Origin of the sequence: Microbacterium jejuense, assembly GCF_039544225.1 — a bacterium.
Lineage (GTDB): Bacteria > Actinomycetota > Actinomycetes > Actinomycetales > Microbacteriaceae > Microbacterium > Microbacterium jejuense.
This window is the reverse complement of the sequence record NZ_BAABLG010000001.1, coordinates 340,479-454,589: the sequence shown is the minus strand read 5'-3', so window position 1 is coordinate 454,589 and position 114,111 is coordinate 340,479. Positions and strand designations below refer to the sequence as shown.

At 72.3% G+C, this 114,111-nt stretch carries 97 protein-coding genes and 1 riboswitch (2 of these 98 running past the window's edge); of the genes, 40 read left to right on the top strand and 57 right to left on the bottom strand.

Translation table 11 applies throughout. The features are described from left to right. Together ABEA46_RS02010 and ABEA46_RS02005 are read left to right on the top strand one after the other, a co-directional pair. Positions 1 to 620, top strand: partial view of a LysE family translocator gene (locus ABEA46_RS02010; protein ID WP_345542653.1) — the 3' portion only. The gene continues 19 nt to the left of window position 1, outside the view; 620 of the gene's 639 nt are visible here — the last part of the coding sequence; its start codon lies beyond the left edge, outside the window; the stop codon is at positions 618 to 620. Between the two features lie 13 nt (positions 621 to 633). Then, entirely contained in the window at positions 634 to 1,494 is an 861-nt protein-coding gene (locus ABEA46_RS02005; protein WP_345542652.1) for an HAD family hydrolase, read from the top strand. A 9-nt stretch (positions 1,495 to 1,503) separates the two neighbouring features. Here the strand turns inward: ABEA46_RS02005 and ABEA46_RS02000 are convergent, their stop codons facing one another. From ABEA46_RS02000 to ABEA46_RS01980, 5 genes are all read right to left on the bottom strand, one after another. Beyond that, positions 1,504 to 1,899 (bottom strand): VOC family protein, encoded by a 396-nt coding sequence (locus ABEA46_RS02000; RefSeq protein WP_345542651.1) that lies wholly within the window; start codon positions 1,897 to 1,899, stop codon positions 1,504 to 1,506. 23 nt (positions 1,900 to 1,922) lie between these two features. Further along, positions 1,923 to 2,762, bottom strand: a complete 840-nt coding sequence (locus ABEA46_RS01995; RefSeq protein ID WP_345542650.1) for an SDR family oxidoreductase — start codon at positions 2,760 to 2,762, stop codon at positions 1,923 to 1,925. 108 nt (positions 2,763 to 2,870) lie between these two features. Continuing rightward, positions 2,871 to 3,647 (bottom strand): enoyl-CoA hydratase/isomerase family protein, encoded by a 777-nt coding sequence (locus ABEA46_RS01990; RefSeq protein ID WP_345542649.1) that lies wholly within the window; start codon positions 3,645 to 3,647, stop codon positions 2,871 to 2,873. A gap of 14 nt (positions 3,648 to 3,661) precedes the next feature. Beyond that, on the bottom strand, positions 3,662 to 4,423 hold the full coding sequence (locus ABEA46_RS01985; protein WP_345542648.1) for an SDR family NAD(P)-dependent oxidoreductase: 762 nt from the start codon (positions 4,421 to 4,423) through the stop codon (positions 3,662 to 3,664). A gap of 123 nt (positions 4,424 to 4,546) precedes the next feature. Beyond that, positions 4,547 to 5,062 (bottom strand): hypothetical protein, encoded by a 516-nt coding sequence (locus ABEA46_RS01980; RefSeq protein ID WP_345542647.1) that lies wholly within the window; start codon positions 5,060 to 5,062, stop codon positions 4,547 to 4,549. Positions 5,063 to 5,119: 57 nt separating this feature from the next. Here ABEA46_RS01980 and ABEA46_RS01975 point away from each other — a divergent pair, with 57 nt between their 5' ends. From ABEA46_RS01975 to ABEA46_RS01965, 3 genes are all read left to right on the top strand, one after another. Beyond that, on the top strand, positions 5,120 to 5,467 hold the full coding sequence (locus tag ABEA46_RS01975) for a DUF488 domain-containing protein (protein ID WP_345542646.1): 348 nt from the start codon (positions 5,120 to 5,122) through the stop codon (positions 5,465 to 5,467). 148 nt (positions 5,468 to 5,615) lie between these two features. After that, positions 5,616 to 6,341 carry a phosphotransferase gene (locus ABEA46_RS01970; RefSeq protein ID WP_345542645.1) on the top strand — a complete coding sequence of 242 codons (726 nt, stop codon included), beginning with the start codon at positions 5,616 to 5,618 and terminating at the stop codon, positions 6,339 to 6,341. Continuing rightward, positions 6,338 to 6,844 carry an SRPBCC domain-containing protein gene (locus tag ABEA46_RS01965; RefSeq protein WP_345542644.1) on the top strand — a complete coding sequence of 169 codons (507 nt, stop codon included), beginning with the start codon at positions 6,338 to 6,340 and terminating at the stop codon, positions 6,842 to 6,844. The genes ABEA46_RS01970 and ABEA46_RS01965 overlap by 4 nt, the downstream gene beginning before the upstream one ends. Positions 6,845 to 6,854: 10 nt before the next feature. Here ABEA46_RS01965 and ABEA46_RS01960 read toward each other — a convergent pair whose 3' ends face one another. The 3 genes from ABEA46_RS01960 to ABEA46_RS01950 form a co-directional block, all read right to left on the bottom strand. After that, entirely contained in the window at positions 6,855 to 7,658 is an 804-nt protein-coding gene (locus ABEA46_RS01960) for an energy-coupling factor transporter transmembrane component T family protein (protein ID WP_345542643.1), read from the bottom strand. Then, the gene (locus ABEA46_RS01955; RefSeq protein WP_345542642.1) at positions 7,655 to 9,178 is read right to left on the bottom strand and encodes an ABC transporter ATP-binding protein; all 1,524 of its coding nucleotides are present in this window, start codon (positions 9,176 to 9,178) and stop codon (positions 7,655 to 7,657) included. Before ABEA46_RS01955 ends, ABEA46_RS01960 begins: the two co-directional genes overlap by 4 nt. Before the next feature lies 1 nt (position 9,179). Then, positions 9,180 to 9,824 (bottom strand): ECF transporter S component, encoded by a 645-nt coding sequence (locus tag ABEA46_RS01950; RefSeq protein ID WP_345542641.1) that lies wholly within the window; start codon positions 9,822 to 9,824, stop codon positions 9,180 to 9,182. Continuing rightward, positions 9,817 to 9,926: riboswitch (TPP riboswitch) on the bottom strand. It overlaps the preceding gene by 8 nt. A gap of 39 nt (positions 9,927 to 9,965) precedes the next feature. On the opposite strand from ABEA46_RS01950, the gene ABEA46_RS01945 reads away from it, so the two are divergent. Continuing rightward, positions 9,966 to 11,702, top strand: a complete 1,737-nt coding sequence (locus ABEA46_RS01945) for a D-alanyl-D-alanine carboxypeptidase family protein (protein WP_345542640.1) — start codon at positions 9,966 to 9,968, stop codon at positions 11,700 to 11,702. 95 nt (positions 11,703 to 11,797) lie between these two features. Here ABEA46_RS01945 and ABEA46_RS01940 read toward each other — a convergent pair whose 3' ends face one another. Together ABEA46_RS01940 and ABEA46_RS01935 are read right to left on the bottom strand one after the other, a co-directional pair. After that, positions 11,798 to 12,754: an aldo/keto reductase gene (locus ABEA46_RS01940; protein WP_345542639.1), complete on the bottom strand. Its 957-nt coding sequence runs from the start codon at positions 12,752 to 12,754 to the stop codon at positions 11,798 to 11,800. Next, positions 12,747 to 14,105: an enolase C-terminal domain-like protein gene (locus ABEA46_RS01935; RefSeq protein ID WP_345542638.1), complete on the bottom strand. Its 1,359-nt coding sequence runs from the start codon at positions 14,103 to 14,105 to the stop codon at positions 12,747 to 12,749. Before ABEA46_RS01935 ends, ABEA46_RS01940 begins: the two co-directional genes overlap by 8 nt. 149 nt (positions 14,106 to 14,254) lie before the next feature. Between ABEA46_RS01935 and ABEA46_RS01930 the strand changes: the two genes are divergently transcribed. Together ABEA46_RS01930 and ABEA46_RS01925 are read left to right on the top strand one after the other, a co-directional pair. Then, complete coding sequence (locus ABEA46_RS01930; protein ID WP_345542637.1) at positions 14,255 to 15,115, top strand: fumarylacetoacetate hydrolase family protein; 861 nt, start codon at positions 14,255 to 14,257, stop codon at positions 15,113 to 15,115. Next, positions 15,112 to 15,870, top strand: a complete 759-nt coding sequence (locus tag ABEA46_RS01925) for an SDR family NAD(P)-dependent oxidoreductase (RefSeq protein ID WP_345542636.1) — start codon at positions 15,112 to 15,114, stop codon at positions 15,868 to 15,870. Before ABEA46_RS01930 ends, ABEA46_RS01925 begins: the two co-directional genes overlap by 4 nt. 137 nt (positions 15,871 to 16,007) lie before the next feature. Here ABEA46_RS01925 and ABEA46_RS01920 read toward each other — a convergent pair whose 3' ends face one another. Next, entirely contained in the window at positions 16,008 to 16,850 is an 843-nt protein-coding gene (locus ABEA46_RS01920; RefSeq protein ID WP_345542635.1) for an amidohydrolase family protein, read from the bottom strand. Between the two features lie 52 nt (positions 16,851 to 16,902). Between ABEA46_RS01920 and ABEA46_RS01915 the strand changes: the two genes are divergently transcribed. Continuing rightward, complete coding sequence (locus ABEA46_RS01915) at positions 16,903 to 17,583, top strand: FadR/GntR family transcriptional regulator (protein ID WP_345542634.1); 681 nt, start codon at positions 16,903 to 16,905, stop codon at positions 17,581 to 17,583. 162 nt (positions 17,584 to 17,745) lie between these two features. On the opposite strand, the gene ABEA46_RS01910 is transcribed toward ABEA46_RS01915, so the two are convergent. The 4 genes from ABEA46_RS01910 to ABEA46_RS01895 form a co-directional block, all read right to left on the bottom strand. Beyond that, positions 17,746 to 18,672: a DnaJ domain-containing protein gene (locus ABEA46_RS01910; RefSeq protein ID WP_345542633.1), complete on the bottom strand. Its 927-nt coding sequence runs from the start codon at positions 18,670 to 18,672 to the stop codon at positions 17,746 to 17,748. 69 nt (positions 18,673 to 18,741) lie between these two features. After that, positions 18,742 to 19,359, bottom strand: a complete 618-nt coding sequence (locus ABEA46_RS01905; protein WP_345542632.1) for a hypothetical protein — start codon at positions 19,357 to 19,359, stop codon at positions 18,742 to 18,744. After that, positions 19,356 to 20,177, bottom strand: coding sequence for an LssY C-terminal domain-containing protein (locus ABEA46_RS01900; protein ID WP_345542631.1), 822 nt, complete (start codon positions 20,175 to 20,177; stop codon positions 19,356 to 19,358). The genes ABEA46_RS01905 and ABEA46_RS01900 overlap by 4 nt, the downstream gene beginning before the upstream one ends. A 13-nt stretch (positions 20,178 to 20,190) precedes the next feature. Next, a complete protein-coding gene (locus tag ABEA46_RS01895) occupies positions 20,191 to 21,255 on the bottom strand; it encodes an enoyl-CoA hydratase/isomerase family protein (protein WP_345542630.1) in 1,065 nt (354 codons plus the stop codon). A gap of 128 nt (positions 21,256 to 21,383) precedes the next feature. Between ABEA46_RS01895 and ABEA46_RS01890 the strand changes: the two genes are divergently transcribed. Further along, on the top strand, positions 21,384 to 23,288 hold the full coding sequence (locus tag ABEA46_RS01890; RefSeq protein ID WP_345542629.1) for an ABC transporter ATP-binding protein: 1,905 nt from the start codon (positions 21,384 to 21,386) through the stop codon (positions 23,286 to 23,288). Beyond that, positions 23,285 to 24,112 (top strand): ABC transporter permease, encoded by an 828-nt coding sequence (locus tag ABEA46_RS01885; RefSeq protein WP_345542628.1) that lies wholly within the window; start codon positions 23,285 to 23,287, stop codon positions 24,110 to 24,112. The genes ABEA46_RS01890 and ABEA46_RS01885 overlap by 4 nt, the downstream gene beginning before the upstream one ends. 33 nt (positions 24,113 to 24,145) lie before the next feature. Here the strand turns inward: ABEA46_RS01885 and ABEA46_RS01880 are convergent, their stop codons facing one another. Next, the gene (locus ABEA46_RS01880) at positions 24,146 to 24,610 is read right to left on the bottom strand and encodes a hypothetical protein (RefSeq protein ID WP_345542627.1); all 465 of its coding nucleotides are present in this window, start codon (positions 24,608 to 24,610) and stop codon (positions 24,146 to 24,148) included. A gap of 103 nt (positions 24,611 to 24,713) precedes the next feature. Between ABEA46_RS01880 and cofG the strand changes: the two genes are divergently transcribed. The 6 genes from cofG (at position 24,714) to ABEA46_RS01850 (ending at position 31,434) form a co-directional block, all read left to right on the top strand. Continuing rightward, positions 24,714 to 27,080: a 7,8-didemethyl-8-hydroxy-5-deazariboflavin synthase CofG gene (gene cofG / locus ABEA46_RS01875; protein ID WP_345542626.1), complete on the top strand. Its 2,367-nt coding sequence runs from the start codon at positions 24,714 to 24,716 to the stop codon at positions 27,078 to 27,080. Beyond that, positions 27,077 to 28,573 (top strand): flavin-containing monooxygenase, encoded by a 1,497-nt coding sequence (locus tag ABEA46_RS01870; RefSeq protein ID WP_345542625.1) that lies wholly within the window; start codon positions 27,077 to 27,079, stop codon positions 28,571 to 28,573. Before cofG ends, ABEA46_RS01870 begins: the two co-directional genes overlap by 4 nt. Continuing rightward, entirely contained in the window at positions 28,570 to 29,583 is a 1,014-nt protein-coding gene (gene fgd / locus ABEA46_RS01865; RefSeq protein ID WP_345542624.1) for a glucose-6-phosphate dehydrogenase (coenzyme-F420), read from the top strand. The genes ABEA46_RS01870 and fgd overlap by 4 nt, the downstream gene beginning before the upstream one ends. Before the next feature lie 86 nt (positions 29,584 to 29,669). Beyond that, a complete protein-coding gene (gene cofC / locus ABEA46_RS01860) occupies positions 29,670 to 30,302 on the top strand; it encodes a 2-phospho-L-lactate guanylyltransferase (RefSeq protein ID WP_345542623.1) in 633 nt (210 codons plus the stop codon). 95 nt (positions 30,303 to 30,397) lie between these two features. Continuing rightward, complete coding sequence (locus ABEA46_RS01855) at positions 30,398 to 30,829, top strand: cupin domain-containing protein (protein WP_345542622.1); 432 nt, start codon at positions 30,398 to 30,400, stop codon at positions 30,827 to 30,829. Next, positions 30,820 to 31,434: a class I SAM-dependent methyltransferase gene (locus ABEA46_RS01850; RefSeq protein ID WP_345542621.1), complete on the top strand. Its 615-nt coding sequence runs from the start codon at positions 30,820 to 30,822 to the stop codon at positions 31,432 to 31,434. Before ABEA46_RS01855 ends, ABEA46_RS01850 begins: the two co-directional genes overlap by 10 nt. Positions 31,435 to 31,458: 24 nt before the next feature. Here the strand turns inward: ABEA46_RS01850 and ABEA46_RS01845 are convergent, their stop codons facing one another. The 11 genes from ABEA46_RS01845 to ABEA46_RS01795 form a co-directional block, all read right to left on the bottom strand. Next, complete coding sequence (locus ABEA46_RS01845) at positions 31,459 to 32,208, bottom strand: sulfite exporter TauE/SafE family protein (protein ID WP_345542620.1); 750 nt, start codon at positions 32,206 to 32,208, stop codon at positions 31,459 to 31,461. Then, positions 32,208 to 33,191, bottom strand: a complete 984-nt coding sequence (gene cofD / locus ABEA46_RS01840; protein WP_345542619.1) for a 2-phospho-L-lactate transferase — start codon at positions 33,189 to 33,191, stop codon at positions 32,208 to 32,210. The genes ABEA46_RS01845 and cofD overlap by 1 nt, the downstream gene beginning before the upstream one ends. 6 nt (positions 33,192 to 33,197) lie before the next feature. Beyond that, entirely contained in the window at positions 33,198 to 34,043 is an 846-nt protein-coding gene (locus tag ABEA46_RS01835) for a uroporphyrinogen-III synthase (protein ID WP_345542618.1), read from the bottom strand. A gap of 219 nt (positions 34,044 to 34,262) precedes the next feature. After that, positions 34,263 to 34,541: a hypothetical protein gene (locus ABEA46_RS01830; RefSeq protein WP_345542617.1), complete on the bottom strand. Its 279-nt coding sequence runs from the start codon at positions 34,539 to 34,541 to the stop codon at positions 34,263 to 34,265. Continuing rightward, positions 34,531 to 34,941 (bottom strand): phage holin family protein, encoded by a 411-nt coding sequence (locus ABEA46_RS01825; RefSeq protein WP_345542615.1) that lies wholly within the window; start codon positions 34,939 to 34,941, stop codon positions 34,531 to 34,533. The genes ABEA46_RS01830 and ABEA46_RS01825 overlap by 11 nt, the downstream gene beginning before the upstream one ends. Before the next feature lies 1 nt (position 34,942). Next, complete coding sequence (locus tag ABEA46_RS01820) at positions 34,943 to 35,326, bottom strand: hypothetical protein (RefSeq protein ID WP_345542614.1); 384 nt, start codon at positions 35,324 to 35,326, stop codon at positions 34,943 to 34,945. Between the two features lie 89 nt (positions 35,327 to 35,415). Further along, the gene (locus tag ABEA46_RS01815; RefSeq protein WP_345542613.1) at positions 35,416 to 36,912 is read right to left on the bottom strand and encodes a protoporphyrinogen/coproporphyrinogen oxidase; all 1,497 of its coding nucleotides are present in this window, start codon (positions 36,910 to 36,912) and stop codon (positions 35,416 to 35,418) included. A 230-nt stretch (positions 36,913 to 37,142) separates the two neighbouring features. Further along, positions 37,143 to 37,943, bottom strand: a complete 801-nt coding sequence (locus ABEA46_RS01810) for an ABC transporter ATP-binding protein (protein WP_345542612.1) — start codon at positions 37,941 to 37,943, stop codon at positions 37,143 to 37,145. Beyond that, the gene (locus tag ABEA46_RS01805) at positions 37,940 to 38,911 is read right to left on the bottom strand and encodes an ABC transporter ATP-binding protein (protein WP_345542611.1); all 972 of its coding nucleotides are present in this window, start codon (positions 38,909 to 38,911) and stop codon (positions 37,940 to 37,942) included. Before ABEA46_RS01805 ends, ABEA46_RS01810 begins: the two co-directional genes overlap by 4 nt. A 2-nt stretch (positions 38,912 to 38,913) precedes the next feature. Then, on the bottom strand, positions 38,914 to 41,661 hold the full coding sequence (locus ABEA46_RS01800; RefSeq protein WP_345542610.1) for an FtsX-like permease family protein: 2,748 nt from the start codon (positions 41,659 to 41,661) through the stop codon (positions 38,914 to 38,916). Beyond that, the gene (locus ABEA46_RS01795; protein WP_345542608.1) at positions 41,658 to 44,030 is read right to left on the bottom strand and encodes an FtsX-like permease family protein; all 2,373 of its coding nucleotides are present in this window, start codon (positions 44,028 to 44,030) and stop codon (positions 41,658 to 41,660) included. Before ABEA46_RS01795 ends, ABEA46_RS01800 begins: the two co-directional genes overlap by 4 nt. 181 nt (positions 44,031 to 44,211) lie before the next feature. On the opposite strand from ABEA46_RS01795, the gene ABEA46_RS01790 reads away from it, so the two are divergent. The 3 genes from ABEA46_RS01790 (at position 44,212) to ABEA46_RS01780 (ending at position 48,398) form a co-directional block, all read left to right on the top strand. Beyond that, complete coding sequence (locus ABEA46_RS01790) at positions 44,212 to 44,778, top strand: HhH-GPD-type base excision DNA repair protein (protein ID WP_345542607.1); 567 nt, start codon at positions 44,212 to 44,214, stop codon at positions 44,776 to 44,778. Positions 44,779 to 44,782: 4 nt separating this feature from the next. After that, entirely contained in the window at positions 44,783 to 45,205 is a 423-nt protein-coding gene (locus ABEA46_RS01785) for a DUF1801 domain-containing protein (protein WP_345542606.1), read from the top strand. A 208-nt stretch (positions 45,206 to 45,413) separates the two neighbouring features. Then, positions 45,414 to 48,398 (top strand): ATP-binding protein, encoded by a 2,985-nt coding sequence (locus ABEA46_RS01780; protein ID WP_345542605.1) that lies wholly within the window; start codon positions 45,414 to 45,416, stop codon positions 48,396 to 48,398. A gap of 43 nt (positions 48,399 to 48,441) precedes the next feature. Here the strand turns inward: ABEA46_RS01780 and ABEA46_RS01775 are convergent, their stop codons facing one another. From ABEA46_RS01775 to ABEA46_RS01760, 4 genes are all read right to left on the bottom strand, one after another. Further along, positions 48,442 to 49,923: an HNH endonuclease signature motif containing protein gene (locus tag ABEA46_RS01775; RefSeq protein WP_345542604.1), complete on the bottom strand. Its 1,482-nt coding sequence runs from the start codon at positions 49,921 to 49,923 to the stop codon at positions 48,442 to 48,444. A gap of 137 nt (positions 49,924 to 50,060) precedes the next feature. After that, on the bottom strand, positions 50,061 to 50,519 hold the full coding sequence (locus tag ABEA46_RS01770; protein ID WP_345542603.1) for a GNAT family N-acetyltransferase: 459 nt from the start codon (positions 50,517 to 50,519) through the stop codon (positions 50,061 to 50,063). A gap of 221 nt (positions 50,520 to 50,740) precedes the next feature. Beyond that, positions 50,741 to 51,562, bottom strand: coding sequence for an ABC transporter permease (locus ABEA46_RS01765; RefSeq protein WP_345542602.1), 822 nt, complete (start codon positions 51,560 to 51,562; stop codon positions 50,741 to 50,743). Then, positions 51,559 to 52,575 carry an ATP-binding cassette domain-containing protein gene (locus ABEA46_RS01760; protein ID WP_345542601.1) on the bottom strand — a complete coding sequence of 339 codons (1,017 nt, stop codon included), beginning with the start codon at positions 52,573 to 52,575 and terminating at the stop codon, positions 51,559 to 51,561. The genes ABEA46_RS01765 and ABEA46_RS01760 overlap by 4 nt, the downstream gene beginning before the upstream one ends. A gap of 242 nt (positions 52,576 to 52,817) precedes the next feature. On the opposite strand from ABEA46_RS01760, the gene ABEA46_RS01755 reads away from it, so the two are divergent. From ABEA46_RS01755 to ABEA46_RS01745, 3 genes are all read left to right on the top strand, one after another. After that, positions 52,818 to 54,515: a choice-of-anchor K domain-containing protein gene (locus ABEA46_RS01755; RefSeq protein WP_345542600.1), complete on the top strand. Its 1,698-nt coding sequence runs from the start codon at positions 52,818 to 52,820 to the stop codon at positions 54,513 to 54,515. Positions 54,516 to 54,720: 205 nt separating this feature from the next. Beyond that, positions 54,721 to 55,188 carry an NfeD family protein gene (locus ABEA46_RS01750; RefSeq protein ID WP_345542599.1) on the top strand — a complete coding sequence of 156 codons (468 nt, stop codon included), beginning with the start codon at positions 54,721 to 54,723 and terminating at the stop codon, positions 55,186 to 55,188. A 41-nt stretch (positions 55,189 to 55,229) separates the two neighbouring features. After that, entirely contained in the window at positions 55,230 to 56,753 is a 1,524-nt protein-coding gene (locus ABEA46_RS01745) for a flotillin family protein (RefSeq protein ID WP_345542598.1), read from the top strand. Positions 56,754 to 56,825: 72 nt separating this feature from the next. On the opposite strand, the gene ABEA46_RS01740 is transcribed toward ABEA46_RS01745, so the two are convergent. Both ABEA46_RS01740 and ABEA46_RS01735 read right to left on the bottom strand, forming a co-directional pair. Next, positions 56,826 to 57,608: an SDR family NAD(P)-dependent oxidoreductase gene (locus ABEA46_RS01740; protein ID WP_345542597.1), complete on the bottom strand. Its 783-nt coding sequence runs from the start codon at positions 57,606 to 57,608 to the stop codon at positions 56,826 to 56,828. A gap of 96 nt (positions 57,609 to 57,704) precedes the next feature. Continuing rightward, positions 57,705 to 59,090, bottom strand: coding sequence for a glycine--tRNA ligase (locus ABEA46_RS01735; protein WP_345542596.1), 1,386 nt, complete (start codon positions 59,088 to 59,090; stop codon positions 57,705 to 57,707). A 199-nt stretch (positions 59,091 to 59,289) separates the two neighbouring features. On the opposite strand from ABEA46_RS01735, the gene ABEA46_RS01730 reads away from it, so the two are divergent. Next, positions 59,290 to 59,934, top strand: coding sequence for a hypothetical protein (locus ABEA46_RS01730; RefSeq protein ID WP_345542595.1), 645 nt, complete (start codon positions 59,290 to 59,292; stop codon positions 59,932 to 59,934). A 30-nt stretch (positions 59,935 to 59,964) separates the two neighbouring features. On the opposite strand, the gene ABEA46_RS01725 is transcribed toward ABEA46_RS01730, so the two are convergent. After that, positions 59,965 to 60,288: a DUF4870 domain-containing protein gene (locus tag ABEA46_RS01725; RefSeq protein WP_345542747.1), complete on the bottom strand. Its 324-nt coding sequence runs from the start codon at positions 60,286 to 60,288 to the stop codon at positions 59,965 to 59,967. Between the two features lie 89 nt (positions 60,289 to 60,377). Next, positions 60,378 to 61,724, bottom strand: coding sequence for an alpha-hydroxy-acid oxidizing protein (locus tag ABEA46_RS01720; protein ID WP_345542594.1), 1,347 nt, complete (start codon positions 61,722 to 61,724; stop codon positions 60,378 to 60,380). A gap of 446 nt (positions 61,725 to 62,170) precedes the next feature. Between ABEA46_RS01720 and ABEA46_RS01715 the strand changes: the two genes are divergently transcribed. Beyond that, the gene (locus ABEA46_RS01715) at positions 62,171 to 68,479 is read left to right on the top strand and encodes a rhamnogalacturonan lyase family protein (RefSeq protein WP_345542746.1); all 6,309 of its coding nucleotides are present in this window, start codon (positions 62,171 to 62,173) and stop codon (positions 68,477 to 68,479) included. A gap of 60 nt (positions 68,480 to 68,539) precedes the next feature. Here ABEA46_RS01715 and ABEA46_RS01710 read toward each other — a convergent pair whose 3' ends face one another. From ABEA46_RS01710 to ABEA46_RS01695, 4 genes are all read right to left on the bottom strand, one after another. Further along, a complete protein-coding gene (locus ABEA46_RS01710; protein WP_345542593.1) occupies positions 68,540 to 69,403 on the bottom strand; it encodes a hypothetical protein in 864 nt (287 codons plus the stop codon). Position 69,404: 1 nt separating this feature from the next. Continuing rightward, complete coding sequence (menC, locus tag ABEA46_RS01705) at positions 69,405 to 70,538, bottom strand: o-succinylbenzoate synthase (RefSeq protein WP_345542592.1); 1,134 nt, start codon at positions 70,536 to 70,538, stop codon at positions 69,405 to 69,407. Between the two features lie 72 nt (positions 70,539 to 70,610). Continuing rightward, positions 70,611 to 70,775, bottom strand: coding sequence for a hypothetical protein (locus tag ABEA46_RS01700; protein ID WP_345542591.1), 165 nt, complete (start codon positions 70,773 to 70,775; stop codon positions 70,611 to 70,613). 240 nt (positions 70,776 to 71,015) lie between these two features. Beyond that, positions 71,016 to 71,945: a cyclase family protein gene (locus tag ABEA46_RS01695; RefSeq protein WP_345542590.1), complete on the bottom strand. Its 930-nt coding sequence runs from the start codon at positions 71,943 to 71,945 to the stop codon at positions 71,016 to 71,018. 195 nt (positions 71,946 to 72,140) lie between these two features. Between ABEA46_RS01695 and ABEA46_RS01690 the strand changes: the two genes are divergently transcribed. The 3 genes from ABEA46_RS01690 to ABEA46_RS01680 all read left to right on the top strand — a co-directional run bounded on the left by ABEA46_RS01690 (position 72,141) and on the right by ABEA46_RS01680 (position 81,529). Beyond that, positions 72,141 to 75,086 (top strand): helix-turn-helix transcriptional regulator, encoded by a 2,946-nt coding sequence (locus ABEA46_RS01690; RefSeq protein ID WP_345542589.1) that lies wholly within the window; start codon positions 72,141 to 72,143, stop codon positions 75,084 to 75,086. Positions 75,087 to 75,153: 67 nt separating this feature from the next. Continuing rightward, positions 75,154 to 75,330: a hypothetical protein gene (locus tag ABEA46_RS01685; protein ID WP_345542588.1), complete on the top strand. Its 177-nt coding sequence runs from the start codon at positions 75,154 to 75,156 to the stop codon at positions 75,328 to 75,330. Between the two features lie 16 nt (positions 75,331 to 75,346). Next, the gene (locus tag ABEA46_RS01680; RefSeq protein ID WP_345542587.1) at positions 75,347 to 81,529 is read left to right on the top strand and encodes a S8 family serine peptidase; all 6,183 of its coding nucleotides are present in this window, start codon (positions 75,347 to 75,349) and stop codon (positions 81,527 to 81,529) included. A gap of 103 nt (positions 81,530 to 81,632) precedes the next feature. On the opposite strand, the gene ABEA46_RS01675 is transcribed toward ABEA46_RS01680, so the two are convergent. Then, complete coding sequence (locus tag ABEA46_RS01675; RefSeq protein WP_345542585.1) at positions 81,633 to 82,346, bottom strand: GNAT family N-acetyltransferase; 714 nt, start codon at positions 82,344 to 82,346, stop codon at positions 81,633 to 81,635. Positions 82,347 to 82,468: 122 nt separating this feature from the next. On the opposite strand from ABEA46_RS01675, the gene ABEA46_RS01670 reads away from it, so the two are divergent. Next, positions 82,469 to 83,869 carry an MFS transporter gene (locus ABEA46_RS01670; RefSeq protein WP_345542745.1) on the top strand — a complete coding sequence of 467 codons (1,401 nt, stop codon included), beginning with the start codon at positions 82,469 to 82,471 and terminating at the stop codon, positions 83,867 to 83,869. Positions 83,870 to 83,877: 8 nt separating this feature from the next. Here the strand turns inward: ABEA46_RS01670 and ABEA46_RS01665 are convergent, their stop codons facing one another. Continuing rightward, positions 83,878 to 85,137 (bottom strand): FAD-dependent oxidoreductase, encoded by a 1,260-nt coding sequence (locus ABEA46_RS01665; protein WP_345542584.1) that lies wholly within the window; start codon positions 85,135 to 85,137, stop codon positions 83,878 to 83,880. Positions 85,138 to 85,253: 116 nt separating this feature from the next. On the opposite strand from ABEA46_RS01665, the gene ABEA46_RS01660 reads away from it, so the two are divergent. Further along, positions 85,254 to 86,858, top strand: coding sequence for a peptide MFS transporter (locus ABEA46_RS01660; protein ID WP_345542583.1), 1,605 nt, complete (start codon positions 85,254 to 85,256; stop codon positions 86,856 to 86,858). 46 nt (positions 86,859 to 86,904) lie between these two features. Here the strand turns inward: ABEA46_RS01660 and ABEA46_RS01655 are convergent, their stop codons facing one another. Then, on the bottom strand, positions 86,905 to 88,113 hold the full coding sequence (locus tag ABEA46_RS01655) for an MFS transporter (protein WP_345542582.1): 1,209 nt from the start codon (positions 88,111 to 88,113) through the stop codon (positions 86,905 to 86,907). Positions 88,114 to 88,191: 78 nt separating this feature from the next. On the opposite strand from ABEA46_RS01655, the gene ABEA46_RS01650 reads away from it, so the two are divergent. Then, a complete protein-coding gene (locus ABEA46_RS01650; protein WP_345542581.1) occupies positions 88,192 to 88,575 on the top strand; it encodes a MerR family transcriptional regulator in 384 nt (127 codons plus the stop codon). A 13-nt stretch (positions 88,576 to 88,588) separates the two neighbouring features. Here ABEA46_RS01650 and ABEA46_RS01645 read toward each other — a convergent pair whose 3' ends face one another. Then, the gene (locus tag ABEA46_RS01645; protein ID WP_345542580.1) at positions 88,589 to 91,009 is read right to left on the bottom strand and encodes a LuxR C-terminal-related transcriptional regulator; all 2,421 of its coding nucleotides are present in this window, start codon (positions 91,007 to 91,009) and stop codon (positions 88,589 to 88,591) included. 158 nt (positions 91,010 to 91,167) lie between these two features. Between ABEA46_RS01645 and purU the strand changes: the two genes are divergently transcribed. Further along, a complete protein-coding gene (purU, locus tag ABEA46_RS01640; protein WP_345542579.1) occupies positions 91,168 to 92,040 on the top strand; it encodes a formyltetrahydrofolate deformylase in 873 nt (290 codons plus the stop codon). 79 nt (positions 92,041 to 92,119) lie between these two features. Here the strand turns inward: purU and ABEA46_RS01635 are convergent, their stop codons facing one another. The 3 genes from ABEA46_RS01635 to ABEA46_RS01625 form a co-directional block, all read right to left on the bottom strand. Beyond that, entirely contained in the window at positions 92,120 to 93,127 is a 1,008-nt protein-coding gene (locus ABEA46_RS01635; protein ID WP_345542578.1) for an NAD(P)-dependent alcohol dehydrogenase, read from the bottom strand. A gap of 48 nt (positions 93,128 to 93,175) precedes the next feature. Beyond that, complete coding sequence (locus ABEA46_RS01630) at positions 93,176 to 94,087, bottom strand: serine hydrolase (RefSeq protein WP_345542577.1); 912 nt, start codon at positions 94,085 to 94,087, stop codon at positions 93,176 to 93,178. 86 nt (positions 94,088 to 94,173) lie between these two features. Then, entirely contained in the window at positions 94,174 to 96,156 is a 1,983-nt protein-coding gene (locus ABEA46_RS01625; RefSeq protein ID WP_345542575.1) for a M13 family metallopeptidase, read from the bottom strand. A 141-nt stretch (positions 96,157 to 96,297) separates the two neighbouring features. Here ABEA46_RS01625 and ABEA46_RS01620 point away from each other — a divergent pair, with 141 nt between their 5' ends. Next, entirely contained in the window at positions 96,298 to 97,623 is a 1,326-nt protein-coding gene (locus ABEA46_RS01620) for an MATE family efflux transporter (protein WP_345542574.1), read from the top strand. 6 nt (positions 97,624 to 97,629) lie between these two features. Here the strand turns inward: ABEA46_RS01620 and ABEA46_RS01615 are convergent, their stop codons facing one another. Beyond that, positions 97,630 to 98,283, bottom strand: coding sequence for a TrmH family RNA methyltransferase (locus ABEA46_RS01615; RefSeq protein WP_345542573.1), 654 nt, complete (start codon positions 98,281 to 98,283; stop codon positions 97,630 to 97,632). Positions 98,284 to 98,440: 157 nt separating this feature from the next. Here ABEA46_RS01615 and ABEA46_RS01610 point away from each other — a divergent pair, with 157 nt between their 5' ends. Then, positions 98,441 to 99,844 (top strand): Nramp family divalent metal transporter, encoded by a 1,404-nt coding sequence (locus tag ABEA46_RS01610; RefSeq protein ID WP_345542572.1) that lies wholly within the window; start codon positions 98,441 to 98,443, stop codon positions 99,842 to 99,844. 32 nt (positions 99,845 to 99,876) lie between these two features. Then, positions 99,877 to 100,530 (top strand): metal-dependent transcriptional regulator, encoded by a 654-nt coding sequence (locus tag ABEA46_RS01605; RefSeq protein WP_345542571.1) that lies wholly within the window; start codon positions 99,877 to 99,879, stop codon positions 100,528 to 100,530. A gap of 36 nt (positions 100,531 to 100,566) precedes the next feature. Here ABEA46_RS01605 and ABEA46_RS01600 read toward each other — a convergent pair whose 3' ends face one another. Both ABEA46_RS01600 and ABEA46_RS01595 read right to left on the bottom strand, forming a co-directional pair. Next, positions 100,567 to 100,704: a hypothetical protein gene (locus tag ABEA46_RS01600; protein WP_345542570.1), complete on the bottom strand. Its 138-nt coding sequence runs from the start codon at positions 100,702 to 100,704 to the stop codon at positions 100,567 to 100,569. Between the two features lie 215 nt (positions 100,705 to 100,919). Next, entirely contained in the window at positions 100,920 to 101,873 is a 954-nt protein-coding gene (locus ABEA46_RS01595; protein ID WP_345542569.1) for an SDR family NAD(P)-dependent oxidoreductase, read from the bottom strand. Positions 101,874 to 101,935: 62 nt separating this feature from the next. On the opposite strand from ABEA46_RS01595, the gene ABEA46_RS01590 reads away from it, so the two are divergent. Then, complete coding sequence (locus ABEA46_RS01590; protein ID WP_345542568.1) at positions 101,936 to 102,745, top strand: HAD-IIA family hydrolase; 810 nt, start codon at positions 101,936 to 101,938, stop codon at positions 102,743 to 102,745. Positions 102,746 to 102,771: 26 nt separating this feature from the next. Here ABEA46_RS01590 and ABEA46_RS01585 read toward each other — a convergent pair whose 3' ends face one another. Next, positions 102,772 to 103,785: an aldo/keto reductase gene (locus ABEA46_RS01585; protein WP_345542567.1), complete on the bottom strand. Its 1,014-nt coding sequence runs from the start codon at positions 103,783 to 103,785 to the stop codon at positions 102,772 to 102,774. 66 nt (positions 103,786 to 103,851) lie between these two features. Here ABEA46_RS01585 and pdxR point away from each other — a divergent pair, with 66 nt between their 5' ends. Continuing rightward, positions 103,852 to 105,267 carry a MocR-like pyridoxine biosynthesis transcription factor PdxR gene (pdxR, locus tag ABEA46_RS01580; RefSeq protein WP_345542566.1) on the top strand — a complete coding sequence of 472 codons (1,416 nt, stop codon included), beginning with the start codon at positions 103,852 to 103,854 and terminating at the stop codon, positions 105,265 to 105,267. A 237-nt stretch (positions 105,268 to 105,504) separates the two neighbouring features. On the opposite strand, the gene ABEA46_RS01575 is transcribed toward pdxR, so the two are convergent. The 4 genes from ABEA46_RS01575 to ABEA46_RS01560 all read right to left on the bottom strand — a co-directional run bounded on the left by ABEA46_RS01575 (position 105,505) and on the right by ABEA46_RS01560 (position 108,502). After that, a complete protein-coding gene (locus tag ABEA46_RS01575; protein WP_345542565.1) occupies positions 105,505 to 106,392 on the bottom strand; it encodes an RNA polymerase sigma-70 factor in 888 nt (295 codons plus the stop codon). Between the two features lie 10 nt (positions 106,393 to 106,402). Continuing rightward, on the bottom strand, positions 106,403 to 106,993 hold the full coding sequence (locus ABEA46_RS01570) for a carboxymuconolactone decarboxylase family protein (RefSeq protein ID WP_345542563.1): 591 nt from the start codon (positions 106,991 to 106,993) through the stop codon (positions 106,403 to 106,405). An 81-nt stretch (positions 106,994 to 107,074) separates the two neighbouring features. Further along, on the bottom strand, positions 107,075 to 107,653 hold the full coding sequence (pyrE, locus tag ABEA46_RS01565) for an orotate phosphoribosyltransferase (protein ID WP_345542561.1): 579 nt from the start codon (positions 107,651 to 107,653) through the stop codon (positions 107,075 to 107,077). A 51-nt stretch (positions 107,654 to 107,704) separates the two neighbouring features. Continuing rightward, positions 107,705 to 108,502 (bottom strand): trypsin-like serine protease, encoded by a 798-nt coding sequence (locus ABEA46_RS01560; RefSeq protein WP_345542559.1) that lies wholly within the window; start codon positions 108,500 to 108,502, stop codon positions 107,705 to 107,707. Between the two features lie 92 nt (positions 108,503 to 108,594). Between ABEA46_RS01560 and ABEA46_RS01555 the strand changes: the two genes are divergently transcribed. Beyond that, entirely contained in the window at positions 108,595 to 109,434 is an 840-nt protein-coding gene (locus ABEA46_RS01555) for an exodeoxyribonuclease III (RefSeq protein WP_345542558.1), read from the top strand. A 220-nt stretch (positions 109,435 to 109,654) separates the two neighbouring features. Then, on the top strand, positions 109,655 to 111,703 hold the full coding sequence (locus ABEA46_RS01550; RefSeq protein WP_345542557.1) for an RNA polymerase sigma factor: 2,049 nt from the start codon (positions 109,655 to 109,657) through the stop codon (positions 111,701 to 111,703). A gap of 203 nt (positions 111,704 to 111,906) precedes the next feature. On the opposite strand, the gene ABEA46_RS01545 is transcribed toward ABEA46_RS01550, so the two are convergent. The 3 genes from ABEA46_RS01545 to ABEA46_RS01535 are packed head-to-tail and all read right to left on the bottom strand — an operon-like array spanning position 111,907 to position 113,711. Next, on the bottom strand, positions 111,907 to 112,530 hold the full coding sequence (locus tag ABEA46_RS01545) for a dihydrofolate reductase family protein (RefSeq protein ID WP_345542556.1): 624 nt from the start codon (positions 112,528 to 112,530) through the stop codon (positions 111,907 to 111,909). Between the two features lie 29 nt (positions 112,531 to 112,559). Next, positions 112,560 to 113,273: a winged helix-turn-helix transcriptional regulator gene (locus tag ABEA46_RS01540; protein WP_345542555.1), complete on the bottom strand. Its 714-nt coding sequence runs from the start codon at positions 113,271 to 113,273 to the stop codon at positions 112,560 to 112,562. Continuing rightward, positions 113,274 to 113,711: a VOC family protein gene (locus ABEA46_RS01535; protein WP_345542553.1), complete on the bottom strand. Its 438-nt coding sequence runs from the start codon at positions 113,709 to 113,711 to the stop codon at positions 113,274 to 113,276. A gap of 136 nt (positions 113,712 to 113,847) precedes the next feature. Between ABEA46_RS01535 and ABEA46_RS01530 the strand changes: the two genes are divergently transcribed. Beyond that, positions 113,848 to 114,111: the 5' end (the start) of a sensor histidine kinase gene (locus ABEA46_RS01530; RefSeq protein WP_345542552.1), read on the top strand. The gene runs 1,014 nt beyond the window's last position; the window shows 264 of its 1,278 coding nt (coding positions 1-264); the start codon lies at positions 113,848 to 113,850; the stop codon falls past the right edge of the window.

Here is a 114,111-nt window from a genome sequence, read left to right as displayed (position 1 = left end):
TGCTGGCGTTCACGCTGGCCGCTCTGGTGCTCATCGTGATCCCCGGCCCCAGTGTGCTGTTCACGATCGGTCGCGCCCTCGCGCTCGGCCGCATCGGCGGCCTGCTGAGCGTCCTGGGGAACGCGCTCGGTCTGCTGCCGGTCATCGGCCTGGTCGCACTGGGCGTCGGAGGCATCGTGGCGCAGTCCATCGTGCTGTTCACGATCCTCAAGATCGCCGGCGCCCTGTACCTGATGTACCTCGGCGTGCAGGCGATCCGGCACCGCAATCGCACCGCGGCCGCGGCGACCGCCGGCGCGCTGCCCCGCTCCGCCTGGCGACAGCTCGGCGAGGGGTTCGTCGTCGGCGTCACCAACCCCAAGACCATCGCGTTCTTCGTCGCGGTGCTCCCCCAGTTCGTCGACCTGGACTCCGGCTCGGTGCCGCTGCAGATGATCGAGCTCGGTCTGGTGTTCTTCGCGATCGCCCTGGTGTCCGACGGCGCGTGGGCGCTCGTCGCAGCCGCCGCGCGGTCGTGGTTCGGCCGCTCGCCCAAGCGCATCGCGACGCTGTCGGCGACAGGCGGCGGCCTCATGATCGGGCTCGGCGGCATCCTGCTCCTCACCGGCAACAAGCACTGAAGGGCCACGGCTCATGACTCCCACGCCCCGTCGCCGCATCGTCTTCATCGACGTCGACGGCACGATCCTCGAGCACGGCGCGCACATGGCGCCCGGCACGCCCGGCGCGATCCGGGCCGCCCGCGCCGCAGGACACCTGGTGTACCTTGCCACGGGGCGCTCGGCATCCGACATCCACCCGAGCGTCCGCGCGATCGGGTTCGACGGCGCGGTGACCAACTCGGGCGCTCTGGTGATGTCGGGCGACGAGGTCGTGGTCGACCGGCCGCTCTCGCGCGAGAGCGCAGACCGGATGATCGCGGCACTCAAGACACGCGGCATCCGCTACTTCCTGCAGACGCGCGACGGGGTCTACGCGTCGGACGACATGGCCGAGCTGATGCGCCAGTACGCGGCCGCGCTCGATGCCCGTGAGGCGGCCGGCGAAGAGGTGCGTCCCGAGGACTCGCTCGTCGGCCTCGCGCAGCGCACGTTCCCGAGCGTCGACGACGCCGACCTCACCCGCATCGACAAGGCCGTGTTCGTGAGCGACCACGCCGAGGGCATGGACGAGCTGCGCACAGACCTCGGCGACGAGTTCCTCATCGTGCCCGGCAGCATGCCGCTTCCCGGCGGCTCCAACGGCGAGATCAACGAGGCCGACACCACCAAGGGCTCGGCGATCGAGCTGCTCCTGGCGCGGCTCGGCATCGACGCCGCGGATGCGATCGCGATCGGCGACAGCTGGAACGACATCGAGATGTTCCAGGTGTGCGGCGTCGCGGTCGCGATGGGCAACGCGCACCCCGAGCTCAAGGATCTCGCCGACTTCGTCACGACCGACGTGCTCGACGACGGCATCGCCCACGCGTTCGCAAGCCTCGGCCTGGTCTGAGGACCGGTATCAGGCGTCCGCGGCCGGCGCGGCCGGGGGCGCCTCGGCCCCCAGGTTGACGAGGTTGCCGCCGGGATCCCGCACCTGCGCGACACGCTCGCCCCACGGCATGTCGGCCGGCGGCTGCTCGGAGTGACCGCCGGCGGCGAGCCACGCGGCGTACGTCGCATCCACGTCGTCGACGTAGAACCACAGCGCGGCCCGGTCGCCCACCGACGGCGGCAGCGCATCGAGGTCGCGGCCGATGCCGAGCGAGGTCTCGCCGAGCTGCAGCGACACGTAGTCGTCGATGCCGCCCTCGCCGAACCGGTACACGACTGTCGCGTCGAGCGCGGCCTCATAGAACCGCACGAGGGTGGGCAGATCCTGGGTCAGGAGGATCGGGAACAGGCTCCGTACCGCCATGTGCCCACCCTACGTCGGCGGGATCAGTCGAGGAAGATGTCGGGGAACAGCTCCGAATCCGGCGTGCCGGGCACGGCCGCGTAGCCCGAGAAGTCGGTCACGCCGGCCGCTTCGAGCACATCCTCGACGATGAGCGTCTGGCCGGTGTACTCGCGCGCGGGCTGCGTGAAGATCTCGTACGCCGCGTCGGCGTACACCTCCGGCGTGCGGCTGACCTTCATCATGCGGTCGCCGCCGAGCGCGAACTGCACGGCCGCGGTCGCGATCGTGGTGCGCGGCCACAGCGTGTTGGCGGCGATGCCGTCCTTCGCGAACTCGGCCGCGAGGCCCAGCGTCGCCATCGTCATGCCGTACTTCGCCAGCGTGTACCCGGTGTGGCCGCCGAGCCACTTCGGCGACAGGTTGAGCGGCGGCGACAGCGACAGGATGTGCGGGTTCGGGGCGTCCTTGAGGATCGGCACCGCGGCGCGCGAGAGCATGAAGGTGCCGCGCACGTTGACGTCCTGCATGAGGTCGTACTTCTTCGCGTCCAGGTCGAGCGAGCGCGACAGGTCGATGACCGACGCGTTGTTGACGACGATGTCGATGCCGCCGAACTCGCCCTCGGTCTTCAGCACGGCCTCGGTGATGTCGTCGTCGTTGCGCACGTCGCCGACGATCGGGAGGGCGCGGCCGCCGGCATCCCGGATCTGCTGCGCCGCCGTGTGCACCGTGCCCTCGAGCTTCGGATGCGGCATGTCGGTCTTGGCCAGCAGGGCGATGTTGGCGCCGTCGCGAGCCGCGCGCAGCGCGATCGCGAGGCCGATGCCGCGGCTGCCGCCCGACATCAGGATGGTCTTGCCGGCGAGAGGCTTGTCGCTCATCTCGGGTCCTTTCGGGTGTCGGGATCGTGGTTTCTCGTCGAGATCACATGTCGTTCGCGTCGATGACGTGGTGGCTCGGCGAGAACGCGGTCTCTCGACGTGAGGGGTTCAGGAACGGGACTTGGTGGATGCCGCGGCGAAGGCCTGCACGCGGGCGCGGGCCTCGTCGGTGTCGAAGCGGGTGCCGATGGAGCGGGCCTCGTCGTCGAGGTTCTCGGCGAACGAGCGGTGGGCGCCGCTGCGGACGAGCCGCTTGGCCTGGCCGAAGGCGGCCGTCGCGTTGTCGAGCCAGAAGCGCGCGACGGCCTCCGCCCGCGCGGCGACGTCCTCGGCCGGCACGACCTCGGTCACGAGGCCCCAGTCCAGCGCCGTCGCCGCGTCGATCGTGACGTCCTGCAGCAGCAGCTGCAGCGCGCGGCGCTGCCCGACGGCCGCCGGCAGCAGGGTCGAGACGCCGAGGTCGGGGGTCAGCCCGATGTTGGCGTAGCGGCTCACGAACCTGGCACTCTCGGAGGCGACGATGTAGTCGGCCGTCAGCATGAGGCCGAGACCGCCGCCGGCGACCGCGCCCTGCACGGCGGCGACGACGGGCTTGTCCGACTCGACGAAGGTGCGGATGCCGTCGTGGATGGTGTGCGCGGCGCCCGTGACGTCGGCGCCCGAGGCCTGCGATGTCGCCATCTCGATGACGTCGCCGCCGGCGCAGAAGGCGGGGCCGGCGGCATCCAGGATCACCGCACCGACGCTGTCGTCCGTGGTCAGCTCGTGCGCGACGTCGCGCCAGCGGCGTCCCATCTCGAAGCCCATCGCGTTGAGGCTCGCGGGCCGGTTGAACGTGACGCGCGCGAGGGCGCCGTCGCGGGTGACGAGGATCGAGTCGCTCATGTGGTCTGCATTCCTTACTTCGGCGCCATGCGGATGGCGCCGTCGAGGCGGATGGTCTCGCCGTTGAGGTAACCGTTGTCGACGATCGACATCACCAGGCGCGCGTACTCGTCGGGCTTGCCGAGACGCTGCGGGTAGGGCACCTGCTGGCCGAGGCTCTCCTGCGCGGCCTCGGGGAGGCCGGCGAGCATCGGGGTCTCCATGATGCCGGGGGCGATCGTCACGACGCGGATGCCGTAGCGGGCGAGCTCGCGGGCGATCGGCAGCGTCATGGCGTGCACGCCGCCCTTGCTCGCCGAGTACGCCGGCTGGCCGATCTGCCCGTCGAAGGCCGCGACGCTCGCGGTGTTGACGATGACGCCGCGGTCCCCCGACACGGTGGGCTCGGTCTTGGCGATCGCAGCCGAGGCCTGCGCGATGACGTTGTAGGTGCCGATGAGGTTGACGCGGATGATGCGCTCGAAACCCTCCAGCGGCGAGGGGGCGCCCTCGCGGTCGAGCACCTTGGCGGGCGGGGCGATGCCCGCGCAGTTCACGACCACGCGAAGGGGGCGGGATGCCGCGGCCACCGCGACGGCGGCGGCCACCTGCTCCGGGTCGGTGACGTCGGCGGGGGCGAACACTCCGCCGAGCTCTGCGGCGACGTCGGCGCCGGCAGACGTCGCGAGGTCGACGATCGTCACCGTCGCGCCGGCGGCGGCCAGGCGCCGCGCGGTGGCGAGTCCGAGCCCGCTCGCACCGCCGGTGACGAGGGCCGAAGCGTCCGTCAGATCCATGGATTCTCCTTCGAAGTCCGAGGTGTTCGCGCGAAACCCCGTATCAGCATACGCGGGACTCAGTCCCACCGCAGCGGCCGGGTGGACGCGCTCGTCCCAGGCTAGTCGCGCGGGCGCGCGGGGTCACTGGATGATCGGGCCGCGGCGCACGAGAGCCGACACCCGATCGAGCAGCTCGGCGGGCCGGGCGAGCAGCACACGCGATTCGGGGTGCGCGACGAGGTACTCGCCGAGGCGCAGCGCCGCGCGGGCGTCGCCGCGGCGATAGCCCGACAGGTAGTGCTGCGTGGCCCGCCATTCGACGCTTTCGCCGTCGTCCGTGGTCACGCCCACGGCGAAGGTCGGGGTCTCGTTCGCGTCGAGCACGCCGCCACCGCCGCCGAGGAGCCCCTCGAGGACGGGCCCGATCGAGTCGCCGATCGCCGGATGCGGCCACCACGTCGTCGGCGCGTCGACGGTGAGCGCCCGCACGCGCGTCCACGGCACGAAACCGGCCGGCGAGTCGGCCAGGTGAGGGGCCAGGCCCGCGGTCGTGAGCCGCACGTGGCGCGCCGCCGCGTCGCCGATCGCCAGCGCCGGGGCCTCGCCCTCGAGCGCCGTGAGCAGGCCGAGACGACGGGTGGCACGCGTGGTCGGCATGAGTCCATCCCATCACGGGCCATGGCGGCATCCGGCGCAGAGCGATTGGATGAGGGCATGGAGCTCCGCATCAAGCGCGTGTACAATGACCCGGCGCCCGAGGACGGATTCCGGGTGCTCGTGGACCGGCTGTGGCCGCGCGGCCTGTCGAAGGAGCGCGCCCACCTGGACCTGTGGGCGAAGGATGTGGCGCCGTCGACCGCGCTGCGCACCGCCTTCCACCACGAGGGCATGTCGTGGTCCGACTTCGAGGCCGCCTACCGTGCCGAGCTCGCGGGGCCGACGCGGCCGGCCCTCGACGCGCTGCGCGCCGAGCTCGCCGCGCACGCCGTCGTGACGCTGCTGCACTCCGTGCACGACGCACACAACCACGCCGTGCTGCTCGAGGCGGCGCTGCGCGGCTGACGCGCCCTCGCCTGGCCGCCCCTGCACTCGACCCCGTCGAGAACGCACTTTCTCGCCGAGACAGCATGTTGTCGGCGTCGACGACATGTGCTCTCGGCGGGTACGTGGTTACTCGACGAGGGGGCGAGACAACGGTGAGGATGGGCCTATGTCGATCCCCGTCGAAGACGTCGTCGTCCCCGCGAAGGTGCTCGAGCTCGCCCGCGGCGCCGCGCTCGTGCCGGTCTGGCGCAACGAGGACGGCGGACTGACCTTCCGCACCGACGACTCCCGCCATATCAAGCACACGCCGCGCACGCGGGAGACCTCGTTCGCCGCCGAGGCCGGCCGCCTGGAGTGGGCCGCGGCATTCACCCCCGTGCCACGTGTGCTCGAACTGGGCGGCGACGACACGCACGAGTGGATGGTGACCGCGTCGCTCGCGGGCCGCTCGGCCGTCGATCCCGCCCTCCGGGAGGATGCCGCCACCGCGGTCCGTGCCGTGGGCGAGGGCCTGCGGGCGCTTCACGACGCCCTGCCGGTCGCCGAGTGCCCGTTCGAGTGGACAGTGCCCCGGCGCATCGCGAACGCCGCGGGACGCGGCATCCACGTCCCCGATGCGCTCCGCGACGCGCCGCCGGTCGACCGGCTCGTCGTCTGCCACGGCGATGCGTGCATGCCCAACACGCTCATCGGCGGCGACGGCCGCTGGAGCGCGCACGTCGACCTCGGCGCGCTCGGCGTCGGCGACCGGTGGGCCGACATCGCCGTGGCGTCGATGTCGACAGTCTGGAACTATGGCGAGGGGTGGGAGGACGCGCTCATCGCCGCTTACGGCGTCGAGCCCGACCGCGGGCGCCTCGCCTACTACCGGGAGCTCTGGAACGCGACATGACCGACATCACCGGCACCGTCACCAAGATCGACGGGCATGCGAACCTCGTGATCCTGCGGCGCTTCTCCGCGACCGCCGAAGAGGTGTGGCGCGAGCTGACCGAGTCCGACCGGCTGGAGCGCTGGATCGGACGCTGGGAGGGCGACCCCCGCACCGGGCACGTCGCGTTCTTCATGACCTCGGAGGCGGAGGATGCCCCGCCCGCTGAGTACACGATCCACGAGTGCGACCGGCCGCGGCGCTTCGCCGGCGACACCGCGCCCGACGCGGGCGGCTGGCACCTGTGGTTCGAGCTGGCCGAGGACTCCCCCGGCGACACCGTGCTGACCTTCGGGCAGCGGCTCGACGTGGGCGACGACGTCGGCTCGATCGGCCCGGGCTGGGAGTACTACCTCGACCGGCTCGTCGCCGCGCACGCCGGCGTCGAGGTCGCCACGGTGACCTGGGACGACTACTTCCCGGCGCTGCAGCCGGCCTACGAGCGCCTGGTCGCCGCGGACTGACGTCTACCGCTCACGACCACACGAAGCGGAACGTCCCCAGCGCCACGGCGGCGCCGATCGCGAGCGACATGATGATCATGCCGCCCAGCAGCGCGACAGGGTCGCGCCGGCCGAGCCGCGACGGCCGCGACCACGTGCGCGGGATGCCCGAGCCGAACCCGCGCGCCTCCATCGCTGTCGCGAGCTTCGTGCCGCGGCGCACCGCGAACACGAGCAGCACGAAGGCCATCGAGAAGAAGCGCCGCACGGCGCCGGTGTCGCCGACGCCGCGCGCACGCCGTGCCAGGCCCATGCTGCGCCAGTCGTCGAGGAACAGCCCGAGCGTGCGCGTGCCGGCCAGCACGCCGAGCACGAACCGCGACGGCAGCTTCGCGACCTGCGCCAGGGCGTCGGCGAGCTCGGTCGGGTCGGTGCGGCCGAACAGCAGGATCGTCGGGAGGCCGAGTGCGATCACACGCAGGCACACCGCGATCGCGAGCGCGATCGAGTCGTCGCTGATCGTGGCGTACCAGGACGACCAGTAGACGCGGCCGCCGGGCTCGGCGTACAGCAGCATGCTGACACCGGCGACCGGCGCGAACACCACGATCGGCAGCATCCGCTTCAGCACGGTCTTCACTCGCAGTCCGGTCAGCGGCAGGCACGCGAGCTGCAGCACGATGGCGGCCAGGGCGCTGGTGATGTCGATCGAGGCGAACAGCGGCACCGAGAGCAGCAGCGCGAGCACCACCTTGGTGACCGGGTTGACCCCGTCGAGCCACGCGGTCGTGGCGGCCCCGGTCTCGGGCGCCGCAACGGCGCCGACCGCGCTCATGCCGACGCTCCGGCGGGCGCGCCCAGGTCGATGCGGTGCGCGCCGAGGTGGCGCAGCACGTCGTCGTCGTGCGTGACGGCCACGACAGTGGTGCCCGCGGCGATCTCGGACTGCAGCAGCGCGACGAGCTCCACCCACCCGCGCCGGTCCTGACCGAACGTGGGCTCGTCGAGCACGATCACCGGCGGCGCGTCGGCGAGCACCGTCGCCACCGACAGCCGTCGCTTCTGGCCGCCCGACAGCGTGAACGGGTTGGCGAGGGCCAGCGGCGCCAGGTGCAGGCGCTCGAGCAGCTCGTCGACGATCGTGTCGACCGCGGCCGCCGCGACCCCGCGCGAGCGCGGGCCGATCGCGAGCTCGTCGCGCACCGTCGCGGCGAGGAACTGGTGCTCGGGCTCCTGGAACACCGTGCCGATCCGTGTGAGCAGCTCGCGCGAGGTCCAGCGCGACGGCCGGCGCCCCGACCGCCCGGCCAGCTCCGGCGCGGCGACCACGTGACCGGCCGCCTCGGGCAGCAGCCCCGCGAGCGTCAGCGCAAGCGTCGACTTGCCCGCGCCGTTCGGCCCGACGATGCCGGTCGCCGCGCTCCGGGGTACCCGCACGTCGAGCCCTGCCCGCACGATCGAGCGTCCGTCGCGCGAGATCGAGAGCGCGGATGCCGCCAGCGCGGCATCCCCCCGGTCCGACGCCGCGGCGAGCACGGGCAGATCGATCGGATGCCCGGGCACCCACACCCCGGCGTCGGCGAGCGCGCCGCCGACGCGTGCGAACACCTCGGCGGGCGGGCCGTCGGCGAGCAGCCCCCCGTCGGCGCCCACGACGATGACGCGGTCCATGAGGTCGGCCCACACCTCGGTGCGGTGCTCGATCACCACGAGGGTGGCGCCGCTGTCGGCGACGGCATGCTCGACGGCTGCCCGCACCTCTCGCACACCCTCGGGGTCGAGGTTGGCGGTGGGCTCATCGAGCAGCAGCACGCCGGGCCGCATCGCGAGCACGCCCGCGAGCGCGAGACGCTGCTTCTGCCCGCCCGAGAGCGCCTTGGTCGCACGGCCGAGCGGCACGTCCAGCCCGACGGCGTCGAGCGCCTCGGCGACCCGCGCCGGGATGTCGGCCACCGGCACGCCGAGGTTCTCGCAGCCGAAAGCGACGTCGTCGCCCACCTTCGAGAGCACCACGCCGGCGTCGGGATCCTGCAGCACGAGGCCGACGCGCCCGCGCTGCAGCTCGGGGCGGACGCCGTCGATCAGCAGCGTGCCGGTCTGGTCGCCCTCGTCGGCGCCGCCGAGCAGGCCCGCGATACCGGCGAGCAGCGTCGATTTGCCCGCCCCTGAAGCGCCGAGCAGCAGCACGCGCTGGCCGGGCTCGATCGTGAACGACAGGTCGCGCACCGCGGACGCTCGGCGTCCCGCGTACCGCCAGCCCCAGCCCTCTGCCGTGATGCCGGCGGGCCGGGTCTGGGCGGCGGAGCCGACCTGCGCGGCCGCGCGGGCGGTCGCGGCGGACGAGACCGCCGGCATGTCAGACCTCGCGTCGCGCTTCGCGTCCGGCGGCGAAGCGGCTCAGCGCGCCCGTCGCTGCGAGCGCGCGCACCGCGAGCCACCCCACGACGCCGGCGAGCAGGGCGCCCGACACGATCAGCGAGACGAGGTAGATGACGTTGAACTCGACGGTCTTGAGGATGTTGGGCGAGCTGCCGTAGAACAGCTCGAACACCCACGCGCCGACACCCGCGCCGACACCGGCGAGCATGGCCACGGGCAGCGTGAAGCGCCGGTACAGGAACAGGGCGAAGACGAGCTCGGCGCCCAGCCCCTGCACGAGCCCGGACAGCACTGTCGAGACGCCCCACACATTGCCGATGAGCATCGACACCAGCGCGGCGATCACCTCGACCAGCAGGGCGGCGCCGGGCTTGCGGATCACGAGACCGCCGATCACGCCACCGATGAGCCAGATGCCGACGGCGAGTCCGCCGAGACCGGGCGTGAGGCCGTCCATGGCGACGAACCAGGTGCCGCCGATGGTGTTCCAGGCCCAGAAGACCAGTCCGACCGCGACGCCGAGAACGGCAGCGACGACGATGTCGACGACGCGCCAGCGAAGGCTGCGCGAAGCCGCGGATGCCGCGGCGACAGATGCTGACGTGGATGCGGACGCGTGCATGTGTTCTCCTCCCTGCGCCGGCATGATCCGGATCAGGTTCGACGGTCGAAGCGTGGATCGCTTCCTCTCAGCCCGGCTCACCGGACTCCCGTGGTTGTGGCCACGAGTATACCGCCGGGGCAGGCAAGGTATCGTTGGGAGGTGACTCCGGACGACGCTGCCCCCGCGCCTTCGCGCCGTGAGCGTCGTGCCCGCACGGCCGAGGTCCTGACGGTTCCGGAGGGAGCCCTCACCGCTCCGGGCGAGACGGTGCCCGCGCCGCGCTCCAGCAGCACCGTTCCGGTCGACACCGCCGCCGTTCCGACCTCGATCGCCGCAGCCCCGCTCGGGGCGGCGACGGCCTCGTCCGCCCTGCCGGTGTTCGAGCCCGCACCGGCGGCGGCCGCTGCGGCGCCCGGTGCGGCATCCGCAGATCTCCCCGCGCCGGCCCCCACGGGCGACGACGTCCCGCTGGACGACCTCGACCTGAGCGCGTTCGACACCGGCGCCCTGCTCGTCGCCGAGCCTGAGGCGCCGCCGGCGGGGACGCCGCGGCTCCCTTCGGACGGCACCGCGCTGTCGTGGGTCGACCCGGCCACCGTCGGCCGCGTGGCCGCCCCGGGCGACTTGACCGCCGCGGCGAGCCCGTACATCGCGGTCGAGGCCGACCTGCTCGCCGACGCGCCGCACCGCTCGCCGCTGCGCGCGGGCGTGATCGTGCCGACGCTCGCGATCGCCGGCGTGCTCGCCGCGTACGCGGGCACCACGCTGCTGTGGCCGCTGAACGCCGTCGCACCGACCGTGACCCCGATCCAGGCGCAGCCCGTCGCCGCTCCCGCCGCCGTGCCGGCGTGGCCGGCCGAGGGCAGCGCCGCCGAGGCCGTCGAAGGCATCGGGACCCTGTCGTCGACGCCCGACGCCGACGCGATCGCGAGCATCACGAAGGTCGTCACGGCGCTCGTCGTGCTCGACGAGCTGCCCCTCGCCGTGGGCGAGCAGGGACCCTCGTACCGGTTCACGTCCGCCGACGGCAACGCCTACTGGCAGTATCTGCGCAGCGGCGAGTCCGCGCTCGACGTGCCGGTGGGCGGCTCGCTCACCGAGTATCAGATGCTGCAGGGCATGCTGATCGGCTCGGCGGGCAACTACGCCGACCGTCTGGCGCAGGATCTGTTCCCCTCCGACGCCGTGTACGCGACGGCGGCGAACGAGTGGCTGACCGCGCACGGCGTCCCGGGCATCACGCTGTACGAGCCCACCGGCATCGACAAGCGCAACCGGGCGAGCGCCGAGTCGCTCATCCCGCTCGCGCAGAAGGCGCTCGAGAACCCGGTGATCGCCGAGATCGTCGCGCAGAAGTCCGTGGTGCTCCCGGGCGCCGGCACTGTCGAGAACACCAACGAGCTGCTGGCCGATCCCGGCGTGGTCGGCATCAAGACCGGCACGCTCGACGCGTGGAACCTGCTGTCGGCCAAGGACGTCACGATCGGCGACACCACGGTGCGCCTGTACGCGTCGGTGCTGGGACAGCCCGACGACGACGCCCGTCTGGCCGCGTCGCGCGCGATCTATGCGCAGCTCGAGCAGGAGCTGCAGCTCAAGCCCTCCGTCGCCGCGGGAACCGTCGCCGGCATCGTCGAGACCCGCTGGGGCGACAAGGTCGACGTGGTCTCGTCCGGCGATGCGTCGGTCGTGCTGTGGAACGGCGGCGTCGGCGAAGTGGCGACCACCTTCGACCTCGGCGACGCGCGGAAGGCGGGCGACGCCGTCGGCTCGCTGCAGGTCACGGGCCCCCTCGACGACACGACCGTCGATCTCACTCTCGCGGCCGACGTCTCCGACCCGTCACCCTGGTGGCGTCTGACGCACCCGCTCGACCTGTTCGGCCTGAACGACTGATCCGGTCGGATGCCGGGCGCCCCGCTCGTCCGGCCGCCGGCATCCCTCCCCGCCATCCTTGCTCGTTGAGAGAGGGCGCATCAGCACCCCGGGGATCAGCGGGTGAGGGCCTCGGACGCGAGGTCGTCCCACAGCGCGGCCGGGATCTCGACGGCCATGAGCTCGGCGTTGCGGCGCAGCTGCTCCGGGCGGCTGCCGCCCACCACGACCGAGCGCACCGCCGGCTCGCGCAGGGTGAACTGCACGGCCGCAGCGGGCAGCGGGACGCCGTGGGCACGGCACACCGCGAGGATGCGCTGCAGGCGGTCCCACAGCTCATCGGGGATCCGGCCGTACTCGTACCGGTCGTCGCGCGACGGCTCGTCCTTCGCGAGAAGGCCGGAATTGAAGACGGATGCCGTCACGACGCCGGTCCCGTGCACACGACAGGCCGGCAGCACCTCATCGGCAGCCGACTGCTCCAGCAGCGTGTAGCGCCCCGCGATCATGATGAGGTCGAGGTCTGCGCCCTCGACGGCCGCCACGAGCGCCGACGACACCATCGAGCCGATGCCGACGGCATCCACTGCTCCCCCGTCGCGCAGCTGCTGCAGCGCGGGGAACGCCTCGCGCAGCGCGAGGTCGAGGTCGTGCCGCTCGGGGTCGTGCAGGTACAGGACGTCGACGCGGTCGAGGCCGAGGCGCTCCAGCGACTCGTCGAGGCTCGCCCGGATGCCGGCGGCCGAGAAGTCCCATTCCCGGCGCAGCGCGGTCGGCACGTGGAAGTCGGCGGCGAGGTCCAGACCGCCGTCGTCATCGGGGTTCGGCCGCAGCAGGCGCCCGGCCTTCGTCGACACGACGAACTCGTCGCGGGGCTTGGTCTGCAGGAACGCGCCCAGGCGCCGCTCCGACAGCCCGAGCCCGTAGTGCGGCGCGGTGTCGAAGTAGCGGATGCCGGCGTCCCAGGCCGCGTCGAGGATCGCCCAGGCGTCGTCGTCGGTGAGCGGCCGGAACAGATTGCCGAGGTTGGCGGCGCCGTACCCGAGACGCGTGAGCGAAGGGAGCTCAGTCATGACGAGGCTGGGCCCACGCGCCGGCGTCTCCGAGCGCCGCGCCGGCGGCGCGGGGAGCAGGCGTGGGGACGACCGCTCCGAACGTGTACGCCGCGCGGCTGGATTGCTTCATCTCCATGCCGCCGCCCGGTGCGAGCGGGGGGACGTAGACGCCGCCGCGCACCTCGGTGGGCACGACGAAGTGCTCGTGCAGGTGATCGACGTACTCGATCATGCGGCCCTCGCGGCTCGCGCTGACGGCGACGAAGTCGAACATCGACAGGTGCTGCACGGCCTCGCACAGGCCGACGCCACCGGCGTGGGGGCATACCGGCACGCCGAACTTCGCCGCGAGCAGCAGGTTGGCGATGTTCTCGTTCACGCCGCCGACGCGCGCGGCGTCGATCTGCATGACATCCAGCGCCTGCGCCTGCAGCAGCTGCTTGAAGATGACGCGGTTCTGTGCGTGCTCGCCCGTGGCCACCCGCACCGGGGCGACGCCGCGCGAGATCTCGGCGTGGCCGAGCACGTCGTCGGGGCTCGTGGGCTCCTCGATCCAGGCGAGGTCGAACTCGGCGAGCGCGTTCACCCACGCGATCGCCTCCGACACCTCCCAGCGCTGGTTGGCGTCGATCGCGATCGGGAACCCCTCGCCGCACGTCTCACGCGCGATGCGCAGGCGCCGGATGTCGTCGTCGAGGTCGGCGCCGACCTTGAGCTTGATCTGCCCGAACCCGTCGGCGATCGCCTCGCGGCACAGCCGGGCGAGCTTCTCGTCGGAGTAGCCGAGCCATCCCGGGCTCGTCGTGTAGGCCGGGTAGCCGGTGGCCAGCAGCTCCGCCTCGCGCTCGGCGCGGCCCGGCTCGGCCGCGCGCAGGATGGCGAGGGCGTCCTGGGGGGTCAGCGCATTGGTGAGATAGCGGAAATCGACCAGCGCGACGATCTCCTCGGGGGTCATGCGCGAGAGCAGCTGCCACAGCGGCAGCCCGGCGCGCTTGGCCTTGAGGTCCCACAGCGCGTTGACGACCGCGCCGATCGCCATGTGCATGACCCCCTTCTCGGGGCCGAGCCAGCGCAGCTGCGAGTCGCCGACGAGCTCGCTGTTGGCCGCGCCCATGTCGGCGAGGAACGGCTCCACCTCGCGCCCCACGAGGTGCGCGGCGAGCGCGTCGAGCGCCGCCACCTGCACGTCGTTGCCCCGCCCGATCGTGAAGACGAAGGCGTGGCCGTCGATGCCGTCGTCGGCGTCGGTCACGATCCGCAGGTAGGCGGCGGAGTAGTCGGGGTCAGGGTTCATCGCGTCGGAGCCGTCGAGGCTCAACGACGTCGGGAATCGGATGTCTGTCGTCTCGAACGCGACGATGCGGCTCACGATGGCGGGTCTCCTGCGGGGGTTTCGGGTTCGAGATACGAACTACCCGCAGTTAAACATCGGATGTCTATACTGTCAATCACGCCCCGCTGCCCAGAGACGCGGTCGCGACAAGCGCTCGCGCCCGCCCCGGAACCACCAGGAGACCAATGAAGTTCGCGCGCCTCGGCGACCCCGGTCACGAGATCCCCGTCGTCCTCGACGGCGATCGCTGCCTCGACCTGCGCCCCCTCACCTCCGATATCGACGGCGACTTCCTCGCCGGCGATCCCGTCGGCCGCACCGCCGCGGCGATCGCCGCGGGCGAGCTGTCCGAGCTCGACGGCGCGGACGGGCTGCGCGTCGGCGCCCCCCTCGCGCGCCCGAGCGCCGTCGTGTGCATCGGCATGAACTACGCCGCGCACGCCGCGGAGTCGGGCTCCGCACCGCCACCGGTGCCGGTGGTGTTCCTCAAGACGCCCAACACCGTCGTTGGCCCGTACGACACCGTGACGATCCCGCGCGGCAGCGAGAAGACCGACTGGGAGGTCGAGCTCGGTGTCGTGATCGGCCGCCGCGCGTCGTACCTCGACTCCCCCGCCGACGCCGCGGCGCACATCGCCGGGTTCGTGACCGCGAACGACCTCTCTGAGCGCACGTTCCAGCTCGAGGTGTCGGGCGGGCAGTGGTCCAAGGGCAAGTGCGCCCCCGGATTCAACCCGACCGGCCCGTGGCTGGTCACGCCCGACGAGGTCGATCCGCAGGCGCTGCGGCTGCGCAGCCACGTCAACGGCGAACCGCGCCAGGACTCGTCGACCGCCGACATGATCTTTCCGGTCGACCACATCGTGTGGCACCTGTCGCAGTTCCTGACGCTCGAGCCGGGCGACCTGGTGCTCACCGGGACCCCGCAGGGCGTCGCGCTGTCGGGCCGGTTCCCGTACCTCGCGCCGGGCGACGTGGTCGACATCGAGATCGAGGGGCTCGGCGCGCAGCGCCAGGAGTTCGTCGCATGGGAGGCATCGCGATGACCGCACAGCTGGACGGACTCGTCGCCGTCGTCACCGGCGGCGCCTCGGGCATCGGCGCCGCCGTCGCGCACGCGCTCGCCGACGAAGGTGCGCAGGTCGCCGTGCTCGACCGCGATCCCGCGGGTGCCGATCCTCGGTTCGCCGCGTTCGCGGCGGACGTCTCGTCGCGGGCGGAAGTGGATGCCGCCGTCGCCGCCGTGGCGGAACGCTTCGGCCGCATCGACATCCTCGTCAACAACGCCGGCATCGGCGCCCAGGGCGACATCGCCGCGAACGACGACGACGAGTGGGCGCGCGTGCTGTCGATCAACGTCACGGGCATCGCACGTGTGACAGCCGCCGCACTGCCGTGGCTGCGGCAGTCGCCGGCGGCGGCGGTGTGCAACACGTCGTCGATCGCCGCGACCGCGGGCCTTCCGCAGCGCGCGCTGTACAGCGCGTCGAAGGGCGCGGTGCTCTCGCTCACGCGCGCGATGGCCGCCGACCACCTCCGCGAGGGCATCCGCGTCAACGCCGTCAACCCGGGCACCGCCGACACCCCGTGGGTGGGGCGGCTGCTCGACTCGGCCCCCGATCCTGCCGCCGAGCGCGCCGCGCTCGAGGCCCGGCAGCCGCACGGCCGCCTGGTGTCGCCGGACGAGGTCGCCGGTGCGGTGCTGTACCTCGTCAGCCCCCGGTCGGGTTCGACGACCGGCACCTCCATCGAGGTGGACGGCGGCATGGCCGCGCTGCGGCTGCGCCCCGTCGGCAGCTGATCCCGGCCCCGAGCTCTCGAGAACGTCTCGCCGCGTTTCGTCTCCGCTCGTTCCTCGCTCCGCGGGGCGGCCGAGGGGTGCACGCCCCCGGTCGTTGAGCGAGCGAAGCGAGACGGGGATCGAGAGCGGGCACCGCCTCAGCGCAGTCCGTACACCCGCTCGGCGTTGGCGGCGAGAACAGCCTCGGCGTCGCCCAACCGGTCCACGGCCCACGTCGCGACGGTCTCGACCCAGCGGCCGTAAGGTCCCGACACCGGCCAGTCGCCGCCGAACAGCAGCCGGTCCGGGCCGAACGCGCCCAGCGCGACGTCGAGGAACGGCCGAAGCTGCGCGTCCGACCACCCGTCCGGGGACTCGCCGGGCAGTCCCGACAGCTTGCACACGACGTTCGGCCGTTCGGCCAGGGCCGCGAGCGCCGCCGACCAGGGCGTTCCGGCGGCGGGGGCTGCGGCATCCACCGTCCCCACGGCGGGCTTGCCGAGGTGGTCGAGCACGATCGCCAGGTCGGGAACCGCGTCGGCGAGCGCGATCACGTCGGCCAGCTGATGCGCCCGGACGCACGCGTCGAAGACGAGACCGGCGGATGCCACGGCCTGCGCCGATGCGCGGAATCCGGGCCGCGCGGCGAAGCCGTCGGGCTCGGACTGCAGCAGACGCCGCACGCCGACGACGAGCGGACGCTCCGCGAAGGCCGCGAGGTGCTCGTCGGTGGCGGCGGGGTCTTCGAGGGGTGCGCGCGCGACGATGCCGCGCACGGCGACGTGAGGCACGAGCGAGGTCACCCAGTCCACCTCGGCCATCGACTGGTCAGGCGCGCAGTCGGCCTGCACGAACACGAATCCGTAGTCCGCGGACGGTGCTTCGGCGAGTGCCCCGTCGAGCTCGACGGGCCCGAAAGATCGGAGCAGCGGGCCGCGAAGCCACTCATAGTCGAGATTCTCGGGGTCCCACAGGTGAAGATGGCCGTCCACAACGCGCATGCGCACCATCCTGACATCGGATGTCTGCGGCCAGGAAGTCTACGATGGGGTCGTGGCCGTCACCGACGAAGCGATCTCGAAGATCAAAGACATGATCGTCCGCGGCGAGCTGTCGCCCGGGTCGCGGCTCCCTCCCGAGAAAGAGCTCGCCGAGACCCTCGGACTCTCGCGCAGCTCGATGCGCGAGGCCGTCAAGGCCCTGGAGGTCATCCGCGTGCTCGACGTGCGCCGCGGCGACGGCACGTACGTGACGAGCCTGGAGCCCACCCTGCTGCTGGAGGCCATCTCGTTCGTCGTCGACCTGCACGACGACGACTCGCTGCTGGAGATCTTCGCCGTGCGCCGAGTGCTGGAGTCGCACGCGACCGGGCTGGCCGCCCAGCGGGCCGAGGCCGCCGACGTGGCGGACCTGAACGCCGAGATCGCCGGCGTCTCGCTCGGCACCGACATCGACGCGCTCGTCGAGCACGACGTCCGCTTCCACGCCGCGATCGCGCGGCTCGGGGGCAACGGCTACCTCGCCGGCCTGCTCGAGAGCCTCACGAGTCAGACCGTGCGGGCGCGCGCCTGGCGCGGTCTCACCCAGGCGGGCGCGGTCGAGCGCACGCTCGCCGAGCACCAGGCGATCCTCGACGCGATCGCCGATCACGACGTCGAGCTCGCCACCGCCGCCGCCCAGGTGCACATCTCGGGCATCGAGCGCTGGCTGCGCCAGGCCCGCGACCGCTCCTGACGCAGCGCAGCGCAGCTCCGGATATCGGACTTCCTGCCTGTTTCCGGAGCATTCGCGCCCGGTCCTCCGGAAACGTCGTGGTTCTCCGATATTCGGAGCGCGAGTGGGGAGTCCTCCGGGAGGAGAAGGGATGCCGCACCCGCGGCCGCCGCACCCCGAAGGCTAGGCGAACCGGACCGTCTGCTGCAGGCGCGTGCGGACGTCGAAGACCTCGTTGCCGCCGATGTCGCGCGCGCCGGTGATGCCGCGGCGCAGGACCGTCGCCAGAGCACTGCGCGAGACCACGGCGACGCGCATGCCGCGCACCTTGCCGATCTCGTCGATGGGCGACAGCACGTCCTCGTCGGGCAGCACGACGATCGCACCGCTGAAGCGCACTCCGGCGGCGCGGGCGACCGTGCGCATGTGGCCGAGCAGCTCGGCGATCGGGGCGCCGGGCACGCCGTCGCCGAGGAATTCGCCGCGGCGCATGCGCACCGGGCCGCCGAAGTCCTCCGACAGCACGCCGTAGAGGCCGCTCGGGCCGAGCACGATGTGGTCGATCTTGGCGTCGGAGCCGCCGGCGGCGACGTCGTGCCACACGGTGTAGCCCATGCCGAGGTCGGCGACGATACGGGCCGTCGCCTCCTCGGCGAGCGCGTCGGCGAGAAGACGGCGCAGCGCGACCGGGGCCGAGCGCACCAGCGCGGGGTCGTACGGGTCGTCGAGCGCGACGCCGCGGCCCACCCACTCCCGGATCAGCGAGAGGTACCGCTCGCGCCGCCATCCGCCGGGCTGCCCGAACGATCGGGCGCGCGGACGCGTGTCGGTGCGGGCGGCCGGCGGGCGCCAGCCCGACCCCGCGGCCGAATAGTCCGGCGCGGCAGCCTCGCCGAAGCCATGACCGCGGTCGTACGCGGCGCGGGCCTCGGGGGTGCCGACGAGCTCCCACGCGCGCTGCACTTGGACGAACACCGCGGCGTCGCCGCCGGTGTCGGGGTGCGTCTGACGCAGCCGCAGCCGGTACGCCTTGCGCAACGCGTCGTCGTCGACGCCGGGGTCGACGACGAGCACCTCGTAGGCGGACGCCGAGAGCGGGCTGTCGAACACGGATCCTCCCCCGGGACCTCAGCGCGTCGCGCGGACGGGCCGCGCGGGAATTCGGAAGTTCAGGCTACGTCACCCGGCCGCATCCGGGCGCGTCTCGTTGCGCCGGGCATAGGCGGCGGCGCTGCGGCTCGACAGCGCGAGCAGCACCAGGATGTCGAGCGCGAGCGGCACGAACGTCTCGTCGACGCGGATCTCCTGGCCCTGCACCCACCAGGCGACGAACGTGGTCGAGATCGACATCACCGAGAGGACCATCACGGCCACGCGCGCCAGGTTGCTGCCGCGCAGCACGAAGACGGCGAACAGCACGTCGAGGGCGACCGAGGCCAGCACGATGCCGACCACGATCCACAGTGCCGTCTGCCGCATGTCGGCGTCGGCGGCGTCGACGCCTTCCAGCGCGAGCTGCATGTCGGGGTCCGCGAGGATGTCGCGCCACAGGGCGGCGATCGCGCCGCCGACGAGCAGGCCCGCGACCGCGCGCAGCAGCACCAGCACCCCGCCGGCGATCGTCGACGCGGGCCTCGGCATGTCGGGGTCGTGGTGCACCGGGCGCAGCAGCCGCGCCGCGGGCTCGTATGCCGGGCGCTTGAGCGGCTCGCCCGCGGCACCGGGTCCGTTGGACGCGCCGCCGGGCACACCGGCCGACGGCGCACCTTCGGCCGCCGGCATCCCCTCGTCGCTCATGCCGCACCGCCTTCCACAGCGCGCACATCCACGATCGGCAGGTCGCCGTCGGTGCGGATGCTGTCGCCCCCGCCGTTGCGGGCGTGATAGCCCGTCGCGAAGTCGCCGATGACGTCGACCGCGACGCGCGGGTCCGCGCCCTGCACGGTGGCCACGATGTGGTCGCGCTCGACGTCGGTGTCGGCGTCGATCTTGTGGGTGACCTGCAGCGTGAACAGCGACAGGCCGACGCGGGTGTCGAAGGTTCCGGCCGCGAGCCAGTCGACGCGGCGGCCGCCCGGCAGCAGCCAGCCGTCGGGGCAGCGCCAGAACCGCACGTGGTGCCGCTGCGCGGGGTTGCCGGCCACCTCCTGCTGGTACGCGAAGTCCTGCTGCCGGCCGAACAGGAACAGCGGGCTCACCGGCGCCTCGTCGTAGCTGCGGCGCGTGATCGTCGACGTGATGATCCGCCACGACGAGCCCAGCGTCACCGGGTCGGCGCGCGTCCAGCCCCCGGCGGCGAGCGCGGCCTCGATCTGCTCGCCGGTCCCGAGGAACGCGAGGTTGACGGGGTCGCCCAGGAGCCCGTCCGAGGTGCGCGTGCGGCCGATGAAGTAGTCGGGCACATAGATCGAGGTCAGGATGCGGTGCAGCCGCGGCAGCACGAGGTAGGCCAGCAGCACCCAGAACGCGATGAAGAACGGGATGCCCCACCACCCCACGTGGAACGTCTCGGTGAGGCTCAGGTACGCCAGCCACAGCGCCGCGACGCCCGCGAACACGAAGAAGAACCAGTCGACGGCGACCCCGATCGAGTATGTGCGGCGCCGGCTGGTCACGATCGCGCCTCCGTCAGCCCCAGAGAGGGATCGCAGGGCGGTACGAGAGCGCGGATGCCGCCACATCCGGCGGCAGGTCCGCGAGGGTCGGGGGTGTCCAGCGGGGGCTGCGGTCCTTGTCGACGACCTGCGCCCGGATGCCCTCGGCGAGGTCGGGCTGACTGGTGGCGAACCACATCACGAGCCCGTACTCCTGCTCCAGCGCGGCGCGCAGGTCGGGCAGCTCGCGCGCGCTGCGCACCGCCGCGAGGGTGACGGCCAGGCCCGTGGGCGACAGCTCGCCGAGCAGGTCGGCGGTCGCGGCGGCCTCGGGCTCGGGGCGGGCGCGCAGCCGCTCGACGATCCCGGCGACGGTGTCGGCGGCGAACGCGTCGTCGATCCACGCGCGCGCGGCCTCGAGCCTGGAGGGCGCCGGTGTCTCGTCGAACAGGAACACGAGCTCGGCCAGCGACGGGTCGGCGCGCGTCTCGAGCGCATCGCGGAAGCCGTCGAGGTTCTCGTACGGCACGAAGTGGTCGGCGAACCCGGCGTAGATCGCGTCGGAGCCGTCCATGACCGCGCCGGTCAGCCCGAGGTACTCGCCGAGGCGGCCCGGGGCGTGGGCCAGCAGCCACGTGCCGCCGACGTCGGGGGTGAAGCCGATGCGGGTCTCGGGCATGGCGAGCTGCGAGCGCTCGGTCACGACGCGGATCGAGGCGTGGCCGGCGACCCCGATGCCGCCGCCCATCGTGATGCCGTCGGCGAAGGCGACGAACGGCTTGGGATATTCGGCGATCCGCGCGTTGAGGGCGTACTCGGCGCGGAAGAACACCGCTGCGTCCTCGGCACGCCCGCTCGTGACCTGCTCGGCGAGGCCTCGGACGTCTCCGCCCGCGCACAGGCCCCGCTCGCCGGCGCCGTCGAGCAGCACCACGTCGACGTCGGTGTCGCGCTCCCACGCGTCCAGCGCCTCCCGCATCCGCTGCACCATGCCGAGATCGAGCGCGTTGATGGCCCGGGGGCGGTTGAGCGTCAGGCGGCCGAGCCCCGCGCGGGCACGGACGACGACGGTGGGCTCGGCGGCAGCGGGGTCGGTCACGAGCGCAACGTTACCGGCGCCGATCGGGCGCGGGGCAAGTTCTCCCACGGTGACGCTGGATTTCCGCCAGGATGGGACGGAGTGCCGCGACGGGGCGGCCTCCCGCCCACACGACGAGAGGGTTCGGCATGCCAGACGGCCAGTCGCTGGAGTTCTCAGGTGTCACCAAGCGCTTCGGCGCGGTCACCGCGGTGTCGGATCTCTCGGCTCGAGTCGAGCCCGGCCGCGTCACCGGATTCCTCGGCCCCAACGGCGCCGGCAAGACCACGACGCTGCGCATCCTGCTCGGCCTGGTCCGGGCCTCGGGGGGTCACGCGACGATCGGCGGCAAGCGCTACGCAGAGCTCGGGCGGCCGCTGCAGAGCGTCGGCGCCGTGCTGGAGGCATCCAGCTTCCACCCCGGTCGCACCGGCGCCGCACACCTGACGATCTACGCGCAGGCGGCCGGGATCCCGCGCAGCCGCGTCGACGAGGTGCTCGCGCTGGTCGGACTCGCGGATGCCGGCGGCCGCAAGGTCGGCGGCTACTCGCTGGGCATGCGCCAGCGCCTGGGGCTGGCATACGCGCTGCTGGGAGACCCGGGCGTGCTGGTGCTCGACGAGCCCGCGAACGGCCTGGACCCGGAAGGCATCCGGTGGATGCGCGGATTCCTTCAGCAGCTTGCCGCCGAGGGACGCACCGTGCTCGTCTCGTCGCATCTGCTCGCCGAGGTGCAGCAGACCGTCGACGCGCTGCTCATCATCTCGCGCGGACGCCTGGTGTTCGAGGGGTCGATCGACGACCTCGCCGACCCGTCCGAGTTCGCCACCGTCGTCGACGCCCCCGACCGCGAGGCCCTCACCGCCGCCCTGTCTGCCGCCGGCCTGCCGTACGAGGTGCTGCGCTCGGGCCTCACGGTGCGCGGCGCCGACCCGGTGGCCGTCGGAGCCGCCGCTGCTGCCGGCGGTGTGGCCCTGTCGGCGCTGCAGCGCCGGGGCCCCGCGCTCGAAGAGGTGTTCCTGGACCTGGTCAACGGCACGCGCGTGCATGGCTCGGCCGCGGGCGCCGTGGGCGCGATGACACCCGTCGCCGCCGCAGTCGAAGCGGAGGGGGTGGATGCCGCCTCCGCGGGCGCGCCTGCCGTCGAAGCCGAGAGGGTCGAGGCCGAGGCCGTCGAACCCGAGGTGGGCGGGGCCGACGTGCAGCCGGATGCGGCGGCGCCGGCCGCGGAGGCCGCCCCCGCTGCGGCGGGAGTGGCGCTCGCCGCCGCCGGCGGCACGGCGCCCGCACCGGAAGACGAGACCGAGGCCGAGGCGGAGGCCCGCGAAGCCGAGGAGTCGGCGCTCGCCGCCGCCGAGCTCGACGCCGAGGCCTCCGGCGCGCCCGGCGCCGCGGCTGCCCTGGGTGCCGCCGCCGGAGCAGCCTGGATCGCGGAGCGCGACGCCGAGCCCGCCTCGGATGCGGCCGAGCCCGCGGTGACGACGGGCGCGGGATTCGCGGTGGCGAGCACCGGCGTGATCGACATCGTCCCGCCCGCTGCCGCCGAGGCGGAGAGCTTCGACGAGGCCGACGCCGCCGACCTGCCGGAGGACGCCGACCCGGACGTGGAGGAGCTCGGCACGATCGATGACGAGCTGGCGACGCCGGAGCCGCCCGATGAGGACGACGACCGTCCGTGGGAGAACTACGTGAAGACCGAGGCCGACGTCGAGGCCGATGCGTTCTTCTCGTCCTTCGACACCGGCGAGGGTGCCGAGGGCGGTGAGGCCGCGGAGTCTGCCGAAGCCGCCGCCGAACCGGAAGACGGGCCGACCGGCTCGGAGCCCACCGACGGCACAGACGTTTCGTCTCCGGACGCTGGAGCGCCCTCCGCGGGGCGACCGGAGGAAGAAGACTCCGACGACCCCCGCTCGTTGAGCGAGCCAACCGAGACGAAACGCCCCGACGGCACGGACGACCCTGACCCGGACGACCCCGGCGCCGGCGGACCGGCCGAGGACGCGGCATCCACTCCCTCGCCCGAAGGCCACGACGGGGAAGGGAGCGAGCGATGAGCCTCACGGCGGCGACCCGCGCCGAGACGACGAAGCTGTTCTCGACGAGCATCTGGTGGATCCTCGCGATCGTGCTGTTCGTGTACATCGCGTTCACCGCGGGCGTGCTCGGGTTCGTGTTCTCGCTCTCGGCGACCGGCGGGCTGCCGGGCGAGGCGAACGCACCGGCACTGCCCGAAGAGGTGCTGCCGGCGACGCTCTACAGCACCGCCACGGCCGTCGGGTACGTGTTCCCGCTGCTGATGGGCACACTGATGGTGACGGCGGAGTTCCGCCACAAGACGCTGACCCCGACGTTCCTCGCGACACCGCGCCGCGGCCGCGTGCTCGTCGCCAAGCTCGCTGTCGGCGTCGCGCTCGGCGTCCTGCTGGGCGTGGTCGGCGTGCTGGCGTCGGTCGGGGTGTCGGCCGCGATCCTCGCGGGGTTCGGGGTCGACACGCAGCTCACGTCGCCCGACATGTGGGCGATGCTGGGACGGATGCTGCTCGCCTACGTGCTGTGGGCGCTCATCGGCATCGGCGTCGGGGCGCTCGTGCGCAACCAGGTCGGCGCGATCGTCGGAGTCCTCGTGTTCACGCAGTTCCTCGAGCCCATCGGCCGAGCAGCTGCGGCCTTCGTCGACGGGCTGTCGGACGTCACCCGCTTCCTGCCGGGGGCTGCCAGCGACGCCCTCGTCGGATCGAGCGTGTTCACGATCGCCGCGACCGGAACCGGAACCTCCGACGGGCTGGAGTGGTGGGCGGGCGCCCTCGTGCTGTTCGGCTACGCGATCGTGTTCGTGGTGCTCGGGCACCTCGTCAGCTGGCGCCGCGACATCAGCTGAGGCGGCTTCCCCGTCTCAGAGCGTGTCGAAGCGTCAGACCGCGGGAGCCGGTGCGGACGTCTTGCGTCTGCGGGTCTTCTTCTCAGGCATGACCGGAGTGGTGCCCGTCTCGGCCGCGATCTCGACGACGTCGACCGGCTCTTCGGCCACCTCGACCTGCAGCGCCTGCACGAGCGCCAGCCCGTGACGCGTGGTGAGGATGACCCGCTGGAACTCGGGGTGCCCCTCCAGGTCGATCACGACGCTCGGGCGGTGCCGGCGGATGACCGCGAAGTCCTCCCCGCCGGCGGAGCGCCACGTGCCCATCGCGATGACGCCGCGCACGTGCGTACCGGGGCTCGGGATGCCGCGCAGCCACGTCCAGGCGTCGTCGGTGAGCTGCACCTTGGTGATCGTGGAGCGCTCGATGACGACATTCCCCTTGCGGAATGACAGGGCGCGCTCGGACACCGACAGCACGACCTCGAGCTGCGTCGAGTCGAGCAGCAGTGTCACCATGTGCCTAGTCTGCCAGCGCCGTCCACCGGATCCGGGCTGATTTGCTTACGGGAGGGCAACGATCCCGGGCCCGGACCCCCGGACTCGGTGCGAGACTGGACCGGTGACCGTCGCGTCCCCCATCGTCGTCTCCCCGTCGGCCGCCGAGGTCGACCTCGTGCTCGAGCGCGCCGCCGCGGGTGCGCGCCTCGACGCCTCCGACGCCGAGACGCTGCTCGGTGCGACGGGCGCGCAGTTCGAACGTCTGCTCGCGCTGGCCTCACAGATCCGGGATGCCGGGCTCGCGGCATCCGGTCGTCCCGGGGTGATCACCTACTCGCGCAAGGTCTTCGTCCCGCTCACGACGCTGTGCCGCGACCGCTGTCACTACTGCGTCTTCGTCGACACCCCCGGCCAGCTGCTGAAGAAGCACAAGCCGGCCTACATGTCTCCGGAGCAGGTGCTCGCGGTCGTGCGGCAGGGCCAGGCCCTCGGCTGCAAGGAGGTGCTGCTGACCCTCGGCGACCGGCCCGAGGAGCGGTGGCCCGAGGCCCGCGCCTGGCTCGACGAGCACGGCTTCGCCTCGACGATCGAGTACGTGGCCCATGTCGCGCGCCTCGTGACGGCCGAGACCGGGCTGCTCGCGCACGCGAACCCCGGCGTCATGTCGGCCGACGAGCTGCGCCTGCTGCGGCCGGTCGCGCCGTCGATGGGCATGATGCTCGAGACGACGTCGCGGCGCCTGTACGAGGAGCCCGGGCAGGTGCACTTCGGCTCGCCCGACAAGGACCCCGCGGTGCGCCTGCAGGTCATCGAGGACGCCGGCCGCGCGCGGGTGCCGTTCACCACCGGCATCCTCGTGGGCATCGGAGAGACGGTGCGCGACCGGGCCGATTCGCTCGTTGCGATCCGCGAGGCGCACGAGGGGCATCAGGTCGACGGCCAGGGCCACGTGCAGGAGGTCATCGTCCAGAACTTCCGGGCCAAGCCGCGCACCGCGATGCAGGGCGCACCCGACGCGGAGCTGATCGAGTACGTCGCGGCGGTCGCCGTCGCGCGGCTCGTGATGGGTCCGCGCATGCGTATCCAGGTGCCGCCGAACCTGTCGGACCCCACCGAGTTCGACCTGCTCGTGCGCGCCGGCGCCGACGACTGGGGCGGGGTCTCGCCGCTGACCGCCGACCACGTCAACCCCGAGCGGCCGTGGCCGCACCTGTCGGACCTCGAGCGCATGACAGCCGAGCTCGGCTTCGCGCTGCGCGAGCGCCTGACGGCCCAGCCCGAGTTCGTGCAGGCCGCCGACACGTGGATCGCCCCGGAGCTGCGGCCCGCGGTGGCAGCTCTGGCCGACCCCGCGACGGGGCTCGCCGCCGACACCGTCAAGGATTCAGGAGACACGCCGGTCGATGGCACCCGCAGCGCCCCACCGGCCACAGATCTCCTGATTCCTCGACGCGCGCACGACGTGCGCCGCCTCGCCGAGGCCGCGGCCGCCGACCCGCTCGCGCTCGACGACCCCGAGTGGACCGCACTGCTCGAAGCGACCGGCGACGACCTCGACGTGCTCACGGCGACCGCCGACGACGTGCGCCGCTACACCGTCGGCGAGGCGGTGACGCTCGTGGTCAACCGCAACCTCACGTCCTCCGGCCTCGGCACCGTCTTCGACCTCGACGACGTCGCCGCGATCGCCGCCGACGCGTGGAACCTCGGTGCGACCGAGATCTGCGTGCAGGGGATGCTGCCGCGCGAGGCCGACCCTGCCGGGTACCTCGACATCGCCCGTGCCGTGAAGCGCGGGGCCGCCGGCATCCACCTCCACGCGTACCGCCCGCAGGATGTGCAGGACCTCGCCGATCGGTCGGGGCTGGGCCTCGACGGCGCCCTCGCGGCGCTGCGCGACGCGGGCGTCGACACCGTTCCCGGTACCGGGGTGAAGGTTCTCAGCGAACGTGTGCGCGCACTCGTCGCGCCCGCCGACCTGGAGATCGACCGCTGGGTCGAGGGCATCACAGCGGCGCATCGCGCGGGGTTCCGGTCCACGAGCGTGCTGTTCTACGGCCACGTCGAGACGGCCCCAGAGCGCATCGCGCACCTGCGGCAGCTGCGCGCGATCCAGTCCGCCACGGGCGGGTTCACCGAATTCGTGCCGATCCCGCTGCCCGGTCCCGCGGGCGGCGTGCCGCTCGTGCCCGGCCGTGTGCCGCTCGACGAGCACCGCGCGATGGTCGCGGTGTCGCGACTGCTGCTGTCGGGCAGCATCCCGCACGTGCAGATCCCGTGGACCCGCGTGGGCCGCGAGGCCTCGGTCACGCTGCTGCAGTCCGGCGGCGACGACCTCGGCGGCACTCTCCTGGACGGCCGCGTGAAGCCGGAGGCGGGCATCGAGTTCGGCCAGGAGCTGCCCGCGGCCGACGCCGCAGCCATGGTCGCGCGACTGTTCCGACCGTTCCGGCGGCGGACGACCACCTACGGGCAGGTGTCCGGATGACCCACGTAGAGGTCGCGATCGTCGGAGCCGGGTTCGCCGGCATCGGCATCGCGATGGCGCTGCGCCACGCCGGCATCGACGACCTCGTGGTGCTCGAACGGGCGCCGTCCATCGGCGGCACCTGGCGCGACAACACGTACCCGGGCATCGCGTGCGACGTGCCGTCGCACCTCTACGGCTTCGCGGCGCACCCGAACCCGTCGTGGTCGGGCACCTACGCGCGCGGCGACGAGATCCGCGCCTACCTGGAGCATGTCGTCGACGCCGAGGGCCTGCGCGACCGCGTCCGCCTGAACACGGCGATGCGCGGCGCCCGCTGGGATGCTCAGCGCGGGGCGTGGCTTCTCGACACTGCGATCGCGAGTGGCCCCGCCGGACAGGTCACCGCCCGCGCCCTCGTACTGGCCTGCGGCCGCCTCACCGAACCGGCCATCCCCCAGCTCGCGGGGCTCGAGACCTTCCCGGGTCCGATGTTCCACTCGGCACGGTGGGACCACGACGCGCCGCTCGCCGGCCGCCGCGTCGGCGTCGTCGGCACCGGTGCCAGTGCGATCCAGATCGTGCCCGAATTGGCGCGGACCGCCGCCCACGTGACCCTGTTCCAGCGGACGCCCGCCTGGATCGTGCCGCGCGGCGGCGACGTCTACTCCGACACCGACCGCGACAGCTTCGCTGCGCACCCTGAAGCGCTCGAAGCGCTGCGCGCCGACCTCTACGCCGAGGGCGAGGCCCGTTTCGCGTCGCGCTCGGGCGACTCGGCCGCCGCCGCGGAGGCGGAGGCGATCGCCCGGGCGCACCTGGAGTCCCAGGTCGCCGACCCGGCGCTGCGCGCCCTGCTCACGCCGGACTACGCGTTCGGCTGCAAGCGCGTGCTGCTGTCGGATGACTTCTACCCCGCCGTCGCCTCGGACGCTGTGACGCTCGTGCCGTCCGCGGTGGACCGGATCGACGGCTCGACGATCGTCGCCGCGGACGGCTCCGCGCACACGATCGACGCGCTCGTGCTGGCGACGGGCTTCGCATCGACCCGCCAGCCCTATGCGGAGCTCGTCGCGGGCGAGGGCGGGCAGACCCTCGCCGAGCACTGGTCCGGCGGCATGACCTCGTTCGCCTCGACGGTCGTCGCCGGCTTCCCCAACCTCTTCGTCCTGAACGGCCCCAACGCCTCGCTCGGGCATTCGTCGTCCGTGCTCATGATCGAGGAGCAGGCCGCATACGCCGCACGCGTGCTGCGGCATCACGCCGGCGGCGTGCTGCGCGTGGACCCCGCCGCCGAGCAGGCCTACACCGACGAGATCGCGCGGGCCGCTGCATCCACTCGCTGGATGACGGGCGGATGCCGCAACTGGTACGTCGACGAGCGGTCGGGGCGCCTGACCCTGCTGTGGCCCGGAACCGTGGACGCGTTCCGTGCGCGGCTCGACCGCGCCGACGGCTCGGAGTTCCTCTCCGCGCCGTCTCTCACGCCCCTGCTGGAAGGAACCTCCGCATGACGATCCCGCTGCGCTTCGGATACAAGGCCTCGGCCGAGCAGTTCGGCCCGGCCGAGCTGCTGGACTACGCCGTCCAGGCCGAGGAGGCCGGGTTCGACTCGGTGTTCATCTCGGACCACCTGCAGCCGTGGCTGCACGACGGCGGCCATGCGCCGGCATCCATCCCGTGGCTCGGTGCGCTGGGCGCCCGCACGTCGCGCGTGCTGATCGGCACGTCGGTGCTGACCCCGACGTTCCGCTACAACCCCACCGTGGTCGCGCAGGACTTCGCGACACTCGGCGTGCTGTATCCGGGGCGCGTGATCCTCGGCGTCGGCACCGGCGAGGCGCTCAACGAGGCGAACCTGGGCATCGCGTGGCCCGACCCGCCCGAGCGGTTCCAGCGCCTCAAAGAGGCGATCGGCCTCATCCGGCAGCTGTGGTCCGAGGACCGCGTGACCTTCGACGGCACGTACTACCACGCGCACAACGTCACGATCTACGACAAGCTGCCCGAGCCGGTGCCGATCTACATCGGCGCCGCAGGGCCCGCCGCCACGCGCCTGGCCGGTCGCATCGCCGACGGCTTCATCACCACGAGCGGCAAGAAGCGCGAGCTGTACACCGACACGCTGCTGCCTGCGCTGCACGAGGGACTGGAGAAGGCGGGGCGCCCCGCCGACGCCATCGATACGCTCATGGAGGTGAAGGTGTCGCTCGCGCCCACCCTCGACGAGGCGCGCGAGAAGACCCGGTTCTGGGCCCCGCTGGCGCTCACGCCCGAGGAGAAGATGGGCGTCGACGACCCCATCGAGATGCAGCGCCTCGGCGAGCAGCTGCCGATCGAGCGCACCGCCTCGCGCTTCATCGTGTCGGACGACCCCGACGAGCACGTCGAGCGCATCGGCTGGTACATCGACCTCGGCTTCCGCCACCTCGTGTTCCACGACCCCGGCCACGACCAGGGTGCGTTCCTGCGCATGTACGGCGAAGAGATCCTGCCGCGCCTGCGCGCGAAGTACGGCGCGTGACGGGCTTGTTCGGCCGGTTCCGGCGATCGTCGGCGCGCAGTACTCAGTCTGGGCGTGCCGACGCCGCCGCCGACACGCATACTGAATTGCGGACGCCGCGCTGGGTCGTCGTGGTGCCGGTCAAGCCGTCGGCGCACGGCAAGTCCCGTCTCGACGTGCCGGGCGTCGCCCGCAAGGACCTCGCCCGGGCCATCGCCCTCGACACCCTGGAGGCGGCGACCGCGTGCGACGTCGTCGCGCAGGTCGTCGTGGTCACCGACGACGCCGCCCTCGCCCGCGACGCGGCGATCATCCCGGCGCTCCGGTTCGTGCCCGAGGGCGATGCCGGCGGGCTCGACGCCGCGGTGGCCGCCGGTGTCGCGGCGATCGATCCGAGCGGACGGATGCCGCGCGCCGCCCTTCTGGGCGACCTGCCGTCGCTGCGCCCCGAGGATCTGGGCGAGGCGCTGCGGGCCGCGGCATCCCTCCCCCGCGCCGTCGTCCCCGACGCCGAGGGCACCGGGTCGACATTGGTCGCCGCCGGCCCCGGCGTCGACTGGGCGTCGTCGTTCGGCGACGGGTCGTTCACGCGGCACGTCGCACTCGGGTGCGTGGCGCTGGACATCCCGGATGCCTCGACCCTGCGCCGCGACGTCGACACCGCCGCGCAGCTCGACGCCGCCCGCGCGCTGGGCCTCGGCCCCCGCACTGCGGCGCTGCTGGCAGGGGCTGCGATCTGACGGCGCCGCGCGCGTCAGCCGCCGCGCAGACCTCCGCAGATTCTTTGTGCACAGTCCACAAGATGCGCCCTCGCATGCGTCGCTAGCCTGACGGGATGAGCGACTACCAGGTGCTGGAGATGGGCGGCCTCGACCAGTGGCGGGGGCACTACGGCGGATTCACTCCGGAGAAGTCGCGCGACGGCCGGCGCGTCGTCGACCACGAGCTGACGATGCAGTACATCGGCATGACCGCCAACGCCTTCGAGCCCGGTGAAGAAGCCGGGTACTGGCACGTGCACGAACACATCGAGGAGGTCTACGTGTTCCTCGGCGGCCATGGCCAGATGGCGCTGGACGACGACATCGTCGACGTCGGACCCGGCACGGTCGTGCGGGTCGGTCAGGGCGTGTTCCGCACGTGGCGCGCACTGCCCGACAGCCCCGAACAGCTGCGCTGGCTGTGCCTGCGTGCCGGCGGGCAGGAGCTTCCGGAGTTCCCCGACGACAGCCGTCGCGCGCCCGAGCGCCCGTCACCGTGGAACTGAGCCCGCAGGACGCCACCCTCGCCGCATACGAGCGCGGCGCGCAGCAGTACGCCGAGCGCACCGCGGCCGCCCCGGCTCCTGAGGTCGACGCGCTGCTGGCCCGCGTCCCGGCAGGGGCGCACGTGCTCGAGCTCGGCAGTGGGCCCGGAAGGGATGCCGGGGCCCTCGAATCGGCCGGCCTCACCGTCGACCGCACCGACGGGGCGGCCGCGTTCGTCGAGGCGCAGCGGGCAGCAGGTCACCAGGCGCGCGTGCTCGACGTGCGATCCGCCGACTTCGGCGGCCCGTACGACGCCGTCTTCGCGAACGCCGTGCTGCTGCATGTCCCACGCGCCGACCTGCCCGGCGTGCTCGCCACCGCACGCCGCGCGTGCCGGCCCGACGGTGTCCTCGTCGCGAGCTTCAAGAAGGGCGCGGGCGACGCCTGGACGCAGGTCAAGCTCGACGACCCCCGGCATTTCACCTACTGGGACGAGGCGGGCCTGACCGCCGCCCTGACCGCCGCCGGCTGGACACCCGAGCAAGTCGCCGAGTCGACGCTCCCCGCGTCGGCCGAGCGGTGGATCACGGCGATCGCGCGGAACGAGGCATCCCTCCCGGCATGACCGCCACCCCGCTACCGGCGCCCGTCAGACGATCAGCAGATACACGGCGCCGACGATCGTGAACGCGATCACGAGCTTCTCGAACACCGACTGGGGCATGCGGTCGGCCAGCCACCGTCCGAGGAACGCCGCGACGACGACCAGCGGCACCAGGACGAGGTCGATGAGCAGCCCCGGGACCGTGATGATCCCGATGCCGATCGAGAACGGGACCTTGAACAGGTTCACGATCGCGAAGAACCAGGCGGCGGTGCCGAGGAACGCCTTCACCTCGAACCTCGCCGCGAGGAAGTACATCGACATGACCGGTCCGGCGGCATTCGCCACCATCGTGGTGAACCCGCCGAGCGTGCCGTAGGTGGCCGCGGCGACGCGATGCGAGCCGCCCTCACCCGCGACCGGCCCGCTGACCCGTCGGCGCCACAGCGTGAGCGCGATCACCGCGAGCAGGATCACACCGATGGTGCGCTTGACCCACAGGTCGTCGGCGAACCACAGGAAGACGACCCCCAGCAGCACACCGACCACGACGGCCGGTGCGAGGCGCAGCAGCGTCTTCCAGTCCGCGTGACGCCGGTACATCGTGACCGCGAAGACATCAGCGACGATGAGCAGCAGCAGGAGCACGCCGGTGGACTGCTTGGCCGGCAGCACGGCGGCGAAGATCGCGACGGCGATCGTCCCGGCACCCGGGACGGCGGTCTTCGAGAGCCCGACGACGACGGCCGCGACGCCGAGCAGAGCCCACGCCCACCACGCGAGGTCGGGCAGCATCAGACCTCTGCCGCCGCGAAGGCCGCCTCGGCGAGCGCGGTCGAGCGCGCCGCATCCGTCATCCACAGCGGACGGACGAGGGAACGGATGCCGCGACCGGCGACCTCGTCCGCCACGTGCTCATCCTCTTCGGCGAGCAGCCACGCGTCGAGCAGTCCGCCGTCGGTGCGCGCGCCGTAGAGGCCGGCCACGGCCGCGGCGGACGTCTCGACGCCGATGGCGGTGAGGCACACATCGGCCATGCCGCGCACGACCTTGCCGCCGATGATCGGCGAGACGCCGACGACAGGGGCTGCGGTCGCGCGCAGCGCCTCGCGCATGCCGGGGACGGCGAGGATCGGGCCGATCGACACGACCGGGTTCGACGGCGCCAGCAATACGACGTCCGCGTCGGCGATGGCCTCGACGACACCGGGAGCGGGTCTTGATGCCGCGACCCCGGGATTCTCGAACGCCGCGGGCGCGAGCGTCGCACGGTGCCGCGTCCACCACTCCTGGAAGTGCAGGCGGGTGCCGTCGTGCAGCACGACGATCGTGTCGACCTCGGAGTCGGTCATCGGCAGCAGGCGCGCGCCGAGCGGCCAGCGATGCGACATGCGCTCGAGCACCTGCGTCGGCGTGAGGCCTTCGCGCAGCCAGCCGGTGCGGGCGAGGTGGGTGCCGAGGTCGAGGTCGCCGAGCGTGAACCACGGCCAGCCGGCGCCCCACTCCTGCAGCTCGTGATTGACCCGCTCGGTGTCGCCCTGGCGCCCCCAGCCGCGCTCGGTGTCGTTGACGCCGGCGAGCGCGTACGTGATCGAGTCGACGTCGGGCTGCAGGCGCACGCCCGACAGCCACAGGTCGTCACCCGTGTTGACGACGACGGTGAGCGCGACAGCGGTGTCGTCGAGTCCGCGGGCGCGGAGGGCGCCGCGCACACCGAGCACGAACCGGGAGCCGCCGACGCCGCCCGCAAGCACGACGATGCGAGGCGCGCGCGTCACGTGCCGTCAGCCCTGGTGCTTGGCGTGCAGCTGCGGAAGGACACCGGTCTTCGGCGCGAACTCGTCGGTCGCGTGCGGCAGCGGGAACTTGGCCACCGCATCGATCAGCGCGTCGACGGTCTGGGCCTCGGCGACGACGTCGACATCGAGGCCGGCACGACGCGCGTCTTTGGCGGTGCGGGGTCCGATGGCCGCGACGAGCGTGGTCTCGGGAAGCTCGGGGAACTGCTCGTGCACCTGCTGGGCGACCGAGCCGCTCGTGACGAGGATGGCGTTGATGCGGCCGGAGTGGACGTCCTCGGCGATGCGCTCGGTGACCGGCACGCCGACCGTGCGGTACGCGACGACGCTGCGCACGCGGTGGCCCGCCTCGGTGAGCATCCGGGTGAGCACCGGCTTGGCGATCTCGCTGCGCAGCGTGAGGATGTCGCGGGCTTCGGGCTCGAGCCCGATGAGCTGCTCGGCCATGCCTGCGGCGGAGTTGTCGCGCTCGGGCACGAGATCGACCCGGTAGCCGACGGCCAGCAGCGCGGCCGCCGTGGTCTCGCCGACGGCGGCGACCTTGGTGGTGGCCGGAACGACGGCGCGATAGGCGTAGAGCACGTCCACCGTCGTGGCGCTGGTGACGGTCAGCCAGTCGAACGCGCCGGCGGCCAGGTCGGCGAGGGCCTGATCGAGCGTGGCCTGGTCGTTCGTCGGCGCGAAGTTGATGAGCGGGGCGATGACCGGGGTGGCGCCCTGACGTCGCAGGTTGGCCGCGACACCGTCGCCCCAGGGGCCCCCGCGGGGCACGAGGACGCGCCAGCCGGTCAGGGGCTTGACGGGCTGGTGCGATGCTGCGGCTGTGTTCATAAAGGGGGGTCGACTCTCGCTGGTGCTCAGTCGGCCGCCCATGACGTTCGAGCAGCCGATGCGCGATTCGAATCGGGTTCGCGCGATCGGCAGCATACGCACCATTGCACTGCCTCGACCTCTGAGCATACCCCCCGTTCCTGAACGGACGGACTCCGCTCCGGACGGGTGGGCGCCGGTGGCGTCGGCGGGTGCTCAGGGAGCCCGGCAGCCGGGGCTTCAGCGCGTGTAGAGCCGGACCGCTCCCCAGACGGCTGCGCCGATCGCGACCGCGCCGACGACGACGGCGACCGCGGCCAGCGCCGGGTTGCTCCGGTTGAACGCGCGGGCCTGAGCGACGCGCTCGTCGACCACGCGGCCGACCCGCCGCGGGACGTTCGCCTTCTCTTCGATCGCCGCGAGGGCGGCCTTGAGCTCGGCGCGGGCCTGCTCCACCGGGTCGGTGATGCCGAGCGGCACGGCGGTGCGGGGCACGGGCACGGGAGCCTCAGAGCTCATCGCGCACCTCCTTCACGTCCTGGGCGATCGATTGGACCGGGTTCTGCCGTGCGCCGATCTTGCGGAACCGCAGGATGCCGAGCCACGCCAGCACCGCGGTCACGATGAGCATCACGAAGAACACCACGAGGGCCGACAGCCACACCGGCCAGCCCCACCACTCCGAGAACCCGGCGATCACGAACGTGCCGAGCACGGGCACCGACCAGAACAGCACGAACAGGGCAGCGAACACCCACAGAGCGCCCCAGCCGCCGTCCTTGGCCGTGCGGGCCAGCCACGCCTTGGCGGCGTCGATCTCGGCGATGACGAGGTTGCGGACGAGCTCCGGAACCTCGCCGAGGAGCGTCAGCAGGCTGTCGTCCGCGCGGTCGCGGAATCCGCGTCTGCGCGTCTCCACGTCAGGCCCCGCCCTGGCCGCTGGCGTCGTCGACCGCGTCCTCGACGGCATCCTTCACGGCCTTGGCCGACGTCTGCGCGGCCTTGCCCAGGTCGTCCTGCGAGTCCTTGCCCACCTTGATGGCGGCGTCGAGCTTCTGCCCGGGCGTGCCCTGCGAGCCGGCGGCCTTGACGACCTTGACGCCCGCGTCCCACAGTGTGGACGGCAGGGCCATCGCCTGGCTCTTCGCGAAGTCCTTGACCTTGCCGACCTGTTCCTGGACGGGGTCGAGATTCCACACCTTCAGCCACTGCGCCTTGATCTGCTCATAGCGCTCGCGCCCCGCGCGCGTGCCGAGGACGTACCCGATGGCGAGTCCGATGACGAGTCCAGCCTTGCCCCTCATGGGGTCTCCTCACACTCGGTGTGCACCTGACGACCCTCCCCAGGGTAGCCCCGTATGCCGATTCCGGCATCCACTCGCCGGGCGATGCGTCACTCGGGCTGTTCGTCGCCCCACAGCGCGCCGCGACGCACCCGATCGGCCTCGGCGTGGGCATCGGCGACGACCTGCGCGAGCCCGCTCCCCGCGAGCCACGCCCCGACGGCAGCCAGTCCGCGCGCCTTCGCGACGGCGGCGCGCGCGGCCGTCGCGCGCTCCCGCTGGCCGCTCGCCGACGCCGGCGGCACCAGCCTGAAGCTGTCGCGGTGCGCGGCCACGATGCGCTCGACCGCGACCCCGAGAAGAGTGGATGCCTCACGCGCCGCCAGCGTGAAGGCCGCGGTGTCGTCGAGCCCGGCGGTGGCCGGCGCCGTGCCGGGTGCGCCGAACGCGACGCGCAGCACATGGCGGCCGGGGCCGGCGTCGCGCGCGAGCCACTCCCACCGCGCCGTCTCGTGCACGAGGCCCGTCGCAGCGCCCGAACCGGGGACGGCGTGGACGTGCGCGCCGCGCGGCGCCGCGTCGAGGGCGGGCGCCTCGACGACGAGCGTGACGACCTCGCGGGCGATGCCGGCGGGCTCGGCCGCCGCGAACGCGCTGTCGTGCAGGGCCGGGCCGAGCAGGGCGCGGGCGGCGGGCTCGTCGGTCGCGACGATCACGGCGTCGGCGGTGAACTCAGTGGGCGCAGGGTCGACCTCCGGCACGTGCCCGCCCTCCTCCGGCGCGAGCACGACGGTCCACGCCTCGCCGTCGCGGACGAGACCGGTCGCGCGCATGCCCGTGTACACGGTGGCGCCGCGGTCGCCGAGACGCGCGTGCAGTGCGGCGACGAGCTGCGGCATCCCTCCGTCGAGTCCCTCGATCGACGAGCCGGGGGCATCGGTGGCGAGCTCGGCGACCGCGCCGCCGAGCGACCCCGTGCGCGTGAGGGCGGGGTTGAGCGCCGGCGCCGCGACCTCGACGTCGACGTCGTCGGGGTCGAGGCCGAAGCGGTCGACGCTGAGCGGCGCGACCATGCGGTCGCGCACCGTGGAACCCATCCGGCTGGTCACCAGGCGCCCGAGGCTGTGCTCGGAGCCGATGGTGAGCGGCGGCCGCAGCCGGTCGAGGTAGGCGCGCCACGTCCCGCCCCAGCCGATGATGCGGCGGACGCCCTCGTCCCAGGCGTTGGCCGGGATGCCCAGCAGCGTGTCAGGGGGCAGCGGTGCGGCCGCCCCCTTGGGCAGGCCCGCGATCCACGCGCGTTCTTCGCGCGGGCGCACGACGACGGCATCCGGCAGCACCTCGTCCACGAGGCGCCGCACCGCGCCGCCGCGCGTGGACCAGCAGGTCGCGCCCACGTCGAGGCGCAGCCCCGAGGTCTCGGCCGTGCCGATCATTCCGCCGAGGCGGGGGGATGCCTCCACCACCGTGACGCCTATGCCGACCTTGGCGCACTCCCACGCCGCGGCGAGTCCGGCGATGCCGCCGCCGATCACCACGACGCGGGTGTCGCGGGCGTGGGCGACGAGTTCCTGGAGCGGTTCGGCGGAGTCAGGCACGCCTTCCATCCTCGCACCGGTGCTCTGCGTGCCCGCCCCGGTCGTCGAGCGAGCGAAGGGCGGACACTCACGCCCGGCTCGTTGAGCGAGCGAAGCGAGACGAAACGTCGCGAGCCGCTCTCGAGGATCCGCCGGGCGCAGACGTCGCGGAGTGGCTCGGTCCGATCGACGGCTCACCGCGTTTCGTCTTCGCTCGTCCCTCGCTCCGCTCAACGACCGGGGGCGACCCCGGCGTCAGGTCAGTGGCCGTGCCGCTGCTCGCGGGCCTCGGCGCGCGTCCGCGGAGCGTGCGGTTCGTCGGCCTCGAACGACTCGGCCTCAGGCTCCGGGAGCGACGGGCCACCGGCATCCACCGACCGTCCGGTCACCGACGTGACCCGGCCGTCGTGCAGCTCGATGACCCGGTCGGCGCGCTGCACGAGCAGCGGATCGTGGGTCGAGACGATGGCGGCGAGGCCCTGCGAGTGCACGAGGTCGCCGATGAGGTCCATGACTGTCGCGGCGGTGCGCGAGTCGAGCTGACCGGTGGGCTCGTCGGCGATCAGCACGTGCGGGCGCGCCGCGATCGCACGGGCGATGCCCACGCGCTGCTGCTGCCCGCCCGACAGCTCGGTCGGCCGCTGCGCGGCGTGGTCGGCGAGGCCCACGAGCTGCAGCGCCTCGGCGACGCGTGCATCGCGCTCAGCGGGCGCCGTCTTCGCGATGCGCAGCGGCAGTTCGACGTTCTCGGCCGCCGAGAGGATCGGGATGAGCCCGAACGACTGGAACACGAAGCCCAGCCGCTCACGGCGGAGGGCGGCCAGGGCGTCCTCGTCGAGCGCGGTGGCCTCGACGTCGCCGATCCAGACGCTGCCCGAGGTGGGGGTGTCCAGCCCGCCGAGCATGTTCAGCAGCGTCGTCTTGCCCGCACCCGACGCACCGCGCACCACCACAAGCTCGCCCGCGGCGACCTCGATGTCGATCTCGACGCACGCGTGCACGTCGCCCGCCGCCGACGAGAACGTGCGGGTCAGCTTCTCTCCGCGCAGGGCGAGGGTCATGAGGGCTCCTCCGTGGGGAGATCGGATGCCGCGGCCGGATGCTGCCCGTCCGGCGCTTGCCGAGGCGACTGCTGGCCGGGCCATACGCCGACGTGGTCGGGCTCCAGGGCCAGTCGCACGCGTTCGCGCAGGTCGAGGGCCGTGACGAACTCGTCGGGCAGCTGCAGGCGGCCGACGCGGTCGAGCACCGCGTACTCTTCGGCGACGTGCTGCTCGGCGCCGTGCTCGTCGAGCCGCGTCGATCGCAGCACCTCGGTCGAGGTGCGGCCGTCGCGGATCTGCACGGTGCGCGCAACGTGCTCCGACACGGCGGGGTCGTGCGTCACGATGAGCGTCGTCACGCCGAGCTCGCGGTTGACCGAGCGCATGGCTTCGAGCACGTGGGCGCTCGCGGTGTCGTCGAGCTCGCCGGTGGGCTCGTCGGCGAGCAGCACCCGGGGCTCGTTGGCGATGCCGACGGCGATCGCGACGCGCTGCTGCTCGCCGCCCGACATCTCGCCGGGGCGGCGCTCGGCGCAGTGCGACACCTCGAGCAGATCCAGCAGCTCGGCGACGCGCGTCTGGCGGGCCGCGGCACCCTTCACCCGGCCGGGGATCGCGAGGGCGGCGGCGATGTTCTCGCTCGCCGACAGGTACGGCAGAAGGTTGCGCGAGGTCTGCTGCCACACGAAGCCCACGCTGTGGCGTCGGAAGATCACGCGTTCCTTCTCGGTCATCGTGAGCAGGTCGTGGCCGGCGACCCACGCGACGCCGGCGGTGGGCTGGTCGAGGCTCGACAGGATCGACAGGAGCGTCGACTTGCCCGAGCCCGACGCGCCGACGACCGCGACCAGCTCGCCCGGATCGATGCGCAGGTTGAGGCCCTGCAGCGCCTGCACCTCGACACCCGGCCCGCTGGCCGAGGCGACCTTGAAGATGCGCACGAGGTCGACGCACAGGATGTCGGCGTCCATGTCGGGAATTCTCATGCCTATCCTTCCTCCACGTTGCGCAGCGCGCCCGCGGCGCGGATGCGCCGCGACACGAACAGCGCGATCGCAGTGAGCAGCACGGCGAGCGCCAGGAACCCGCCGAGGGTGAGCAGCAGGATGCCGGGGTCGACCTGGTAGGCCGGCGCCACCGACGATCCGGTGAACGGTCGCAGGTCGACGGCTGCCAGCACGACGAGCGGCACGAGGAGGCCGAACAGGGTGCCGGCGACGACCGCCGCGACGGCGGGCGGGCCGATCTCCCACAGGGCGAGCGAGGTCGCGGCACGACGAGGGGCGCCCAGGGTGCGCAGCAGCGCCAGCACGCGGGCGCGGGCTCCGGCGGCGAGGGCGAGCGTCATGACGATGGCGAGCGCGCTGAGCAGGGCGGCGATCCCGGTGGCGGCCAGCAGCGCCCACCGCACGCCCTGCACCGCCGGGCCGGACTCGATGGTGCCGGCGATGTCGTCGGGCGTCGCGAACGTGACAGCGTCGCCGACCACCGCCGTGAGGTCGTCCTGCACGTCGGCGAGTCCGACGCCCTCCTCCAGGCTGACGAGGACCGTGCGGTCGCTCGGGTCGCGCCCGAGCACGTCCTCGGCGTACGAGGAGTCCAGCGCCACCCAGTTCTCACGGACGCCGATGGGCACGGGCCCGCGCGTGACGCCGACGACCTCGGCGTCGACACCGCCCACATCGAGCTTCTCGGTGTCGCCGATCACGTCGGCGGTGGCGCCGGCGACGACGATCGGCATCTTGCCGCCGGTGGGTTCGAGCGAGATGCCGGGCGGCAGCATCCCCGGACCGTCGCCCTGCACCGCGCGCAGGTCGGCCGCGTCGACGACGAACACCGACGTGTTGCGCTTGACGCCGTCGACGTCGAGGGTCGCCGGGTCGGCGCCCGAGATCCCGGTCGCGGCCGCCACGCCGTCGACGCCGTCGATCCGGTCGAGCTGATCGCGGGTGAAGGTGCCGCCCGTGATGCGCACGTCGGCGCCGACCTGCGCCTGCGCGGTCTCGGTGATGCCGCTCTGCAGGGCCGAGAGCAGGATGCCCGATGACACCGCGACCGAGACGCCGACGACGAGGGCGAGCACCGGGGTGAGTCCGATCGAGGGCTCGCGCAGCGCCCGTGCCGCGCCGAGGAAGGCGTCGGAGCCGGCGGAGGCCCGCGCCCGTGCGAGCACCGCGCGCAGCGGCAGCGGGTACACGCGCAACGTGATCAGGCAGGCGACGAGGGCGAGCAGCAGCGGCGTCGCCGCGATCAGCAGATCGACGCCGTCGCTGTATCCGCGGACGAACAGCAGCACGAGGGCGACGGCGGCAAGGCCCGCGATCACGCCCTCGGCGATGAGGCGCAGCCGTGAGCCGCGCACGCCGAGATCGGCGCGGGCCTGCCGTTCCGCGACGGACGGGGCCAGCACGACGAGGATCACGATCGGGGCGACGGCGAGCAGCAGGGCCGCCACGACACCGATCGCCGTCGGCGGCGCCCCGAACAGCAGCGCACCGGCGACGGTGACCGCGACGGCGCCGAGCAGGGCGGGCACGGCGCCCGCGATGGCGCCCTCGACAGCCAGCAGGCCGCGCAGCTGCCCGGTCGAGGCGCCGCGTGCCGAGAGCAGGCGCATACTCGGCCGGCGTCCTTCGAGGATGAGCCGGCAGCCCAGCACGAGAACGGCGGCGGCCACGCCGACCGGCCCGGCGACGAGCATCGCGATGACCGCTGCCGTCGAGGCCTCCTGCGCGAGCGCGAGCTCGATCTCACCAGTGATGTCGGCGTCGAAGCGCAGGCTCAGGATGCCGGGGCCATCGCCCGACGATGCCACGGTGTGCGACACCGAGGTGAACCGGGTCAGGGCGGCGACAGTCTGCTCGGCGTCGTCGCCGCTGATCGCATCGGCGTCCGTCGGATACCAGACCGAGGTGGAATAGCCCCCGGTGAGGCCCTCCGAGACGAGCGAAGCCGGGTGGGCGAACGCCGTGCCGGTGAGCTTGCGGGCGCTGTTGCCGTCGTCGAACACCTTCGGCGTCAGCACCGACGGCACGTGCTGCCAGTAGTCGCCGTCCGCGTCGACCGGCTCGAAGAGGCCGACCAGCACGATCTCGACCGGCCACTTCGGCAGCCCGACGCTGCGAGTCTCGCCGACCGCCCACTCCATCTCTGCGGCGGTGTCCTCCGAGACCACGACCTCGATGCGGTTCAGCACCAGCGGCGGCTCGTCGCCTGTCGGCTCGCCCACCACGCCGGGAAGCCGGGATGCGGCGGCCTCCGGCATCCGTCCCTCGACGATCCGGATCTCGTCCTCGTAATCGGGGTCGAACGCGACAGTGACCTCTTGCGGGCTCGACGATCCGCGCACCGCGTTGTCGCTGTTGGTGGTCACCATGCGCGCCGGCTGCAGGATGCCGGGCAGGGGCGCGTCGGCACCGGTGCGGACCTGCTCGACCGCGCCTTCGAACGGGCCCCAGACCTCCTCGGTCGAAGACGGCACCTCGGAACGTGCCCCGGCGACACCGCCCGGCAGCTGCGGGAAGCCGACGTTGGTCGACGAGACGTCGCGCGCGGTCGGCGGCAGCCCGTCGAGACGGTCGCGCAGCGCGGCATCCCCCGCGATCCCGAGCGCGATCGGCGCGGCCGTGGCGAGCACCGTCAGCACCAGCACGAGCGTCGCGACGATGCCCGCGCCGCCGGCGCGCGAGCGCAGGTGGTGGGCGACGAGGGCGCGGGTCGTGACGCGGCGGGTCATCGCGACTCCTCCCCCACGGTCGCGGTGCGGGCGGCCCGGCGCACACCGGCCGCGGCCGCGGCGACGATGGCCCCGAGTCCCACGACGAGAGCCGCAATGGCCAGGCCCAGCGGCACCCACGCGATGTCGACGCCGCCGGCGATGGACAGGATGCCGGGGGTCACGGCCCGCACGAGCGACGGCACGATCAGCACCGAGACGAGCACGCCGGCCGCGGCGCCCAGCACGACCGCGGCACCGAACACACCGCCGAGCTCGGCGGCGCGCATGCGCGCCTGGCGGCCCGCGGTGACGCCGGCCGCCCGCAGCACGCCGAGCTCGCGGCGCCGGGCGATCGCGAGGGTCTGGACGATGGCGAGCGCGGCGACGAGCGACAGCGCCGCCGAGCCGACCGTCGCGATCCACCAGCCGGGGACGAGGGCGCCGACGACCCTCGCCGTGACGCCGGGCGCCGAGGTCTCGACGGGGCGGTCGTCGAGCGCCGCGCTGTAAGCGTCGGCGGCGGCCGTGTCGCCCGCGGCCCACACCGCGTCGGGCGGCACGATCGACGTGCCGCGCTGCAGCTGTGAGACCAGGAGCGTCTCCATCGGCACGAACAGGGCGAGAGCGGCCGATGTTCCGGGCACGGCGTCGACGAGCGACGCGATGGTGGCGGCGCCGCGGCGTCCGACACCCGAGTACCGGAACTCGACCTGGTCGCCCACGCCGATGCCCAGCCGCTCGGCGAGCGCGTGCGTCACGGCGGCGGAGACGCTCGGCGGCTCGGCACCCGTCGCGCCGTCGCCGCCGTCGGCCAGCCACAGCACGGACTCGCGCGTCTGGTTCGTGAGCGAGGCCGAGCCGTCGAGCTCGAGCGTCGCACCGCCGATGGCCTCGGCCGACACGACAGTCACCGATTCCTGGGGCGGCACGGGGGTGAGGGGTGTGCCGAGCAGCAGGGCGAGCAGGCGCCACGGTGCCGTGCCGTCCGGAAGATCGCCCTGCGCCGTATACGTCACCAGTGCCTGCCCCTGCGGCGCGGGGTCGCCCGTGAGCGTGAGGACTGCGGGTGTGCCGGTCGCGTCGAGCAGCACGGCCGACAGCAGCACCGGGATCGCGTTCGTGCCGTTCTGCCCGGCGACCTGGACCGTCACGCGCAGGCCGGTGGCGGCATCCCCGAGATCCACCGGTTCGGCGGTGACGGTGCCGTCGACGGTCGCGGCGAGGGCCGCGGTGTCGATGAGGTCGCCGGCCGTGGTCACGACGGTGTCGAGCGACGTGACCGGAGCGGCCACGAGCTGCGCGTCCAGCTCACCCACCTCGATGTCGGTCGCGAGAGCGCCGGCGGCGGCCACGACGCCCGGCACGGCCGACGCGTCGGCGACCTCCGTGGGTGTCACAGCCTGCGGCGTCGTGTCGACCCGCAGGTCGGCGCCGGCGCGCACGGCGGCGGAGTCGGAGGTCGCGGCCGTCCAGGTGGCGCCGTACGCGGCGGTGAACACGGCCTGCGCGACGGTCAACGCGACCAGCAGCACGGCGACGGCGAAGATCGGGATGCGGCGCGCGACCTGGCGCGCCGGATAGCCGGGTTCGAGCGCGGGAGAGGATGCCGCCGGCCGGGCCCAGGCGACCGCCGCGGCCCCGAACACGGCGAGGGCCACGACCGCCGCGGCCGACAGCACGACGGCAGGCGCGATGGCGACGATGGGGTCGAAGCCCGCGCCGCGGGCGAGCGGCAGCTGCCACACCACGAGTCCCGTTGCGAGCAGCAGCACCACGACGACGGCGGCGGTGGTGGTCCGGGTGGTCCGCGCCGACGTGCGTCGCCCCTCGCCGCGGCGCAGGGCGACGGCGAACACGGCGGTCAGCAGCACCGCGAGCGCCAGCGCCCACGGCCACGCGGCGAGTCCGGCGAGCGCCCCCGCACCGACGAGCGCGGAGGCCGCAGCGGCGACGATCAGTCCGACCACCGTGCCCGCGAGCGCCACGACAGCGCCTTCGGCGGCATCCGTCGTCCAGGCCTGCGCGCGCGAGAACCCGCGCGCACGGACGGTGGCCGTCTCGTGCTCGCGCGCGGCGGCGATGAGGCGGGCGAGTTGCGCGACGGCGGTGCCGGCCAGCAGCGCGACGAGCAGGACGAGCGCAGGCGAGGCCGAGGCCAGCGCTGCGGCGCCGGCCGCGACCTGGTCGGCGACGTCTTCGGCATCGACGCCCGGAGGCGGCGGGTCGCCCGCGCCCGCGACGGCGTGTGCGAGCCACGCCAGCACGAGGCACACCGTCGCCACGGCGACCGCGATGGTGGCGGCGGCGCTGGCCAGCAGCCCGGCGCGGGCGGCCGATCGCTTCCGCAGCAGGCGTGCGGCCGACGCCGGTGCGGAACGATCGGGCATCGGGCTCGGTCCTCCGCGGGTCGGGTCGGCGACGTGAGCGACGTCGTCGTGGCAGGTGTCGGCGCCGGCGAACCCCAGCGCACGTCTTGCCAACCTAACCCGACAAGCGCATTCCCGCACTCGGCCTCCCCAGGTCCCCGGGTGCTCCCGCGCGCCGCGTCCGCGGTGGGAGACTGGGCCCATGGCCCTTCACATCACCGGAGACACCGCCGCCGACACCCTGCTCACGGATGACCCGCTCGCTCTGCTCATCGGCATGCTGCTCGACCAGCAGGTCGCGATGGAGACGGCCTTCGCCGGTCCGCTCAAGATCTCGGAGCGCGCCGGGACCCTGGACGCCGGCGGCCTCGCCGGCTACGACCCCGACGCCTTCGCCGAGCTGTTCAAGACGACGCCGGCCGTGCACCGGTTCCCCGGGTCGATGGCGGCCCGCGTGCAGGCGCTGTGCGCGGCGGTCGAGCAGGACTGGGGCGGCGACGCGTCCGCGATCTGGACGCAGGGCGAGCCCGACGGCGCCACGGTCCTCAAGCGGCTCAAGGCGCTCCCGGGCTTCGGCGAGCAGAAGGCGAAGATCTTCCTCGCGCTGCTGGGCAAGCAGTACGGGTACACCGGCGCCGGCTGGCGTGAGGCATCCACTCCCTACGGCGAGGACGGATCGTTCCGCAGCGTCGCCGACATCGTCTCGCCCGACTCGCTCGCGAAGGTGCGCGAGCACAAGCGCGCGATGAAGGCTGCGGCCAAGGGCTGAGCGCATGAGCGCTGAGGTCGACGAGTTCCTGGCGGGCGTCACGCCCGCGGTGCGGCAGCGCGACGCGCGCACGCTCGTCGGACTGATGCGCCGCGTGACCGGCCACGAGCCGGTGCTGCAGCATCCCGGCATGATCGGCTTCGGGCGGTACCACTACGAGTACGCGTCGGGGCATTCGGGCGACGCGGCCGCGGCCGGCTTCGCGCCGCGCAGGACCGCGACCGTCGTCTACCTCTCCGACGGCGTCGAGGCCCATGCCGACGCGCTGTCGAGGCTCGGGCCGCATACGTCGGGGGTGGGATGCCTCTACCTCAAGAGCCTCGATGCCATCGACCTCGACGTGCTCGAGGCCGTCGTGCGCTCTTCGTACGAGACGCTGACCGCCGGCACGTTCGGCAGCCGCGCCCGCGAGGCCTCCGCCGACTGATGCGCTCGGCCCGCGCTCGGTCGGGCGGGCGATGTGCCGCGGCGTCGTCGGGTGCCGCTCCGGATCTCGGAGAATCCGCCGTTCTCCGGAGCATTCCGCCGCCGCGCTCCGGAAACGGGCACGAAGTCCGATCTTCGGATCGGCACAGCGGGCGGACGCGAGCCGACGCAGCGGTGGCCGGACGAGGGTGCGCCCTAAGGTGGAGCACGTGCGGCTGAGGTTCTTCGGGGGTTTCGACGCAGAGGCGGACGACGCCCCCGTCGAGGTCCGCGGGCGCGGGCAGGAGGCGCTGCTCTTCCGGCTCGCGCTCGACGCCGGCACCACCGTCGCGTACCGCGCCCTCACCGAGGACGTGTGGCCCGACGAGCCGCCCGAGGACCCGCGCGCCTCGCTGCAGTCGCTCGCGTCGCGCCTGCGCCGCGCGCTGCCGCCCGGCACGCTCGAAGCCACGCCCGGCGGGTACCGTCTGGCCGTCGACCGCGCCGACGTCGACCTCGCCCGTTTCACCGACCTCGTCGAACGTGCCCGCCGCTCGGACGACGCCTCCGCCGCGGCCGCCGACGCGCGCGCCGCGCTCGACCTGTGGATCGGCGACCCGTGGACGCCGGGCGAGGGCTTCGACTGGGTCGTGCGCGATCTGCTGGAGGACCGCGCGCACGCGGAGCGGCTGGCATCCACCGTCCCGCCTTCTCCGGCCGGCGTGTCGGCGACCGACGCCGCGCCGATCCCCGCGGCCCTCACGCCGCTGATCGGCCGGCGGCACGAGCTCGCCCTGATCGACGGGCAGCTCGGCGTCGAACGGCTCGTGACGCTCATCGGCCCCGGCGGCGCCGGCAAGACGACGCTGGCCTTCGAGACCGCGCGCCGGCGCCCGGGCGCGATCGTCGTGGAGCTCGCCCCGGCCGCTCCCGGCGAGGTGTGGGCGGCTGTCGCCGGCGCGGTGGGGCGCAGCATCCGCGTCGGCGAGCTGGTGTCGACGAGTGCGCGCGACCGCGTGCTCGAAGCCCTGACCGGGCGTACCGCGCTCATCGTGCTCGACAACTGCGAACACGTGTCGGCAGAGGCCGCCGTCGTCGCCCTCGATCTGCTGCGCGGCGCCCCGGGCACGCGCATCCTCGCGACCAGCCGCGAACCGCTCGGGCTCGCGGGCGAGGCGTTCGTCGACCTCGGGCCGCTGCCCGAGAGCGACGCGCGGGAGCTGTTCGCCCGTCGCGTGCGCGCCGCGCGCGGCACCCCGCCGGGTCCCGAGGACGCCGAGGCCGTCGAGCGCATCGTGACGCGCCTCGACGGACTGCCGCTCGCGCTCGAGCTCGCCGCGGCGAAGGCCCGCACCCTCACGATCGGCGAGATCGACGCCGGCCTCGACGACCGCTTCGCCCTGCTGGCCACCGGCCCGCGCGCGATCGAGGCACGCCATCAGACGCTGCGCGCGCTCATCGACTGGAGCTGGGAGACGCTCACCGGTGACGAGCGCACCGCCCTGCTTGCGGCCGCCGTGTTCCCCGACGGCATCGGTGCGGGCGACATCGCGATCGTCGCGAGGGCCTTCGGAGTGGATGCCTCGTCCTTCGACGCCCTCGTCGACAAGTCGCTGCTGCACCGCTCCGAACGGCGCCTGCGGATGCTCGAGACAGTGCGCGAGTACGGCATCGATCGTCTGCGTGGGGAGGGGCGCGAGGGGGAGTTCCGCGGCATCCAGGCCCGCGCGATGGTCGAGCTCGCCACGCGCGAGGACGCCCGGCTGCGCGGCCCCGCGGTGCGAGAGGGACTGGCGTGGTTCGACGCCGACGACGAGAACCTCAGCGCGGCGCTGCGCACCTGCGCCGAGCAGCCCGGCCTGGAGGATGTCGGACTGCGGCTCGTCCGCGCGAACCTGTGGACGTGGCTCATGCGCGAGCGCTTCGAGGAGCTCGCCGGCGGCATCACGCGGTTCTTCGACGTCGCAGGATCGCTCGACTCCGAGCCCGCGGTCGTCGTGCGCGGCGTTGGCCTGCTCGCCCGCGCGTTCGACATCAGCCGGCGCGAGACCGACCGCCTCGCACCGGCGGAGGCGGGGAACGGCGACCTGCTCTCCGACACGGGCACGCCCGGTGCGGCACTGGCGCTCCTCGAAAGCGAATCGCCCGCGGTCATCGCTGCCGCCGCGGTGCACCGCAGCGAACTGTCGGCCGTCGTCGGGCCGCTGCTGCGCGGTGTCGCCGCGACCGCGCGCGACACCCCGCCGGGCCGCCCCTGGCCGCGCGCCACCGTGATCGACGGCGACGGGCTCGCCGACGCTCCCGAGTGGTCGCAGGCGTTCGTCAGCATGATGCGTTCGGCGATCGCGCAGAACAGCGGCGACACCGTCACGCTCGGTGTCGAGAGCGAGCGGTCGCTCGAGGCCTTCCTGCGGCTGGGCGACGTGTGGGGCGCGGCGTTCGCCAGCCAGATGCGCTCGGAATGGCTGCAGCTGGCCGGCCGACTCGAAGAGGCGCTCGAGGTGGCCGACACCTCGACGGAGGCGCTCACGGGGCTCACCTCGACGGCGGACCTCGTGCAGCAGCGCGCGCAGAGCATCGGACTGCTGCTGCGGCTCGGCCGCATCGACGAGGCCCGTGTCCGCCTCGAGCAGACCGAGAAGCTGGCGCGCGACAAGGAGTCGCCGCAGGGCATCGCGCAGGCCGAGATGAGCGCCGCGACCATCGAGATCGCGGTCGGCGACGGCGCGGCCGCGCTGCGTCATCTCGACCAGGTCGACGCCGATGCGATGCCGTCGTTCCCCGACCAGCTCGTCGCGTGGGCCCGCTCCAAGCGGGCGCAGGCGCTCGTGCTGCTGGACCGGGACGACGAGGCCGCGGCCGCACTCCGCTCGGCACTGCCCGCGGCCGTCAGCAGCGGCGACCACCCGATCGTGTCGGACGTGGCGATCTCGATCGCGGGGTGGCTGGCGGCCGAAGGACGCAAGGCCGATGCCGTCCGCGCGCTGGCCGCCGCCGCCCGTATCCGCGGCGGCGTCGATGCCCAGGAGCCGTTCCTGCGGGTGCTGCGCGAGCGCCTGGGCACCGACGCACTCGATCCCACTGCGGCCGCCTCGCCCGGCGCGATCCCCGATCCTGAGGAGTCCGCGGCGCAGCCCGACGCCGCGTCGAGCGCCGAGGAGGCGACGGCCGAAGCGGAGCGTGAGGTCGCGGTGCTCAGGGCACTGCTCGCGTGATCTGTAGGGCGCGTTGCGTGTAGCCCGCATACCGCAGTGCGGCTCAGAAGGGAGCGTCCCCGACATACGGCATCGAAAGCAGCCGCTCATACGTCCGGGACGGCACGAACTGCACCACCGACGGCGGCCGGTCGAGGTACCGGCGCCCAGTGGGGCTGAACCACTCGAGCACTCCGCCGCCGGCCTGCCGCACCCGCCAGGCCGTCGCGTGCTTGACGGTGTGATGCCTAGGGCAGAAGTGAGCGAGGTTGCACTCCGAGGTGGTACCGCCCTTGGCGTGATCGAGTGTGTGATCGACGTCGCAGCGGGACGGCCGTCGCGTGCATCCGGGAAAGCGGCACCGCTCATCGCGCGCGCGGAGAAATCTTCGAAGCTCGGCGCTCGGTCGGTAACGATCGACGGCCATCGGCAGACCGGTGTGCGGGTGGTACATCACGCGATCCCAGCCAGGCGCGCCGGCGGCGAGCTCCCGCGCCATCTCGTTGTCGATGGGTCCGTACCCGGTGAGCAGCGCCGGCTCGTCGTCCTTCCCCGCGGCGGTGAGCACCGGAACGGTGATCTGCACCTCCGCGCGGATCGACGCGAGCGCGCCGCCGGCACCGTGCGCGGCGGGCGCCCCGGTCAGAAGCAGGTCCGCGAAGATGTCGGCGCGCAGTTCATCACGGGACCGCTGCTCGGCTCCCGGAGCCGTCGACAGCTCGGCGGCGCACTCACCCTCGTCGCTCCGGTCTGCGGGAACGGCCTCGTCGACGGTGGACAGCGGAGGTTCGCTGCCCTCCACGGGTCGTTCGGGTCCGACCTCGCCCGCGGCGTCGGGCACGGCATCCAGACCCACCGCAACGACAGCAGCCGCTGCCGCCGCGCGATCCGCCTCGTCCTCGATCTCAGCCATCTGCGTCAGCCGATCGAGGATCGCATACGCGAGCACGGCCGGCAGGTCGGCGAGCAGCCTCGCCATGCCATCCTCGAGGTCGATCACGCGGACGCGGCGAGTGCTGTGTGCACGCCGTTGCAGCTCAGCCGCCATCTCGGGGTCGATGCGCGCCGCAACGATGCGGGCGATCGCACGCAGCCGCGGGGGCGTCTCGAACTCGGCGGCCTCTAGCAGGATCCGCTCGTACTCGCCACGCATGGTCTCGTCGAGCAGCCCCACGCCGCAATCGACGATGGCCGCCGCGTGCGCGTGATCGATGCCACCCTCGGCGAGCGCGCGGTGCGTCTCTGCGAATCCGTCGACCAGGCTGCTCGCCGCCGACATGCGCGCCTGCACGGAGCGGTCGCTCAGGCGCATCGCGGCACCCAGTTCGCTCGATACCTCCCGCAGCGCGAGGTCGTGCACGGTGCTGCGCCCCATAAGCCGTCGTTCGCCCTCTCGTGCCCTCACGATGTCGGCGGCATCCGCCAGCAGACGAGCTTCTTCAGCCTGCAACCGGGCGATCTGCACCCGCGCCGCCTGCACATCTGAGACCACGCGCTCCAGCGCACTCCAGGTGCCGTCGCCGGTGCCGATCTGGTGCCCCACCATGTCTCCTCTCGAAACGCGCGTCAGCGCGACGAAGGATCAAACGAAACGTGGGCACGAGTTCGATCTCATTCCAGCATAGAACAAAGATTCGATATCGACAAGAGTCGCTCGGCCTGCACGAACTCGCCGACGAACCGTCAGGCCGCAGAGAGCGGGCGCGACCACGCGACTTCCCGGCCCAGCTGCCCGGTCTGCTGGAACAGCCGCACCTGATGCGCGTCCGCCAGCGCCGCGGCAAGCTCGTCACGATCCGCCGATTCGAACCCGAGGGATCGCCAGAACGGGCCCGACCGGCGGCTGAACAGCCACGCCCTGCTCGCACCCTCCTCGACCGCACGATCAAGCGCGAAACTCGCGAGGGCACTGCCGCGCCCACGGGAACGCCGCGTCGGGCTGACCGCGACGCTGCGGATCAGCGCGTGGTGACCGTCGCGGCTGATTTCGTAGCCGGTGCTACCGACGATCGCGCCGGTCTCATCGCGCTCGATCCACAACCGCACGCTCGCCGCGTTCAGGCCGCTCAGCGTGAGATCGACCTCATGGAGGAACGCCGTCAGCGCTGGGACATCGTCCGGCCGGCACCGCTCAGGATCCACCGGCCAAGTCAACCATCCGCCGCCGTCCGGCCGTGACGAACCGCGCAGCCCATGGGCGGCCGGACCCGCGACATGAGTCGACGGGGTGCTGCCATCCGATACCCCCATCCGATGAAAGGGCCGGCGGGAGCGCGTGCGATCGGCGCGCCTGGGGGACGCCGGAAGGGCCGAGGCCATCGGCCCCGGCCCTTCCGCACGCCTCAGCCGGCGGCATCCGTCGCTCACGCCTTGCGCATGTAGGCGCGCACCGTGAGCGGCGCGAACACCGCGACGATGATCGCGGCGCCCAGCAGCGCGACGAAGACGTCACCGGTCACGACGCCGTCGTTGACGAGCGAGCGCACCGCGGTCACCAGGTGCGAGACCGGGTTGACGTTCACGAACCACTGCAGCCAGTCGGGCATGGTGTCGGCCGGCACGAAGGCGTTCGACAGGAACGTGAGCGGGAACAGGATGAGCATCGAGATGCCCTGCACGCTCGACGCGGTGCGTGCGATGACGCCGAAGAAGGCGAAGATCCAGCTCATCGCCCACGAGCAGGCGATCACGAGCAGGCCCGCGGTGACCACGCCGCCGAGCCCGCCACCGGGGCGGAAGCCCATGATGAAGCCCATGACGAACGTGATGGTCGTCGCGATCGTGTAGCGGAGGGTGTCGGCCAGGAGCGCGCCCGACAGCGGCGCGATGCGCGCGATCGGCAGCGAGCGGAACCTGTCGAACACGCCTTTGTCCATGTCTTCGCGCAGCTGCACGCCGGTCACGACCGAGGTCGTGATGACAGTCTGCACGAGGATGCCGGGGATGATGATCGGCAGGTAGCTCGCGACGTCGCCGGCGATCGCGCCGCCGAAGATGTACGTGAACATCAGCGTGAAGATGATCGGCTGCACCGTCACGTCGACGAGCTGCTCGGGCGTGCGGCGGATCTTGAGGATGCCGCGCCAGGCCATGGTGAGCGTGTTCTGCACCGTCAGCGCGAGGCTCGAGCGGTTCGACAGCTGCCGGTCGGCGACCGGCACGATGGGGGTGGCGATCGCGGTCATGCGCGAGCTCCTTCCAGTTCGTCGGCCGTCGCGTGGGCGGCCTCGTCGTCTTCCGGCACGCCCTTGCCGGTCAGGGTGAGGAACACCTCGTCGAGCGTCGGCTGCTGGACGCTCAGCTCTTCGAGGTGCAGGTCGGCCGCGCGGAACGCGACCAGCAGGTCGGCGACGCGGTCGGGGTCGCTCATCGGCACGGTGAGGCGGGCCGCCTCAGGCGAGACGATCGCGTCCACACCGAGCACGCGGGCGATCTCGCGCTGCGCCTCGGCCATGTCGGAGCCGCCGCGCAGGCGCAGCAGCAGCGATGCCTGGCCGACCGAGGCCTTGAGCTCGAGCGCGGTGCCCTCGGCGACCACGGTGCCGCGGTCGATGACGGCGATGCGGTCGGCGAGCTGGTCGGCCTCGTCGAGGTACTGGGTCGTCAGCACGACAGTCGAGCCGGTGGCGACGAGCCGGCGGATCGTGTCCCACATCTGCCCGCGGGTGCGCGGGTCGAGCCCGGTGGTCGGCTCGTCGAGGAAGATGAGCGGCGGCTGTGCGATGAGGGATGCCGCGAGGTCGAGGCGGCGGCGCATGCCGCCGGAGAACTTCGCGAGCGGCCGGGTCGCGGCCTCGGTGAGCGAGAACTCCTCGAGCAGCTCGGCCGCCTTGCGCTTCGCGTCGATGCGCGAGAGCCCGAGCAGGCGGGCGAAGATGACGAGGTTCTCGGTAGCGGACAGCGTCTCGTCGACGGACGCGAACTGCCCGGTGAGGCCGATCAGCTGGCGCACGATCTGCGGCTCGCGCGCCACGTCGTAGCCGAAGATCTCGGCCCGTCCGGCGTCGGGGCGCAGCAGCGTCGACAGCATGCTGATGGTGGTGGTCTTGCCCGCGCCGTTGGGCCCGAGCACGCCGTAGACGGTGCCCGCCTCGACGGTCAGATCGACGCCGTCGACCGCGCGGTTGCTGCCGAAGGTCTTGACGAGCCCCTCGGCGCGGACCGCGGGGGTGCGGGATGCGGAACTGGTGATGGTCATGTCGTCCACAGTGCTCCGGGGTCGCTGTCGCACCGCTGTCGCGGGACCCCTGGCGGTGTCGCGGCACTGTCACGCGACTGTCACGCCGGCGCGGACGCTGCCGCAACGGATTCTCGCGTCCGCGTCATGAAACCGGACAGTGTGCGTCCTGCACGGTGTAAGCGCATGTCGGCGGACCCGAAAACCCGCGACGTGCACCGAATCGAGGGCGCCCGACCCGAGGCGCCGCTGGGGGCTGTTCCATGCACGATGCTTTCGCGCGCCCGCGCGCCTTCACCCATACCGAGCCGACACGCGCCGGTCGCGGCCGACGCCTGCTGGCGGCGGCCATGACGGCCGCGCTGCTGGTGGCTCCGGCATCCGTCGTCGCGGGGGTCGCGATGGATGCCGCACCCGCCGCCGCGGCGGAGCTGTCGATCCCCGTGACGGACGGCGTGCAGACGCGCATGACCTCGCACACCGGGTGGAACGGCCAGACCGCCGCCGATCCGAGCACGGGCGACTGCGTGCGCTACGGCACGGCCGCCGACACCGTCACGTCGGGCTCGATCGACAATCCGGGCGGCTCGCCGGGCACGCAGTCCGCGGCGTGGGCCGACGGTGCCGCCGCGTGGGTCGCGACCGGCACGACCGCCTACTCGGCGCACGGCCGGGGCGGCTCGAACTGCAGCGCGCGCCTGGACCTGTCGTCGCAGAGCGCCGTGGGCTTCTCGCCGGCCTCGATCGCGTCGGTCCAGACCGGCGTCGCGTTCAACCTCGGCCGCATGGTGCACCGCAACAATCCCGTGTATACGACGAACCAGCGGTTCCGCGGCGAGATGGACGTGCGCCTGCTCGGCCTCGACCTGAGCTACGGGTGGCAGCTGCACGAGACGCCGAACCAGGCGAATCCGCCCGAGGATCCCGCGAACAACGACGTGCTCGAGTTCGTGAACACCGTCAGCGAGCACTCGTTCGAGGGCCCCGACAGCAACCGCTACACGCTGGTCGTGAGCGGCTTCGCGGCGCCCCTGGCCGACGGCACCTGCGCGCCCACCCTCGCCGATCCGGGCGAGGCCATCAACCGCTTCGAGACCGTCGAGCGCACGTCGACGTATGGATGCCTCTACGGCGAGTTCCAGCAGGTCCGCAGTCTCACCGTGGTCAAGACCGCCGAGGCCACCGACACGGGGCCCGACGCGATCCCGGCCTTCGACTTCACCACCGACGCGCGCACGCCGGGTTCGGCCTGGGCCGACGGCTTCGCGCTCGCCCCGACCGCGCTCGGTGCCGAGGGTGCGGCATCCGTCACGCGTGACGTCGTCGTGGGCGAGACCCTGACGATCGTCGAAGGCGCCGCCGCCGAGCCGTGGGCGTTCACGAGTCTCGTGTGCGTCGACGGCATCGGCGCGACGCTGCCGATCACGTCCGGCGAGCGCATCGAGATCGCGGGCGACCTGTCGGCGCGGGATGCGGCTGCCGCCCCCATCACGTGCACCTACACGAACACGTACGACGTGACGGACCCGACGCCGCCGGTGATCCCGCCGGTCAAGCCCACCCCGCCGGTCACACCCCCGGTCGAGCCCACCCCTCCGGTCACACCCCCGGTCGAGCCCACCCCGCCGGTCACACCCCCGGTCGAGCCCACCCCTCCGGTCACACCCCCGGTCGAGCCCACCCCGCCGGTCGAACCCACGCCGCCCGTCGAACCCACCCCGCCCGTCGAGCCCACCCCGCCCGTCGAGCCCACCCCGCCCGTCGAGCCGACGCCGCCGGCCGAGCCGACTCCGGCCGAGCCGACCCCGACGGCACCTCCCGCGGACGCGGGCGGTCCGACCGACGGACTCGCACTGACCGGCTCCGGCCCCGTGCTGCCGTTCGCGCTCACCGGTGTGGGCCTGTTGGCGGCGGGCGTGCTCGTCGCGTTCCTCCTGCGCCGCCGCAAGGCGCAGGACTGAGGCCGCGGGCGCGGTCGGGGGTCGATCCCCGGTTCCAGCCGGCCGCGTCCGCCTTCCGAGGGAACGGGGATGCCGCGACGCAGGTCGCGGCATCCCCGTTTCCGCTCGCTGACCAGGGGCGACGTTATCCACACGTGGTCCGTCCCGCTGCCGCGCGCCGCTAGGGTGGGGGGACCCGCCCCTGTCCCCCCGACACGGAGACACCATGCTGCCCTTCCTCATCGTCGGAGGCGTCGGCCTCGCCGTCCTGCTGATCTCGCTGCTGATCGGCGACATCTTCGACCACTTCGACATCGGCGACGGCGCCATCTCGGGCACCGCCCTCGGCATCGCCGCTGTCGTGTTCGGCGCGTCCGGCGTGATCACGTACACCTCCGGCCTGGCCACCGTGTGGGCGTACGTGCTCGCCGCGGTGCTCGCCGTGCTCGCCTACCTCGTGGCGGTGCTGTTCGTGAAGCGCCTGACCAGGAGCTCCGACGGCGCACCCACCACCGCCCTCGGTCTGTCGGGCGTCTCGCGCTCCGACATCACGCCCTCCGGCGGCGAGGTGAGCCTCGACGGTCCCGGCGAGGTCGAGCGCCGCCTCGCCTACTCCGACGCGCCGATCCCCGAGGGCGTGCGCATCCGCGTGATCGAGCACGCCGGCACGCGTGTCAAGGTCGTCGCCGAGTAGGCGCCACCCCCGTTCCACCCACCCCGCACCCGAAGGAACCCATGCTCGACTCGACCCTCATCCAGGTCATCGCCGTCATCGCGCTCGTCGTCGCGGTGCTCGGCCTCATCACGTTCATCGCGCGGCGCATCCGCCGCGTTCCCCCCAACGAGGCGCTCGTCATCGTCGGCCGCGGCGCCGGCAAGCCCGCACCCGGCGAGTCCGGCAGCGGCCAGCGCGTCGTCATCGGCGGCCGCACCTTCGTGTGGCCGATCCTGCAGCAGGGCTTCTCGATCTCGCTCGAGCAGCGCCAGATCGGCATCACCGTCGAGGGCGTCGACAAGAACCGCATCAAGATCGCGATCAAGGCGTCGATCAACTTCAAGGTGTCGGGCACCGAGGACGGGGTGCGCCGTGCCGCCCAGCGCTTCCTTTCGCAGCAGGGCGCACTCACCGACATCATCAAGGAGTCGCTCGAGGGGTCGCTGCGCTCCATCGTCGGCGACATGACGATCGAGCAGATCATCTCCGACCGCAAGAGCCTGTCGGACCGCGTGGTCGCCGAGACCAAGACCGACCTGGTCGAGCAGGGCCTGCAGGTCGACCTGCTCAACATCAGCGACATCTCGACGCCCGGCAGCGACTACCTCGCCAACCTCGGCCGCGCCGAGGCGGCCCGCGCCCGTCAGGTCGCCGAGATCAGCGAGGCCGAGGCATCCCGTGCCAGCGAGTTCGCCCGCATCGAGGCGGCCGAGCAGATCGCCGAGCGCCAGAAGGCCCTCGCCCTCAAGCAGGCCGGCATCAAGGCCGAGACCGACCGCGCCAACGCCGAGGCGCAGGCCTCCGGCCAGCTCGCCACCGCCGAGCAGGACAAGCTCGTCGCCGTCCAGGAGCGCGAAGCCCTCACCGAGCAGGCGCTCGTGACGCAGGAGCGGCTCGACATCGAGATCCGCAAGCCCGCCGAGGCGCAGGCCTACGCCGAGGTGCAGCGCGCGACCGCCCTGCGTGACGCGGCGAACGCCGCGACCGAGGCCGACGCGTTCAAGCGCACCCGCATCGCCGAGGCCAACAAGGTGGCCGCCGTACAGGACGCCGAGGCATCCGCCACGGCCGTCCGCGTCGCCGGTGAGGCCGAGCGCGACAAGCAGGTCGCGCTGGCGGCCGGTATCAAGGCCGAGGGTGAGGCCCGCGCCTCCGCGATCCAGGCCGAAGGTCTGGCCGAGGCCGCTGCGACCGATGCCAAGGCGCTCGCGCTGCAGAAGTACGGCGAGGCCGCCCTGGCGCAGGAGATCATCTCGCGCCTGCCCGAGATCGTGCGCGCGGCCGCCGAGCCGATCGCCTCGATCGACAAGCTCACGGTGGTCTCGACCGACGGCGCGTCCGAGATGACGAAGACCGTCGGCAAGGTGCTGAGCGAGGGCACCGAGGTCGTGAAGGGGCTCACCGGCCTCGACCTCAACACGATCCTGCAGGCGTACGCCATCAAGTCCGCCGGGCCCGAGGCCGCCGCGGCGCTGAACGCCGCGGGCGCGGGCGCGAAGGCCACCGTGAAGGACGCCGCCGCGGCCGTCGGCAAGATCGGCTGACACGCGGCTTCTCCGGAGCGCCCGGCCCCTCGCGGGACCGGGCGCTCCGTCGTTCCTCGTCCGGCCAGTCAGCTACTTGAGCACCCGGCCGCTGACCGCGAGCGTCATCCGGCGCGGCATCACCCGGGCCGCCCACGCACTGAACGCGTTCGCGCGGCCCGACACCACGCTCGGCGGCACGTCGTCACGGTCGAGGCGACGCAGCGTGAGCTCGACGACCTGCGCGGGGAGCTGGAAGCGCCCGACCGCCGCGTCGGCGCCCGTGATGTCGAAGAACTCCGTGCGGGTCGCGCCCGGACTCACCGCGATGACGCCGAGCCCGGTGCCCTTCGTCTCGTACGAGAGCGCCTCGGTGAAGCTCAGCACGAACGCCTTCGTCGCGCCGTATACGGCCATGTTCGGGCACGGCTGGTAGGCGCCGGTGCTCGCGATGCCCACGAGCACGCCCCGTCCGTCGGCGACCATCTCGGGCAGGAGCTCCCGCGTGATCGCGACGAGCGCGGCGACGTTGACCTGCACCATCTCGCCGATCCTCGCGGCATCCGCCTCGGCGAAGGAGCCCTTCATGCCGAAGCCGGCGTTGTTGACCAGGCTCTGCACGCGGATCCCGCGCTCATCGATCTCCCGCCGCAGCACCGCGGTGGCGTCGGCGCGCGTCAGATCGAGGGCGATGGGCGTCGCCCGCACCCCGTGGTCCCGGGCCAGCCTCTCGGCGAGGTCGCGCAGGCGGTCCTCGCGGCGGGCGACGAGGACGACATCGGCTCCCCGCCGGGCGAGCTGCGTCGCGTACTCGACGCCGAGCCCGGCGCTGGCGCCCGTGATGAGCGCGGTGGTGCCGCGATAGTCCCTGGCCATGAGGTCAGGGTAGGCACTCCCCGCCGCGACCGGAACTCCCCCGGAACGAGTGGATGCCGCCACCCGGCCCGGTGGCGGCATCCACTGTTCAGACGGTCAGGCGCCGCGCAGGCGCTCCGCCAGGTAGGCGTGCAGGCCCTCGAGCGGCACGCGCTCCTGACCCATCGTGTCGCGGTCGCGGACGGTGACGGCGCGGTCATCGAGCGAGTCGAAGTCGACCGTGATGCAGAACGGCGTGCCGATCTCGTCCTGGCGGCGGTAGCGGCGGCCGATCGCGCCGGCGTCGTCGAAGTCGATGTTCCAGTCGCCGCGGAGGCTCTCGGCCACCTCGCGGGCGATCGGCGACAGCTGCTCGTTGCGGCTGAGCGGCAGCACGGCCGCCTTGACGGGGGCCAGGCGCGGGTCGAGCTTGAGCACCGTGCGGGTGTCGGTGCCGCCCTTCGCGTTCGGCGCCTCCTCCTCGTGGTACGCGTCGACGAGGAACGCCATCATGGCGCGCGTGAGACCGAACGACGGCTCGATGACATACGGGGTGTACTTCTCGCCCGACGCCTGGTCGAAGTAGGTGAGGCTCTGGCCCGACGCCTCGGTGTGGCTGCTCAGGTCGTAGTCGGTGCGGTTGGCGACGCCCATCAGCTCGCCCCACTCCTTGCCGGCGAAGCCGAAGCGGTACTCGACGTCGATCGTGCCGTCGGAGTAGTGGGCGCGGTCGTCCTCGGGCACGTCGAAGCGGCGCATGTTGTCGGGGTCGATGCCGAGGTCGATGAACCAGTTCCAGCACTCCTGGACCCAGTGGTCGAACCACTCCTGCGCGTCGGCCGGCGGCACGAAGTACTCGATCTCCATCTGCTCGAACTCGCGCGTGCGGAAGATGAAGTTGCCGGGGGTGATCTCGTTGCGGAACGCCTTGCCGACCTGGCCGATGCCGAACGGCGGCTTCTTGCGGCTCGCGGTGAGCACGTTCGAGAAGTTCACGAAGATGCCCTGCGCCGTCTCGGGGCGCAGGAAGTACAGGCCCGACTCGTCATCGACGACGCCGAGGTAGGTCTTCACGAGACCCGAGAACTCCTTGGGCTCGGTGTACTGGCCCTTGGTGCCGCAGTTGGGGCACGGCACGTCGGCGAGGCCGTTCTCGGCCTTGCGGCCCTTGCGCGCCTCGAAGTCCTCGATGAGGTTGTCGGCGCGGAAGCGCTTGTGGCAGTGCAGGCACTCCACCAACGGGTCGGTGAAGGTCGCGACGTGACCGGAGGCCTCCCACACGCGCTTGGGCAGGATGATCGACGAGTCGAGGCCGACCATGTCGCCGCGGCCGCGCACGAACGTCTGCCACCACTGGCGGCGGATGTTCTCCTTCAGCTCGGTGCCGAGGGGGCCGTAGTCCCAGGCCGACCGGGATCCGCCGTAGATCTCACCCGCTTGGAACACGAACCCGCGATGACGGGCGAGGGCGATGACTTTGTCGAGGCGAGACTGCTCGGCCACGGTGGCTCCAATGGTCGGGAGGGGGATGCACGAAGGTGCAGGATGCCGCGAGCGCGGCATCCATCGATTCTAGATGCCGCGCGACCCCGCGCCGCTGGCCGCCCTCTCAGCCGGGCGGTGCGGCCTCGGCGACGTGCACCGCCCATACCGGCGGGAGCTGGTCCGGCCTAGCCTGAACGGGTCGATCGGAGGACCCACGATGTTCCGCTCCGCGACGCACGCCCGGCGCGTGGCGACGGTGGTGCTGGCAGGTGCGCTGGCCGGTCCGCTGGCCGGCTGTGCCGTCCCGCAGCCGGCGGCCGACGCGCTCTACGCGTCGGCGCGGCAGCAGAACCTGCTGTTCAAGCAGACCGTCGCGGCGGTGCAGGTTCATCTCTACGACAGCGCCTGGCAGGTGCAGGAGTACGGCGACCTGCCGGTGGACTGCGACGGAGGCTACGCGTTCTCGTTGGGCCGCACGACCCCCGAGGGGTGGACGCTCGACGGCGACGCGCACGTCGACGGCCCGATGCTCGGCGCGCATACGGCGCAGTGGCTCGCGGACCGCGGCTGGACGACCCGGCCCGTCGGAACCTCGGGCGACGGCACGACCACGGTGCGGGCGCGGAACGACGCGCTGCACGTCGACAGTCTGACGATCGAGATCCGCGACGGTGCGGCATCCGCGGATTCGATCTCGGTGCGCGCGGAGACGGGCTGCTACGCGGGCGACCGCGACGAGCTGACCGCGGTCCTCATCCCGGGCTGGCCGGATGACCCTGTCGCACACGACCCGCTCCCGGCGTCGGAGTTCGCCGGCGCGACGCCGATCTTCGGGTTCACCGAAGACGGCGCCGCGCGGTGACTGTGCACGTGCGCTGACGAACGATCAGCCTCAGCTGAGGAACGGGATGGTCAGCGGGTACTTGTACCACTCGCCGCGGTTGGCCTTCACGGCGGCGATGATGCTGAACACGATGTTCAGCACGTACGCGGCGATCAGCACGAAGATGCCGATGACCACGATGCTGAGGATGCTGCCCACGATGTAGGCGATCAGCAGCGTCAGCTGGAAGTTCAGGGCGGTGGCGGTGTGGGCGCGGACGAACGGCCCGCGGTCCTTCAGGACGAGGTAGCCGATTAGCGCGGGAAGCGGGCCGAAGAAGATGCCGCCCACGTGGACGAGCGTCGCCCACAGCTTCTCGTCGGCGGGACTCATCGGCTGCGGCTGCGACGCAGCGTACGGGTACTGAGGCGGAGGAGGAGGAGTGGTCACCGCCCCAGACTAGGGGCAGCAGGGTGGACGGGTCACGCCTCGCGCAGTGCGTGACGGTCGATCTCGCCGATCGAGGTCAGGCCGGCGAGCCCCAGCGTGATGTCGAACTCCGCCAGGACGTTGCGCACCGCCTCGGCGACGCCGGCCTCGCCGGCCACGCCCAGCCCGTACGCATAGGGCCGGCCGAGGGCCACCGCGGTCGCGCCCAGGGCGAGCGCGATGAACACGTCGGACCCCTGGCGCACCCCGGAGTCGAACACGATCGGCACGCGGCCGGCGACGCGCTCCGCGGTGGTCGGCAGCACCTCGAGCGTCGGGACGGACTGATCGATCTGGCGTCCGCCGTGGTTCGAGATCCAGATGCCGTCGACCCCCGCGTCCAGGGCGCGGATCGCATCGTCAGGATGCACGATGCCCTTGAGGATGATCGGCAGCGTCGTCCACTGCCGGGCCTTCGCGAGGTCGCCCCAGGTCAGCGCGGGCGTCGAGAACACGTCGAGGAACGTCTCGACCGCCGCACGCGGCAGCGGCGAGCGCAAATTCTCGCGCACGCTGGACGTGCCGGTGATGGCAGAGCCCTTGCGGGCGATGCGCATGCCCGCGGCGACCGCCTTCGGCGTGATCCGGACCGGCGGGGCGGCGTCGGCGCCCTCGGCCGTCGAGCCCGCCCCGCGCACCCGCTCGCGCACGAGCTGCTGGAACACCGGATCACTCGCGTACTGCGCGATGCCCATCGCCCTCGTGAACGGCAGATACGCCAGGTCGAGGTCGCGCGTGCGCCAGCCGAGCAGGTGCGTGTCGAGTGTGACGACGATCGCTTCGCAGCCGGATGCCTCGGCCCGCCGCAGCAGCGATGCGTTGAGCTCGTCCGACGCCGACCAGTAGAGCTGGAACAGACGCGCGGCGGCCGGTGCGGCATCCCTCACCTCCTCCATCGCGACCGAGGCCTGGTTCGAGAGGGTGTACGGGACGCCGAGGGATGCCGCCGCCCGCGCGACCGCGACATCCGCGTCGGGGTGGGCCATCTCCATGACGCCCAGTGGGGCGAGCAGCAGCGGCGTCGGCCGGCGCGCGCCGAGGAAGTCGATCGACAGGTCACGACTCGACACGTCGCGCAGCGGCCGCGGCCATACCTGCCAGCGGCCGAATGCGGCGCGGTTGGCGGCAACCGTGCGCTCGGCGCCCGCTCCGCCGGCGATGTACGCGAACGCCTCGGCGCTCAGCGCCTTCGCGGCGGCGGCCTCGAGGCCATCGGCGTCGACCGGAACGCGCGGGCGGGTGCCGCTGATGCCGGCGCGGTAGATGTCGGACTGCGTCAGCCGGGAGATGCCGCGCGATGCGGCGGCGGGGTCGTCGGGGGCGGCACTGCGTTGAGCCATGGGCCTCAGCCTAGGAGGATCCCGGTTCGGCATTCAGTCTCTGCGCGCCGGCAGATGGCCGGGCAGCGCGTGATGGCACCCGTCGGGCTGCCGGCCGGGGATGCGCAGACGGAATTCCGGACAAGGGGCCCGCCGCCGGTGCGGTCCGTATTCGCGCCGACGGCGGGGGCGTGGGAAAGCGTTCGCCGGCGACGATAGACCAGGACTGGGACCGCGCACAAGCCGGCGGCATCGGCCGACAAAAACGTTTCATGATTTCGCTTGCCGTCGGCCGCCCCGCCGTGCCAGACTGCCAGGCGAGTGAATGGAATACGCTTTCCGTCCACTCACCGGACAGGGCTCGAGTCCGTACGCGCCCGGTTCACGACGACCCGCCACCGCGACGCCGCGGCGGCGGACACCGTCATCCTTTGCCGATGCTGACAACAGGAGGAACCGTGCCCCACGTGTCCGCACGCGCCGACGGCGCGACGCGACCCGCTCACCACGCCCCCGCATCCCGCACCTCGCGCGGGCTGCGTCTCACCGCGATCGCCGGCGCCACTGCCATGGTCGCGGCGCTCATCACCGCCACACCGGCCGCCGCGCTGCTCGCGCCCGCCGACGACGGAGCCTGGCGCTTCGACTTCGGCACCGCGACCAGCGCCGTCGCCGACGGCTTCCAGCAGGTGCTGACCACCTCGCGCTACACGGCCGAGACCGGCTGGGGCATCACCGTGCCCGACGGCGTGACGCTGTTCGACCGCGACCGCAGCACCGACGGCTCGCCCGCCGGAGCCATGGAGGACGACTTCGTCGCGGGCACGAACTGGGGCTTCCAGCTCGACGGCGTGCCTGCCGGCGCGTACTCGGTCACCGTGACCATCGGCGACGGCCTCAGCTCGGCATCCGGAACCAACGCGACAGTGACCCTCGAGGGCGTCGCGCAGGCCCGCCTCACGTCAGGCAAGGGCGTGAACGCGACGGCGACCTACACGGCGGTCGTCACCGACGGCCAGCTCACCGTCGGCTTCGCCGGTTCGGGCCTGGGGGCCTACCTCAACGGCCTGGTGGTGACGCCGGCGCTGCCGGCCGCCCCGGCAGGCCTCGTGGCTCAGCGGGTCGCGTGGAACGGCGTCGATCTGGCGTGGTCGGCGGTCGCGGGCATCGCGGAGTACCGCGTGCTGCGAGCGGACGTCACCGGCGGCACCACCGGCGAGTTCTCACAGCTCGCCGAGGTCACCGACCCCGCCTACACCGACACGTCCGTGACCGAGGGCGACGCGTACGCGTACGCCGTCACCGCGGTAGACGCGTACGGCGGCGTCTCGCCGGCCTCGGCCGAGGTGCGTTCGGGCACGATCCCCGCCCTCGTCGCACCCGCCGCGCCGGCCGACCTCGCCGTCGCGCAGGTGACCCGTGACGCCGTGGTGCTGTCGTGGTCGGCCGTCGCGAACGGCGACGAGTACGTCCTCGAGCGCGCCGGCGCCGACGGCGTGTTCTCGCAGGTCACGGCCGTCGCGACGCCCGGATACACGGATGCCGTCGACACGGCGCAGGCGTGGACCTACCGCGTGATCGCCCGCAACCAGGCGGGCTCGTCGGCCCCGTCCACCGCGGTCACGTCGGCGGTCTACTCGGCGCCCGCGCCGCTGCCCGCCGGTGACGTCGTGACCTTCGACTTCGGTCCCGGCCAGGTCGCCGACGGCGCCCTGTCTGTCACCAGCGCGACCGCGTACAACCCGGAGTGGGGCTACGGCTTCTCGACCGCCCCGACCGCCACGACGCCCGACATCGACCGCGGCGGCACCGACGCTCTGCGCGGCGACTTCGTATCGACGTCCGGCGCGACCTTCGAGGTCGACCTCGGCGCGGGCGACTACTCCGTGCGACTCGTCTCGGGCGACGCCACGCAGGCGACGACCACCACGATCACCGCCGAGAGCATCGCCAAGGTGACCGAGAACCCGCAACCTGCGGGCTCGTACCTCGACATGACGTTCACGATCGCACTCGTCGACGGCACCCTGACGCTGGTGTTCGGCGGCGACGTGCCCGTCGTCAACGCACTGACGATCACGCGCCTGCCCGACCGCGTCGCCGGAGCCATCCCCACGGCGTACATCGCAGGCGACTCGACGGTGCAGACCTACGACCCGATCGCCTACGCGCCGCAGGCCGGCTGGGGTCAGATGATCGACCGGTTCTTCGCGTCGGACGTCGCGTTCTCGAACCAGGCCATCGGCGGCCGCTCGTCGAAGAACTTCATCAGCCAGGGCCGCCTCGACGACATCCTGCGCGCAGTGCGCCCCGGTGACTACCTCATGGTGCAGTTCGGGCACAACGACGCCACGCAGGGTGTCGACGACCGGTACGCGAGCCCCGCGGATTACAAGGAGTACCTGCGCGTCTACGTCGACGGTGCCCGCCAGCGCGGAGCGACGCCGATCCTCGTGACGCCGGTCTCACGCCGCTCGTTCAACGCCGACACCGGCCTGTTCAATGTGAGCTTCCCGGAGTACGTCGACAAGATGAAGGAGCTCGCGGCCGAGGAGGACGTGCTGCTCGTCGATCTGTCGGCATCCAGCCGTGCGTACCTCGACCAGATCGGCCCCGACGCCGCCAAGGCCGTGTTCCTCTACGCCGACCCGGGCGTCTTCCCGCAGCGGCCCGCCGGCATCGCCGACGACACGCATTTCCAGGAGTACGGCGCGATCCAGATGGCCCGCCTCGTCGCGCAGGACGTCAAGGCGCTCGACGACCCGCTCGCCGGCAAGGTGACCGACGTCGAACCGCCCGCCGACGTTCCCGTCGCGCCGCAGAACGTGGTCGCCGGTGCCATCAGCAACGGCGGCGCGACGCTGCAGTGGGATGCCTCGCCGACCGCCGACATCTACAAGATCTACCGGCAGGCCGTCGCCGACCCCGAGCCCACCTGGACTCTTGTCGGCATGGTCACGCAGACCAGCTCGATCGTGCAGGGTCTCAATGAAGGCACGGGCTATCGCTATCAGGTGGTCGCCGTCAACGGACGCGGCGAGTCGGCCCCGAGCGCGGTCGTCACCTTCACGACCAAGCAGGCGCTGTACAAGTACGACTTCCAGCTGGCGGGCAACCCGCTGATGGCTGGCTACACCGAGGTCACCCCCGACGCGGGCTACACGGCCGAGCGCGGGTACGGCTTCCTGAACGCCCTGCCGGCGAACGCCGGTCGTGACCGCGGCGCCGCAGACGGGTCGAACGACCTGGTGCGCGACTTCGTGCTGCCCGGCGACAGCTCGACCTTCGCCCTCGACGTGCCCGACGGCACGTACTCGGTGAAGACGTACTCGGGCGACTGGATCGGTTCGAGCAAGACGAGCTTCCGCGTCGAGGGCAAGGAGGCCGGGTCGGGCAACGCCGGCAAGGGCTCGGTCAACGAGACTCTGCGCGGCCCCTACCTCGTCACGGACGGCCAGCTGAACATCGAGGCGTACGGCGCCGCGGCGGGTTCGCGGCTCAATGGCCTGGAGATCACGCCGATCCTGCTCGGTCCGGTGGGGCTGAAGGTCACCGACGTGAACGCCGACCCGGCCGCCCCCAGCGTCTCGCTGGCGTGGACGGGCGAGGCGGGGCTGACATGGAACGTGTACCGCCAGTCGCCGTTCGACGCGAAGCCGGTGCTGGTGGCATCCGTCGACCAGCCGTCGTTCCTCGACACGACGGCCCGCGTCGGCCTCGACTACGAGTACCACGTGACCGCCGTCGACCAGACGAAGCTCGAATCGGTGCCGTCGAAGACTGTCGAGGTGTCGTTCGTCGACGCGTCGGTCACGCCGCCGACGGCTCCCACGAGCCTCTCGGTCGACACCATCGGCAAGCGGTCGCTCGACCTGTCGTGGGCGCAGCCCCTGAACGCGCTGTACTACCTGGTGTTCCGTTCCGAGGTGGAGGGTGAGCGGGGCGACCTGATCGGGCTGTCCGACGCGAACCGCTACACCGACGCCACCGTCCTCACCACGATCCCGTACTTCTACACGGTCGTCGCGGTGAACGCGGGCGGTGCGGGTGCGGCCTCCGACCAGCTGAAGACCGACGCGGTCACCGTCCTGCAGCGGCAGGCCGAGTACCTCGACCGGGCTCCGGCGGCGGTGTCGACGGATGCCGGGACCCTGGTGTCGTGGCGCATGCTGGGCACCGACCCCGACAGCGTCGCCTTCCACGTCTACCGTGACGGCAAGCGCCTCACGAAGACGCCGATCACCGAGTCGACGAACTACCTCGACAAGACCGGAACCGCCGACTCGACGTACTTCATCACGAAGGTGCTCGACGGCATCGAGACCACCGAGAGCGAGACGTTCGGCGTACAGGACGGGGACTACCTGAGCGTGCCGCTCGACAAGCCCGCCGACGGCTACACGAAGGACGGCCAGCCCTACACCTACTCGGCGAACGACACGAGCGTCGGCGACGTGGACGGCGACGGGCAGTACGAGCTGATCGTGAAGTGGGATGCCCGCTCGCACGACAACTCGCAGGCCGGCTACAACGGCAACGTGCTTCTGGACGCCTACCGGCTGGACGGCACGCGGCTGTGGCGCATCGACCTCGGCGTCAACATCCGGGCCGGCGCGCACTACACGCAGTTCCAGGTGTACGACTACGACGGCGACGGCCGCGCCGAGGTCATGATGAAGACCGGTGACGGCACCATCGACGGCGTCGGGCAGCCGATCGGCAACGCCAGCGCCGACTACCGCAACAGCTCGGGCTACATCCTGAGCGGTCCGGAGTACCTCACGGTGTTCAACGGCCTCACCGGTGCCGCCATCGACACGATCGACTACGTGCCGCCGCGCGGCGACGTCGGGGCGTGGGGCGACACGTACGGCAACCGGGTCGACCGGTTCCTCGCGGCGACCGCCTACCTCGACGGCGAGCACCCGAGCGCGATCTTCAGCCGCGGGTACTACACCCGCGCGGTGATGGCCGCGTACGACTTCGACGGCTCGAAGCTGCACCAGCGCTGGGTGCTCGACTCGAACGACGAGGGCAACGAGGGCTTCTACGGGATGGGCAACCACAATCTGTCGGTGGCCGACGTGGACGGCGACGCCAAGGACGAGATCGTCTACGGCTCGGCCACGGTCGACGACGACGGCTCGCTGCTCTATTCGACGGGGCTCGGCCACGGCGACGCGATCCACGTGTCGGACCTCGTGCCGTCCAACCCCGGGCTGGAGGTGTTCGCCGCGCACGAGGAGATGCACGCCTCGGGCAACCGCGGGGCCACCATGCGCGATGCGCGCACGGGCAAGATCCTGTGGTCGATCCCCGCGACGGTCGACACCGGGCGCGCCGCGTCCGGTGACATCGACCCGCGCCACGAGGGCGCCGAGGGGTGGGCCGTCGGCGGCGACGCCGCCTGGAACTCCCCCGTCGGGCAGCTGATGTCGTCGACGGGTGAGCTGATCTCGACCGAGATCCCGGCGGCGAACTTCCTGGCATGGTTCGACGGCGACCCGCTGCGCGAGATCGTCGACCACGACTGGAACGCCGACACGTCCGAGGGCGTGCCGACGATCGGCAAGTGGAACTGGGAGACCGAGACGACCGACGTGATCCTCAAGGCCGACGGAGCACGCTCCAACAACTCCACGAAGGGCACGCCGAACCTGCAGGCGGACCTGTTCGGCGACTGGCGCGAAGAGATCGCGTGGCGTTCGGCGGACTCGACCGAGCTGCGCATCTACTCCACCACCGACGAGACCGCGATCCGGCTGCGCACCCTCATGCACGACCCGGTCTACCGGCTGTCGGTCGCCTGGCAGAACACCGGCTACAACCAGCCCCCGCAGACGAGCTTCTTCCTCGGCGACGGGTTCACCCAGCCGGCCGCCCCGCGGATCGCCGTCACCGGCGACCCGAGCGGTGCGGGGGATGCCACGGCCCCGGTGCTCTCGGGTCTCCCGGCCGACGGCACGCTGCTGCCGAGCACCGGCACGTTCACCGTCGCCGTGGCGGCGGAGGACCCCGAGTCGGGCGTGCGCAACCTCGACATCGCGTTCGACGGGCAGCCCGTCGCACCCGGTGCCGCGATCGCGCTGAAGGACAAGGTCGGCGTGCACACGCTCACCGTCAACGCCGTGAACCACGACGGTCTGGTGGCCCAGGCGTCGGTGCAGCTGCTCGTGTTCGACGACGAAGGCGCCGCCAAGGCGCCCGGTCGCGGCATCCTCTCCTCCGACTCCGGATGGGAGAGCGGGCTCAGCGACGGCCGCTACACCGTGTCGATGAACCTGTGGTCGGGGGTCAACGGCGCCGTCTACAAGCTGTACGAGAACGGCACCCTGATCGCCACCAAGCTGCTCGACGCGAACTCGCCGAAGGCGCAGCTGGCCACCGTCGACGTGACCGGCAAACCCAACGGCACCTACGTGTATACGGGCGAGCTGATCAACGCGAAGGGCACCACCGCGACCACCCCGGTCACGGTCAAGGTGACCGATGCCGCACCCGGCGTCCCGGTCCTCTCGCACGACAACTACGACAAGGACGGCAACTACACCGTCACCGCCAACCTCTGGTGGGGCACCAACGCCACCTCGTACCGGCTGTACGAGAACGGGACGCTGATCGACGAGCAGACAGTCGCGGCGGCATCCCCCAACGCGCAGCAGGCCGCGACGGCCATCACCGGACGCGCACCCGGCACGTACACGTACGTCGCCGAATTCGCCAACGCCGCGGGGACGACCACCTCGAAGGCCATCACGGTGACCGTCAAGAAGTAGCGGGATCGCGGATGCCGGCGGCCGGTCACCTTCGGGTGGCCGGCCGTCGGCCTTCTCGGATCAGCCGCCGAAGCCGCACCACTGGCCGACCCACGTGAGGATGCGGCCGCGCAGCTCTTCGCCGACGAACAGCTCGATCTCGCCCGGCTTGCCGTCGAGCGAGATCTGCACGTCGAAGATCGTGCCTCGCTTGTCTTCCTGCACGGCGTGCGGGTCGCAGCGGAACGGGATGATCGGCACCGCGACCACGACCGGCGACGTCTCGTCGGCCGCCACCGCGACGTCGAGCGGGTAGAGGTCGTCATCGTCCGGGGCCGCGAAGTCGAGCAGATTCGTGCGCTCGATCCCGGTGATTGCGGCGGCCGCCGACCCGGTCGGCGTGACGGTGAGCTCCAGTGACGCGGGGTCGCCGGGCGCGGATGCCGTGAAGCCGGTGAAAGCGAGGCCCGCGGCATCCGCGAGTTGCTCTTCAAGGCATTCGCGCGCGTGCAGCGGCGCGAGGAACCCGACCGGGTCGGGGGCGGATGCCGCAGCCTCGACGGTGCCGGCATCCCGCACGATCTCGAGCACGACGCGCGCGTCGCCGTCGTCGGGGGCGTCGCAGTCTACGGCGGCCAGCTGGACGCGGATGTCGACGGCGCCGCCGGCGGGCACGGTGCTCACCCGGTCGGCGATCACGCGTGCCGACGGCCGCTCGAACCGCGGATCCTCGACGCGCACCTCGCCCACGGTGAGTGCGGCGTCGGAGCCGTTGACCACGTGTACCTCGGCCTGACGCGACGACACGTCAGACCGCAGCTGCTGCAGCTCGACGGTCACGCCCGACGGCAGGGTGGGCGCCGGCGTCGGCGGAGAGCCCGCCGCGCAGCCCGACAGCGCGGCGATCAGCACGAGCGCCCCGCCGACGATCGCGCGCGTGCGCATGTCAGCGGGACAGCGTCTCGCGGGCGACGGTGAACTCGTCCAGCGCCACGGGGTCGATCTGCACGCCGAGGCCGGGCAGGGTGGGCACCCGCACGTGGCCCTGCTCGAGCACCGCCGGCTCGGTCACGATGTCGCGCGTGTAGAAGCGGCTCGACGCCGACACGTCGCCTGGCAGCGTGAACCCCGGCAGCGCCGCGAGGGCCGCATTGGCGGCGCGGCCGATGCCGGTCTCGAGCATGCCGCCGCACCAGACCGGCACACCGGCCGCCCGGCAGCGGTCGTGGATCCGCACCGCTTCGAGGTAGCCGCCGACGCGGCCGGCCTTGATGTTGATGATGGATGCCGCGCCCAGCGCGAGCGCGTCGCCTGCCGCCTTGTCGGACACGATCGACTCGTCCAGGCACACCGGGGTGCGCAGCCGCCGCGCCAGGGTGGCATGGTCGACGAGGTCGTCCTCCTGCAGCGGCTGCTCGATCAGCAGCAGATCGAAGCGGTCGAGCTCGGCCAGCGTGTCGACATCGGCGAGCGTGTACGCGGAGTTCGCGTCGATCTGCAGCGGGATCGCGCCGAATGCGTCGCGCACCGCGGCGGTGTCGTCCACGTCGCGACCCGGCCGGATCTTGATCTTGATGCGCACGTAGCCCTCGTCGAGGTACTCCGCCACGGTGTCGACGAGGGCGGCCGGATCCCGTTGGATGCCGACGGACACCCCGCTCGGCACGCGGTCGTGGACGGCGCCGAGGTACTCGCCGAGCGGACGCCCCTCGGTGCGCAGCGCCGCGTCGAGCACCGCGAGCTCGAGTCCCGCCTTGGCCATGCGGTGCCCCTTGAAGGGCTCGAGCACTGCGGCGACGTGCTCGGGGGCGAGTACTCTCCGGTCGAGCAGCGCGGGGGCGAAGAAGCGCAGCGCGACGTCCCACGCGCCCTGCGTGTACTCGCTCGAGTACAGCGGATCGGCCTGCGTGACGATCTCGCCCCAGCCGTCGCCGTCGGACGTGAGCGCGCGCACCACGATCACCTCACGCACCGTCTCGGTGCCGAACGACGTGGTGAAAGGCGACACCAGCGGAAGGTGCAGCACGCGCAGCTCGAACCCCTCGAGGGTGACGGGTCCGGTGGGCCGGGCGATGGGCATGCGCTCAGCGTACGCCCGGGCGTCGACGCGTCTCGCGGGAACAGGTGTTCTGAGATCGGGCGAGCGGGGCACTCAGTGCGCGAGGCGCAGCGTCGCGGCGTCGCGGCGGACCGGGATGTAGGTCGAGCGGGCCGAGCGCGGACGCCGGCGGCGCGGCTCGGTCTCGGTCAGGCGTCGCTCGGCGCGTCGCAGCGCCTCGCCTGCCGTGATGATCAGGGTCTCGATGTGCTCGTGCATGACTGCTCCTTCCCCTCGGAAGAGCCGCGGTCGCCTCTGCTGATACCTCGGATCGGCGGACGCGCCACGCGTCCATGTCCCCACGCTACGAGGGGCCACCGACAGCGACGGGATGCCTCAGTCCAGCCAGGGGAACGCCTCGGGAATCCGGTCCAGCGGCGGCCGCCGTTCGAGGAACCCCGGCGCCGTCGGCTTCGGACCATCACCCATACCCGCGACGCTACCGGCCGCCGCGGCCGCTCACGCCGGCAGTTCGGCGAACGCGCGCACGGGGAAGGTGCCGAACCCCTCCACCGCGGGCGGCGCGGCGGTGAACCGGGCACCCCGCGGCGGCAGCGCGCCGAGGTTCGTCAGGTGCTCGACGACGTGCACGCCGGCGCCCAGCAGCAGCGAGTGCGCGGGCCGCTCGCCCCCGCCGGAGCCTGTCGACGGGTCGGCGTCGTCGATGTTGAGCGAGTCGATGCCCACCAGCACCGCGCCGGCGTCGATGAGCCACTGCGCGGCCTCGCCGGTGAGGAACGGTGCGCCGACACCGTACTCCGGCGCCCCGAACCAGCGGTCCCACCCGGTGTGCAGCAGCACCGCGGCGCCGCGCACGTCGCGGTCCGCGAGCGTCTCGGGACGGATGCCCCGGCGCGCGGCATCCCACGCGTCCTCCAGATGGAACACCTCGGCGCGCAGCCCCACCAGCGTCGACAGGTCGAGCCCGGCGAGATCGCGGCCGCCGGCGTACCGGTGGTACGGCGAATCGAGGTACGTGCCGGTGTTGCCGATCAGGTGGATGACGTCCATCGCGAACTCGGTGCCCGGTGCATAGCGGGCGCGCGAGTCCTCACGCGTGAGGTGCGGCGTGATGGTCGGCGCCGGCAGACCCGGGTAGGTCACGAGCCCGGCCCGGATCGGATGGCTGAGGTCCACGACACGTGTCTGAGAAGCGGATGCCGCCACCTCGACGCCGCGGCTCCCCCGATGCGGCTCTTCCACGACCCGCACGCCGCGCAGCTCCACCTCGTCGACGAGCGCGAGGCCGAGGTGGGCGACGAGCAGGCGTCCGAGCTCGTCGTCCGAGATCTCGGCGGAGGGAAGGTCGAGCCGGAAGCCGACGCCCGACAGACCGCCCCCGTTCGCGAACCGGATGTCGAAGTCGAAGTGGGCGCGATACTCGGGCATGCCGCGAGCCTAGGCGCGCGGCATCCACCCGGTCTGCCAGGGTCCGTCGCATTTCGGACGGAGACGAGTTCCGCCGCGGGGACCTACCGTGGGTAGCGTCACAGGTGACCCCACCCGATCGGCGGCCGAGCGTCCGTCGCATCCCAAGGAGAACGTCATGGGCATGGATGTGCGCGAGCCCCTCGAGAAGGCCCGATGAGTCCTGCTCGGACGGCCGGCCGTCCGGACCCGAATCCTCCCCTGATCTCGACGCCAGGCTTCGTCGGGCGCGATCGGGAGCTGGCAGAGCTCCGCGACGCCGTCGCCCGGCCGCCCGCGATCGTGCTGGTCGAGGGCGAGGCGGGCATCGGCAAGAGCCGGCTGCTGCAGGAGTGGCTCGCCGAACCGGAGGCGCCCACGGCGCTGGTGTCGGTCTGTCCGCCGCTGCGGGAGTCATTGACGCTGGGGCCGATCGTCGACGCGTTCCAGGGGATCGACAGCCTCGTGGCGGGGCTGCCCCTCACCGGTCTCGCCGGCGCGCTGCGCCCATTGTTCCCGGAGTGGTCGGCCGACCTGCCACCCGCCCTCGAGCCGGTCGACGACGCGAAGGCGGCGCGGCATCGCCTGTTCCGCGCGCTCGACGAGCTGCTCAGGGCGCTCGGCGTGGACGTCCTCGTCGTGGAGGATGCGCACTGGGCCGACGAGGTGACACTGGAGTTCCTGCTGTTCCTCATCTCGCGGCAGCGCTCGGACGGAGCGAGCCTGGTGATCTCGTACCGTCCGGAGGAGGTGGATGCCGGGTCACTGCTCCTGCGGCTGACCTCTCGCCTGCCCGTCGGCGTCACGGGGGCGAGGATCGCCCTCGAGTCCGTGCGCCCCGACGACACGGCGTCGCTCGTGTCGTCGATGCTGGGTGGAGAGCCGGTCTCCGACGAGTTCCGCGCCTTCCTGCACCAGCGGACCGGGGGTGTTCCCCTGGCGATCGAGGAGTCCGTCCGGCTCCTGTGCGACCGCGCCGACATCGTCTTCCGCGACGGACAGTGGGTCCGGCTGGCACTCAGCGAGCTCCAGGTGCCGCCGACCGTCCGCGACTCCACCCGGGAGCGGGTGGACCGCCTGGCGCCGGCGACCCAGCAGACACTGCGCGCGGCAGCGGTCCTGGCGGAGTGGTCCTCGGAGGCCGCGATCTCCGCGACCGCCGGTCTGCCGATCGAGCGGGTCCGCGCCGGCATCGCCGAGGCGGCCTCGGCCCGGATCCTGGCCGAGGACGACCGCCGCCGATGGCGGTTCCGGCACGTCCTGGTCGCCACGGCGGTCTACGAGGCCATCGCGCGTCCTGACCGGGCGCTCTTGCATCGCCGGGCCGGCGAAGCGCTCGAGGCCGTCGACCCCCGGCCGGTCGCGCGTCTGGCCCATCACTTCCGCGAAGCCGGCGAGACCGGTCCGTGGGCGCGGTACGCCGAGCTCGCGGCGGCGCAGGCCATGGCCTCGGGCGACAACACCGCCGCCGTCGTCCTGCTGGTCGACCTCCTGACGGAGCGGGCGCTCCCGCCGACAGACCTGGCCAGGATCGCCCGGACGGCGGGGCTTGCCGCGCTGGGTCGGCGAGAGCCGGTCGACGAGGTCTACCACCGCGTCGTGCGCGGCCTGCGGACAGTGCTCGACAGTCCGGGCCTGACCGCCCGCGAGCAGGCCGAGGTCCGCAACCCGCTGGGGCGCCTCCTGATCACCGGCGGCGAGGCGGCCGCCGCGCGGGTGGAGCTGGAGCAGGCCGTCTCGGACCTCGGCCACGACCCCGCCGAAGCGGCCAAGGCGATGACGTACCTGGGCTGGGCGTACGCGTCGCCCTGGCCCGCCTCGACGCACCGGCGCTGGCTGCGCCGTGCCGCGGAGCTCGAGGCCGGGATCGAGTCGCCTGCGGTCCGGCTGAACCTCGCGGGCAACCGCGCCGCCGCGTTCCTCATGCTCGGCGACGACGAAGCTTGGGACATCGTCGCAGGGCTGCCGCTGGACGGCGCCGCCGCGCCGGAACGGCTCGACATCGCCCGCATCCACACCAACATCGGGACGGGCGCCGTGCTGTGGGGCCGCTACGCCGACGCGGAACGGCACTTCGGCGTCGCGCTGCGGCTCGCGGATGCCGAGGAGTCCTCGAGGCTGCACGACAACATCCACCTCGAACGGGCGAACCTCGACTGGTTCCAAGGCCGGTGGGAGGGGCTGGCCGACCGCAGCGCCGGGTTCGTCGAGGCCCACGCGGACCGGCCGGCGCTCCACCTGGCCGCCGTCCGGCTGACGGCCCGGCTCGCCGCCGCGACCGGACGCCGGCGCGAGGCCGAGGAGCAGTTCCGGCTCGTGCTCGACGAGGCGATGCGACTCGGCGCCGCCGACGACACGATGGAGCCCGCCGCGGAGCTCGCGCGGCTGTGGCTCGCGGAGGACGACATCGACGCGGCCCTCCGGATCACCGACGCACCGCTGCGGACCGTCCGGACGAAGGACATCTGGCTGTGGGCGACCGACCTCGCGCCGGTACGGGTCGAGGCCCTGCTCGGGGCCGACGATGTCGAGGCGGCCACGGCGCTCACCGACGAGCTCTCGCAGGGGCTGCGGGGTCACACCGCTCCCGCTCCCCTGGCCGCGCTGGCCCTGTGCCGGGCCCACGTGTCGTCCGCGGACGATCCGGCCCGGACGGCCGACGCCTACGAACAGGCGGCGCAGGCCTGGGACGCGCTGCCGCGGCCGTACGACGCACTGCGTGCGCGCGAGCGCCGGGCCGTCGCTCTCCTCGCCGCGGGCCGGACCGCCGAGGGCCGCGAGCTGCTGTCCGCCCAGTACGAAGGGCTGTTCCGGCTCGGCGCCCGCGCCGACGCCGACCGGATCGCCCAGCGCCTCCGCGAGCACGGCGGTGATGTGCCCCGGCTGTGGCGGGGCGGGCGGAAGGGGTACGGCGACCGCCTCTCGCCCCGCGAGCTGGAGGTGGTCCGCCTGGTCGTCGCGGGGAGGACGAACCGCGAGATCAGCCAGATCCTCGCGAAGTCGCCGGCCACCGTGGACCAGCAGCTGAGGTCGGCGATGCGCAAGGTCGAGGTCACCTCTCGAACCGCCCTCGCCGTCAAGGTGACCGAGGCGGGCTTGCTGGACGATACCGATCCTGCGTGAACGTCTCACAAAGATTGACGTATTCGCCGGATAGCTAGCTGCGGGCCGTCTGCCCGAGCATGGCTGCATGTCCCACGACCCGGAGTCGCCCCCGCGCCCAGAAGCGGCCGCGCGCGACGACCTGAGCGCCGACCCCGAGACGCCCCTGTCGGGCGGATCGGGCTCCTCCGACGACCCCGTCGACCCCGACGGCGCCGCCGACCGTCCGCACCACCAGAGTCACGACCCTTACCAACCCCTGTAGACCGGAGGGCTCCCCCATGCGACTCACCGCCATCCTCACGTCACTGGCCGTCACGGCCGGCCTGGGCATGGGTGCGCCCCTCCCAGCGGCAGCCGCGCCCGACAGCGGCCCGCCCGACGCCAAGATCACGAGCGATCTGAAGGACCGCTTCCACGAAGACCCGGTCGCGGACTTCTGGATCACGTTCACCACCGACGCCGACCTCGCGCCGGCGAGGGACATCAGCGATTGGGGCGAGCGCGGTCAGTTCGTCTACGACGCGCTCAAGAAGTCGGCGAAGGCCTCCGAGGCGGCCATCGCCGCCGAACTCGACGCGGCCGGCGTGAAGTACACCTCGTACCCGCTCGTCAACGCCGTGCTGGTGAAGGGGGGCTCGCAGGACCTCGCGCTCGATCTCGCGTCGGTCGGACAGGTCGCCGAGATCCAGGCGTCGCCGCAGGTCGCACTCGTCGCGCCCGTCGACGAGGAGACGCCGACGGATGAGGCAGTCCGCCCCGACGCCGCGGCCTCGACCGGCGCGGGCGTCGATGCCTGGGGCGTGGACGCCATCCGGGCTCCCGAGGCCTGGGCCATGGGCGCCACCGGCGCCGGCATCACTGTCTCCAACCTCGACTCGGGAGTGCAGTTCGACCATCCCGCACTCGTGTCGAAGTATCGTGGCGCCAATCCGGACGGCACGTTCGACCACGACTACAACTGGATGGCCGCACGCGGCACCTGCTCGGACGCGCCCTGCGACGACAACGGCCACGGCACGCACACCATGGGCACGATGGTCGGCGACGACGGCACCAACCATGTCGGTGTCGCCCCGGACGCGAACTGGATCGCGACCAACGGATGCTGCGACAGCTCCGGCGTCGAGTCCCTGCTCGAATCGGGCTGGTGGCTGCTGGCCCCGACCGATCTGCAGGGCAGGAACCCGGATCCGGCCAAGCGTCCGCACGTCATCAACAACTCGTGGGGCCAGGACACCGAGCACAACTTCGACGGCTTCTTCCGCGCCGTCGACGAGGCCTGGACGGCGGCCGGCATCTTCAGCGTCTGGTCGTCGGGCAACACCTCACCGGGCGCGGCCTGCGACACCGTCTCTTCGCCGGGCTCGGCCCCGAGCGCCTACTCCGTCGGCGCGTACGACGTGAACGGCGCCCTGGCATCCTTCTCGCGCAAGGGCGAAGGAGAGAGCGGCCAGATCAAACCCGAGATCTCAGCTCCCGGGGTGGCGGTCCGCTCGTCCTACCCCGGCAACCAGTACGTCGAGATGTCCGGCACGTCGATGGCGGCGCCGCACGTCGCCGGCGCGGTCGCAGACCTGTGGAGCTACGACCCGACGCTCATCGGGCAGGTCGAGGAGACCCGCCGGCTGCTCGGCGAGGCGGCTGTCGATGTCGACGACACGTCGTGCGGCGGCACCGCCGACTTCAACAACATGTACGGCGAGGGCCGGCTCGATCTGCCCCGCCTGCTCGAGCTCGCACCCCGCCAGGGCGGCACCCTGACCGGCGTCGTCAGCGCGGACGGCCAGCCCGTCGCCGGCGCGGACGTGACCATCAGCGGCCCGTTCAGCCGCTCCGTCGGGACGGGTGCGGACGGGCGGTTCTCCGTGAACCTGCCCGTCGGCGACTACCGGCTCAGCACGAAGGTCTTCGGGTATCTGACCGCGACCGCCGACGTCTCGATCGCTCTCGGCGAGGAGTCCTCGGCCGCCCTCCCGCTCTCGGCCGCCGCACGCCACGACATCCGCGGCACGGTGGTCGACGAGGACGGCCACCCCGTCTCGAACGCCGACGTGTCGGTGAAGGACACCCCGCTCGAGCCAGTCCGCACGAACGCCGAGGGCGAGTTCGCGATCGCCGACGTGCCGGAGGGCGACTACGGCCTCTCCGTCACGCCCAACGCCTGCTTCTCACCCACCTCCGTCCCGCTGAAGGTCGGTGCCGAGAACAAGGCGCTGGAGGTCCCGGTGGGGCTCGTCGTGGACGAGGGCGGATACAGCTGCGCCGTCTCGGAGGGGGAGCTCCTGCGGGGCACCGACCGCGTCGCCTTCACGAGCGGCGTCTGGGCGACGGTGAAGCTGCCGTTCCCGATCGCGCTCTACAACGGCACCCACGACACGCTCGGCATCGGTCTGCGCGGAGTGATCTCCCCCGACACCTCGACGGGTCCGGGCACGGGCGGTGCCGGCGTCTTCCCGTTCTGGATGCAGACGGCGGTCAACCTCGACGATGGCGGCGTGTACACGGGCACGGCCACCGTCGACGGCGAGGACGCATTCGTGGTCGAGTACCGCGACGTGCGCCTGTGGGAGTGGCCCGACCGTGCCGCCTACACCGACGAGAAGGTCAACTTCTCGGCTGCCTTCACCCGCTCGGGCAAGGTCGTCCTCGGCTACGGCGACGGCATCGGCGGCGACAACCCTGTCACCGGCGGGTTGCGCGCCGCCAGCGGCATCCAGGGCTGGGCAGGTGTCGACGGCATCCGGTTCTCCGACAACTCACCAGTGCTCCACGACGGGATGATCGTCACGTACGACCTGCCCGACTGGGGTTACCTCGACGCCACCGTCGTCGACAAGAACGACGGACTGCCGGTGGCCGGCGCCAAGGTGTCGTTCACCGACGACGAGGGCCTGGTCGAGACCGTCACCACGGGCGGGACGGGCATCGTGCACCGTCAGCTTCCGGTCGCCGACTACACGATGACGATCGAGGCGCCGAACTACGTGACGGGTTCGTACGACTTCACACTCGGCAAGCTCTACGCGAAGGCGACGATCGACGCGCGTCTGACCACCGGCGCCGCCGATCTGAAGGCCGAGGGCCTCGACGCCCTGATGGGTACGGGCCAGAACGGCGTCGGCTCGCTGACGCTGACCAACAACGGCTCCGCACCGCTCACGTACCAGCTGGGCGAGGCCGAGCGCCATCCCGAGCTCGACGCCGCCGGAGCCACGACCCGCATCGGGACGGGCGCCGACAGCACGATCGACCTCACCGCATGGCGGACGGGTGCGGGAGACCCCGCGGCGTCGAACGTCGACGGCGAGCTGACGGTGTCCGCAGCCGCGGAGCAGACGGCTGCCGCCCAGGTCGGCGCGACGGCGGGCGGTGACGTCATCACCCGGATCGAGATCCCGGGCACCATCGCCGAGAAGGAGCCCTCGGGCGTCGGGTACGACGGCGACGTGTGGGTCCATGACTACGTCAAGCGGACCAACACCGCCTACACGGTGACGGGCACGCCGACCGGCAAGGTGTTCGACGCCGCCTGGAACCCCGACTACCGGGCGTTCGACATGGCGCTGGACACCGAGACCGGTGACATGTGCCAGATGGAGGACAGCCCCGCCAGCTTCATCCACTGCTTCGATCGGGAGACCGGCGCCGAGACGCGTCAGATCAAGGGCGACTGGTCCACGTTGCCCCTCACCGGGCTCGCCTACAACCCCGCTGCGGACGTGTTCTACGTCGGCGGCCGGTACAACGGCATGATCGGAACTGTCGCGGGCACGTCCCACGAGAACGCCGGCGCACTCCTGTCGTTCTGCGCGCCGCCGCTCCCGGAGGTCATGGGCCTCGCCTACAACCAGGCATCGAACACGATCTGGTACACCGACCTGACGTCGAACCGGCCCACGCGTCTGCTGCAGGTCGACCCCGACGACTGCTCGCTCGTCAACGCGTGGTGGTTCCCCGGCCAGAAGGTGGGCGCGGGCGGCGGCCTCGAGACTGACGCGACCGGTGCGCTGTGGGCCGTGGATCAGCTGGCCGACGACGTCATGCTCGTCGACGTCGAGGACGACCTGATCGTCGACCTGCCCTGGCTGTCGCTCTCGTCGTACGGCGGCACCCTCGCTCCGGGAGAGTCGACGACGGTCACTGTCGCGATCTCGGCGTCGGGCGTCGATCCCGGCACGCTGGGCGCGAACATCGTCGTGCGATCCGACTCGGGACGCCAGCCCAAGACCTACGTCCCGGTGACGCTCACCACGACGGCGTACCAGGTGGGCGTCAACGCCGGCGGCGCCGCGGTCACCGACGCGACCGGCTTCCTGTGGTCGGCCGACCAGGCCGCGGGCGAGGCCACGTGGGGCTTCCAGGGGAAGGACAAGGCGACGTCCACGCGCAGCCCGATCGCGGGCACCGAGGACGCCGCCCTGTTCCAGACCCAGCGCACCACGTCGGGCAAGGACCTCGTCTACACGTTCCCCGACGCGCCGAAGGGCACCTACGCCGTCGATCTCGGGTTCGCAGAGACCGAGAAGGCGGGCGCCGGCAAGCGGGTGTTCGACGTCCTCGTCGACGGCGCACTGACGCAGTACGCGTACGACGCCGCCGCGGCGGTGGGACCGAACGCCGCCGACTGGCACACCGCCGTCGTGCAGCACGAGGGCGGTGCGCTCACCGTCGAGCTGCGGGGCGCGAAGGGCCTGCGGGCGCCGAGCATCGGGGCGCTGCGCGTCACGCGCGACCCGCGCGGGGACGCTGTCGCACCGGAGCCCGAGCCCGAGCAGCCGGAACCGGGCCCCGTGCCCGTCGCTCCGGCCGGTCGCTCCTACTCGATGAAGGTGACCGACGGCCTGTACCGGCAGGGCACCACGGACTCCGGGTGGCGTGGCGACGACCTGTGCGGCCCGCTGTGGTTCGACACGAGCTTCGTGTTCCCGTTCTACGACACGGCCTGGGACGGCGTGTGCGTGACGACGAACGGCGCTCTCGTCTTCGACCGGGCGAGCACCGCCGGAAACAACACGGCACTGCCGTCGCGGAGCCCGGTCGACGCCGTCTATCCGCTGTGGGACGACCTGATCGTCGATGACGAGGCAGGCATCTACTTCGGTCAGACCGAGGTGGACGGGATGGCCGCGGAGGTCATCGAGTGGCGGAACGCCACCTTCTACAGCGACCGCACCGCGCGGGTGAGCTTCTCGGTGACCCTCATCGCGGACGGCCGCATCCAGATCGGGTACGGCGACGGCGTCGGCGGCGACAACCCCCTCACCCGGGGGTCGTCGGCGACGGTCGGCATCGAGAGCCTGACCCGCAATCCGGCGAGCCAGTACTCGTTCGACGAGACGGCGCTGACGGCTGGACTCGGGCTGGAGTACACCCTCCCGGCATCGGGCACGATCGAGGGCACGGTCACCGACGCGAACGACGGCGCGCCGATCCCCGGCGCGATCGTCACGCTGACCGGGCCGGCCGGGGACCGTGTCATCACGGCCGACGAGCTGGGCCGGTGGAAGGCTCAGGCGCTCGTCGGCGAGAACACCGTGCAGGTCTCGGCGCCGGACTACATCGCCGTGAGCAAGCCGGTGACCATCGCCGCGAAGGACCAGGCCGAGGTGCTCGACACCGCGCTGGCCACCGGCGTCGCGACGGTCACCGCAGGAGCGCTCGACTGGTTCCTGGGCCAGGGGCAGACGGCGTCGGCGGAGATGACCGTCACGAACACGGGCACCGCCCCGCTCGACGTCCAGCTGAGCGAGCAGCGGCGCACGGAGGATGGCGGGCACGAGGCCGCCGACCTGCCGTGGCTGACGCTCACCGGCGCGGCCGCGGCCGGCACTGTCCGCCTCGCGGTCGGCGAGTCCACCACGGTCACGGCGAAGGTCGACAACGCCGGGATCGAACCGGGCGTGCTGGTCGGCGACGTGCTCGTCGCGTCGGACGCCGGCAAGGACACGTCCCCGTTCCTGACGGCGCAGCTGGCGACCTCGGCATACTGGCAGGGCGTCGACGCCGGCGGATCCGGGTTCGACGGCGCGGACGGCTTCGTCTGGTCGCCCGACCGCGAGCTGGGCTCCGCGGCGTGGGGCTACATCGGCGGCACCAAGAGCTCCACCGCGGCCGACATCGCCGGCACCGAGGACGACGGGCTGTTGCGCACCCAGCGGACCGGCAAGACGTTCAGCTACGTGTTCCGGGATGCACCCGCGGGAACGTACCGGATCGGGCTGTACCTGGCCGAGATCGACAAGGTGAAGGCCGGGAAGCGGGCGTTCGACGTGCTGGTCGACGGGAACCCCGTCCTCCACGATCACGATGTCGCAGGCACGGTGGGCGGGCTGACGGCCGACGTGCAGACCGCCACGGTCGAGCATCCCGGCGGCGACCTCACCGTCGAGTTCCGAGGTGAGATCGGTGAGCGGGACCCGATCATCAACGCCCTGAAGGTCCAGGAGGATCCGCGCCTCTGACCTCGTGGCCCTGCAGGCCCGCGCGGGAGCTCCCCCGGTCGTCGATCGACCGGGGGAGCTCCCGCGTCGCGATCGTGATGATCGGGCAGCCGGGAGCCGCGGATCAGGGCTGTACGAGCAGGTACCCGCGGTCGTCGTCGAAGCCGCCGATCACGAGGCCCTCGGCCAGGTGCGCCACGAGCTCGTCGCGCACGCGCACGCGCCAGGCGGCGGCATCCACCGGGGAATCCCGGCGCAGCGCCTCGATGTCGTGCGGGACCGCGACCGACGCGACCACGCGTTCGGTCCCGGGCGTGGGCACCGGCGGCGCGGCGAGCGCCCACGACACCATGATGCGGTCGGTCTCGTCGCCGCGGTTGACGCCGTCGTCCATCGGCCCGTAGTGGTTCACGAGGTACTCGGTCGCGCGCGTGCCGAGCACGCGCAGGTTGAAGTGCGCGTTGCGCGCGACGAGCGGGTCGAAGGTCCACGTGATGTGCCCCACCTCGCGCGCCAGGGCCCACTCGCGCTGGTGCTGCTTGAGCAGGCGTCCGAGTCCGTGCGACTGGTGCGACGGCAGCACGCCGGTGATGTGGCTGTGCATCGAGCGGGTGGCGGGGGCCGCGAAGAACGCGACGGATGCCCCGACCATGTTCTCCCCGTCGTACAGGCCCACCGCGTAATTGCCGGAGTGCGCGAGCGCGCGCAGCAGGTTCGGCGGCATGCCGCCCCGGTCGCCGCCCCACACTTCGGCGAGCACCACCGACGCGCGGTGGACCTCGCCGACCGTGTCGAGCGGGCGGATGTCGACGCCGGGCGGCGTGGCGGTCTCGGCCATGCCTCCAGTGTGCACCCGCCGGTGTCCACCCGCGAGGCGCCGCCGGAGCCGGTGTCTGCGAGCGCCGATAGCCTGAAGGGATGGGCGCGGGTGAGGACGACGAGAGAAGACGACTGACCCGGATGCCCCGCCAGGGCGCCATCGTGGCGGTGCTCGCGATCGCCGGACTCGCCTCGTCGTTCATGTTCACGCTGGTCGTGCCGATCCAGTCGAAGCTCCCCGAGCTGCTGAACGCCAGCCGCGAAGACACCGCCTGGGTCGTGACGTCCACCCTGCTGGCCGCGGCCGTCATGACGCCGATCGCCGGCCGCCTGGGCGACATGTACGGCAAGCGGCGCATCGTGCTCGTGCTGCTGGCGGTCATGGTGGTCGGCTCCGTCATCGCCGCGGCATCCCCCGGCATCGTGGGCGTGATCATCGGGCGCACCCTGCAGGGCGCCGTGACCGGCGTGATCCCGCTCGGCATCTCGATCCTGCGCGACGTGCTGCACGAGGACCGCGTCGACGGCGCCATCGCGCTCATCAGCGCCACGCTCGGCGTCGGCGGCGCCCTGGGGCTCCCGATCAGCGCGCTCATCACTGAGCGCAGCGACTGGCATGTGCTGTTCTGGGTCGCCGCCGCGCTCGGCGTCATCGTGTTCGCGCTCGTGCTGTGGATCGTGCCGGTCAGCGCGCTGCGCACCGGCGGCCGGTTCGACTACCTCGGCACCGCCGGCCTCGCGATCGGCCTCATCGGGGTGCTGCTGGCGGTCTCGCGCGGCAACGAGTGGGGCTGGGGCTCGCCCGCGGTGCTCGTGTGCGGCCTCGGCGGCATCGCCGTGCTGCTGGTGTGGGGCTGGTACGAGCTGCGCACGAGCGACCCGCTCCTGGATCTGCGGGTCGCCGCGCGTCGCCCGGTGCTGCTCACCAACCTCGCGTCGATCGCATTCGGATTCTCGCTGTTCGCGTCGAACGTCATGTACCCGCAGCTGCTCGAGCTGCCGGTCTCGGTGGGCGGCTTCGGACTGTCGCTCGTCGCCGCGAGCCTCGTCGTGATGCCCGCGGGCCTGGTCATGATGGTGCTCTCGCCCTTCTCGGGCCGGCTCGCCCGCACGGTCGGCCCCAAGCTGCTGCTCGTGCTCGGCGCGATCGCCCTCGTCGTCACGTACGGCTTCACGCTCGTGTTCGCGAGCGAGGTGTGGCAGATCCTCCTGGCCAACATCGGCATCGGGTTCGGCATCGGCTTCGGCTACGCCGCCATGCCGATGCTCATCATGCGCTCGGTGCCGCAGTCCGAGACCGGCGCCTCGAACGGCCTGAACGCGCTGTTCCGCTCGCTCGGCACGAGCACGGCGGCCGCCGTCGTCGGCGCGGTGCTCGCGACCTTCGTGGTCGACCTCGACGGCACCCCCGTGCCTGGCCCCTCGGCGTTCCAGCTGTCGTTCCTGCTCGGCGGCGCCGCGGCGGTCATCGCGCTGGTGGTGGCGCTGTTCATCCCGCGCCGGCATGCGCCCCAGGAGCGGCATCCCTCGCTCCCGGAGTGACCGTCCCGTCAGCCGCCCGGCCTCAGCAGCGCGAGTCGTGCCGAATCGGGCGCCAGGCGCTCGGCGACGGCGACCGCCGACAGGATCGCGCTCTCGTGCGAGTCGGCGTCGGCGGTGTACAGCCCTGCGAGCGAGATGCCGTGCGCTCCCTGCAGCGGCCGCAGGCGTCGCTGCGCGTCGAAGTACGCCGTGTCGATGAGTCCGTGCCGGTACGTCGCGGTCGCGTACAGCGGCTGCGGAAGCTCGGCGTCGTAGGTCACCCAGCTCTTGAAGACCGGGATGCCGCGGCCGGGGCTCCAGATCGACAGCTGGCTGTGCGCGCCGTCGGTGCGCACGTTGACGACCGACCACGCAGACCGGTCGCGCGGCATGAGCCGGGTGTCGCCGTGGATCGCGATCGTGGTGTCGAAGTAGCCGAAGCGGGCGAGCTGGGCACGCATCGCGGCGGTCTCGGGCACCCCCGCGAGCAGGTCGTGCGCCGCGCTCGCGTCGCACGCGAACACGACATGGTCGAAGCGATGCCGCTCCCCTGCCGCCGTGACCCTCAACGAGCCGTCAGGGTCCCGGGTCACGGAGTCGACCGGTGCGCCCGCGTGCAGGCTCGCGCGCTGCAGGGAGGCGACCAGGGCGTCGACGTAGACGCGCAGGCCGCCGGGGATCTCGCTCTGCTCCGGCGGTGTGATGCCCTTCGGCAGGTTGGCCCCCAGGTAGTACAGGGCGTTGTACGCCGCGAACCCGCGGAAGTCGGCGAGGTCGACGCACCAGAACGCGAGCAGCAGCGGAAAGAGGAACTCGTCGACGAACCGCCTCGGCAGCCGGCGCCGCTCGACGTACTCCGAGATCGTCATCGTGGTGTCGTGCGCGGCGAGGAAGACCGGGATGCCCGACACGAACGACCGGAAGCGCAGCATGTCGACGATCGCACGCGGCGTGAGCGAGGCCCACACGGGGCGCCACCCCCGCACCGGCGGCATCGCGACGGGCCGGGAGCCGTCGTCGCGGGCGATGGTGAGCGTCGCGGGGTAGGAGGTGCGCGGCACATCGAGCGCGTCGAGCAGCCGGGTGAACGTCGCGTACGCGGCGGTGCGCGCGAAGAACTGGAACCCGGCGTCGACGCTGAGCGTGCGCCCGGCCACCTCGATGTCGATCGTGTGCGCATGACCGCCGAGGCGATCGTCCTTCTCGAACAGCGTGACGTCGTGATGCTGCTCCAGCAGCCACGCCGTCGACAGGCCCGCCGCCCCTCCGCCGATGATGCCGATCCGCATTCCCGCACCGTACTCCCGGCGTGCGCCCGCGAACCGCCGACGCGGCGCGGGGGCTATCGCGCAGCTGCGGGTCGTCGCTAGCCTGACGTCATCCGGGGGGCGACGGGAGCGAACGCATGGACGGGCGTGATCAGGGATTTCAGGGTGACGAGGGCGACTCCGGGGCAGGGCGCGCGCCCGAGCAGGACCCCGTCGGCCCACCCGACGGCGCCGTAGCGGCGGCGACCCCGGTCTCGGCCGCGGCGGCATCGGCCGCCACGTCGCTCGCCGCCGACGACGGCTCCGACCACGACACCCGCTTCTTCGGGCAGCCGTGGGCACTGGCGCACATCTTCGGCGTCGAGATGTGGGAGCGGTTCAGCTTCTACGGCATGCAGGGCATCCTGCTCATCTACATGTACTACTCGGTCGCCGAGGGCGGCCTCGGGATCGACCAGGCCACCGCGACGGGCATCGTCGGCGCCTACGGCGGCACCGTGTACCTGTCGACGATCCTCGGCGCGTGGGTGGCCGACCGCCTGCTCGGCTCGGAGCGCGTGCTGTTCTTCAGCGCGTGGGTCATCATGGCGGGGCACATCGCGCTGGCGCTGCTGCCGAACGTGTGGGGGCTCGGCGTGGGCCTGGTCCTCGTGGCCGTCGGCTCGGGCGGGCTCAAGGCGAATGCGACAGCCGTGGTCGGCACCCTGTACTCGCCGAAGGACGCCCGGCGCGACGCCGGCTTCTCGCTGTTCTACCTCGGCATCAACCTCGGCGCGTTCCTCGGCCCGATCGTGACGGGTGCGCTGCAGAGCAGCCTCGGCTTCCACTGGGGCTTCGCCGCCGCCGCCGTCGGCATGGCCCTCGGGCTCATCCAGTACTCGTTCGGCCGCAAGCAGCTGCCCGCGGCATCCCGCGTCGTCGCCAACCCGCTCCCCGCGAACCGTCGCGGTCTCATGATCGGCGTCGCCGCCGCCGGGCTCGCCCTCATCGTCGTGCTCGTGCTGACCGGCGTCATCCGCGCCGACAACCTCGCCGGCGTGGTGATCCTTGTCACTCTGGCGGCGGCGATCGCGTACTTCGCGGTCATCATCGGCTCGCGCCAGATCAGCGGCGACGCGCGCTCGCGCGTGATCGGCTTCATTCCGCTGTTCATCGTGAACGTCGGCTTCTGGTCGCTGTATCAGCAGCAGTTCACGGTGCTGACGATCTACTCCGACGAGCGCCTCAACCGGATGATCTTCGGCTGGGAGATGCCCATCCCGTGGGTCAACTCGATCAACCCGGTCTTCGTGATCATCCTGTCGGGCGTCTTCGCGGTGATCTGGACGAAGCTCGGCGATCGCGCTCCGTCCGCCCCGGTGAAGTTCTCGCTCGGCGCGATGATCATGGGCGTGGCGTTCCTGCTGTTCCTGCCGTGGGCCAACGGCGCTCCCAACTCGACGCCGCTGCTGGCGATCGTGCTGATCCTGTTCGTGTTCACCGTGGCCGAGCTGTTCATCTCGCCCCCGGGCCTCTCGGTGACGACGAAGCTCGCACCGGAGCGCTTCCACACGCAGATGGTGGCGCTGTACTTCCTGTCGATCGCCCTCGGCACCGCGATCGCCGGCTGGCTCGCGCAGTTCTACGACCCGAAGAACGAGATCCCGTACTTCACGATCCTCGGCGGTATCGCGATCGTCCTCGGCCTCGCGCTGCTCGCGTCGGTGAAGCCGGTGCTCAAGCTCATGCGCGGCGTGCGCTGACGACGGATGGATGCCGGCGCCCGGTGCCCCGGGCGCCGGCACCCTTTCACCGCCGCCGTGATGCCAGCACCGCGCCGACCGCGGTGAGCACGGCGGCCAGCAGCACGGCCACACCCGACACGGCGGGGTTCGCCGTGGGCCCGAAGGCGGCGGTGAGCTGACCGCCCGCCCACGAGCCGGCAGCGATCCCGACGTTGAACAGCACGATGATCGCGGCGCTCGCGAGGTCGCGCAGCCGGTCCGACGCCGCCCGCATGAGCGCCGTCTGGATGAGCGGGAAGACCGCGCCGGTCGCCGCGCCCCACAGCGCGAGCGCGATCACCACGACCTCGATCCGCCCGGGGAACAGCGCGAGCGCGGCGAACGCCAGCGCGAAGACGACCAGGGTCGCCGTGAGCGCCGCACGCGGGAACCGGTCGGCCAGGATCCCCGCGACCGCGACGCCCGCCATCCCCGCGGCCCCGAAGACGAACAGCACGACGCTCGCCCACGTGTCGGCCACTCCGGCGGCGTCCGCCAGGTACGGGCGGATGTAGACGAACGACAGGAACTGCGCGAGCCCGATGAGCAGCCCCGCGATCCCGAAGGCGAGCAGCGCTGGGATCGAGCGGTCGTGTCGCAGCGGCGCGCGTGCCCCCGCGGGCAGTGGCTCCACGACCGAGCGCGGCAGCCGGCGCAGCACGACGGCGGCGAGCACCAGCATCCCGATGCCCATCGCGGCGAACGAGAGCCGCCAGCTCGTCACCTGCGCGAGCGCCGTCGCGGCCGGAAGACCCAGGACTGTCGCGGCCGTGCCGCCACCCGTGACGATCGCGAGCCCCTTGCCCAGCTGCGATCCGGCCAGCAGCGACGACGCGTAGACGATGACGATCGCCCAGAACACCCCGTGGGCGGTGGCGGCGACCACCCGCGTGCCGAACGCGAACTCGTAGCTCGGCGCGAAGGCGGTGGCGACGTTGGCCAGGGCGAACACGGCCAGCGCCGCAGCGACCACGACGCGGCGGTCGATCCGACGGGTGGCGCGGGCCAGCGGAAGGCTCGTGGCGATCACGACGACCGCCCACACCGAGACCAGCAGTCCGATCCGCAGCGGGTCGACCCCGAGGTCGGCCGCCATCTCGGGCATGAGCCCGGCGGGCAGCGACTCGGCGGTCACGGTGACGAACACCCCGAGTGAGAGGAGCAGCAGCGCGCCGAGCGGCAAGCGGACGGCGGGGGGCGAAGAGACGGCGGCGGGGGCCGTGGACGTGGTCATGCAGCGAGGCTAAACTTTGACATCAATGTCAATGTCAACCTTTCGGCCGATATGCGACGACACAGGAGGCGGCACCCCATGAAGATCGGCGAACTGTCGGAGCGCACCGGCATCCCGACGCGCATGCTGCGCTACTACGAAGGCCAGGGGCTGCTGTCGTCGGGACGGTCGGCGAACGGCTACCGCGCGTACGACGAGAGCGACGTCGAGCGCGCAGCACGCGCCCGCGGGCTCGTGCAGTCCGGGCTGACCACGCGCCTCGCGAAGGTCGTCCTGGACGCCGAGTCGGCCTGCCGCACGGCCGCCCCGGTGTGCACGCGCGAGCTCGCCGAGATGCTCGCCGCCGAGCTCGCCGTGCTCGATGAGCGCCTCGCGTGCCTGACCCGCAGCCGCGACGCGGTCGCCCGGTTCCTGCAGCTCACCGAGCACGGCGACCTGGTGGATGCCGTGGCCGCGGCGTGACGGCATCCATTCGTCACACCGCGGCATCGACCTCCGGCGGACGTCCGACCAGTTCGTGGCGGAACGCGTAGGCGGTCGCCTCGGCCCGCCCGCGCACCCCGAGCTTGCGGTAGATCGATCCGGTGTGATGCATCGTCGTCTTCGTGGTGATGTGCAGCCGGACCGCGATCTCTTTGTTGGTCAGTCCGTCGGCGAGCAGCTCCAGCACCTCGTGCTCGCGGACGGTGAGCGCGTCGTCCTCGTGGGAATCGACAGCCGGTGCCGACGCGTGGCCTCGCAGCCACGGCACCGCCTCGGCCGCCGCTTCGGCGAGCGACATCATGCCCCCGCCGGCGAGCGCCGCCGCCGAGCGGCGCGCGCCGAGCCGCTCGGCGATGAGCACCCGCGCCCGCTCGAGCTCTCCTCGTGAGGCCGGCGCCATCGAACGCAGCACCCGCTCGCGGTCGGCCTCGACGGCCCCGAGGATGCGGCCGGCGAAGGCGAAGTCGCCGAACGCCACCGCGATGAAGACGGTGTGGATGAGCGAGACCGCCGACAGGTACGACCAGCCCCGCTGAGCGCCGGCCGACAGCCGGAGCGCGCACCAGCGCGCGGCGTCCCCGGGCCGCGCGGCGGCCAGTTCGACGCGCGTCATCACGCCGAGCAGGAACCACTCCCGCACGGCGTCTCGCTCGTCGTGGGCCAGGCGCAGCACATCGGCGAGCGTCGGCACCGCGGCATCGGCGGGCACGCTGCCCGGCGGCACCGTGTGAAGGATGATGGATGCCGTCACGATCGACTGCGGGTCCGCGACCCGCTCGGCATGACGCAGAGCGTCCAGCGCCAGCTCGACCGCCGACGCCACATCACCGGTCGCGTGCCGGCCCGCGGCGATCCACACGTCGAAGCGGGCGGCCCACGTGGCGCGCGCCCGCGCGACGGCGATGCGGCGCCCCTCGACTGCGGAGGCCATCGTGGCGCCCAGGTCGCCGGTCGTGATGCCGACGAGCACCGAGATCATGAGCGCCTGCAGTGCGAGCTCCGGCTCGTCGTCCTGTGGCACGAGAGCGAAGCCGCGCTGCCAGCGCTCGTCGATGGTCTCGGCGAGCGAGACCCCGTCAGGGGTCAGCGCCAGCGCGTACGCGGACCACAGCCAGACGCGCGCCTGCTGCGCGAGGCTCAGGACCGCGACGGCGTCGCTCGCGATGAGGCGCTCCAGCTGCCCGCCGACGAGCGCCCCCTCGGGCTCGCTCTCAAGGACGGCCGCGCAGCCGACGAGCCAGTCCGCCGCACCCTCGTCGCCACTGGCCACGAGACGCTCCGCCTCGGCGGCGAGATCTCGGCGCAGGACGTGCGCCAGCGCGCAGGCGGAGGGCCGGTCGGCCCGCGCCTGCGCGGCCGCAGCGTCGGTGAGCACCTCGCCGAGGTGGCGGCGGTACGCATGACGGACGACCGGCCGCACGCCGCGTTCCTCGATGAACCGCCGCAGGATGGGCAGCATCGCGAACACCGGCTCATCGCGCACCGCGCCGGCGGGCTCGAGCAGCCGCAGGTCCTGCAGGCGCTCCAGCGCGTCGGCGACATCGCCGGCGGGGCGCCCGCTCACGGCCGTCGCGGACGCGAATGCGAACGGACCCGCGAAGCTCGAGAGCGACTCGAGCAGCGTGCGGTCTCGTGCGTCGAGCGCGCCGACGGTCCCCGCCAGAGCCTCACGCACTCCGCCGCGCGACGCATCCGACCGCGCGCTCAGCAGGTCCAGCGCCTCTTCGCCCATCTCGAGTTCGCGCGCCAGGCGCGGGAGCGACAGCGTGCGCACGCGCGCGGCGGCGAGCTCAAGGGCCAGGGGCAGACCGCCGACCAGCCGGCAGATCCGCACGACGTCGTCGACCGTGTGCTCGTCGAGACGGAAGCGCACGTCGCCGCGCGTCGCCCGGTCGACGAACAGCCGCACCGCGGCGCTCGTCGACGCGTCGTCGACGGTCGCCCCCTCGTCGGGCACATCCAGCGGCAGCAGCGCGACCTGGCCGTCCACGCCGTCGACCGAGGTCGCGTGAGCGACGACGATGCGCAGCCGCGGACAACGGTCCAGCAGCATCTCGACCTCGCCGGAGTCGAACACGCCCTCCTCCGCATGATCGAGGACGAGCACGCGGGAACTGTCTCCCACGACGCGGGCCAGCCGCTCCGCCGGGACTCGCGGGGTCCCGCTCGAGGATCCCCCGCCGATGCCGAGACGTCCGGCGACGTCGGCGAACAGTCCGGACGTCGCCGTGGCACCGTCGAGATCGACCCGCCACACGTCTGCGTCCGCGAGCAGCGACGGCGACCGTGAGAACGAAGCCAGCAGCGCGCTCTTGCCGACGCCGGGGCGCCCGGTCACCGCCACGAACCGGCGGCCGTCGTCGAGCAGGCCGCGCAGGCGCGACTGCTCACGTTCACGCCCCAGCAACTCCACGCGTCACCGCCCCGCACGATGCGGCCCGCGGACCGCACCCGGTTCACCCCAGTCGAACATCGGGCATTTGCCCGATGCGCTCAGCGTACGACAGCGGTTCGCTCGATGGGAGGCCACCTGCGCAACCCAGGCCGGTCGCGACAGGGCAGAATCGAACAATGGCCGCCGAACAGCTCAAGCCCGATCACGTCTGCCTCATCGTGCACGGCAGCGACCAGCCGGGAATCGTCGCGGCGGTGTCGGCGATGATCACACGCATCGGCGGCAACATCGTCGCGTTCGACCAGTACTCCGACGACCCGACGGGCGGCGCGTACTTCCAGCGGGTGGTGTTCCACCGGCCTGGCTTCGCCGCCGACCGCCCGCTCATCGAGGCCGAGATCGCGCAGACGCTCAGCGGATTCGAGCTGGAGTGGTCGCTGACCGACCAGTCGGTGCCCAAGCGCATGGCGATCCTCGCGTCCAAGCAGGACCACTGCCTGCTCGACCTGCTGTGGCGGCACCGCCGAGGCGATCTGCCGGTGACGGTTCCGATGGTGATCTCGAACCACACCACCTCGGCCGAGGACGTGCGCTCGTTCGGCGTGCCGTTCTTCCACGTCCCGGGAGTGCCGGGGCCCGACAAGTCGGCGTCCGAGGCGAAGATCCTCGAGCTGCTCAAGGGCAACGTCGACTTCGTCGTGCTGGCCCGCTACATGCAGATCCTGTCGGGCGACTTCCTCGCCGAGCTGGGTGTGCCGGTGATCAACATCCACCACTCGTTCCTGCCGGCCTTCATCGGCGCCGAGCCGTACAAGAAGGCCAAGGAACGGGGCGTCAAACTGATCGGCGCGACCTCGCACTACGTCACCGACGACCTCGACGAGGGCCCGATCATCGAGCAGGACACGGTGCGCGTGACCCACGCAGACTCGGCGTCCGAGCTCGCCCGCCGCGGCGCCGACGTCGAGCGCCAGGTGCTCTCGCGCGCCGTGCTGTGGCACGCGCAGGACCGCGTGCTGCGGCACGGCAACCACACGATCATCTTCTGACCCGTCGGCATCGAGTCGTCGAACACACCGGGGTATGCCGGCCCACCGGGCAGCTCGATGCGGGGATGAGGCACCGCCATCACCGCTGCGGGTGGATGATCGCCTTCATCGAGTTCGGCTCGGTCCTGGCGAGCATGAGGGCTTCGGCGGTGGCGTCGAGCGGGAAGTGATGGGTGACGACGGCTGCGGCATCCACTCGTCCCGACGCGACCAGCGCCATGGCCGTCGGCCAGGTATGCGCGTAGCGGTTGACGAGGGACACCGTGAGTTCGCGCACGTTCAGGCGTGACAGGGGCAGCTCCACCGCCTGCTTGGGCATGCCGACCATCGCCGCCCGGCCGCCGTTGCGCAGCCGCCACAGCCCGTCCGCGAGCGCAGTGGGGGCGCCGGAGCACTCCAGCAGCACATCGAACTCCGGCTCGTGGCTGCCGCCGCCCGCCTGCTCGACCTCGAAGCCGAGCGACGCGGCGAGCTCCAGGCGGTAGGGCGAGATGTCGGCCACGCGGACGCTCGACGCTCCGAACGCGCGCGCCACCTGCGCGGCGAACACGCCGACGGGTCCTGCGCCGGTCACGAGCACGCGGTCGCCCGGCCGCATGCCCGCCCGGCGGCACGCCCAGATGCCGACCGACAGCGGCTCGAGCATCGCGCCCTCGTCGAAGCTCATGCCGTCGGGCATCGGGAACAGGTTGCGCTCGTCCATCGCCATGAACTGCGTCAGCGCCCCGTCGTACGGGGGCGTCGCCAGGAACACCAGATCCGCGCACAGGTGGTAGTTCCCGGCGAGGCAGTCCTCACAGTCGCGGCACGGCGTGCCGGGCTCGATCGCGACCCGGTCGCCGACCTTCACCTGCGTCACCTCGGCGCCGACCTCGACCACCGTCCCCGCGACCTCGTGTCCGAGCACGATCGGGCCGTTCACCACCCAGTCGCCGATATAGCCGACGGTGAAGTACGTGGTGTCGGAGCCGCACACCCCGACGGACTCGATGCGCACCAGCGCCTGCCGCGGGTCGAGCTGCGGCACCGGCCGCTCTTCGATCTCGATCCTCGAAAGCTCCGGCATCACGGCGGTGCGGTTGGCCACGGGCAGACTCCTCTTCGCGTCGTGATCACGTGTCTACACGACGCAGGATCAGAACACGTACTCCATGAGGTCGGTGCCGAGGATGCGGAAGGCCTCGTGTGCCCGCAGCCGGTGCGAGATCGACAGATCGTCGAAGCACACGATGAGCGCGTACGAGACGCCGGCGCGCGGACCCGCGAGCACACCTGCTTCGACCCGGATGCCGGCATCCCGGCCGGTCTTGTTGATGAACAGCAGCCCGTGCTCGTCGTTCTCGTGCGAGAACGGGTCGAGGCCCGTCGCGGAGGCGACGAGCGACAGGTCGTGGTTGAGACTCAGCCACTCGGCGACCTGCGCGCTCACGCCGGGCGAGACGACCTGCGAGTTGACAAGGGCCGCGAACACCTCGGCGAGCTCACGGGCCGAACCCAGCGCGAAGTGCGGGGCGTCGTCGGGCCCGCGCTCGTCGCGGAAGCGGTCGAGCAGCGCCGACCGTGACAGGCCGAGCTGCTCGATCCGGGCGCGCACCGCCGGCAGCCCCACCCGCGCCAGCAGCGCATTGGCGGCCAGTGCATCGCCGGTCGATGCCGTGAGCACGGCGAGGTCGACCAACGGCAGCGCCGGCGCCTTCAGGTGCTGCCACACCCCGGCGACGCCGACCGCGTCGTAGTTCGCCCGGTCGATGATCTCGAGCGGTTCGAGACGCCCCGACTCGAAGGCGGCCGCGACCTCGATCAGCAGCGGCACCACGCCCAGACCCGCAACCGGCAGGGTCACGAAGTCGTCGCCCGAGAGCACGGCGGTGCCGCGGTCGAGGTCGGTGATCCGCACCGAGATCTTGGCGCCCGATGCGGCGAGGTCGTCGAGCGCCTTCAGCGTCGACGCGAACGAACGACGGCCTACCGCCGCTCGCTTCGGCAGTCGTTTTCCGGTGCTTCGTCGCGCCCCCCGCAGCGACTCGGCGTCCTTTCGGGGCTCCATGCCCACGGAGCGTCCTTCCCCAGGTCTCGGTGTGATGCGGTGGCGGCGCCCGTTCGAGCGCGGCGCCGGGGGTAGAGGGTCTGCGGTCACCAGATGGTGACGCGCTGGTCCTCGTCGAGCCAGAGCGCATCCGACTCGGTGACACCGAATGCGTCGTAGAACGCGCCGATGTTGCGGACGATCTGGTTGCACCGGAACTCGTTCGGCGAATGCGGGTCGATCGTCAGCAGGCGGATGGTCTCGGCATCCCGGCCCTTCTGCTGCCAGATCTGCCCCCAGCTGAGGAGCAGACGCTGGATGCCGGTGAACCCGTCGAGCTCGGGCGCCGCGACCGGCTCGCCCTGCTCGTCAGCGCCCAGCGACAGGGCGTAGGCGCGGATCGCGATGCCCAGGCCGCCGAGGTCGCCGATGTTCTCGCCGATGGTGAGCGCCCCGTTGACGTGGTTCTCGTCGGCCAGCCCCTGCGGCACGAGCTCGTCGTACTGCGCGATGAGGCTCTTGGTGCGCTCCTCGAACGCGGCACGGTCGTCGTCGGTCCACCAGTCGCGCAGCGACCCGTCGCCGTCGAAGCGGCTGCCCTGGTCGTCGAAGCCGTGTCCGATCTCGTGGCCGATGACCGCGCCGATGCCGCCGTAGTTCGCGGCCGCGTCGCGGTCGGCGTCGAAGAACGGGTACTGCAGGATCGCCGCGGGGAACACGATCTCGTTCATCAGCGGGTTGTAGTACGCGTTGACGGTCTGCGGCGTCATGAACCACTCGTCGCGGTCGATCGGCTGACCGACCTTGGCGAGCTGGCGGTCGTGCTCCCACACGTGCGCACGGCGCACGTTGCCGACGACGTCCTCGGCGTCGATCTCGAGCGTGGTGTAGTCCTTCCACTTCTCGGGGTACCCGATCTTCGGCGTGAACGCGTCGAGCTTGGCGAGCGCGCGCTCTCGGGTCTCGGGGCTCATCCACTCCAGGTCGGTGATGGACTGGCGGTACGCCTCGATGAGGTTGCCGACGAGCTCGTCCATCGCGACCTTTGCGGCCGGCGGGAAGTGGCGGTCGACGTAGACGCGGCCGATGGCCTCGCCCATCGCCGCCTCGCTGAGGCTCACGCCGCGCTTCCAGCGCTCACGGTTGACCGGCACGCCGGTGAGCTGCGTGCCGTAGAACCCGAAGTTCTCGTTCACGAACTCGTCCGACAGGAACGGCGCCGCCGAGTGCACGGCGGCGAACCGCAGCCACGCCTTCCAGTCCTCGAGGCGGTCCTCGACCAGCAGCGCGCCCAGGCCCTCGAAGAAGCTCGGCTGGTAGACGTTGATCTCGGCGAACGCCTCGGCGTGCTCGGGGGCGACGCCGTCGCGCCACGGCGTGAGGTCGACGCCCACGAGCGCCTGCACCTCGTCCCACGTCTTGAGGTTGTACGTCTTGACGGCGTCGCGGCTGGTCACGTTGTCCCAGTGGTGCGTCGCGAGCTCGGTCTCCAGCGCCACGATGCGGTCCGCGGATGCCTCGGGCTCGGCCACTCCGGCGAGCTCCAGGATGCGGTGCACGTGCGTGCGGAACGCGATGCGCGTCTCCTGGAAGTTCTCGAGCCGGTAGTAGCTCTCGTCGGGGAGCGACAGCCCGCCCTGCAGGAAGAACGGCACGTAGCGCTGCGGGTTGCCCGGGTCGGGCTCGATGTAGAGGTGGATCAGCGCGGCGACGCCGTCGCGCTCGAGCTCGCCGATCGTGCGGAGGAAGCCCGGGATGTCGGCGACGGCGTCGACGCGGGCCAGCGTGTCGCCCAGCGGAGCCGCACCCTGCGCCTCGATGCGCTCGGTGTCCATGAAGCTCGTGTAGAGGTCGCCGATCTTGCGCGCCTCGGTGCCCTCGTCGGCCTGCTGCGACTCCTCGACGATCGCGTGGACGTCCTTCTCGGCCTGCTCCGCGATCAGGTGGAACGACCCCCAGCGCGCCTTGTCTTCGGGGATCTCGGTCCGTTCGATCCACGAGCCGTTGACGTGGCGGAACAGATCATCCTGAGGGCGGATCTCGGCGCTGAGTTCCTCGAGCGCGAGACCGGAGCGGGGGGCGTCGGTCATGCGTTCCAGGTTAGCCGCCCGGCCGAGCACGGGAAGCCGTGGGCCGACACCGTAGCGGGGTCGTTACCCGTCGCCCCTGAGGGGCCGGCCGTGCGCCGGTGGCGCGCTCGGGGCGTCGGCGGCTCGCCCTAGGCTCGGAGGGTGACGAGCGCCCGCGACACCTTGAACCGCGACATCCTGCGGCTCGCCGTGCCTGCGCTCGGCGCGCTGATCGCCGAGCCGCTGTTCCTCATCGTCGACTCTGCGCTGGTCGGCCACCTGGGCGTCGTGCCGCTGGCGGGCCTCGGGATCGCGTCGGCCGTGCTGCAGACGATCGTCGGGCTCATGGTGTTCCTCGCCTACTCGACGACACCCGCCGCCGCCCGCCGGTTCGGCGCCGGCGACCCGTCACGCGCGGTGTCGGTGGGCATCGACGGAATGTGGCTCGCCCTCGGCCTCGGTGCGGTGCTGGCGGTGGTGGGCTACCTCGCGACGCCGTTCCTGGTGACGCTGTTCGGCGCGCCGGCGGAGGTCGCCGAGCAGGCCGAGATCTACCTCGGCATCTCGATGTGGGGGCTGCCTGCGATGCTCGTCGTGTTCGCGGCGACGGGACTGCTGCGCGGCATGCAGGACACCGTGACGCCGCTGTGGATCGCCGGCCTCGGCTTCGGCGCCAACGCGCTCCTGAACTGGTTGTTCATCTACGGCTTCGGCTGGGGCATCGCGGGCTCCGCGTTCGGCACCGTCGTGGCGCAGTGGGGCATGGTGGCCGCGTACGTGGTCGTCGTCGGCCGGCTCGCACGGCGGCATGAGGCATCCGTGCGTCCCCAGCGCGACGGGGTGCGCGGCTCAGCGAGGTCGGGCGGCTGGCTGTTCCTGCGCACGGTGTCGCTGCGCGTGGCCCTGCTCGCGACGGTGGGCGTGGCGACCGGTCTCGGGACGGACGAGCTGGCCGGCTGGCAGGTGGCGTTCACGATCTTCTCGACCGCCGCATTCGCGCTCGACGCCCTCGCGATCGCCGCGCAGGCGCTCGTCGGCAAGGGGCTCGGCGCCGAGGATCCGCACACGGTACGCCGCGTGCTCGGCCGCACCGTGGCCTGGGGCGCGTGGTTCGGCATCATCACCGGGGTCCTGATCGGCGTCCTGTCGGGCGTGATCGGACTGCTCTTCACCGGGGATGCCGCGATCGCCGCCCTCGTGCAGCCCGCGCTCATCGTGCTGGCGATCGCGCAGCCGGTGTGCGGCGTGGTCTTCGTGCTCGACGGCGTGCTCATCGGCGCCGGCGACGCCCGGTACCTCGCGATCGTGGGGGTGCTGAACCTGGTGCCGTTCGTGCCGGCGCTCGTGATCATCGCGATGGTGCAGCCGACAGGAGCGGCCGGACTCGCATGGCTCGCGGTCGCGTTCTTCGGCGTCTACATGCTGGCGCGCCTGCTCACCCTCGGCTGGCGGGTGCGCGGCTCGACCTGGATGACCGTCGGCGCCTGAGGCGGCTCATGCCCAGCGGCGGCACCACTCGTACATCACGACGGCGGCGGCCGCGCTCGCATTGATGGAGCGTGTCGAGCCGTACTGCTCGATCTCGACGGTGGTGGATGCCGCTGCCAGCGCCTCGGGCGAGAGCCCCGGACCTTCCTGCCCGAACAGCAGCACGCACGCCTGGGGCAGGTCGGCCGCCGGCAGCGCCACCGAACCGTCGACGTTGTCGATCGCGATGACCGGGAGGGATGCCGCAGCCGCCCACTCCGCGAAGGCCTCGACGGTCTCGTGGTGCCGCACGTGCTGATAGCGATCGGTGACCATCGCACCGCGGCGGTTCCAGCGGCGCTTGCCGATGATGTGCACCTCGGCCGCGAGGAACGCGTTGGCGCTGCGCACGATCGAGCCGATGTTCATGTCGTGCTGCCAGTTCTCGATCGCGACGTGGAAGCCGTGCCGGCGCTCGTCGAGGTCGGCGACGATGGCGTCCATCGTCCAGTACCGGTAACCGTCGACGACGTTGCGGGCATCGCCGTGCGCGAGCAGCTCGCGGTCGAAGCGCGGGTCATCGGGCCACGCCTCGGGCCCCCCGGGCCATGGCCCGACTCCCACCGGCAGCGTGGGCTCGGGCTGTTCCGCGTGCGGCGCGGGCCGGTCGGGTGACGTCACCGGCCCAGGCTAATCGCCCCGCGCGCGCCGAGGATTCAGGAAGAGGCGTCACTCGTCCCCCACGCACCGGCGTGCCGTCGCGGTTCTTCCTGAAAGCTCGACGGCGAGCTCGCCGCGCCGTCTTTTCGGCGCACCGAAAACAGGGTACGTTTTCGGTATGCCGAAAACAGCGACGGCTCCGGATGCCGCCACCGCCGCACCGCGTTCCCCGAGCCTGCCCCGCGCCGCGTGGCTGATCGGCCCCGCGCTCGTCGCCGGCGTCGCCTACCTCGACCCCGGCAACGTCGCCAGCAACATGACGGCGGGCGCCCGCTACGGGTATCTGCTGGTGTGGGTCGTGGTGCTCGCCAACGTCATGGCGTGGCTCATCCAGTACCTCTCGGCCAAGCTCGGGATCGTCACGGGGCGGAGCCTGCCCGAGACCCTCGGCGCCCGCATCCGCAACCCGTGGGCCCGCCGGGCGTACTGGCTGCAGGCCGAGCTCGTCGCGATGGCCACCGACATCGCCGAGGTGATCGGCGGCGCCGTCGCCCTCAATCTGCTGTTCGGCGTGCCGCTGGTCTGGGGCGGTGCGATCACCGGCGCCGTGTCGATCGCGCTGCTGCTCATCCAGTCGCGCCGCGGCCCGCGCACGTTCGAGTTCGCGGTCATCGGGCTGCTGGCGATCATCGCCCTCGGCTTCTCGTTCGGCGTGCTGGTCGCGCCGCCCGACGCCGCGGGCGTGATGAGCGGGCTCGTGCCGCGGTTCGAAGACACCGGCTCGGTGCTGCTGGCCGCCTCGATCCTCGGTGCGACGATCATGCCGCACGCGATCTACGCGCACAGCGCCCTGGCGCGCGACCGCTTCGCCCCGACCGGCGGCTCACGGACTTCGCAGATTCACGCGAAAGCCGCAGCATCGAAGCCCGTGCGATTCCGCGAAGTCCGTGAGGCCGACCCGACAGCTGCGCATCCGCTCAGCGACCGCAGCACGCCCGACCGGTCGCTCGACGAGCTGCGCGGCATCCCGACCTGGCGTCTGCTGCGCGCGACCAAGTGGGACGTGTCGATCGCCATGCTCATCGCCGGCACCGTGAACCTGTGCATCCTGCTGCTGGCGGCGGCGAACCTCGCCGGCGTGCCGGGAACGGACTCGCTCGAAGGCGCCTACGCCGCGCTGTACGCGGGCCTCGGCCCCCTCGTGGCCACGCTGTTCGCGGTGGGACTGCTCGCGAGCGGCCTGGCGAGCACGTCGGTCGGAGCGTACGCGGGCGCCGAGATCATGCACGGCCTGCTGCACATCCGTGTGCCGCTGATCGCGCGGCGGCTCGTGACGCTGATCCCGGCGCTCGTGATCCTGGCACTGGGGTTCGATCCCACGCTCGCCCTCGTGCTGAGTCAGGTGGTGCTGTCGTTCGGCATCCCGTTCGCCCTCGTGCCGCTGGTCGCACTGACGGCGGACCGCGAGGTGCTCGGCGCGTTCCGCAACCGTGTGTGGACGACGATCGCGGGCGTGGCGGCATCCGTCTTCCTCATCGCGCTCAACGGCGTGCTGCTGTGGCTGCTGCTCACGGGCGCCTGACCGGCTGAGGACCCCGCGGGTAGCCTGGGGCGGTGCCCTCCCCCGCGGTCGATGACTACCTGAAGACGATCTACCACCACACCGAGTGGCAGGACGACCGCATCACGCCGTCGCAGCTGGCCGCCGAGTTGGGGCTCGCACCGTCGAGCGTCACCGAGATGGTGCAGAAGCTCGCCGCGCAGGGCCTCGTGACCCATCGTCCCTACGGTCCGGTATCGCTGAGCGAGGCAGGCGAGCTTCGGGCGGCCGCGATCATCCGCCGGCACCGGCTCATCGAGACCTGGCTGGTGCGCGAGTTCGGCTACGCGTGGGACGAGGTGCACGACGAGGCCGAGGTGCTCGAGCACGCCATCAGCGACCGCCTGCTCGAGGGCATCGACGAGCGGCTCGGGCGGCCCCGCTTCGACCCGCACGGCGATGCGATCCCCGACGGCGAGGGCCACGTCCACCGCGAGCCGTTCGTCCTGCTCGGCCGGGCGCCGGCCGGGCACGTCGGCCGCGTGCTGCGCGTGAGCGACCGCGACGCCGACCTGCTGCGCGCGGTGGAGGCGTCCGGCGTGGCCGTCGGCGCGACGGTGACGGTGGTGGATGCCGCGACCCTGCGCCTGCGGACCGCCGACGGCGAAGGCGAGACCGACGTCGCGCTGCCCGAGGCCGCGGCCGACGCCGTGTGGCTGAGCTCCTGACCGCCCGCACGACGAGGCCGGCGGCATCCCCCGCCGTCAGAAGAAGAGCACGCCCGCCAGGTAGCTGACGCCCATCGTGCCGAGGCCGACGGTGAGGCTGCGGATCAGCATCCGCACCGCCGACAGCCGGCCGACGCCGGCCGCGACGAGCGATGTCAGCGGGAGCGACACCACATCCGGCCTCCTGCGGTCAGTCTGGCAGTCATGCCGCCGGCATCCGCCGCGACACAACGCCTGATGCGCACGTGTGGATCAGGCGTCCGGCACGCGGTGCCGGAGCATCGGGCGAGGAGTGCCTTCGCCCGTCTGCGGGTGCGGATCCGAGTCTGTGGAGGGGATGCCGCGCGGCGCTGACTCGACCGGCACGCGTGACTCGCCGGTGGGCGCGGTCAGCGTCGAGCCGCGACGGCGGCGGCCCGGGCGAAGGGCCACGCCACGCCTGTCGCGTTCTCGGCGAACGCCCACAGGCGGGCGGCGATCTCAGGGTCGCGGGTGACCTTGGCAGCGGTCTGCCGGCGCGGTTCACCGCGCGAGCCGGTGCGGGGGCCCCAGAACTCACCACCGTCGATATCGGGGTCGACGAGCGCGCGCACGAGCGGCCAGGCGCCGTGCTCCTTGGACTGCGCGGCGACGGCCTGCAGGTTGTCGGCGAACCGCTTCGCGCGGGACGGCTCGTTCACGCCGACGATGCCGGGCGTGCGGCCGCCGGTCGAGTACCCGGGGTGGGCGACGACGCTCTCGACGGGCACGCCCGCGTCGCGCAGGCGCCGGTCGGCCTCGAAGCCGAAGGACGTCGTCGCGACCTTGGACTGCACATAGGCGCGCCAGGCGGAGTAGCCGTCTTTGAGCTGCGGATCGACCGGGTCGTACGGGGTGAGCGCGGTCGACATGCTGCCGACCCACACCATGCGCCCCGAGGCTTCGGCCAGCGCGGTCAGCAGCTCGCCGGCGAGCGCGAAGTGCCCGAGCGCGTTCGTGGCGAACACCACTTCGTGCCCGTCGATCGTGGTCTGGCGGGTCTTGGGCGCGTGGACGATGCCGGCGTTGAGCAGCACGCCGTCCAGCGCTCCGCGCCCGCGGATGCTGGCGGCGGCCGAGCGCACCGAACCCAGGTTGGACGTGTCGAGGATGAGCGGCTCGGTGGCGTCGGACGCGGCATCCACTCTCCGCCGGATGGCGGCGCGCGCGGCCGACAGCCGGTTCGGATGGCGGGCCGACATGATGACCTTCGCACCCGCGCGCACGAGCTGCTCGGACGCGAAGTAACCGAGGCCGGCGTTGGAGCCGGTCACGAGGTACACGCGACCGGACAGGTCGGGAAGGCTGCGGGGGTCCCACGTCACGGCTTCGACCCTACGCCCGCCGCGCACCCGGAACACGCCACGCGACGGCATAGCCTGGACGCATGCGCACCCGGTCCGACATCGAATGCTGGCTCACCGACATGGACGGCGTGCTCGTGCACGAGAACACGCCCATCCCGGGGGCTCCCGAGCTCCTGGAGCAGTGGCGTGAACAGGGCGTCCCCTTCCTCGTCCTCACCAACAACTCGATCTTCACGCCGCGCGATCTGTCGGCGCGGCTGCGGGCCTCGGGGCTCATCGTCCCCGAGGAGGCGATCTGGACCTCGGCGCTCGCGACCGCCGACTTCCTGAAGTCGCAGATGCCGGGCGGCTCGGCGTTCGTGATCGGCGAGGCGGGCCTGACGACCGCCCTGCACGAGGCCGGGTTCATCATGACCGAGACCGACCCCGACTACGTGGTCGTCGGCGAGACCCGCAACTACTCGTTCGAGGCGATCACCAAGGCGATCCGCTTCATCGGCGCGGGATCGCGGTTCATCGCCACGAACCCCGACGCGACAGGCCCGTCGACCGAGGGCGTGCTGCCGGCGACCGGCGCGATCTCGGCGCTCATCACGAAGGCGACAGGCATGGAGCCGTACGTCGTCGGCAAGCCGAACCCGATGATGTTCCGCTCGGCGCTCAACCGCATCGGCGCCCACTCCGAGAACACCGGCATGATCGGCGACCGCATGGACACCGACGTCGTCGCCGGCATCGAGGCGGGCCTGCACACGGTGCTCGTGCTCACCGGCATCAGCGACGCCGCCGAGATCGCCCGCTACCCGTTCCGCCCCGACGAGGTGCTGACGTCGGTGGCCGAGCTGCTGGACCCCGAGCCCGTCGAGTCCGAGGACCCCGAGCTGCTGTAGCCCGGTCTCCGCACGGGCCCGCGGCGTCAGACGGCGACGGCCGCGCGGACGTCGAGGTCGGCCGCGTCCAGACGCGCGCGCACGTCAGCGTCGAGCACGAGGTCGGCTCCGGCGAGCAGTTCTTCGAGCTGCGCGACGGTCGAAGCCCCGATGACCGGGATCACCGGCACGTCGCCGCCGAGCAGCCACGCGAGGGCGACCTGGTTGGGCGTGGCTCCGATCTCGGCGGCCACATCGTGCAGCAGGCGCACCCGGTCACGGTTGGACGCGTGTCGCATGCCGGGCCACATCGGCTTGTCGTCGCGCGTGAACGCGCCCTGGTGCAGCGGCGAGTACGCGGTGACGGTGAGCGGCGGGCGCCCATCGACGCCGGCCGCGGCGACGTAGTCCAGGAGGTCCACGGACACGTCGCTGGTACGCCGGGCGGCAGGGCTCGCGTACACATAGCTGTACCCCTGCTGCACGACGCCGTACGGGTCGACGCCCTGGCGCAGCGCCTCCTCGCGCGCCTCGACGAGGCGCCACACGGCGATGTTCGAGATGCCCGAGATGCCGACGAGCCCCTCGCGCTGCAGCTCGCCGAACGCCGCGACGGTCTCGGCGACCGGCGTCTCGCGGTCGTCGACGTGGCCGTAGAGCACGTCGAGCCGGTCGATGCCGAGGTGGCGCAGGCTCTCGCGGGCCTCCCCCGCGACGATCCCGGCGGACAGGCCCTGGAAGTTGGTCGGCTCGACGTTCTGCAGCGGCAGCGCCGGGTCCTTCTGGGCGGCGCCGAGCTTGGTGGCCAGACGCACGTCCCCGAGCCCGCCGCGGCGGCGGATCCACTCGCCCAGCACGTCCTCGCTGTCGCGCCCATGGCCGCCGACCCAGACGTTGTAGTTGTTGGCGGTGTCGACGAAGGTCCCGCCCGCGTCGACGAAGCGGTCCAGGATCCTCAGCGACGTGTCGACGTCGGTGCGGGTGCCGAAGAACATGGTGCCCAGGCACAGGGTCGAGACATCGAACGAGGTCGATCCGTTCGAGATGGTGCGGTACTGCATGACGGTCCTTTCGGTGGGATGACTCCATGGTGGAGCGCGAGCGGTCTGGGAGTAAGATCCGATTACATGGCCGAAATCCAGACCAATCCGGTCGCCTGGGAGACTCTGCTCGACCTCGCCGCGTACGACGGCCCGCGTCATGTGCGGCTCGAGCTCGCGGTGCGGGATGCCGTCGCCTCCGGCCGTCTGCCGGCCGGGGCCGCTCTGCCCCCGAGCCGGCTGCTCGCGGCGTCGCTGGGCCTCTCGCGATGGGTCGTGACGGAGGTGTACGGAAGGCTCGGCGCCGAAGGCATCCTCGACGCCCGCACCGGGTCGGCGACACGGGTGGCCGCCTCGGTCGGGATCACCGCGCCCCGGCCGGCGCCCGCGCCCGCCGCGCCGCTGCGTCGGCCGCGCTTCGACCTCGCACCGGGAGTGCCCGACCTGCGTCATGCACCGCGCGCACTGTGGCTGCGCGCGATGACCGATACGCTCGCCGATACGCCTGACGCCGAGCTGTTCCGGCTCGAGCCCGATGTGCCGGCGGCCCGTGCCGCCGTCGCCTCGTACCTGTCGCGCTCGCGCTTCGCCCGCGCCGACGCGTCGGCGGTCGTCGTCACCCACGGCGCGACGGACGGCATGCGCCGCGTCGCCCGCACGCTGCGGAGCCTCGGCCACACCGCGCTCCTGGTCGAGGACCCCTCGTGGTCGCGCATGCGCCAGGTCGCCGCCGCCGAGGGGCTGGCGACGGTGCCCGTGCCGGTCGACGACCACGGCGTCGACGTCGAGGCGCTGGTGGCGGCATCCACCCGCACCGGAGCCCGCGCAGCGCTCGTGACCCCCGCGCACCAGTTCCCGATCGGCGCGGCACTGTCGCCCGAGCGCCGCGAGGGGCTGCTGGCGTGGGCCCGCGCCTGCGACGGCGTCGTGATCGAGGACGACTACGACGCCGAGTTCCGCTACGACCGCCGCCCGATCGGCGCACTGCAGGCGATGGCGCCCGACCGCGTCGTGCTGGCCGGCAGCCTCAGCAAGACCGCCTCTCCGGCCCTCGGCCTCGGCTGGCTCGTGCTGCCGCCGTGGCTGCAGGGGTCGGTCCGGGATGCCGGCACCCCGGCGCCCTCGACGCTGGACCAGCTCACCCTCGCGCGGTTCCTCACGGCGGGCGGCCTCGACCGGCACCTGCGCGCGGCACGCACCCGCTACAAGCGACGGCGCGAGGCACTGCTCGCCGCCCTCGGCCGTGAGCTGCCCGAGTGCCGCGTGTCGGGCATCGCCGCGGGGCTCCACGTGGTGCTCGACCTGCCGCCGGGCGTGCGGGCGGCCGACGTCGTGCGCGCGGCCGAGGCGCACGACCTCGGGCTCACCGACATCCGCCGCTACCGCGTCTCGCCCGACGCGCCCGCGCCCGAGCGGCTGGTGCTCGGCTACGGCGACCTCGCCGACCCGCTCGTCGACGAAGCGGTGGCGCTGCTCGCGCGGGTCGTCCAGGGCTCGCGCTGACTCGGTCCACCTGGGCTGAACGTACGGCTCGGCGGCTGATCCGCGTACATTCAGCGCGAGTGAACCCCATCACGCCGGAGACCGATAGGGTCGCGGCATGATCTCGCAGAGCGACCAGACGATCCTGCTGTGGGTGTCGGCCCTCATCGTGCTGAGCACGCTGGTCGTGCTGGTGTGGCGCCTGTGGCGCGGCCGCGGCAAGCGCGGCGACTGACTCCTCTCGCGCTGGCGGGACGCTCAGCGCGCGACGACCGCCTCGGCGTCGACCCAGCCGAGCTTGTCGGGGTTGGCGATCGAGTAGATCTGCGTGACGCGGCCGTCCTCGACGGTCAGGGTCACCACGCCCGCGAGCGCTCCGTCGAGCTCCATCCGGATGCTGGGGAGCCCGTTGATCCAGGTCGGCGTCGCCACCAGCGTGCCGGTGACCTTGGCCATGCTGCCCACGAGGTACCGCGCGAGCTTGTCGGACCCGATGATCGGCCGCCGCGCCGCACCGCGCACCTTGCCGCCGCCGTCTGCCACCGACACCACGTCCGGCGCGAGCACGTCCATCAGCCCCTGCAGGTCGCCCGTGTTGAGCGCCGTCACGAACCGCTCGACGACCTCCTCGTGCTCGGCGGGCCTCACCGGCACGCGCGGGCGGCGGGCGGCGACATGGTCCTTGGCCCGGTGTGCGATCTGCCGCACCGCCGCAGGGGTCTTGCCGACGGCATCCGCGATCTCTTCGTAGGGCACGTCGAAGACCTCGCGCAGCACGAACACCGCCCGCTCCGCCGGTCCGAGGGTCTCGAGCACCGTCAGCATCGCGATCGACAGGCTCTCGGCGAGCTCGACGTCCTCGGCCACGTCCGGACTCGTGAGGAGCGGCTCGGGCAGCCACTCCCCCACGTAGTCCTCGCGCCGCCGCGACACCGTGCGGAGCTGATTGAGCGACTGCCTGGTGACGATGCGCACCAGGTAGGCGCGCGGCTCCTGCACGGTGTCGCGGTCGACAGCCGCCCAGCGCAGCCACGACTCCTGCAGCACGTCCTCGGCGTCGGCGGCCGAGCCGAGCATCTCGTACGCGACGGTGAACAGCAGGTTCCGGTGCGCGACGAACGGGTCGTCGGCGTGGGGCGTGCTCATGCGCGCGAGCCTACGCGGCCGACCCGACGGCGGGTCGCTCGGCGAGCGGTGCCAGCCCGCATGCGTCGGCGAACTCTTCGGAATGGATGCCGAGCGCCACGTTCATGCGCGCCGACATGTTCATGAACGCGACGCGTGCGGCGAGCTCCACGAGTCCGGCAGCCCCGAGGTCGGCGAGCAGCGCGTCCGACAGCTCGTCGGTGACCGTCGGCGAGGTCTCGCACATGGCCTCGGCGTACTCCATGACCCGGCGCTCCAGCGGCGTGAAGACTGTCGCGTCGCGCCACCGCGGCACCTGGCGCACCTTCGTCTCGTCGAGGCCGTGGTTGTGCGCCACGAAGTAGTTGTAGTCGAGGCAGAAGCTGCAGCCGATCGTCGCCGCCGCGGCCATCACCGCGTACGACGCGAGATTCGGGTCGAGCTCGTGCCAGCCCTCGGTCTTGCGGCCGATGCTCATCGAGTCCTTCATGACGCCCTGGTGGTGCCACAGCACGCCGAGGGAGTCGGGGACCTTGCCGGCCATCTTGCGGGCGACCGCCTTGATGGCGGCGCCCTTCAGGCCGGTGATCTCCGCAGCGGGGATGCGGGTCGTGGTGCTCATGTCTTTCCTCCATGTGTGGGAACGAGTCCTTCGCACATGGAGACACCGGCCGTCGCCGGCGTGTGACAGCCCCGTCGGAGATTACTGCGGAGCCAGGCCCAGGTCGTCCAGGTCGATCGCGGCGAGCCACTGCAGTCCCTCGGCCTCGACGGCCGACTGCGCACCGGTCTTGCGGTCGACGATGACGGCGACCGCGACCGGCTCGGCGCCCTCGCGACGCAGCGCCTCGACGGCTTTGAGGGCCGACTGCCCGGTGGTCGAGGTGTCCTCGACGACGACGACGCGCTTGCCCACGATGTCGGCACCCTCGACCTGGCGGCCGCGGCCGTGGTCCTTCGGCTCCTTGCGCACGACGAAGGCGTCCAGCGGCGCGTCGGTGCGCGCCGATTCGTGCATCACCGAGTTGGCGATCGGGTCTGCGCCGAGCGTGAGCCCGCCGACGGCGACGATCCCGTCGACGTCGCGGATCAGGTCGAGCATGATGCGCCCGATCGCGGGAGCGGCGCGGTGGTCGAGCGTGAGCCGGCGCATGTCGACGTAGTACGTCGCCTTCTTGCCGCTGGACAGCGTGAAGTCGCCGTGGAACACCGCCTCGCCCTTGATGAGGCCGATGAGGCGCTGGCGGTCGGCTTCGAGCTCGGGCGTGGAGGCGGCGGTCATGCCGTCGATTCTACGGATGCCGCATCCCCACGCCCGAGCCCGGTCGGCCGATCAGCCGAGGAACGTCGCCAGCCAGTCGAGGTCGTCGGCGCGGTCGAGGCGGTACACGCCGCCCGTGCCCGCGCACGTCGCGTTCTTGCCGAACGACGTGACGCCCGCGATGACGTCCGAGCTGCCGATGAAGTTCGGACCGCCCGAGTCGCCCGAGCACGTGCCGCCGGTGTTCGCGTTGTTCGACAGGATCATCGACCCGTCGCCGGTGTAGCCGGTGTTGATCGAGATCAACCGGGGCGTCGACACCATGCGCAGCCGCTCGGCCTGCGTCTTCCACGACGCGGCGTCGGGGAAGCTCTTCTGCAGGCCGTAGCCGACGGCGGTGAAGCTGCGGTCCTGCTGGCCTTTCTTGTTCGCCAGCACGTCGAGCTGGTTGAGGGCCGGCAGCGACGCGTAGTGGTCGAGGATCACCGGCTCGTCGAGAACGACGACGCCCAGGTCGTACAGGTAGAACGCCGCATCGTCGTACTGCGGGTGCGTGTACGGCGTGCCCGAGACCTCCCCGGTGTTCGGGTAGCCGTGGGCCGCGGCATCCCTCACGTCGTCGTCGAACCACAGCTCGACGTGGGTCGCCCCGAACGTGCAGTGGCCCGCCGTGACGTACACCGTCGGCGACACGAGCGTGCCGCTGCAGCGCCAGGCCGGGCCTTCGTCGTCGAAGGCGACCATGAGGCCGACGTCGGGGTGGCCGTCGCCGTCGGGCACGCCGTCGGTGATGGCCTGGGCCGGTGTGCCGACCGACAGGAACAGCAGGGCCGCTGCGGCAGCGGCGAGTGCGAGCGCGGGTTTGCGCATGTCATACCCCTTCCCTGGGTAGCGCGAGCCTCTCAGTCCCCGACGGGTCTGGCAAGGGGCTGACGTCGGCGGTCCCGCATAGGCTTGACCCCATGCGCCTGGCCACCTGGAACGTCAACTCGATCCGCGCGCGGGTCGACCGCATCGTCGACTTCGCGGTGCGCGAGCACATCGACGTGCTCGCGATGCAGGAGATCAAGTGCAAGACCGAGCAGTTCCCGTTCGACCGGTTCGAAGAGGCCGGGTACCACGTCGAGGCGTACGGCTTCTCGCAGTGGAACGGCGTCGCGATCGCCAGCCGCGAGCCGATGACGAACGTGCGCACCGCGTTCCCCGACATGCCGGGCTTCGAGAAGGGCCACAACGGCCCTGACGCCCCGCAGGAGGCGCGGGCGATGGGCGCGACGATCGGCGGTGTCGAGGTGTGGAGCCTCTACGTGCCCAACGGCCGCTCGCTCGGCGACCCCCACTACTTCTACAAGCTCGACTGGCTGTCGGCGCTCGAGCAGTACACGCGCGAGTCACTGGCGGCGAACCCCGATCTGCCGCTCGCCCTCGTCGGGGACTTCAACATCGCCCCGACGGATGCCGACAACGGCGACCCGACCGTCGTGCAGGGCTTCGCCACGCACGTGTCGCCGCCCGAGCGCGAGGCGTTCGCGGCCCTGGAGGCCGCGGGCCTGCAGGATGTCGTGCGTCCGCTCATCCCGACCGGCTACACCTACTGGGACTACAAGCAGCTGCGCTTCCCCCGCAACGAGGGCATGCGCATCGACTTCATCCTCGGTTCGCATGCGATCGCCGACGCCGTGACCGGCGCCACGATCCACCGCGACGAGCGCAAGGGCGAGGCGCCGAGCGACCACGTCCCCGTCGTCGTCGACCTCGATCTCGAGGGGCCCGACGACGACGATCGCCCGATGATCTTCTAGTCACGGGATGCCGCGATCGGCGGCATCCCACCGGCCCCAGCCGATCTCTCGAACTTTTTTCTCGGGGCGCGTCATGATCGCGTTCCGGCGGCGTCTTGCACTGTGTCCCCCCGTTGCGCGCGGGGCCGCTCACCAGCGGTTTCCCAGCGCGTGTCGTTAGCCTGGCGCCGATCTGCCGTCGCCGGCTGAACCCCCCGAGCGCCATCCGGCGAGGAGATACGTGACCACCCCCACCCCCGCCGTCGCCGGCGGTCCGCTGCGCGAGCGCTCCGACGAAGAGCTCGTCGTCGCCACCCGCGCGGGCGACGACGCCGCATACGCGGTGCTGTGGGAGCGTCACTCCGCGAGCGGACGCAACGCCGCCCGCGCCGTGAGCCCGAACGTCGATCCCGACGACCTCGTGTCGGAGGCGTTCACCTCGATCCTGTCGACGATCCGCAAGGGCGGCGGCCCGCAGGAGGGCTTCCGCCCCTACCTCTTCGCGACGATCCGCAACGTCGCGGCCTCGTGGGGTCGTCGCACGAGCGAGCTGCCGCTCGACGACCTCGACGAACGGGCCGCCGATTCCGAGGCCGAGTTCGCCGAGCTCGTCGCCGACCGCTCCGTGCTGGCCCAGGCGTTCCGCGAGCTTCCTGCCCGCTGGCGGGAGCTGCTCTGGTACGTCGAGGTCGAGGGCATGAAGCCCCGCGAGATCGCACCGCTGCTGGGCATGAGCGCGAACGCGGTGTCGGCCCTGGTGTACCGCGCCCGCGAGGGCTTCAAGCAGGCGTGGCTGCAGGCGCACATCAGCGACCCCGCCCGCCCGGCCGAATGCCGCTGGGTGTGCGAGCTGCTCGTCGCGAGCGAGAAGAAGCCGGTCAAGCGCGGCGACCGCCGGCGCCTGGACACCCACCTGCACGGCTGCCAGGCGTGCCGCATCGTCGCGGCCGACCTCGAACACGTGTCGCAGAAGCTCCGTCTGGTGCTGCTGCCTCTTGTCCTCGGCGGGGCTGGGGCCCTTGCCTACACCTCCGATGCCGCCCCGGCCGCGGCATCGGTGGTCGCCGGATCGCCCACCGGGGGTGGCGGGGCATCCGGCTCCGGGGGACAGGCGCCGGGGGGCGCCTCCGGCGGGGGTGCCGGCGCGGGGGGCGCCGGCACCGCTGCCGTCCCGGTCGCGGCGATCGGGATCGGCGTCGGCGTGCTCGCCGTCGCCGCGGCCGCAGCGGTCGCGCTGGCCCTGGCGCCGTCCTGGAGCGCGCCGGCTCAGCAGCCGGCCGCCGCCGACACGACGACGGATCGGGATGCCGCCGACACCGCCGACCGCGCACCCGATGATGCGGCAGCCGACGTCGACGAAGCCGAGCCGGCGGACGCGCCGCCCGCGACGGACGCCCTGGCCGACGCCCCCGTGACCGCACCGGTGGCGCCGGGGACGCGCGAGCCCGCAGCGCCGGACCGCGCACCCGCGCCGAGCACGCCCACGCCGGAGTCGAGCACGCCGGCGCCGGTGCCCAGCACACCTGCGCCCCGCCCGCAGCCGAGCACGCCCGTGCCCGAGCCCAGCACGCCCGCGCCGGAACCCAGCACGCCCGCGCCGGAACCCAGCACGCCCGCGCCGACTCCGACGCCCACGCCGACACCCACCCCGACCCCGACCCCGACGCCGACCCCGACCCCCACGCCGACCCCGACCCCCACGCCGGATCCGGAGCCAGCGGTGACCGCGACCGCGCGCCTCGACGCGCCGGCGGATCTGTCGGCACCCGTGCCCGCGCCGATCACCGGAGCGGGTGTCGCCGACGCGACGGTCGTGCTGATCGACGAGGCCGGGGCGACCCTGGCGCGGACCACCGCCGGTGACGACGGACGCTTCTCGGCGACGATCCCCGGCGACCTGCTGCACGAGGGCATGACGGTGCGCGCCGTGCAGACCGGCCCGGGCCTGCGGCCCTCGGATCCGAGCTCGCCCGTCGGCCCGTTCGCCCTGCCGGTGCCGACGGCGACCGCCAAGGACGGCACGCTCGACGCCCGCCTCGAAGACCTCGACTTCGACTTCCGCGCCGACGACGTGACGCTGCTGCTGAGCGGCGAGCGCGGCAGGACCGTGGCCGTCTCGGTCGACGGCGGCTGGACCGGCAATCTGCACACCCTCACCGGCGCACCGCTCCGCCGCGTCGTGTACGACGTGTCGCCCGGCGATCACGTCATCGGCATCCGCTACGTCGACGCCGCGACGGGCGCCGAGGGCCGCGTCGCCTACGTCACCCTGCACGTCCGCGCCCGCTGACGCGGCGCCGCGCCCCTTGGCGTGCCCCGTCTCGCCGCAGAGATCCCCCGTCTCGCCGAGACCGGGGGCTCTCGTCGAACCCGAGGACGACGCCCTCTGTCTCGCCGCGAACCCCTTGGCTCGACGCGAGGATCCTCTGCCTCGGGATGCCTCGCCCATCGCACGGGGACACAAGCGCGACGGAGCGACGACGCAGGACGCGCTCAGTCGCCCATCGTGCCGGTCTGCACGGGTCCCGCGGCGGGACCGTAGCGCAGCTGCACCACTCCGAGCGGGCCCGAGGTCGCAGGCTCCAGCAGCGTCACGTTCGCCGGCGCGGCGCCGTCGGGGAACACCTTCTTGCCCTGGCCGAGCACGACGGGGTACACCCACAGCGTCAGCACGTCGAACAGCTGCTCGCGCAGGAGGGTCTGTGCGAAGTCGATGCTGCCGATGACGTGGATGCTGTCATGCCGGTCTCGCAGCGCGCGCACCTCGGCGGCGAGGTCGGGGCCCAGCTGCGTCGACCCGGCCCAGGGCAGGTCGGGGGCGCCGCGCGAGGCGACGTACTTCGGGACCTCATCGAACTTGCGCCCGATGCCGCCCTCCGGACCGTCGGTGTGCTGCGGCCAGTACCCGGCGAAGATGTCGTACGTGCGGCGGCCGAGCAGCAGGGCGTCGAGTCCTTCGATGCCCTCCCAGATCGCGGCGCCGATCTGCTCGTCGGGGAACGGCGCCTGCCAGCCGCCGAACGGGAACCCGCCCGACGGGTCCTCCTCGGGCCCGCCGGGCGCCTGCGCGACGCCGTCGAGCGTGGTGAACAGATCGATGCAGATGCGGCCGGTCATGGCCGCCTCCTCTCCACAGGGGAGCCGCCTCACGCGACGAGCACGACCCCCGGTTCGATGCGGAACGTCTCTGCGAACCGCTCCAGCAGCGTCGCGTCGCCCGCGACGACGGCCAGCACTTCCTGATCGATCGCCTCGGCCGGGGTCAGCTCCCCCGAGATGAGGCGACGGATGCCGGGGCCCGCGGCGAACACGAGGTCGGGGTCGCCGGCGGTCGAGGCCTGGGTGCCCAGGCGCGGGTCCACCGGTCGCCCGGCCGGCCGCACCTGCGCGACGCGGAGCCCGGACGGGTGGACCTGCACGCGCAGCACGATGTCGCCGACGTGCAGCTCGTAGTCGGCCGGATCGAGGGCGGCGGCGGCATCCACCCGGAAAGCGGTGCGCAGCGCCATCGTGAGCGAGTCCGCCGTCACGACGTCGTCGGGCTGCGGGTCGCCCATCTGCGCGAACCCCCACCGGCCGAGCGCCAGCACAATGGGCTCGAGCTCGCGCCCGTACGGAGTGAGCTCGTACACGAGGCCGCAGTGCAGCATCGGCACGCGGCGCACGACACCGCTCTCCTGCAGCTCTTTGAGCCGCGTGGAGAGGATGTTGGTGGGGATCTTGGGCAGTCCCTGCTTGAGGTCGGTGTACCGGCGGGGACCGACGAGCAGATCGCGGACGATGAGCAGCGCCCATCGTTCGCCGATCAGCTCGACGGCGGTGGTGACCCCGCAGTACTGCCCGTAGCTGCGGGACGCCACCTACGCGTTCGCCTGCTCCGCCAGGTAGGCGTCGGGACCCTGCTCGACGGCCTGCGGCTCCATGAAGAAGAACTCGACGCCGTTGCCGTCCGGGTCGTCGAGGTCGCGGCTGTACATGAAGCCGTAGTCCTTGGCCTCGGTGGGCTCGCTGCCGCCCGCAGCGACACCCGCAGCGATGATCTCGTCGACGGCGGCGCGCGACTGGCGGCTGAGCGCGATGAGCACCTGCGCGTGCGTGCGGGGGTCGACGGTCTTTTTGTCGGTGAAGGTCGCGAAGTACTCGTTCGTGACCGCCATGAAGTAGACGTTCTCGTCCCACACGATGCACGCGGCGTTGTCGTCGGTGAACGTGGGGTTGAGGGTGGCGCCGAGGGCCGTGTAGAACGCCTTCGAACGCTCGAGGTCGCTCGTCGGGATGTTGACGAAGATGTGCGTCATTGCCTTGCTCCTTGGTCTCTTTGTGCCTGCGCGACCATGGTTGCAAAAAACAAGTCTGCTTGTCAATAGCAAGTAAGAGGTCTCTCTCCCCCATGAGACGGATGCCGCGCCGCCCCGCTATCCGTACCGTGGAGGTATGCCCGACCAGCCGTCCGCCCACCCGCTCCGGCGCACTCCGCCGTCGTCGCGAGAGCTCCGCAACGACGTGTGGCTCGCGGCCGGACTGTTCGTCTCGGCCATCCTCAGCAGCGCCCTCGGATCGGTCGCCGGCGTCTACGGCGCCGATGCTGCGCACGGGCTGCAGTGGGCGCTCCTTTACGCGCTCGCACTCACCGCCCCGCTCGCGGTGCGACGCCGCCACCCCGAGATCGTCGTCGTGGTCGTGGCGATCGTGTTCTTC

Excerpts from the sequence above, each read along its gene's own strand:
- ABEA46_RS02005 (WP_345542652.1), top strand. The coding sequence starts at position 634 with ATGACTCCCACGCCCCGTCGCCGCATCGTCTTCATCGACGTCGACGGC.
- ABEA46_RS02000 (WP_345542651.1), bottom strand. The coding sequence starts at position 1,899 with ATGGCGGTACGGAGCCTGTTCCCGATCCTCCTGACCCAGGATCTGCCC.
- ABEA46_RS01995 (WP_345542650.1), bottom strand. The coding sequence starts at position 2,762 with ATGAGCGACAAGCCTCTCGCCGGCAAGACCATCCTGATGTCGGGCGGC.
- ABEA46_RS01990 (WP_345542649.1), bottom strand. The coding sequence starts at position 3,647 with ATGAGCGACTCGATCCTCGTCACCCGCGACGGCGCCCTCGCGCGCGTC.
- ABEA46_RS01985 (WP_345542648.1), bottom strand. The coding sequence starts at position 4,423 with ATGGATCTGACGGACGCTTCGGCCCTCGTCACCGGCGGTGCGAGCGGG.
- ABEA46_RS01980 (WP_345542647.1), bottom strand. The coding sequence starts at position 5,062 with ATGCCGACCACGCGTGCCACCCGTCGTCTCGGCCTGCTCACGGCGCTC.
- ABEA46_RS01975 (WP_345542646.1), top strand. The coding sequence starts at position 5,120 with ATGGAGCTCCGCATCAAGCGCGTGTACAATGACCCGGCGCCCGAGGAC.
- ABEA46_RS01970 (WP_345542645.1), top strand. The coding sequence starts at position 5,616 with ATGTCGATCCCCGTCGAAGACGTCGTCGTCCCCGCGAAGGTGCTCGAG.
- ABEA46_RS01965 (WP_345542644.1), top strand. The coding sequence starts at position 6,338 with ATGACCGACATCACCGGCACCGTCACCAAGATCGACGGGCATGCGAAC.
- ABEA46_RS01960 (WP_345542643.1), bottom strand. The coding sequence starts at position 7,658 with ATGAGCGCGGTCGGCGCCGTTGCGGCGCCCGAGACCGGGGCCGCCACG.
- ABEA46_RS01955 (WP_345542642.1), bottom strand. The coding sequence starts at position 9,178 with ATGCCGGCGGTCTCGTCCGCCGCGACCGCCCGCGCGGCCGCGCAGGTC.
- ABEA46_RS01950 (WP_345542641.1), bottom strand. The coding sequence starts at position 9,824 with ATGCACGCGTCCGCATCCACGTCAGCATCTGTCGCCGCGGCATCCGCG.
- ABEA46_RS01940 (WP_345542639.1), bottom strand. The coding sequence starts at position 12,754 with ATGACTGAGCTCCCTTCGCTCACGCGTCTCGGGTACGGCGCCGCCAAC.
- ABEA46_RS01930 (WP_345542637.1), top strand. The coding sequence starts at position 14,255 with ATGAAGTTCGCGCGCCTCGGCGACCCCGGTCACGAGATCCCCGTCGTC.
- ABEA46_RS01925 (WP_345542636.1), top strand. The coding sequence starts at position 15,112 with ATGACCGCACAGCTGGACGGACTCGTCGCCGTCGTCACCGGCGGCGCC.
- ABEA46_RS01920 (WP_345542635.1), bottom strand. The coding sequence starts at position 16,850 with ATGCGCGTTGTGGACGGCCATCTTCACCTGTGGGACCCCGAGAATCTC.
- ABEA46_RS01905 (WP_345542632.1), bottom strand. The coding sequence starts at position 19,359 with ATGAGCGACGAGGGGATGCCGGCGGCCGAAGGTGCGCCGTCGGCCGGT.
- ABEA46_RS01890 (WP_345542629.1), top strand. The coding sequence starts at position 21,384 with ATGCCAGACGGCCAGTCGCTGGAGTTCTCAGGTGTCACCAAGCGCTTC.
- ABEA46_RS01885 (WP_345542628.1), top strand. The coding sequence starts at position 23,285 with ATGAGCCTCACGGCGGCGACCCGCGCCGAGACGACGAAGCTGTTCTCG.
- ABEA46_RS01880 (WP_345542627.1), bottom strand. The coding sequence starts at position 24,610 with ATGGTGACACTGCTGCTCGACTCGACGCAGCTCGAGGTCGTGCTGTCG.
- ABEA46_RS01870 (WP_345542625.1), top strand. The coding sequence starts at position 27,077 with ATGACCCACGTAGAGGTCGCGATCGTCGGAGCCGGGTTCGCCGGCATC.
- fgd (WP_345542624.1), top strand. The coding sequence starts at position 28,570 with ATGACGATCCCGCTGCGCTTCGGATACAAGGCCTCGGCCGAGCAGTTC.
- ABEA46_RS01855 (WP_345542622.1), top strand. The coding sequence starts at position 30,398 with ATGAGCGACTACCAGGTGCTGGAGATGGGCGGCCTCGACCAGTGGCGG.
- ABEA46_RS01845 (WP_345542620.1), bottom strand. The coding sequence starts at position 32,208 with ATGCTGCCCGACCTCGCGTGGTGGGCGTGGGCTCTGCTCGGCGTCGCG.
- ABEA46_RS01835 (WP_345542618.1), bottom strand. The coding sequence starts at position 34,043 with ATGAACACAGCCGCAGCATCGCACCAGCCCGTCAAGCCCCTGACCGGC.
- ABEA46_RS01830 (WP_345542617.1), bottom strand. The coding sequence starts at position 34,541 with ATGAGCTCTGAGGCTCCCGTGCCCGTGCCCCGCACCGCCGTGCCGCTC.
- ABEA46_RS01820 (WP_345542614.1), bottom strand. The coding sequence starts at position 35,326 with ATGAGGGGCAAGGCTGGACTCGTCATCGGACTCGCCATCGGGTACGTC.
- ABEA46_RS01815 (WP_345542613.1), bottom strand. The coding sequence starts at position 36,912 with ATGGAAGGCGTGCCTGACTCCGCCGAACCGCTCCAGGAACTCGTCGCC.
- ABEA46_RS01810 (WP_345542612.1), bottom strand. The coding sequence starts at position 37,943 with ATGACCCTCGCCCTGCGCGGAGAGAAGCTGACCCGCACGTTCTCGTCG.
- ABEA46_RS01805 (WP_345542611.1), bottom strand. The coding sequence starts at position 38,911 with ATGAGAATTCCCGACATGGACGCCGACATCCTGTGCGTCGACCTCGTG.
- ABEA46_RS01800 (WP_345542610.1), bottom strand. The coding sequence starts at position 41,661 with ATGACCCGCCGCGTCACGACCCGCGCCCTCGTCGCCCACCACCTGCGC.
- ABEA46_RS01795 (WP_345542608.1), bottom strand. The coding sequence starts at position 44,030 with ATGCCCGATCGTTCCGCACCGGCGTCGGCCGCACGCCTGCTGCGGAAG.
- ABEA46_RS01790 (WP_345542607.1), top strand. The coding sequence starts at position 44,212 with ATGGCCCTTCACATCACCGGAGACACCGCCGCCGACACCCTGCTCACG.
- ABEA46_RS01785 (WP_345542606.1), top strand. The coding sequence starts at position 44,783 with ATGAGCGCTGAGGTCGACGAGTTCCTGGCGGGCGTCACGCCCGCGGTG.
- ABEA46_RS01775 (WP_345542604.1), bottom strand. The coding sequence starts at position 49,923 with ATGGTGGGGCACCAGATCGGCACCGGCGACGGCACCTGGAGTGCGCTG.
- ABEA46_RS01765 (WP_345542602.1), bottom strand. The coding sequence starts at position 51,562 with ATGACCGCGATCGCCACCCCCATCGTGCCGGTCGCCGACCGGCAGCTG.
- ABEA46_RS01760 (WP_345542601.1), bottom strand. The coding sequence starts at position 52,575 with ATGACCATCACCAGTTCCGCATCCCGCACCCCCGCGGTCCGCGCCGAG.
- ABEA46_RS01755 (WP_345542600.1), top strand. The coding sequence starts at position 52,818 with ATGCACGATGCTTTCGCGCGCCCGCGCGCCTTCACCCATACCGAGCCG.
- ABEA46_RS01750 (WP_345542599.1), top strand. The coding sequence starts at position 54,721 with ATGCTGCCCTTCCTCATCGTCGGAGGCGTCGGCCTCGCCGTCCTGCTG.
- ABEA46_RS01745 (WP_345542598.1), top strand. The coding sequence starts at position 55,230 with ATGCTCGACTCGACCCTCATCCAGGTCATCGCCGTCATCGCGCTCGTC.
- ABEA46_RS01740 (WP_345542597.1), bottom strand. The coding sequence starts at position 57,608 with ATGGCCAGGGACTATCGCGGCACCACCGCGCTCATCACGGGCGCCAGC.
- ABEA46_RS01730 (WP_345542595.1), top strand. The coding sequence starts at position 59,290 with ATGTTCCGCTCCGCGACGCACGCCCGGCGCGTGGCGACGGTGGTGCTG.
- ABEA46_RS01725 (WP_345542747.1), bottom strand. The coding sequence starts at position 60,288 with ATGAGTCCCGCCGACGAGAAGCTGTGGGCGACGCTCGTCCACGTGGGC.
- ABEA46_RS01720 (WP_345542594.1), bottom strand. The coding sequence starts at position 61,724 with ATGGCTCAACGCAGTGCCGCCCCCGACGACCCCGCCGCCGCATCGCGC.
- ABEA46_RS01710 (WP_345542593.1), bottom strand. The coding sequence starts at position 69,403 with ATGCGCACGCGCGCGATCGTCGGCGGGGCGCTCGTGCTGATCGCCGCG.
- menC (WP_345542592.1), bottom strand. The coding sequence starts at position 70,538 with ATGCCCATCGCCCGGCCCACCGGACCCGTCACCCTCGAGGGGTTCGAG.
- ABEA46_RS01700 (WP_345542591.1), bottom strand. The coding sequence starts at position 70,775 with ATGCACGAGCACATCGAGACCCTGATCATCACGGCAGGCGAGGCGCTG.
- ABEA46_RS01695 (WP_345542590.1), bottom strand. The coding sequence starts at position 71,945 with ATGCCCGAGTATCGCGCCCACTTCGACTTCGACATCCGGTTCGCGAAC.
- ABEA46_RS01690 (WP_345542589.1), top strand. The coding sequence starts at position 72,141 with ATGAGTCCTGCTCGGACGGCCGGCCGTCCGGACCCGAATCCTCCCCTG.
- ABEA46_RS01685 (WP_345542588.1), top strand. The coding sequence starts at position 75,154 with ATGTCCCACGACCCGGAGTCGCCCCCGCGCCCAGAAGCGGCCGCGCGC.
- ABEA46_RS01680 (WP_345542587.1), top strand. The coding sequence starts at position 75,347 with ATGCGACTCACCGCCATCCTCACGTCACTGGCCGTCACGGCCGGCCTG.
- ABEA46_RS01675 (WP_345542585.1), bottom strand. The coding sequence starts at position 82,346 with ATGGCCGAGACCGCCACGCCGCCCGGCGTCGACATCCGCCCGCTCGAC.
- ABEA46_RS01670 (WP_345542745.1), top strand. The coding sequence starts at position 82,469 with ATGCCCCGCCAGGGCGCCATCGTGGCGGTGCTCGCGATCGCCGGACTC.
- ABEA46_RS01665 (WP_345542584.1), bottom strand. The coding sequence starts at position 85,137 with ATGCGGATCGGCATCATCGGCGGAGGGGCGGCGGGCCTGTCGACGGCG.
- ABEA46_RS01660 (WP_345542583.1), top strand. The coding sequence starts at position 85,254 with ATGGACGGGCGTGATCAGGGATTTCAGGGTGACGAGGGCGACTCCGGG.
- ABEA46_RS01655 (WP_345542582.1), bottom strand. The coding sequence starts at position 88,113 with ATGACCACGTCCACGGCCCCCGCCGCCGTCTCTTCGCCCCCCGCCGTC.
- ABEA46_RS01650 (WP_345542581.1), top strand. The coding sequence starts at position 88,192 with ATGAAGATCGGCGAACTGTCGGAGCGCACCGGCATCCCGACGCGCATG.
- purU (WP_345542579.1), top strand. The coding sequence starts at position 91,168 with ATGGCCGCCGAACAGCTCAAGCCCGATCACGTCTGCCTCATCGTGCAC.
- ABEA46_RS01630 (WP_345542577.1), bottom strand. The coding sequence starts at position 94,087 with ATGGAGCCCCGAAAGGACGCCGAGTCGCTGCGGGGGGCGCGACGAAGC.
- ABEA46_RS01625 (WP_345542575.1), bottom strand. The coding sequence starts at position 96,156 with ATGACCGACGCCCCCCGCTCCGGTCTCGCGCTCGAGGAACTCAGCGCC.
- ABEA46_RS01610 (WP_345542572.1), top strand. The coding sequence starts at position 98,441 with ATGCCGAAAACAGCGACGGCTCCGGATGCCGCCACCGCCGCACCGCGT.
- ABEA46_RS01590 (WP_345542568.1), top strand. The coding sequence starts at position 101,936 with ATGCGCACCCGGTCCGACATCGAATGCTGGCTCACCGACATGGACGGC.
- ABEA46_RS01585 (WP_345542567.1), bottom strand. The coding sequence starts at position 103,785 with ATGCAGTACCGCACCATCTCGAACGGATCGACCTCGTTCGATGTCTCG.
- pdxR (WP_345542566.1), top strand. The coding sequence starts at position 103,852 with ATGGCCGAAATCCAGACCAATCCGGTCGCCTGGGAGACTCTGCTCGAC.
- ABEA46_RS01575 (WP_345542565.1), bottom strand. The coding sequence starts at position 106,392 with ATGAGCACGCCCCACGCCGACGACCCGTTCGTCGCGCACCGGAACCTG.
- ABEA46_RS01570 (WP_345542563.1), bottom strand. The coding sequence starts at position 106,993 with ATGAGCACCACGACCCGCATCCCCGCTGCGGAGATCACCGGCCTGAAG.
- pyrE (WP_345542561.1), bottom strand. The coding sequence starts at position 107,653 with ATGACCGCCGCCTCCACGCCCGAGCTCGAAGCCGACCGCCAGCGCCTC.
- ABEA46_RS01560 (WP_345542559.1), bottom strand. The coding sequence starts at position 108,502 with ATGCGCAAACCCGCGCTCGCACTCGCCGCTGCCGCAGCGGCCCTGCTG.
- ABEA46_RS01555 (WP_345542558.1), top strand. The coding sequence starts at position 108,595 with ATGCGCCTGGCCACCTGGAACGTCAACTCGATCCGCGCGCGGGTCGAC.
- ABEA46_RS01545 (WP_345542556.1), bottom strand. The coding sequence starts at position 112,530 with ATGACCGGCCGCATCTGCATCGATCTGTTCACCACGCTCGACGGCGTC.
- ABEA46_RS01535 (WP_345542553.1), bottom strand. The coding sequence starts at position 113,711 with ATGACGCACATCTTCGTCAACATCCCGACGAGCGACCTCGAGCGTTCG.